The sequence below is a fragment of the Streptomyces sp. NPDC048584 genome (assembly GCF_043199595.1).
GTDB classification, from domain to species: Bacteria; Actinomycetota; Actinomycetes; order Streptomycetales; family Streptomycetaceae; genus Streptomyces; species Streptomyces edwardsiae.
In genome coordinates, this window is record NZ_JBICWF010000001.1 from 920,904 (window position 1) to 1,007,555 (window position 86,652).

Consider the following 86,652-nt stretch of genomic DNA (forward strand, 5'->3'; position numbering starts at 1 on the left):
CCAGCAGGGCCGAGACCCGTTCCGGGCCCCCTTCGAGCTCCCCGCGGATCCAGGCGTCGTCCGCCCAGCCCTCGTCGGCGAGCAGGACGGCCCCCGCCGGCACCCCGTGGACGAGGAGGACGCCCGACTCGTCGCACCCCAGCAGTACGGCGTCGCCGCGCTCGGGGGCCCCGGTCCAGGGAACGAGACGGTTGTCCGGGGTGAGACGCACCGTGTGGCCCTCCGCGTGGCGTTCCGCCGCCGCACGGGTGACCGGATACTGCAACTCCCGTTCGGCGCCGCCCAGACGCAGCGCGCCGCACTCCGGATCGCCGCCGAGCACCGCCAGTACCGCCGGTACGTCTCCCAGCGCCCCGCGCAGTCCCGGACGCCAGTCGTGCAGGACGACACAGGCGGGCTCCGTCAGCCCGCGGTGGTGGGCGGACACCCGCACCGTGTCACCGGGCCGGAACAGGTCCCAGCAGAGCCCCTCGAGGGACTCCGGACTGCCGCTGTGCAGGGTGTGCATCAGGCCGCCGGGCAGCTCGACCAGACGGCCGGGCGACAGCTCGAGCCACAGCCCGTCGGCCCCGTGCGCCCCGTCGACGTGCCGTGCCGGGCCCGCGACGGTGTACCAGTGCGCCGTGGCCGCCCGGCCGGTCCCGGCGCCGGGCGTGCCGGGACGGTCGGTGAGGTGACCGGCGGGAAAGCCGAACCGGCGGCCCTGGTCCGGCGGGTACCGCAGGGAGGGACCGGCGGCGGGGACCACCGGCGGCACGCCGCCCCCGCGGTCCAGTGACTCGGGCACCACGGACTCGGGACGCCCGTCGGGCCAGCGTCCGGTACGGCTGTCGTGCGGCACCTCGCGGGCGCCGGCGTGCCGCCCGGCGATCCACCGGGTGTCGCGGTCCGCGAAGGACAGCTGCGCCGGATCGATCGGCGTCCCCTGTGCCTCCTCCTCCCCGGCCGGGGGAACCACCGGGGTCAGCCGCGCCTCGAACGTGCCGGGGTCGACGGAGAGCCACGACACCGAGGATCCGCCGGCCCCCGGGGCCACGATCTCGAAGTCCTTCCCCCGTACGCGCAGCCGACCGGTCTTCGGGTGCCGGTGCCGCATCACCTGGGCGACGGAGCCGGCGACGGCGTCCCCGGACTCGGCCGACGGTGCCAGCAGTTCCACGTTGGGCAGCCCGGAGACGACGAACAACGGCTGGCTCAGCTGTCTGGCGTCCGGCCGCCGTCCGCTCAGGAGGGGGTTCTTGGGGAACACCACGGCCTCCCGGCCGTCGACCGCGTAGGCGGAGTCGCCCGGCAGCGCCACACGGAGCCGGAACCGGTCGTCGGAGGTCCGGGTGACGCGCACCACCATGCCCGGTTCCACGTCGCTCCATCCGGCGATGTCGGCGCGGCCCAGGACGACGTGGATGCCCGCCCGCAACTCCAGCCGGATGTCCGGCTCGTGCTGCGTCACCGTGGCGAAGCACGAGGGGTCGCGCGCGGTGAGCCGGCTGAGCAGCGCCTTGGCACGCCGGGCCGGCGAGTTGGTCAGCCGCCCCTCGAAGGCGCCGTCGCTCTCCCGCCGGCTGCGCAGTTCGACCAGATAGGGCGTGCCCTTGAGGGCCTTCTCCCCGCCGCCGTCGAAGATCCGGCGCAGCAGGTTCTCCCGGTGGGCGAACGTCCGGCGGGTGACCCGTGCGGTGATCGGCTCCGGCCGCTCCGTCGGGCCGAGTTCCAGCGTCAGGTCGAGCGTGACGTCGTTGCGGCGGGGCTGGATGAGCCCGGCCCACATGAAGACGTGCTGGCCCCGGTGGAGCGCGTCCTTGGCCTTGCCGTCGATGACCGGCCGGAGGTGCAGGAACTCGACGTCCCGCCCGTTGCTGCGGTCCCAGCGGCCGGTGTCCAGCTTCCCGAGCACCCAGACGACATCGGGGCCCGAGGGGTAGTGGCGCAGGACGGACGCGGCTCCGGCCCTGGTCATCCGGAGCCGGGGAGTGCGTACCTCCCCCGGGCGCTCGCCCGCGTCGTCCCCGCCGAACGACCCGCCGCGGGACTGGACCTCGACGACGTGCGCCTCGTTCGCCGCCCGGTCGAGGCGGACCTTCAGCCGTGCGACGATGCCGAGGCCGGCGTCGTCGCGCAGTCCCCGTTCGACGGACCAGCGGATCGCGTGCCCGTGCAGACGCAGCCAGAACCGGTCCCTCGCCGTGCCGTGCTCGCCCTGCCGGGGCTTCGGGGTGACGGTCAGCCGGGTGATCTCGTCGCCGTGGAAGAACGGCAGTTCCTGGGCGGACCGCAGCGGGTGGTCGTCCAGCATGACGTCGTTCACATGCACCCGCAGGGTGCGTCCGTAGCCCCACTCGAAGAGGAGCCACTCGAAGGGGTGGCGCCCCCGCCCCGGCCGCTCCGGCCGCTCCACCCGCTCCGGGCCCACGAAGTACAGGGAGGTATCCGTCTCCCGGCCCTCCACGATGTTCTGCGCCTTCATGAAGTCGCCCAGTCCCAGCGGCGGGACCTGACGGTAGGAGGCCGTGTGGGTCGCGGCACCCGCGGCCGGACCGGAGGCCGGCCGCACCACGACACGGACGTGCTTGGGAGAGTAGGCCCGCCCCTCGACATGGGGCCGCTCGTCCGGTTCGAGGGGTACCGGCGGCAGGCTGACGCGGCGGGTGCCGCCGTCGACGGGGACGGGGAGGAGCACGGCCGTCCCGTCGCGCAGGTCGGCGTTCCAGCCGTACCGCTTCATGACCACCGGCCACGCCTTGTCGTGCAGACCGTCGGCGTCGGCGGTGCGCGCCTCGGTGAGGACGAAGATCCGGCGCACCTCGCACAGATCCGTACCGCCGACCGGCCGGATCCGCAGGTTCACCGCGTCCACCTGCCACGCCTGGTCGGTGTCGTGGGCCCCCTCGGTGAGGCCCCAGGCCGAGCGGCCGCGGTCCAGCCGCACCTCGGCACGCTGCCGGAGCACGGGCTCCCGGCCCCCTCCCTGCTCGCCCCACTCGCGGAAGGAGGGGCCGAGCGACACCCGCGCGGACGCGAACTCGTCCCGGCCCCGCTGCCGCGGCGAGGACAGTTCGGCCAGCTCGCCCGGCCGGCCGTGGGTCTGCCAGTAGGTGGACCGCCGCGCCGACACGTCGAGGGAGGCACCCACATAGGTGTGGCCGCCCTTGGCCGTCCTGGTGACGCGCCACAGGCAGCGGGTGAAGACCCGGCGCCGGCACGGGGTGAAGACCCAGTGCCGGCCCGACCGGAAGGCCCGGACCTGGTCGCCGCCGGCGCTGCGGGACTCGGTGAAGGCATCCCACGGGACGTGCACGTCGAGCACGCGGTGGCCCACCCGCAGCCACACCCGCGGCGCCTCCCCCGAATGTGCCGCCGGCGCCGACAGCAGCACCCCGTCGAGGCGCTCCCTCGCCTCGAGCACCGCGCCGGCCTCGGCGGCCGCCCGGTCGTCCAGCCCGGCGAGCAGGTCGTCGGTGGAGACGGCCCCGCGCACATCGCGCGGGCCGGCCGGCCGGGGGTCGCGGTTGCCCCAGGTGACTCTGGTGACGACCGCCTCCCGGCCCCGGACCGCGCGCCGCCAGTCGTCGGTGTCGCGGGCGGGCCGCAGGATGACGGACTCCGCCTCGACGGCGACGAGGGCGTTCCCGTCGGCCGTCCACGCGCCGTACGAGCCGTTGCGGGGCGCGGCCGACGCGCCCGCGCGCAGCCGGACGAGGTGGCCCTTGCGCAGGCCGTGGAGCGCGTTGAACGCCTCGAGGGTCGCCTGCTGCCCGACCAGGTGCGGATTCTCGCGGGCCTTGACGCGGCCCGTGCGCATCGCCTGCTCGTCCCAGCCGTCGATCGACTGCTCGACGGTGTCCGCCACCTGGGGAGGCATGTCGTACACGACCACGTCGGGGAAGCCGGGGATGTCGTGCTCCACCCGCCACCCGCCGTCCTTCCTGGTCACCGGGACGGTGTCCGCGAGACACAGGTCGCGCCAGCGCAGGTTGCGGGTGTCGACGCCGTCCACCGCGGTGTCGGAGTGCCCGCTCGCGGGCCCGTCGCCGGGCGGCCCGGTGACGAGGGCGAGCCGGGGCGGGTGGTCGCCCTCGGGCTCGACCACCCGTACCCGGCAGCGCAGCCCCTCGGGGTCCTGCGCCTCGGCGATCTCCTCGTGCAGCCGGGCGGCGGACTCCGGTTCCCAGCACCGCTCCGGGAGGAGGTAGGTGTACCCGGGCTTCGCCGAGAACCGCCACGATCCGGGTTCCGCGCCGGTGTCCCCCATCAGGGTCAGTACGCCCGTCGTCCCGCCGTCGTACGGCAGGCGGGCGGCGAGGAACTCGGTGAAGCCGCGGTCGACGGGCTGCCAGCCGTGCTCCTCGTACCGTGCCACCGTCTCGACGACCACCTCGTCTCCCCCGCCGTCGGCGAACCTTCTGGAGAGGTCCGGGTCCCATTCGGCGAGCGGTCCGTGGTCCTCCTCCGTGAAGGCGGGGGCGTCCGCGAGGACCACACTCGCCGTCGCCTGCTCCGGGCGCAGGGTGACGCGCACCCGGCGTACGTCACCCGCCCGGTGTATCACCGGAAGCCGCTGCGGGACGCCCTTGATCTCGATGCCCGTGTAGTGGTCGTGGCCCAGCTGGAACCGGACCGGGTCGCCGGTCCGGGCCCCCTCGTAGGCGTAGGCCTCCAGGGGGCGCTCCATACCGCAGTTGACCAGCAGCCGCCCGCCGTCGGCGGTCCGTCCGCACACCACGCCGAGCAGGCTCGGGGACTTGCCCATGGTCGCCTTGCGGACGGCCTCCTCGCACCGATCCGGGTCCTGGTAGAGGTCGTAGGTGTCCGGCTGGTCCGGCTCGACCGGCAGATGGTGGAACACCACCTCGTCACTGCTCCGGTACGCGAGCTGGGCCACCACCGTACGCACATCGGGAAACCCCTTCCCGGGACCGGACCCGGCCGCGTGGCGCGCGGACATGCCGAGCGGTACGGTCCGTGACCGCAGGACGGGGGTGAGGGCCGAGTTCTCCCAGGACCTCTCGATGAACTCGCGGTTGTTCCCGCTCTCCGGGACGGCGTCCCGTGTCAGGGTCCGGACCAGCCGGTCGAGCTGACGGCCGAGCGCCTGCCCGGTCTCCCGGTACATGGCCCGCTCCCAGACGTCCGGCAGGGCACGGCCCGCTCCGGCCCCGGTGAGTCGGCCGTCGTAGGACAGGCTGAGCAGGCGGGTGCGTACGGTGGTGTCGGTGTGGGATGCCAGCCGGTCGAACAGCAGTCGCTGGTCGGTGGGCGTGCGCAGGCCGAACTCCGTGAAGACGTCGAGGAGTTTGCTCAGTACCCGGCTCTCCTGTTCGTCGTCGCCCCGGATGACGTCGAAGATCTGCAGCAGATACCAGCGGATCAGCCGCGCGAGTTCCCTGGGCTCCCGGATCCGGTCCATCCGGCCGGCCCAGATCTCGACGAGGCGGCCGAGCTCCGGGTCGGCCGGCCCGCCACGCGACTGCGACAGGGCCTGCAGCAGTCGCACCGAGGCCCCCGCGAGCCCGACCGCCGAGCTGTCGCCGTCGACCTTGGCGACCCAGGAGTCGAAGAGTTCCCGGTCCTGACGGGTCGCCAGATCGGCGGCGGGCGTGAGCAGTACCTCCTGGAAGGTCTTCGGTCTGCGGCCCATGTCGCGGTCGCGCGTCACACGGTCGGCGGTGACGTCCCTGCGCAGCAGCAGCCGCAGGAGCAGCAGCGCGTTGCCGAGGTGATGGCGCCGGAACCATGGGTGGAGTCCGCGCGCGGCCTGGTCCAGCAGCCTTTCGGCGAGCGGCGGTTCGCCGTCGAACCAGCGCCGCTGGGGGGAGTGGTCCTGCGGGCCGGTGGCTCCGGAGAGCGCGTCCAGTACGGCGGACACCAGCACGTTCAGCGCTCCCCCGTCCTGGTGGAGCAGTTGGGACTGACGGTAGAAGCGCTGGGCGGGGTCCTTCCAGGACCCGGGGTCGGCACCGGCGAGCGCCCGGTGCGCGAACACCTCCGGATGCAGTTCCGGGTACACCCCGCGCAGGGCGTACGTTCCCGTCCGGTAGGCGGCGAGGGCGAGCGGCACCAGCACGGTCGGGAGCGGCGCCTCCTCGTGCTTCTCGGTGCCGTGGGTGAGGTTCAGCATGTACGCCCCGAGTCTGCCCTCGGCGAGGACCTCGGCGCCGTGCATCACCAGGTCGGCGAGGAAGCGGGACTCCTCGACGCCGTGCCGCATCAGCCTGACCGCGGTGCGCAGGGACGACAGCAGCCGCAGGAGGACGACCGGATCGTGCACCGCGGGGAAGCGCCCGCTTCCCGCCGAGGCGTTCGCGCCGGTCCGCGCCCGGTCCAGCCACGGCGAGAAGGCCCAGGCGGACACACCCGGGAGTCTGAGCGTGTCGAGGTGGCCGGTTCTGACCACCTGGCCTCCGGTGGAGCCGTTCTGCCCGGCCGGGATCCGCGGTCCGGTCCGCAGGTGCCAGAGGTCGGTGAGCTGGCGTGCCCAGGCGCCGCGTTCCCGGTCCGCGACGGGGCCGCCGAACCGCACGGGGTAGCGGGGCTGGCCGCCGGGCGCGCCCCACCGGTCCACCAGGACCGCCGCGGCCTGTGCGGGGTGCAGCCGGGCCGCCAGGTCCCAGAGGGCCTGCTGCCACAGGACGGCGGACAGGGCGGGGGGCGCCGGTTTGCCGGCGGGCAGACCGAGACGGCCGAGGACGCGGTCGGCCCCGGTCACCGGCCGGATGTCGCCGCGCAGTCTCCGCAGCCGGCGCAGTCCGTCGAGTGTGACGGCGTCGGTGTCCAGGGCGGTGACGGTCCGCTCCGCGTCCTGGCCGGTGCCGAGGTGCAGCAGTCGTGCCGCGGCGGCCATCAGGTCGGGTTCCAGGTCGGCCCAGCCGACGGCGGGCCGGCAGAGCGCCCTCAGCAGCCGGTCGCGCTCGGCTCCGGTGGAGCCGATGCCGCCCCGGGCACGCAGGGCGAGCAGGAACGGCAGGCGTCCCCATTCGTGGCGGGCCGCCCGGCTGGTGAGCTCGTCCAGCCACGAGTTCTCGGCGCTCAGGTCCGAGGCGATGTCCTCGGCCGCGCCGGGCAGCCGGGCGAGGTGCGCGGTCACGGCCAGCAGGAGGGTTTCCCGCGGGTAGTGCGTGAGTTCGCGGAACGGCTCCTGGGTGGTCCTGGGCGTGGCGTCGCGGCCCCAGACCTGCACGGCGTGGCGCAGCCGTGCGGCGGCGCGGGACGGGCGCTCCTCCGCGCAGGCCCGGACCGCGGCGGTGAGGGCCTCGCCGACCGGGCCGCCGCCCGCCGTGCCGACCACCGTCCCGAGGAGGTGGTCCATGCAGAGGTCCGCGCTCTCGCCGCCCGAGGTGGCGAGGGTCAGCAGCCGGGGAACGACGTGCAGGGCGGTCCAGGGTTCGCAGCCGTCCAGCGCTTCCAGGGCGTCCGGAAGGGTCTCGTCCAGTGCCGCGGGGGCGTCCAGGACGTCGAGTACGGCCAGGTAGGCGTGGGCGGCGTGCGGTGTGTCGCGCATCGCGGCGCAGAAGTACCAGTCCTCGATCATCGTCTTGCCTTGTCGGTCTCGGAGGAGCGGGTGGCGGTGGAAGGCGCGCGGCCCACCGCGGTCCGTATGGCTTCGGTGCGCAGGGCCGCGTCGAAGCCCGGCGGTGGCGGGTCCGTTCGGTTCAGCCCGAGCGCGTGGCGTTCCAGTGGAGGCAGCAGAAGCAGCCGGCCCAGGGTCTCGTTGTCGGCGCCGACGGCCCGTAGCAGCGGCCACGGTGCCGTGGTGGCGGGCAGCAGGCCGAGGACCTTCCCGGCCTGGACGTCGAGCCCGGCGCGGGCCGCGGCCGGGGCGCTGTCCGGGTGGGCGGCCAGCCAGGCCGCCAGCGCGGACGCGTCGGGCCGGGCGTGGGCCCAGCCCTCGCGGAACCGGCGTACCAGGCGGCGGACGGGCGGGGACAGCAGCGGGTCGTCCCAGGCGAGCAGGTCGCCGTCGGAGAGCTTCGAGACCTGCTTCAGGAGGGCCAGGGCGATGGTGTCGGCCCGTTCCGAGTCGACGTCCAGCGGCAGGTCACCCGGACGGGGCACCGGCCGGCCGGCTCCGAGCGCCCCGATCCAGGCGCGCATGTCGTCGTCGTACTCGGCGGCAGCGCTCAGGGAGGCGCGGTGGCCGGGCAGCCGTTCGTCGGCCGCCAGACGCTCCAGCGCTCGTCCGTACCGTCCGGGATCCCGCCGGCGCAGGTCCGACAGCGCCTTCGCGTCGGCGGGGTGGACGTCGTCGTCCGGGCGGGCCGTCCCGTCGTCCCGGTACCGCTTGCCGGGGCGGTGGCGGCTCAGCGCGGTGACCGGCGTCCCGAGACGGTTCTCCAGGTCGTCCCGCACCTGTGCGAGGACGCCGGGCCCCTTGTCCTCCAGGAGGGGGGACGGCCCTCGCAGGACCACGACGATCGGCCGTTCCAGGCGTCCGTCCCGGTCCCGCAGGCGGTGCAGCCACTCGCCGATCCTCTCCTGCCACCGGTCGGGGGACCAGGCGGCCAGCTCGGTGCGCAGGACCCAGCCGTCGTCGGCCCTGCGGTCGACGTCGGCCGGGGACCCGGGGTCGAACCGGGTGAAGTTCTGCCGGAAGTCGTGCCATTCGCCCCGGGTGGACGTCGCGTGCTGCTCCCAGTAGGCCTGCGGCCGCGGGGGCCGCTCCACGTCGGTGGCGAACCACCGGCGGGCGGGCAGCCCGTTCCTCCGCAGCAGCACGGTCCAGGCCTTCTCGTAGTGGTTCAGGTCCTGTGCGAGGTCGTGGTCGGGGACGTCGAGGAGGACACCGGCGAACGGCCCGCGCTCCAGCCCCCACACCACGTCGAGTCGCGCCCTCCTGCCGTCGGTCCCCCAGGCGGTCGTGGTACCGCCGGCCGTGGGACGCGGCAGGAGGGGATAGGCGTGTGCGGGTCCTCGTACCGGCTCCGGCGGGGCTTCGCGCAGACGCAGGTCGCCGCTGCCGGTGTAGAGGGCGGGCACGGCGAGGTTGCCGACGATGTCCGTCCGGGCCCGGACCTCTGCGAGGCCCTTCGCCATCGCGGCGTGGATCTCGCCGTTCTCCGCCAGCCCGGTGACCAGGCCGATGAGGAACTCCTGCCCCAGGTTCTGCCTCACGGGTGCCTGCATGGCCACCACGGCGGGGACGCCGCGGGCCACGATGTGGTGGGCGGCGGTGCCCCAGCCGCTCCGGGAGGCGTTCAGGCCCGCGGTGTCGCAGGCGATCAGGACGACCAGCTGGGTGCCCGACGCCTGGAAGAGCTCGGCCAGTTGCCGGGCCGGTACCCAGTCGGGGCCGGTGTCCCCGGGCGTGTGCAGGACGATGCCGCATGCGTCGTCCCGGTCGGTCCAGCCGTGGGCGATGACGCACACGATGTGGGCGGTGGTCCGCAGCCGCTGGGTGAGCTGCTCGCGGGTGGCGGCGTGCAGCAGTTCGGCTTCGCCGATCTCCTTCAGCCTGCGCACCGCCTCGCCGGCCGCCTCCGCCGTCCAGTCGATCCCGCTCCGGGGTGTCCCGGCGGCCCGGTCCTCCGGGCGGACGGCGTCCGCCGCCGTGACCACCAGCGACCGCAGGCCGGTCCGGAGCCCGGGGGAGGCGGCGGATTCGAGGACCCGGGAGACCACGAGCCGGTCCGGGTCGCTGACGAGGTGGGCGTCCCGGCCGGCACCCGGCGGATCCGAGGCCGACAGGGCGAGCGTCGTCCGGGTCAGTTCCCAGGGCAGCGCGGAGAACACCAGGTTGGCGCACCTGATCCTGATCCGCAGCGGGACGTCGTCCCGCAGGGCGTCGATGTAGGCCTGCTGCAGGGCCTGTTCGACGCCCTCGGGTAAGAGGAGCGGCCGAAGTGCCCAGCCGAGGTCCTCGGTGTCGCCCACCTTGTTCCGGAACCCGGAGACCAGCGCGCCGAGGTTCTCGCCGGTGCCCCGCCCCGTGACCCCGCCCCGCCTGCCGGACAGTTCGACGGATGCCGTCCAGAGTTCCGTGCCGTCCGCCAGGTCCTCCACCCTGGCGTTCGTCAGCGTCAGTTCGACCTCGTGTGCCTCGCCCACCGTGTGAACCCCCGTGTTCGTTCGTTCAGCCCGCGAGGAGCAGCACCGCCGCCTCGACGACCAGTACGGCTGCGGCGGCCTGCCACTGGAACCGGCGCAGCCGGTCGCCCGGCCGGACCGGTCGGCCGGGTGCCGGGGCACCTCCGCCGGCCGGTGCCGGGACCGGTGGCAGGGCGGCGTGCGACACGGCCAGCCAGGCGATCTCGCGGGCGGGGATCGCCAGACGTACATAGACGGCGGGCCAGGTGCCGTCCCCCGACGCCTGGTCCTCGCGGAACAACTCCACACTCTTGAGGACCAGTTCACGCCGGTCCACCTCGGGGTGGGTGTTCATGGAGTGGAAGAATCCCGATACACGGTATCCGCCGCTTTTCAACGCGACCACCAGTTTGGGGCGTTTTCCCGCCGGGACGTCGTTGTAGAGCAGCTCGTACCACACGTCGTCGAAGCTCTGGATGCCTCCGCCGGTCGGAGAGCGGACCAGACCGACGGCGAGGAGCGCCAGCGCCGTGGCCGCGAAGAGCTCCGCCGCGAGTCCGATCGCGGTGAGCTCCGGGTGCGCCGTGACATAGCGGGCCGAGTCGGCCAGCAGCCCGGTGGGGCTCGGCAGGCTTCCCGGCCGTATCTCACGCAGGGCGATCAGCAGCGCGGTCGCGGCGGCCGTGCTCAGGGCTCCGACCAGCACCACCCGGGCACTCTCCACGAACGGGCTCTCCACGCGGGAGGGGCTGCGGCGGCGCAGACTCAGCTCGAAGGCCAGCCCCGGCACCACGACGACCAGGAAGACGAGGACGGCCGTGAAGGATGTGGGCAACCGGCGTCACCCCGCGGAGTCGTCGGACTGCTGGGCGGCCTCGGGCGGCGGTGCCGCGGCGGCGGAAGCCGGAGTCCCGATCTCGAAACGCGGCGACACCTCGTTGTGCTGGGGGTCCTCGTGGGAGGGGTCCGCGCGCACCACGCCGTAGGAGTCGCCGGCGCGGCCGACGGACAGCCGCACCGGCCTCGGGGGCGCGGAGGACGGCGGTTCCTCGTCCTCGTACGCCTCGTGGAAGGAATCTGCTTCGGACATACGGCCCACCCCCGTGGAACGTCCAGTGCGGAGGAACAACATATAGCGCCCGCCGGTCTGTGTCCGGTGGGCGGGGATGTTCCATCCGTTCGGGCGGCTCGGCCCGCCGCCCGAACGGATCCGGTACGGCTACTCCGGCACGGCTCCCAGTGTCTTCAGTACGCCGTACACGCCGACGCACAGGATGGCGGTACTGCTGAGGACGAGGGCCGCGGTGAGCCAGGGGTTGGCGCGGAAGCGCTCGGGCACTCCGGTGCGGCGCAGGCGCCAGACGGCGACGACCACGGCGAGCAGGAAGACGCCGCCGCCGATGCCGCCGATCTGCACCATCAGCACCGGCGACTGCATCCAGAGGAAGAAGCAGGTCCACAGCAGCGGCAGGCACCAGGTGAGGACACGGATGGTGCGGGTGCGGGCGCGGACGTCGCCCCAGTCGATGACGCCGAGCAGGCCGAGGGTGTTGGTCCACAGCCGGGGCACGGAGGCGGTGGAGCCGATGAGGGTGGAGAAGAGGACGGCGAACGCGCCGACGAGGAACAGGTACTCGGCCCAGGGGCCCATGGTGTCGGTGTAGACGCGGGAGAGCGTGGTGATCATCTCGTTGCCCTCGGGCACCAGCCCCTGCGGGTGGAGCACGGCCGCGCCGATGACGTAGAAGGACAGGGTGCACAGCACGCAGACGGCGAGGCCGGTGAGGGCGTCCAGGCGCATCACCTTGATCCAGCCCTCGGCACGGCGGGCGCGCTCCTCGCTGCCGTCGTCCGGGCCGGTCCAGCGGGCGTAGCCCTTCTCCAGGCACCAGTAGGTGTACGTGGTCATCTCGTCGGCGCCGACACCGGTGATGCCGAAGACGGCGAGCGCGATGCCGACGGTGCCGGCCGGGATCTCGAAGCCGAAGCCGCTGCCGAGTTCGCTGCCGCCGTAGCCGAACTCCGTGCCGGGCAGACCGACCGCGAGGCTGACGGTGACCAGGGTGAAGACGACGACGGAGACGAGGCAGGCGCGTTCGACGAGACTGTACTTGCCGGACTGCAGCAGCAGGATGGCGGCGACCGTGACGACGACCGCCCACAGTGCCAGGGAGCCCCAGCTCAGTGGTTCGCCGATGACCGGCCACAGCACCGAACAGGCCGCCGCCGTACCGCCGATGATGCCTCCGCGCTGGAACATCTTGGCGAAGTCCATGCCGATCCAGAGCCAGTTGATCCAGCTCAGCCGGCCGATGCGCGGGCCGATCTCGCGGTAACCCTCCAGCGCGGTGCGCCCGTTGAGGATGGTCCACTGGGCCAGTTCCATCTGGACCCAGACCTTCACCGCGGTGGAGACGATGACCAGCCAGAGCAGGGCGAAGCCGGCCTGGGCGCCGAGTGCGGTGGTGGTGATCAGCTCGCCGGAGCCGACGACGGCGGCCGACAGGACGAAGCCGGGGCCGAGATGGCGGATCCGTTCGCGGAAGGCGGTGGGTGCCGGGCGGGCGTCCTCGGGGCGCAGGGCGTACGGATCGGCCTGCGCGTGCTCCGCCGCTGGGGCGGTGGCGGTGGTCGACATGGCGGTGTTCCTTTGCTGGTTCCGGCGCCGTCGCCGGAGCGGAAGGCAAACAGGGCGGGTAACGGCATGGGGGGGTGGGGTGGTGGTTCGGCGGCGGGGTCAGCCGGCCGTGTGCCGCGGGGGCTCGCCGGCGAGGACACGGAGTACGTCCTCGGCGACCATCAGGCCCATCGCGCGGTTGGCCTCCGGGGTGCAGGCGGCCATGTGGGAGGTGAGGGTGAGCCGGGGGGCGCCGCGCAGGACGTGGCCGGCCGGGAGGGGTTCGACGGCGAAGGCGTCGAGCGCGGCGGCGGCCAGATGTCCGGAGTGCAGGGCGGCGGCGAGCGCGGTGTCGTCGACGAGGCCGCCGCGGGCGGCGTTGACGAGGATCGCGCCGGGTTTCATCGCGGCCAGCCGGGCGGCGTCGAGGAGTGGTTCGCCGGCGGGCGGGAGGTGCAGGGTGACGACGTCGGCGCGGGCGAGGAGCGCGTCCAGGGGGACGGGTTCGGCTCCGGCCGCGGTCACGGCGTCGTCGGGGACGTAGGGGTCGTGGGCGAGGACGCTCATGCCGAAGGCGCGGGCGTAGCCGGCCACAAGGCGGCCGATCCGGCCGAAGCCGACCACGCCGATCGTCCGGCCGTGCAGTTCGGGGCCGAACAGCTTGGGCCAGTCGCCCGCGGTGACGGCGGTGTGGGAGGCGCTGATCCGGCGGGCCGCGTCGAGGACGAGTCCGAAGGTGTACTCGGCGACGGCTCGGGAGTTGGAGCCCGGCGCGAAGACGACGGGGATGCCGCGCTCACGGGCGGCGGCGACGTCGATGGTGTCGGTGCCGACGCCGTGCTTGGCGATGACCTTCAGCCGCGGGGCGGCGTCCATGACCTCGGCGGTGACCGGGTCCATGCCGGCGACGAGCGCGTCCGCGCCGGGGATCCGGGCGAGGAGTTCGCCGTACGGCAGGGCACGGTCGTCGTAGGGGCGGACCGGGCCCGCGCCGCCGTCGGCGAGGAGGGTCCAGGGGTCGGGCGAGTGGCGGGCGAAGGTGGGTGTGGTGACGAGGGTGGTGGTGCTCATGCCCGGCCGCCCTTGCGCGCCGCGTCCAGGTGGGTGGCCGCGATCTGCTGGAGATGGACGACGTCGGCGGCGACGGAGGCGAAGGTGAAGCCCTCGTCGAGCCGGCGGGCGGCGCTCGCCCCGTCGCCGTTGTGGATGCCGGCGGCGATGCCCGCGGCCCCGGCGGCCTCACGGATGCGGGTGAGGGCCTGCTCGAAGGCTTCGGCCACCTCCGGGTCGGTGGAGGTCCGGCCGCCGATGGCCAGCCGCAGGTCGGAGGGGCCGACGTAGATCCCGTCGAGTCCCGGGGTCGCGCAGATCTCCTCCACGTTGGCGAGCCCGTCGGCGGTCTCGATCATGGCGAGTACGGCGGTCTGCTCGTGGGTGTCGGCCGGGTCGGGGCCGATGCGCAGCTGGGCGCGCATGGGGCCGTAGGAGCGGCGGCCGTGCGGCGGGTAGCGCACGGCGGCGACCGCGTCGGCGGCGTCCTGCGCGGTGTCGACGAGCGGCACGATGACGGCGGCGGCGCCCGCGTCGAGCGCGCGGCCGATGTACGTGGGGTCGTTGGCCTCGACGCGGACCATGCCGACGGCGGTGGAGCCGCGGGTGTCGGTGGCGATGAGGTTGTTGAGCAGGCCCTGGTAGCCGAAGAGGCCGTGCTGGGCGTCGAAGGCGAGGTAGTCGTAGCCGAGGCGGGCGAGACGTTCGGCGGCGACGGGCGAGTCGAGCAGCGACCAGTAGCCGATGAGGGGGCGGCGGTCGCGCAGGGCGGCGGTGAAGTGCGCGGCGGTGGTCATGAGGGGTCTCCGGACGGCGGTCTCGGGGGTGGTCAGCGGTTGTAGGCGGGCATGGGTCCGCGCAGGGCCGAGCCGACGGCGTCGCAGGCGGCGGTCACGTCGGCGGGCAGCGGGCCGGCCTGGGCGGCGGCGATGTTGGCGCGCAGATGTTCCGGCCGGGAGCCGCCGAGCAGGAGCGCGTCGGTGGAGGGGCGGTCCAGCAGCCAGCGCAGGGCGAGTTCGGTGAGCGGGAGGCCGGCCTCGTCGGCGATCGCGGTGAGCTGGGCGACGGCGGCGAACAGGTCCTCGTTCCAGTACCGCTCCCGGTACATGGCGGCGAGCCCGGAGTCGCCGAAGCGGCCGGTGGCGGGGTCGGCCTCGAAGCGGTGCCGGCCGGTGAGGAGGCCGCCGCCGAGCGGGTTGTAGACCATGGTGCGCAGCCCGCTCACCGCCGCGTACTCGGTGTACTCCTCCTCGATCCGGCGGGCGAGGAGGTTGTGCAGCTGCTGCGCGACGGCCGGGCGGGGGGCGCCCACCTCGTCGGCGGTGCGGGTCAGCTCGGCGATCTGCCAGGCGGCGAAGTTGGACACGCCGAGCGCGCGGACCTTCCCCTCCGCGACGAACCCGGCCACGGCCGTGAGGGTCTCCGCGAGCGGGGTACGGCGGTCCGGCTGGTGCAGGTAGAAGAGGTCCACGTGGTCGGTGCCGAGCCGCTTGAGGCTGCCGTCGAGGGCGGCGCGCAGGCCGGCCGGGGAGAGCGGGGCGTGCTCGCCCTGGTCGGGGTGCGGGATGCCGGCCTTGGTGGCGAGCACGATCCGGTCCCGGCGGCCGGGCAGCAGTCCGGCGAGGATCCGCTCGCTCTCGCCGCCCGCGTAGCCGTTGGCCGTGTCGACGCCGGTGAGGCCGGCGTCGAGGGCGGCGTCCAGCATGGCGGCGGCGCCCGCGGGGTCGACGGTGTCGCCGAACGTCATGGTGCCGAGGACCAGGCGGGAGAGCGGTACGGGGACGGACGGGAGCTCGGTCCCCCGGGGGCTTTCGGGCGGGCCGGTGCGGGTGCCGGTGCTCACGAGCGGTTCCTTCCGGTGCGGCTGCTTCTCAGTGGGTGAACGCTCGCATGACTGCGCGTTATGCGCAAGAGTCTCGCGCGAATCGCGCAAGCTATGCCATCATCGGGGCACTGCAAAGCCGAGTTCCCCGAGGAGGTCCGTATGTGCCGTCCAGGCGGCGTCCCGGTCGTCGCGCTCGCCGACGACCTGTCGGGGGCGGCGGAGGTCGCGGCCCTGCTGCGGCTGCCCGCCCGGCTGGTGTTGAACCCTGCCGAGCTGGGAGTATCCGGTACCGGCGGGGAGGCCGTGGTGGTGGACCTCGACTCGCGGTATCTGGACGGTGCGGCCGCCGCCGACGCCGTACGGGCCGTGCTGGGCGCGGCGCGGGAACCCTCGCCCGCCACCGGGTCCGATACGGACACGGACCTCACCAGTTCTCGCGCGTTTCGCGCAGTCAAGTTTCCCGAGGCGTACGGCAGTCCGCTCTGGTTCAAGAAGTGCGACTCGCTGCTGCGCGGTCCGGTGGGGGCCGAGGCGGCCGCCTTCGCGGAGGGCGCCGGGGTCCTGGTGATCGCGACGGCCCTGCCCGCCGCGGGGCGCGTGGTGCGCGGCGGTGTGGTGCTGGCCGACGGGGCGCCGCTGCACGCCTCCCCGGCCTGGCACGCCGAGGAGCGTGCCGCGCCGCGGTCCGTCGCGGAGGCGATGGCGCCCCTGCCGGCCACGGACGTACCGCTGGAGACCGTACGGCAGGGTCCCATCGCCCTGGCCGGCCGTTTCCGGGAGGTGGCGGCGCACGGCCGGCACCCGGTCTGCGACGCGGAGACCGACACCGACCTCACGGTGATCGCCACGGCGGCGGCCCTCCTCGGCCCCGGCACCCGTCTCCTGGGCAGCGGCGGCCTGGCGGCGGCCCTCGGCCGCCTGCTCGCCGCGCGGCGGGCGGACGGCGCACCGGCGCCCGCTGCCACCCGGCGGATGACAACGGAACCGCCCACGACGGGAGCGGCGGCGCCGGGAGCACCGTGGGCGCCTTCGGCGCCGGCATCCGTGACGCCGCCCGGGACAGCCGGGCCCACGGCCACCGGAGCCGCTTCCGCCCCGGCGGCGGGTACCGGGCCGGTGTCACCCGTGCCGACGGTGGCCGCAGCGGCCACCATGCCGGTGCAGGGCGGGACCTGGTCCCGGGGGTCCGTCGAGGGGGCGGCCGGAGCCGTGAGGGTCACGCCACCGTTGCTCGTCGTCGCCGGGAGTGCGGAGCCCGGGGTGGTCGAGCAGGTCGGGCGGCTGGTCGCGGCGGGGGCCCGGCATACGGCGCTGACGCCCCGGCAGCTGGCCGGGGGCGAGGGCGTCGTGCTGCCCCCGCTCGCGGCCGGGACGGTGACCGTGCTCTCCGTCGACGGGTCCGGCGGCGTACGGCCCGGCGCCGCACGCGCCATCGTGGCCGGGCTGGCACGGACCGTCTCCGCCCTGCCGGGGCGCCCGGACCTCGTACTGACCGGGGGTGAGACGGCCCGCCGGGTGCTCGACTCGCTCGGCGTCACCACCCTGCGGCCCGTCGGCGAGATCCACCACGGCGCCGTGCACTCAAGGACCACCGACGGCCGCTCGGTCGTCACCCGCCCCGGGAGCTTCGGCGGCCCGGACTCGTTCGTTCGTATCGTGGCGGCACTCCGCCCCTCTCAGCAAGGAGTCACCCAGTGAACGCCCAGCAGCCCCTCCCCCTCATCGGTGTCACCATGGGCGACGGCGCCGGTATCGGGCCCGAGGTGATCGTGCCCGCCGTCCTGGACGCCGCGACGCTGAGCCGGTGCCGGCCGGTGGTGATCGGTGACGCCGCCCGGCTGCGGGAGGCGGCCCGGATCCTGGGCGCCGGCTGTGAGATCGTCACCGTGCCCACGCCGGCGGCGGCCGAGACCGCGCCGGGCCGGATCAACGTCGTCGACCTCGGCCTCCTCCCCGCGGACCTGCCCTGGGGCACCCTGTCCGCCGCCGCCGGGAACGCCGCGTACGAGTACGTCAGGCGGGCCGCCGAACTGGCCCTCGCCGGCGAGATCGACGGCATCTGCACCGCCCCCCTCAACAAGGAGGCCCTGCACGCCGCCGGGCACGTCTACCCCGGGCACACCGAACTGCTCGCCCACTTCACCGGGGTGGAGGAGGTGTCGATGATGCTCTCCACCGAGAAGGTGAAGGTCATCCACGTCACCACCCACATCGGTCTGATCGACGCCGTCAACCGGATCGAGCCCGGCCTGGTCGAGCGGACCGTGCGGCGCGGCCACGAGGCCCTGGTCCGGGCGGGGGTGGCCGCACCCGTCATCGGCGTCTGCGGCATCAACCCGCACGCCGGCGAGAACGGCCTGTTCGGTTACGGCGAGGAGGAGGAGAAGATCGTCCCCGCGCTGGAGACGGTGCGCCGCGACGGCATCGACGCACGCGGCCCGCTCCCCGCCGACACCGCGTTCTTCCTGGCCGCCCGGGGCGACTACGACCTCATCGTGGCGATGTACCACGACCAGGGCCACGGCCCGGTCAAGGTGCTCGGCATCGAGGCGGGCGTCAACCTCACCGTCGGCCTCCCGGTGATCCGCACCTCCGTCGACCACGGCACGGCCTTCGACATCGCCGGTACCGGAAGGGCGGAGGCCGGTAGCATGATCGAGGCGCTGCGGCAGGCCGCCGAGATGTCCACCGCCCGCTGAACCCACGTACCGCGAAGGACACTTGATGCCGCCCAACGGATCCCAGGCCCGGCGCGAGGAGATCCTGCGACTCGCCACCACCAGCGGCCTGGCCAGCGTCGAGGAGCTGTCCCGGCACTTCGGCGTCACCGCCTCGACCATCCGCCGCGACCTCGCCCGGCTCACCGCCGACGGCCGGCTGGCCCGCACCTACGGCGGGGCGATGGCGCTGACCGCGCATCCGGAGGCGTCGCTGCGCCAGCGCACCACGGAGGCGTACGCGCAGAAGCGGGCCATCGCCCGGTGGGCGGCGGCGCGGATCCAGCCGGGCGAGACCGTGCTCCTCGACGCCGGTTCGACGGTCGGGGCGCTGGCGCACGAGCTGCGCACGGCGCGGGACCTCACGGTCGCCACCACCGGTCTGACGGTGCTGCACGAGCTGGCGGACGTCGAATCCGTCCATGTGGAGTGCCTCGGCGGCACGTTGCGGCCGCTCAGCCAGGCGTTCGTGGGGCCGCTGACGGAAGCGGCCCTGGAGCGGATGACGTTCGACCGGGTCTTCCTGTCGGCGGACGGGGTCACGGCGGACGGCGGGATCTGCGAGGCGGACCTGCGGCAGACCCGGCTGAAGGAACTGATGTCCCGCCGGGCCGCTCGTACGTACGTCCTGGCGCACGCGGCGAAGCTGGGGCGTGCGCCGTTCCACGCGTGGGCCACGCTGCCGGCCGGCTGGACGCTGGTCACGGACACGTCGGCGACGGACACACAGGTGGCGGCGTTCAGGGAGCGCGGTACGCGGGTGGTGCTGGCGGAGCCCGTGGAGGACCCCGCGCCGGACGGGGTCTGAGGGCGGGGCTCCGCGCCGGGGTGTTCCGGTCAGCGGGCGAAGGCCGCCAGGGGTGACGGGCGGAGCGGGGCCAGGGGCACGGGGTCTTCGCGGAGGATGACCTGGAGCGTCTCCTTGAGGCGGCGGGACGGCTCGATACCGAGGTGGTCGGTGAGCTGGCGGCGGGTGCTGTGGTAGGTCTCCAGGGCCTCCGCCCGGCGGCCGACGCAGTACAGGGCGAGCATCAGCAGTTCGGTGATGCGTTCCCGCCAGGGGTGCACCACGCCGATCGCCCGCAGTTCACCGATCGCGTCCTCGGTGAGACCGCAGCGCAGTTTCAGCTCCAGTTTCGTCTCGTGGGCGGCCAGGTACTCCTCCTCCAGCTGGACGGCCGTGCTGTGGCACAGCGGACTGGTGCCGGTGTCCTGCAGCGGCTTGCCCTGCCACAGGGCGATTCCGGCCTCCAGCAGCGTGATGGCCGCCATGGGGTCCCGGTCGGCCGCGGCCCGGGCCTCCGCTATCCGGCGGCGGAAACCGTTCATGTCGACCCGGTCGGGGTCGACCTTCAGGACGTACCCGGCGGAGTGGGTGACCAGGGCCGGCGCCGGCTCCTCGGAGTGGGTGAGCCGGCTCAGGGTGCGGCGCAGCCGGGACACCTGTGCCTGGAGCGCGTTGTGTGCCGTATGGGGCGGGTCGTCGCCCCAGAGCTCGCTGTACAGCTGCTCGTTCGTCAGCAGCCGGCCGCCGCTGACGAGAAGCGAGGCCAGCAGGATCCGTTGACGGGAGCCGGCGATCGGAACGTGGTCGTCCTTCGTGATGATGCCTACGGGGCCGAGGAGCGTGAATTCCATGGCGAAAGCCTCACACGCTGCGGCTGTCCGATTCTTGAGGCCGTCTCATGCGGCTCTGGACTCCCGCTGGAGTCGAGATTCAGCCAACACGGTCATGTGCCCGTTCACGTCGGACTGATGATCGAGGGCACTAACGGAACTACGCGCGTGGTGTCACCATCACATCGCTGGCAATACACGGGGAGAGGTCGGTCGGTGGAGATCAAGTTGTTGGGCACCCTGACTGCCAATTTTGGGAACGACGCATGGACACCCAGCGCGGCGAAGCACCGTCAGGTGCTGGCCCTGCTGGCGCTCCGCGCCCGGCGCACGGTGCCGGTGTGGGAACTGGTCGACGAACTCTGGGGCGACCAGCCTCCGCGCAGCGCCCAGGCGACGCTTCAGACGTACATGATGCAGTTGAGACGGGGGATAGCCGCCGTGTCCGGCAAGGGCGGCATGGTCCGGGCGAAGGAGATCCTCGCTACGGCGCACGGCGGCTATGTGCTGAACGCGGCGCCCGACGAGGTGGACGCGCTGACGCACGAGAGTCTGGTCTCCGCGGGGCTCGCCATGGCCCGCAAAAGGGACCACCGGCTCACGTCCGAGCTGCTCAACCAGGCGCTGGGGCTGTGGCGCGGCGATGTGCTGTTCGACGTGCCGCTGGGTCCGGTGCTGCGGGTGGAGGTGCTGCGGCTGCAGGAGTCGCGGCTCAGCGCGTTCGAGATCTGTGTGGCGGCGGATCTGGCGCTCGGCCGGGGCATCGAGGTCCTGGCCAGGCTGACCGAGCTGACGGCGCGCTATCCGCTGCACGAGCGTTTCCATCTGCAGCTGATGCTGTCGCAGCACCAGGCCGGCCGGATGTGGCAGGCGCTGGAGACCTACCGGCGGCTGCACACACGGCTGGTGACCGAGCTGGGCCTCGAGCCCTCGGAAGCGGTCCGCGAGGCGCACCAGCGGATGCTGCGCGGCGACGCACCGGTGCCGGCCGCGGTCGTCGGCGACTGGGACTGGGGCATGCGGGCGGAATTCGGCCACGAGCCGCTGCACAGCAGCGGACCCGCCTGACCCGGTCAGCGGACCGTCAGCGGCGTGTGAACGGGCCCGGTTAGCGTGCCGCGGCGGCGGGAACCGACCGCCGTCTCGCGGTGCGGCGATCGGGGGTCACGGGTGAGATCCGAGGATACGACCATGGCGGGGCCGGCGCTGTTGCTGGTGAGCCATGGGAGCCGGGACCGGCGGCACGCCGCGACCGTACGGGCGCTGGCCGAGCGGATCCGGCGGGGGCGCCCCGGTGTGACCGTGACGACCGCGTTCCTGGAGTTCGACGCGCCGGGCGTGGCGGGCGCGCTGGCGGAGCTGCGGCGGGCCGGCACCGGGGCGGCCGTCGCGGTGCCGCTGCTGCTGACCCGCGCCTATCACGCCAAGACCGACCTGCCGGCGGCGCTCGCGGGCGCCGAGGGGCCCGCGGTGCGCCGGGCGGCGGTGCTCGGCGGCTCGCCGCTGCTGCTGCGGGCGGTCGAGCGGCGGCTCTTCGAGGCGGGACTGACCCCCGCCGACCGGTCCACGACCGGGATCGTCCTGTCCGGCGCCGGTTCCCGGGACCCGGAGGCGATCGAGTCGGTCGGCGCGGCCGCCCGTGAGCTGCGGCGCGCGGGCTGGTGCGCGGTACGGCCGGCGTTCGTCACCGGCCCGACACCCCGGCCCGGCGACGTCGTACGGGAACTGCGGGCGCGGGGCGTCGGCCGGGTGGCGGTCGCGCCCTACGTACTGGCACCGGGCCTGCTGCCCGACCGTATCGCCGCGGAGGCGGCGGCGGCCCGGGCCGACATCCTCTCCACACCCCTCGGCGACACCCCGGAACTGGCCCGCCTCGTCACCGAACGATGGCTGGAAGCCCACGCCCCCCTGGACGCGCCCGTGGGGTGAGGCCCACGCGCCCGGTCCGGGCGCTGGAGGTGGCGCACTCCGGTGGTACATCCGCCGGGCCGCGCCCGCCTCCCGGCGGGGACACCCCGCCCGGCAGCACTGGAGCGCGCACACCCGGCGTGTCCGGTGTGACGGGTGGGGTCATGTCAGGGAGTGGAAGGCTCGGCGGTACCAGAGGAGGGCGTCTGTCGGGGTCTTCTGGGTGGGGCCGTTGCGAACGGCGGTGAGGGCGCCCACCAGGAGGGTGTGGTCGCCCACCGGGATCGTGCGGTGGGTCAGACAGCGGAAGGCGGCCGTGGCGTCGGGGAACCAGGGGAGGTCGGTACCGGGCCAGGTGGTGACGCCGGTGCCGGCGAAGCGGTCGATGTTCTGCCGTGCGAACCGGTCGGCCAGGAGGCGGTGCCGGTCGGCGAGGATGTGGACGACGAACTCCCCCGACTCCACGAGGGCCTGGTGGCAGCTCGAGGTGTGGGCGACCGCGACCTGGAGGAGCGGCGGGTCCAGGGAGACCGACGTCACCGAGCTGGCCGTGCAGCCCCGGCGTCCGCCCCGGCCGTCCGAGGTGGTCACCACGGTCACGGGCGAGGCCAGTTCGGCCATGGCGTCCCGGAACTGCTGGGCGCTCACCAGGGGCGCCTGCTGGGAAGTGGGTGTCGACGTCATGGTCGCCCTCCTGGGGTCGCGGCAGCGGTGAGTGGCCGGGGCGTACGGGTGGCGCGTGGCGCGGATCAGCCGAAACGGTTCGGGGACATGAAACCGATGGGCACCGTCGTCTCCTCGCCCCGCACGATCTCGGCGAGGGCCTCCCCGATCCCGGTGGCGTGTTTGAAGCCGTGCGCGTTGTCGCCGCCGGCCACCACGACGCGCGGGTCGTCCCCGGGCCGGCCGATGACGAACTGGCCGTCCGGTGTGCGGGTCAGCATGCAGACGGCGACCTTCGACGGCAGCGGTTCGAGACCCGGAAGTTTCGCCGGCAGCAGGGCCGTCAGCGCGGACCAGTCGACCGGGCCGACCGAGCGGTCGTAGGCCTCGGGGTCGAGGGGCAGGGCGTCGGCCCGGTCCTCGATGCCGAGCTTGACGTCGTGGCCGCCCTCCGCGCCGTTGCCCCACAGGATCGTGCCGTCGTCCAGTTCCCGCATGAAGACGGGGAACTGCTCCAGACCGAAGGTGTCGTCCCCCGGCTCCAGTGGCCTGAACCAGGTGATGGGCATCCGCACGGTCCGCAGCGGAAGTCCGCCGATCAGTGAGGACAGCCAGGAGCCGACCGTGAACACCACCTGCCGCACCCGCAGTTCGCCCTGGGAGGTGCGCAGCACCACACCGCCGGGGATCAGGTCGTAGGTGGTGATGCGGGTGTCGGTGAGGACGCGGGCGCCGCACTTCTCGGCCCGGCTCACCGCCGTCCGGATGGAGAGTTCCGGCCGGATGATGCCGGCGGACGGCTCCCGGACGCCGATGTGGCCCTCCGGGACGCCGACATGGCGGGGGTAGTGGAAGCGCAGCGCCTGGCCGGTGAGGGTGCTCACCTCGATGCCGTGGTGGTAGGCGGCGGTCAGCGTGCCGCCGGCGACCCGGCCGTCCTTCGGACCGATCAGCAGGCCGCCGACCGGGAAGAACAGCTGCTCGTCGGCGGAGTCCTCCAGGGTGCTCCACAGTTCCCGGGAGCGCCGGGCCAGCGGGACCAGGCCGGGGTGCTCCAGGCAGGTGACGCGGAACATCCGCGAGCCTCCGTGCGAGGACCCCAGCGAGTGGCCCGGCTGGTGGCGCTCGATGCCGATGGCGTCCACGCCGCGCTCGGCGAGCTGCCACAGCGCGCACGCCCCCCACGCTCCCAGACCGACCACCGCGACCTCCGCGTCCCACCGCGTCATGCGTCCTCAACTCCTCACCCGTGACTGTGACCGCGACGCCCCAAGACGACCACGGCGCGGCCGGCCTGATCGTGAGTAGCCGCCACTCACTCCGTCCCGCGGACCACCTGTCGGGCGGGCGACGCCAGTTGAGTACCCGGCACTCAGGCGGGCGGGCGGCGGTCCGCGGTGAGCTGGGCGGGAGCTGCGGTGTGCGACGGAGGTGCAGATGCGGTTTCGAGTGCTGGGCGTTCCCGAGGTCCACGACGACGTCGGTGACCGGCGGGTGCCCCTGACCAGTCCCAAACAGCGGCAGCTCCTCGGGGCGCTGCTGGTCCGTCCCGGGGAGCCGGTCGCCATGGAGCGGCTGATCGAGGAGCTGTGGAGCGGGGGCGCGCCCGGCAAGGCGGTGAACGCCCTGCAGGCCCATGTGTCGCGGCTGCGGCAGCTGTTGATCGAGGCGGAGCCGTCGCGGGCCAACACCCCGCGGCTGGTCGCCCGTGACACGGGCTATGTGCTGGAGGCGCGGCCCGAGGAGCTGGACAGCGCCCGGTTCCTGCTGGGCGCGGCGAAGGCGCGGGCACTTCTGGGCAGCGATCCGCGCACCGCCTGCGCGCTGTTCACTGATGCCCTGGGCCTGTGGCGCGGGCCGGCGATGGCCGGCAGCACCAGCGGTCCGCTGTGCGCGGGGGCGGCGGCGGAGCTGGAGGAGGAGCGGCGGTCCGTCCAGAAACTGCTGTACGACGCCCAGTCCCGCCTCGGTCTGCGGCACCGGGTCTCCCCGGTCCCCGTTCCGGCCGGGGACCGCGGGGAGCTGGTGCGGCTGCGGGCCCGGGTCGACGAACTCGTCGACGAGCAGCGGCTGCTGCGCTCCCAGGTCGAGGAGCTGTCGCTGCTCCTGGGTTCCCGGGCGCTCAGCCGCCGCTGACGGTCCTGGCTCAGCCGGTGAAGGCGGGGGCGACCTCCTGCGCGAACAGTTCCATCGCGCGGGCGGCACGGCCGTAGGCGAGGCCGCCGGGGTTGAACTGCAGGCTGACGGTCAGGTCCGCGCCGAACTCCTCGCGGGTGCGTTCGAGTTGCGCGCGTACCTGGTCCGTGTCGCCGGCGAACACCTTGTTCGCCGCGAGGGAGGCCGCGAAGTCGTAGTTCCTGGCCTTCTCCAGGAATTTCTCGTAGCCCGGGTAATCGGCCCGGTTTCCCTTGGCGAGCGGTTCCACCGCCTTCGCCATGTGGTCGATGTAGGAGCGTTCGTAGAATTCTCCGGTGCGGCGGGCCTCTTCGGCGTCGTCCGCGAGATAGCAGGTGTATTTGATCTGAATGCGGCGGGCGGCCGGGTCGTGGCCGGCCTCGTCCCAGGCGGCCCGGTATTTCTGCAGCATTCCGGAGAGCTGTTCGGCGCTGGTGACCGACGGCACCACCTGGAGGTGGTGGCCGGCCGTGCCGGCGGCCGCGCACGATTCCGCGCTCGTCGCGGAGGCGATGAACACCGGCGGGTGCGGGGCCTGGTAGGGCCGGGGCAGCAGGGTGACGGGGCCGAAGCGGTGGAAGCGGCCCTCGAAGACGACGTCCTCCTCGCTCCACAGCCGTACGCACGCCTCGACGCCCTCGTCGAACCGGGCGCGGCTCTCGTCCATGGGGATGCCGAACGCCTCGAACTCCGTGGGCAGGAAGCCCCGTCCGAAGCCGACGTCGAGCCGCCCGTGCGAGAGGTGGTCGAGCATGGCCAGCTTGCCGGCCAGCTTGACGGGGTGGGTGAAGGCCGGGACGACCGCACCCGTCGTGATGCGGATACGGCTGGTGCGGGCGGCCATCGCGGTCAGCAGGGTGACGGGGTCGGGGCTGTAGCCGCCGTACCCGGTGAAGTAGTGCTCCACGGTCTGGACGTGCTCGTAGCCCAGCGCCTCCGCGAGTTCGACGAGGCGGAGGGTCTCGTCGTAGTAGGCCGTGGCGCTCTTCTGCGCGGGATCGATCACCGGAAAGAAATTCACGCCGAATTCCATGAACGCTTCGCCCCTCGTGTCGGCTGGATGTACGGCCCTCTCGTGCGGTCCGTCGTGAATCATCGGCCCGGCCTTTGCGGCGGAGCAAGCTTTCTCCGGAAGATTGACGGGCTGTCAAACTCGTGTCAGGTGCGCCGACTTGCTCTCTCCGCCGCGCGCCGACAAACGTAGGGTCACTCGTGTCGCCTTGTTCGGCGACGGGAAAACCATCCCCGAATCTGCCGGAGGGTACTTATGCGCGGGGCCTACAAAGTTCCGTACGCGAGTCGCGGAAGCATCCTCGGAGCGACGGAGGCGGCGGCTCTGGGACAGCTGCTCGAATCCGGTGAGTCCCTGTCCATGGGTTCCTGGCGGGAGCGGTTCGAGCGGCGTTTCAGCGAGTACGCCGGCACCCGGTACGCGCTGAGCGTCACCAGTGGGACCGTCGCCCTGGAACTCGCCGTCCACCTGCTCGACCTGGCGCCGGGGGACGAGGTCGTCGTCACCCCGCAGACCTTCCAGGCGACCGTGCAGCCCCTGCTCGACCGACAGGTCCGGGTGCGGTTCTGCGACATCGACCGGGAGTCCCTGAACATGGACCCCGCCTCGCTGAAGAGCCTCATCACGGACCGGACCCGGGCGATCCTGCTGGTCCACTACGGCGGCTGGCCCGCCGAGATGGACGAGATCGTCACCATGGCAAGGGAGCGGGGCATCCTCGTCGTCGAGGACTGCGCGCACGCCCTGGGGGCCCGCTACGACGGCCGGCGTCCCGGATCGCTCGGTGACATCGGCTGCTTCAGCTTCCACGCGTCGAAGAACATCACCACGCTCGGCGAGGGCGGCATGCTCACCTTCGACCGGGACGACTGGGCGGAGCGGGTCGACCGGCTGCGCTCCAACGAGATCGACGGCGTGTTCGTCGCCGGCGACGCGTCGCCCCTGGACGCGCCGGAGCTGCTGCCCTGGATGAAGTACTCGTCGTCCGTGTACCGGGACGCCTGCCTGGGCGTGCGCCGCAGCGGCACCAACGCCACCCTGTCGGAGGCGGCCTGTGTGGTCGGGCTGCACCAGCTGGACCGGCTGGAGGACCTCGTCGACCGGCGACGCGCCATCGCGGCCCGGCTGAACGCGGTCGTGGACCGGCATCCGCACGCGCGGGCCGGCCGTCCCCGCCCGGGGGTGCACCACGCCCAGCATCTGTACACCTGCTTCGTGTCCGGCCCGCGCGGCACCCGTGAGGCGCTGGTACGCGGACTCGACGCACGGGGTGTCGAGGTGCAGCTGCGCTACTTCCCGCTGCACCTGCTGCCGGAGTGGCGCTCGCGCGGTCATCTGCCCGGCGAGTGCCCGGTGGCGGAGGAGCTGTGGTTCACCGAGCACGTCAACCTGCCCTGCCATCCGGGGCTGACCGACGAGCAGGTGGACCACCTGGCCGACGCGCTGGACGCGGCCCTGGACGACGCGCGCACCGTGATCGAGAACGCCGAGAGCCTCACGACCGTACCGAGCATCAAGGAGACCTCGCATGCCGCTCATTGACGTCAAGCTCTACGAGGGCCGCCTGGACGGCGCCACCGAGACGGAACTGATCGCCCGGATCACGGACGCGGTCGCCGAGGTGTTCGGCGAACAGGCGCGCGCGGCGACCTGGATCGTCCTCCAGGAGGTGCCGGCCACCCGCTGGGGCATCGCCGGCGTACCGGGGAAGCCGCCGCTCTCGGCGCGGGGGTGAGCTCCGGGAGCGACGGCCACACCGATCCCCCGGCGGTCCGCGTGAGCGGGCCGCCGGGGGATTCTCAGTTGGCCACGGGGGTCTTGCTCAGGCGCCAGCCGCGGCTGCGGCTGCGCTCGGCCCAGAAGTCGGCGTAACGGCCGTCCTGGGTGATCAGCTCCTCGTGCGTACCGCGCTGGACGATGTGGCCGCCGTCCAGCACCAGGATCTGGTCGGCGGCGCGCACCGTCTGCAGCCGGTGCGCGATCACCAGCAGGGTCTTGTCGCGGGTGAGCTCCGACAGGGCCTGCTGGACGGCCCGTTCGTTCGCCGGGTCCAGGGACGACGTCGCCTCGTCCAGCAGCACGATCGGCGCGTCCTTGAGCAGCGCCCGCGCGATGGAGATGCGCTGCCGTTCACCGCCGGACAGGCCCGCGCCGCCCGTCCCGACCTGTGCGGACCAGCCGCCGGGCAGCCGCTCGGCGATCTCGTCGACCCGCGCCTGCTCGGCGGCCCGGCGCACCTCGGCGTCGGTGGCGTCGGGGCGGCCCGCCCGGATGTTGTCCTCGATGGTGCCCTCGAAGAGGTACACGTCCTGGAACACCACGGAGATCCGGGACATCAGCTCCTCGGCCGGCAGCTCCCGGACGTCCACACCGCCCACCCGCACCGCGCCGCCGTGCACGTCCCAGAAGCGTGCGATCAGCCGCGCGATCGTCGTCTTGCCGGAGCCGGAGGGCCCGATCAGCGCGGTCATCGTGCGCTCGGGGATGCGGAAGCCGACCCCGTCCAGCACCTTGCGGCCGTCGTCGTAGGAGAACTCCACCGCGTCGAACTCGACGCCGGTGCCGGCCGGGCGGGCCGGGTGCTCCGGTTCGGGCAGCGGCTTCTCGTCCAGCAGCCGCTGCACCCGGCCGAGGGCCGCGCTCGTCGAGCGGAGCGCCGAGCCCAGGTTGGCGGCCTCCGCCATCGGCTCCACGAACCGGGCGGCCAGCACCAGCAGGGCCAGCAGTTCGGGTACGTCGAGCGAGCCGCCGAGGGCGAGATAGGTGCCGTACACGAGGATCACCGTGAACGCGGCCTGCACGGTGAGGGTGAAGCCGACCTGGCCCGGGACGCCCGCCACCATGACCTGGCGTCCGGCGTCCCGCTGGGCGGACAGCGCCTCGTCGAGGCGGTCGCCGCCGGCGGCCCCGGAGCCGGGGAAGGCGCGCAGCACCGGCTGGACGTCGGCGTACTCGATGACCCGGTTGGCGCCCTCGGTCATCGCCCCGGCGCGCAGCCGGTCGGCGGCGGCGGTGCGGTTGGTGCTCCAGCGCAGCACCAGCGCGATGAAGGGGGCGGTGCAGGTCGCGGCGAGCGCGAGCCGCCAGTCGAAGAGGTACATCAGGACGACGACCGCGGCCGGGGTGAGCAGCCCGTTGATCAGCGGGCGGAACAGATAGCCGGGGACGCGCATGATGCCCATCACGGACTGGGTGGTGAGGTTGCTCAGCTCTCCGGTCCTGGTCGGGCCGAACCAGCCGAGGGGCAGCATGGAGACGTGGTCGCCGATGCGGTGGTGCAGGACCCTGGAGAGGGCGGCGCCCGCCTTGAAGCCGGTCTTGGTGGCCAGGTAGTGGGCCACCGACTGGGCCACGGCCGCGGCGGCCAGCGCCCATACCCAGGGCCAGGCCTGCTCCGGGTCGTCGCCGAGCAGTCGCTCGAGCACCGGCACGATCAGGACGAACGCCACGGCCTGGAGGACCGCCCCCACGACCTGGAGGGCGAGTACGTTGCGCAGCAGCCGGCGCTCGGCGGGGCCGACCACGGCCATCAGTTGACGGATCATCAGACGGCCTCCTCGACCGCGGTGCGGTTGCCGGTGACGGCCTCGGCCGCGGCGGCGGGCTCCTCCGCGCCGCCGGGCCGCCATACGGTGCTGCGCTCGTGGGCCTGCCACATGCCCGCGTAGGTGCCGCGCAGGGCCAGCAGTTCGGTGTGCGTGCCCCGCTCCACGACCCGGCCGGCGTCCAGGACGACGATCTGGTCGGCGTCCTTCACCGTGGACAGACGGTGTGCGATCACCAGCAGGGTGCGGCCGTACGTGAGCTCCGACAGGGCGTCCTGCACGGCCGCCTCGGACTCGGGGTCCGCGTACGCGGTCGCCTCGTCCAGGACGAGGACGGGGGTGTCGGCGAGCATCGCGCGGGCGATGGACAGGCGCTGGGCCTCGCCGCCGGAGAACCTGGCGTCCTCGCCGACCACGGAGTCGTAGCCGCGCGGCAGTTCGGTGATCCGGTCGTGGATACGGGCGCGCCTCGCGGCGTCCATGAGCTGTTCGTCGGTGGCGTCCGGGCGGGCGATCAGCAGGTTGGCGCGGACGGTGTCGCGCAGCAGCCGTACGTCCTGGAAGACGAACGACATCCGGCGGTAGATCTCTTCGGGGGCGAGGTCCCGCAGGTCCTTGCCGCCGACGCGGACGGTGCCCTCGTCCGGGTCCCAGAAGCGCGGCAGCAGCGACGCGAGCGTGCTCTTGCCGGCGCCCGAGGGGCCCACCAGCGCGGTGGTCGTCCCGGGGGCGAGGGTGAGGTCGACGCCGTCGAGGACGCGGTGCTCACCGTCGTGGGAGAAGGTGACGTTCTCGAAGGTCACCGCTCCCGGGCCCGCCTTCGCGGGGTGCACGGGCAGGGCCAGTTCGGGGGTGGCCAGCACCTCGCCGATGCGGTCCGCGGCGGCCTTCGCGGCCCGGACCTCCTCCTCGGCGAAGCTGATCGTCAGCACCGGCGTGGTGATGCCCACCGCGAGCAGCGCGAACGGGATCAGGTCCTCCGGGGCGGTGCGTCCGGCCGTGATCAGCGCGGTGCCGCCGAGCAGGACCGTGAACAGCATCGTGGGCGCCGACAGCACGATCTCCGACAGGGCCCTCGGGGTGACCAGCGAGTCGACCCAGCCGCGGAAGAACGCGGCGAACCGGTCCGCCGCCTCGGTGTAGCGGCGGTGGGCCCGGCGGGTCTGGCCGAACGTCTTCACCACGGCGATGCCCTGCGCGAACTCCACGGCCGAGCCGTTGATGTCCGTCATCGCGGCGTCCAGCGCGGGCAGGTTCTTCTTGAACGCGGCACCGGTACGGCCGAACAGGCCGATGCCGAGGACCAGCGGGATCATCGTGATCAGCGCCATCCGCCAGTCCACCCAGAACAGGTAGGCGAGCGTCGACAGCGGCACGATCACCGCGGCCGTCAACTCCAGCAGGGAGTGCGCGACCAGGTGGTGCAGGGCGTGTACGTCGTCCTGCACCGCCTTCTTCACCGCGGCTCCGCCCCGGCCGGAGAACCAGCCCAGCGGGACTCTGTCCAGCCGGCCGATCAGCAGCCTGCGGACGGACAGCTGCAGGTCGTTCTCCGCGAGGTGGCTGACCACGCTCGCGGTCACCAGGAACAGCAGCCGCACCAGGAGACAGGCGCCGGCCAGCGCGGTGACCGTCCAGGCGCGGTCGCGGTCCACCGGGCCGTCCGCGAGCAGCACCCGGGCGAGCTCGGCGACGGCGACGAACGGGGCGATGTTGAGCAGGGCGGCGACGGCCTGGCAGAGCACCGCCAGAGCCAGCCGCCTGCGGACGGGCTGCAGTAATGACGGAAGCGCGGCGGGTTCCGCGGGCATCGTCGTCCTCCAGATCGGGATACGGGGGGATAGGGGTGGGCGGGGGTGTGAGCGCTACGAGGGGTTACTACCCAGTGGGTAATACTAGATGCTACTACCCACTGGGTAATAAACTCTGCCCACCATACGATGGACCGGGCGGGCCGGGTCAAGAAGTACCGGGACGCCTGGACACAGAGGAGTGGATACATTGCGTGCCATGCCCAGCTCACCCGCACCCGGTGGCCGTGGGCGGCGGCCCGCCGACCGGCCGCCGATCACACCCACGGGCATCGTCGACGCGGCGCTGCGGCTCACCGAGACGGACGGGCTCGACGCCTGGTCCACCCGGCAGCTCGCCGCCGCGCTGGAGGTCTGGCCGCGTGCCGTCTACCACCACGTCGGGGACCGTGACGCGGTGGCGGACGCCGTGGCCGACCGGGTGGTGGGCATGATCCCGCTGCCGCCGCAGGAGCTCGAGTGGCGGGAGTGGTTCAGCACGCTGCTGCTGGAGGGGCGGCCGCTGCTGCGGCGGTACCGGGGGGTGGCACGGCGGCTGGTGCGGATCGGGCCGATCATTCCGTCGGCGCTGGCGATGATGGACCGGGGGATCCTGGTGCTGCAGCAGGCGGGGTTCGCGGACGGGGCGACGGCGGCGTACCGGTATCTCACGAACTCGGCGTTCACGCTGGTGATGGTGGAGGACGACCGGGCGGAGAACCTGCCGGAGGCGCGGGTACGGCTGGCGGGTGCGCTGGCCGCGCACCGGGACGACCCCACGCGGCGGGGTCTGGCCGCGGTGGGCGCGGCGGTCACGAGCCGGGGCACGGACGATCCCGCCGCTGTGGCGGCACTGGAGGACGACTTCTACGCGTACACGGTGGCCCGCTCCCTGGACGGCGTCGCCGCAGTCCTCACCCGCCCGGACCGCGGCGGCCTGCCCGGCTGAGCGGCCTGCCCGCTCCGGTGGGGGCTCGGGCCTGATGCCCGCGCCCCCACGCACACCGCACACCGCACCCCGCACCCCGCACCCCGCCCTCCGCCCTCCGCGGGCAATCGTGCCGCTGGGGCGGCACGGGTGGGCGCGACGGCACCCCGCAGGCGCCGGGCCGCGCGAACACCCCCTCCGCTCCCGCGGGCAGTCGTGCCGCACCCCTCCGCCCTCCGCGGGCAATCGTGCCGCTGGGGCGGCACGGGTGGGCGCGACGGCACCCCGTAAGCGCCGGGCCGCGCGAACACCCCCGGACCGCACCAACGCCGGACACCCGTACGACACCAGGGCCCGGCCCTTTCACCACCGCACGGGTGGGCGCGACGGCACCCCGTCAGCGCCGGGCCGCGCGGACACCCCCCGCCCCGCGCCTACGCGGAGCAGCCCGCGCCGGGCCGCGCGAACACCCCCCGGCAACACCCCGACGCGGGGCCCCCACAAGCACCGGGGTGCGCAGCGGCCGGCGAGGTCAGTAGTACAGGAGGGCCTGGGCCCAGTCCTCCTCCGGGCCGAAGAGGCCGCGCGGCTTCAGTGCGTCGGGGTTCGACGTCAGTACCGACGTCGGTACCAGGGAGCCCGGCGCCAGCGCCTCCACCCGGCACGGCACACCAAGCGTGCGGGTCACCGCCTCCGTGAGCCTCCGCTCCACCCCCGCCGCCTCCGACTCCACCTGGATGTGCAGCAGGTCCCGCCCCGCCCGCGCCCGCCAGAACAGCACGCCGTCCGACGCCGGCAACCCGAACACCAGGTCCTCCACCTGCTGCTGATCCACCGTCCCCGTACCCACCGGCCACGCGAACCCGCCCCGCCCCAGCACCCGCACCACCGGCAGCCGCCACCCGCAGGCGCAGTCCGTGTACTCCACCTCCACCTCGTCGTCGAGGTTGTACCGCAGCAGCGGCATCGCCTCGCGGTACAGCGGGGTCACCACCAGCCGCCCCCGGCCCTCCTCCGACAGCTTGCCGCTCGACGGGTCGAGGACCTCGCACAGCACCCGGTCCGCCCACAGATGCAGCCGGCCCTGCGGGCACTGCCCGGCCAGTGTCCCCGTCTCCGTGGAGCCGTACTCCTCGACGACGGGGGCGTTCCACAGCGCGCCGATACGGGCCCGCCGGGCCGGGGACAGCGGCTCGCCGCCGACGAACAGGGCGCGCAGGGAGGGGAAATCGGTCGCCGGGTCCAGGCCCGCCGCCCGCGCCGCCGCCGCCCACAGCAGGGCCTCCGTCGGGTTGGACCACGTCAGCGTGACACCCAGGCGGTGCAGCAGCCGTACCGTACGGGCCGCGGGCGTCGCCGCGGAGCGGCTGTCGGCGGGGACCACGGTCGCGCCCTTCGAGCGGGCCGCGGCCTGCGCCAGATGGCCCGTGATCATGAGGGCGTAGGGCGTGCGGACCAGGAAGACGTCGCTCGGCTCGATGCCGACCCACTTGCGGGCGTAGCGCTCCGCGAGGTCCGCCCAGTCGCCCTCGGTGTAGTAGGAGGCCGTGGGCTGCCCCGCCGAGCCGCTCGACTCGTGGTAAGTGGCAAGTTCCGTACGGTTCACCGCGAGCAGCCCGAACGGGTACGCGTCGCGCAGGTCCTGTTTGCTCGTCGGCTCCAGGGAGCGCAGGTCGGCCGGGGTGGCGGGGGCCGAGCGGCCGCTCTCGCGGGCCCGGTAGAAGGGGGAACGGGCGGCGCGGGCGAGGAGCGGCGTCAACTGCCGTTCCTGGAGCGCGCGCAGTTCCTCGATGCTCTTCCAGTCACCGATCTGCGGCCTGGTCACTGTCATGGCGGGTGCCTCCTCGGGACGTCGCCCACGCCTGTCGGGCCAGCACAGCAGCCGGGGAGCGGGACCTCGTGAGTGCGCGCCACTCATCCCCCCGCGGTCGCGTCGCACACCCGAAGGGGCGCTGTCCGGGGCGGGCGCCGGGTGAAGCTGAGTGACTGCTACTCAGGTGGGCCCCCCTGCCCGGATGGTGTGCTGACCGGCATCCACCGTGTGCACACAGCCAAGAGGAGAGGGGCCGGGGTGAAGGTCGAGGACATTCATCTGGCGGGCGTGGGCTGCTACGTTCCCGAGCTCGTGCCGACCGACGTGGCGGTCAAGGAAGGCCGTCTCGACGCCGGAGTCCGGGAGGCGTCGGGCATCGAGTCCGTCGCCGTCGAGGACACCGTGCCGGCGCCGGACATGGCGATCCGCGCCGCGCGTACGGCACTGGCACGATCCGGGCAGCAGCCCGACGACTTCGCCGCGCTGCTGCACAGCAGCGCCTACCACCAGGGGCCCGACGGCTGGTCGGCCCCGCACTACGTACTGCTGAACACCCTCGAGCGGAACATCCCGGCGATGGAGATCCGGCAGGGCTGCCTGGGCATGGTGGCCGGCCTGGAGGCCGCCGCCTGCCGGCTGTCCCTGGACCGCTACACCGGCGGCACGGGCCCGGACAGCGTCCTGCTCACCACCGGGGACAACTTCTCCACCCCGATGGTCGACCGGTGGACCTCCTCCAAGCTGTTCCTGTTCGGGGACGCCGGCTCCTCCCTCGTGGTGTCGCGGCGGCCCGGCTTCGCCAAGGTGCTCGCCGTCGGCTCGCTGTCGGACCCGCGCATGGAGGCCCTGCACCGGGGCGGCGAGGCGCTGCTGCCGCCGAGCGTCACCGCGGGCATCCCGCTGGACTTCGACTCCCGCGTCCAGTACTGGCGCAAGCAGTGGGCTTCCGGGGTGAAGCCGCCCATCGGGCACTTCGGCGACCAGGTCGCGGCGATCGCCGAGCGCACCGCCGCCGAGGCCGGTGTCGCGCTGTCCGACATCCGCCGCTTCTGCCACGTCGGCTTCAACGAGGACCCGCTGCTCACCATGTTCCTGGAGCCGCTCGGCGTCAGCCTGGAGCAGGGCACCTGGGAGATCTGCCGGCGGATCGGCCACACCGGGGTCAGCGACTTCGTCATCGCCCTGGAACGGCTGTGGCTGGACGGCGAGGTCGGCCCCGGCGACCACGTGATGCTCATCGGCGCCGCCACCGGCATGGAGGCCGGGTGCGCCGTACTGGAGATCACCGCGGAGCCGACGGCCGAGCAGCGCGCGGTGACGTCGGGCGGGGAGGCGTGATGCTGGAGCACTGCACCGCCTGGCCGGCCGACCGCGCCGAGCGCTACCGCCGTGAGGGGTACTGGCGGGGCGAGAGCCTGGTACGGCTCCTCGCGGACGCCGCGCGCACCCACGGCCCGAAGACCGCCCTGGTCGGCGCGGGACGACGGATCAGCTACGCCGAGCTGGAGCGGGAGGTCCGGCGGCTCGCCGCCGGCTTCCGGGACCGGGGCATCGGCGACGGCGACCGGATCGTGGTCCAGCTGCCGAACACACCGGACTTCGTCCGGGTGTGCTTCGCCCTGTTCACCGTCGGCGCCCGGCCCGTCTTCTCGCTGCCCGCGCACCGGGACGTCGAGATCCGCCATCTGTGCGAGCTGTCCGGGGCCGTCGGCTATGTGCATCCGGGGCTGCTGCGGGGCTTCGACCACGCCGCTCTCGCCCGTCGTATCCGGGGTGAAGTGCCCACGCTGCGGCATCTGTTCGTGTGCGGGGACGACCCGTCCGGTACGGCGGACGATGCCGTCGTACCGCTGTCCGAGGTGGACGGCGACCCGGAGGCGGCCGGCCCCTTCCCGGTGCTCGATCCGTCGGACGTGGCGTTCTTCCTGCTGTCCGGTGGCACGACCGCGCTGCCCAAGCTGATCCCGCGTACCCACGACGACTACACCTACCAGGTGCGGGCCGCCGGTTCGGCGACCGCGCTGACCGAGCGGGACGTCTATCTCGCCACCCTGCCGGTGGCGTTCAACTTCACCTGGGGCTGCCCCGGCGTCGTGGGCACGCTGCGGGCCGGCGGCACGGTGGTGTTCGCGGAGGACCCGACGCCGGAGACCTGCTTCCCGCTCATCGCGGCCGAACGGGTCACCGTCACCTCCGTGGTGCCCAGCGTCGTCCAGCTGTGGCTCGAGGGCGCCGAATGGCTCACCGACGATCTGTCGAGCCTGCGCACGGTGCAGATCGGCAGCGCCAAGCTGCACCGCAACATCGCCGAGCAGATCCAGCCCACGTTCGACTGCCGTCTCCAGCAGGTCTTCGGGATGGCGGAGGGGCTGTGCACCTTCACCAGGGACGACGACCCGGCGGAGACGGTGCTCGCCACCCAGGGGCGGCCCATCTCGGCCGCGGACGAGATCCGCATCGTGGACGAGGACGGCAAGGAGCTGCCGGCGGGCGGGATCGGCGAGCTCCTCGCCCGCGGCCCGTACACCCTCCAGGGCTACTACCGCGCGCCCGAGCACAACGCCCGCGCCTTCACCGAGGACGGCTTCTACCGCAGCGGCGACCTGGCCAGGCTGACCGAGGACGGCAACCTCGTCATCGAGGGCCGGATCAAGGACGTCATCATCCGCGGCGGCGACAAGGTGTCCGCGGCCGAGGTCGAGGAGCACCTCCAGGCGCTGGACGGGGTGGCCCGCGCGGCCGTCGTCCCGGTGCCCGACGACTTCCTGGGCGAGCGGACCTGTGCGTGCCTGGTGCGGGCCGAGGGCGCCGAGGAGATGCTGCTGCCGGACCTGAAGCGGGCCATGCAGGCGCGCGGGCTCGCCGAGTACAAGCTGCCCGACCGGCTCGTGTACCTCGAGGAACTGCCCCTGACCGGTCTCGGCAAGACGGACAAGAAGGCGCTGGCGGCGCTGCTGCGCGGCGAGACCCCGGCCGAGGCGGGGGCGTTCGTGCCCGCCCGCGAGCGTACGGGCTGAGCACCGCCGCCGCGCCCTGTCATCCCACGACCGAAGGAAGGCCCGTACCGCCCATGGACACCAGTACATCGACCGGGGACCAGGAGCTGCGCACCCAGGTGCGTGACGCCGTCGCGAAGCTCCTCGGTACCGCGCCGGGGGAGATCCCGGACGACGCCAACCTGATCCTGCTGGGGCTCGGTTCGCTCGAAGTCATGCGGCTGAGCAGCCGCTGGCGGCGCGGCGGCTTCCCCGTGGACTTCGACTCCCTGCTCGCCGACCCGACCGTGGCCGGCTTCAGCCGCTCCCTCGCCGAGGCCAGGGCGCGGTCCGAGACGACCGGAGGTGCCGCGTGAACGCGCCCGAGCCGCTGCTGGTGCGCGGCGCCCACCTGTGCACGGCCGACGACAGCGAGCGGGTGCTGACCGAGGGGTCGCTGCTGGCCGTCGACGGCCGGATCACCGCCGTCGGCACGGTGGCCGAGGTGGACGCCGCCGTCACCGCGCTGCCGCCGGAGCAGCGGGCGGCGCTGCGCACCGTGGACGCCCGCCGGATGCTGGTGCTGCCCGGCTTCGTCAACGCGCACTGGCACGAACTGTTCTCCACCCGGCTGCCGTTCAACGGGGCCATGCGGCCCGCCGACGACCGCGGCGACCAGGCCGGGTTCCTCGGCAACGGTGGCGACATGCACCGTATCTCCGCCGTCTTCGACTCCTTCCACGACCTCATCGCCGGGCTCACCCCCGACGAGGGTGAGGCCATCGCCCGCTACTCGATGTGGACGCAGCTGCGGGCGGGTGTCACCACCCTCGGCGACGTCGGCTCGGTCAACCGTCCCGAGGCGCTGGCGGCCGCCGCCGTATGGCTGGGCATGCGCTGTTCGGTGAGCACCTGGGCCACGGACGCCGTGTGCCGGCCCGGGGAGAGCGCGTTCATCCGCAGCCGTGACACTGACGCCGTGCTGGCGGAGATCGAGGCGCTGGTCAAGACGTGCGCGGCCGACGGCACGGGACTGCTGCGGGCCCGGCCCACCGCCGTCTACGGCACCAACATGACCGACGAACTCGGGCGCGGGCTGGCCGAGATCGTACGGGGCCACGACACCGGGTTCGCCTCGCACATCGGCGCCCAGCGCCACGAGGGCGAGTTCGTGCGGAAGTACTTCGGTGCCACGCCGGTGCGCCGGTTCGCCGCGCTCGGCCTGCTGGACGAGCGGCTGATGTCCATCCACACCGGGTTCGCCGACGACGAGGAACGGCGGATGCTGCTGGAGGCGGGGGTCCATCTGAGCCACTCCCCCGCCAAGTACGGGCCGGCCGGCGAGTCCGCGATGACGGAGACCCGGCTGATCCCGGAGCTGCGCCGCGAGGGCCTCGACGTGTCGCTGTCCACCGACGGGCAGCCGCTGGTCTTCCCCGGGATGCCCGAGCAGATGCGGGCCGCCTGGCAGACCCACAACGAGATGTACGCCGACCCGACCCTGGTGCGGCCCACCGACGCCCTGGCGATGGGCACGCGGATCGCCGCGCGCGGACTGCGCTGGGAGGAGGAGATCGGCAGCCTCGCTCCCGGCAAGCAGGCGGACCTGGTGATGGTCCCGTTGGAGGACTGGCGGTATGTGCACACGCCCCGCCCGCTGGAGGCCTTCCTCGCGGTGGGCGGCTCCGGCGACGTCGACACGGTCGTCGTCGGCGGCCGGGTGCTGGTGGAGTCGGGCCGGGCCACCGGCTTCGACGAGGAGGAGCTGCTGGCCGGCTACGAGACGGCGCTGCGTTCCTACTCGGAGCGCTGTCTGAAGGTGCCCGGGGAGAGGATCGACGAGGTGTTCGCCCGCACCACGCGGCGCGGCGCCGGTACGGGGGCGGCCCGATGACCGTACTCACACACGCGGCGGACCAGGACGGGCTGGGCCTGGACGGCCGGGTCGCCGTGGTGACCGGCGCCGCCGGCGGCATCGGCGCGGAGATCGTCGCCCAGCTCGTGCGGCACCGGGCGGCCGTCGCCCTGGTCGACCGGGACGGGGCGGCGCTCGAGGAGCTCGCCGAGCGGCTGCGCAAGGAGGCCGCGGCCGATCCGGACGCCTCGGAACCGCGGCTGCTGGCCGTGCCGGCGGACGTCTCGGACGGCGGCGAGGTGGCCGCGGCGGTCGAACGGGTGGAGGAGGGCCTCGGGCCCATCACCCACCTCGTCAACGCGGCCGGCATCCTGCGCCCCGGGCCGGTGGCCGGACTGACCGAGCGGGACTGGGACGACACCCTGGCGGTGAACGCCACCGGCGTCTATCTGATGAGCCGTGCCGTGGCCGCCCGGATGGCGCCGCGCGGCTTCGGGGCGATCGTCACCGTCACCTCCAACGCCGCCCGTACCGCCCGTACCGGGATGGCCGCCTACGCGGCGTCCAAGGCGGCGGCGCAGGCGTTCACCAAGTGCCTCGGGCTGGAGCTCGCCGGCACCGGTGTCCGCTGCAACGTGGTCGCGCCCGGCTCCACCGACACACCGATGCTGACCTCCCTGTGGGAGGGCGAGGACGCGGGCCGCCCGTCGATCGAGGGCGCCCCGGAGGCGTACCGCGTCGGCATCCCCACGGGGCGGCTGGCCCGCCCGCACGACGTGGCCCAGGCGGTGCTGTTCCTGCTCTCCGAGCGGGCCGGCCACATCACTCTGCAGGACCTCACGGTCGACGGCGGCGCCACGCTCGGCGTGTGAGCCGTCCGCCGTGGTCCGGGCCGCGTCCGCCGGTGCCGCCGGCGGCCGCGGCCCGGCTCCCAGACGCTCGAAGACCCAGAAGGGCACACCATGACGCAGGCTGCCGTTCCCGAGATCGTCCCCCATGCCATGCCCACCGCCGCCGAGTTGCCGCGGAACACCGCCGGGTGGGTCCTGGACCCGGACCGGGCCGTGCTGCTGATCCACGACATGCAGCGCTTCTTCGTGGAGAAGCTGCCCGCGTTCCGGTCGCCGCGCACCGAACTCGTCCGGCACACCGTCGCGTTGCGTGAGGCCGCCGTCCACGCGGGTGTCCCGGTCCTCTACACCGCCCAGCCGGGCGGCATGAGCCCCGACGAGCGCGGGCTGCTCGCCGACTTCTGGGGCCCCGGCATGAGCGCGGACCCCGAAGACCGGGCGGTCGTGGACGAGTTGGTGCCCGATGAGGGCGACAACGTGCTCACCAAGTGGCGGGCCAGCGCCTACCACGGCGGGGAGCTGCTCCAACTGTTGCGCGCCTCGGGCCGCGACCAGATGGTGCTGTGCGGGATCTACGCCCATGTGGGCGTGCTGCTGACCGCCTCCGACGGATTCGCGCACGGCGTCCAGACCTTCGTCGCGGGCGACGCCACCGCGGACTTCTCCCGGGGCCACCACCGCCTGGCACTGTCCTACATGGCGGCGCGGTGCGCGATGGTGCTGCCGACCGACGGCCTGGTGGCCGCGCTGGACGGCAGCCGGGTGGCGGACGCCGAGCCGGCGGGGGCACGGTCGTGAGCGCGGGCGCGGGTTCCTCCCTGCTGCGCCGGATCGCGGACGGCTCGTACGACGGCCCGTTCGCCCTGCTGCACCGCCCCGAGTCGGGGGCGGCGGACCGGATCGACGTCCTGGCGGGGCCTGTCGACTCGTACGAGACGCTGGCCGGTCTCCCGCTGGAGGAGTCCGGCGGCGACGGGTTCGAGCTGCTCGCCCTGGTCCCGCACCGGCAGATCGGCGAGCGGGGCTTCGACCACGTCGACGACGGTACGCCGCTGGCCGGACTGCGGATCGCCGAGCAGGAGTCGGTCCCGCTGACCGAGGTGCTCACCGCGCTCCCCCGGTCCGCCGACCATCCGCTGCGCCTGGAGGACGGCGGTTTCGCGCAGGACGACCGCCGGTACGCCGAGACGGTGCGCCGGGTCCTGGACGAGGAGATCGCCACCGGGGCGGGCGCCAACTTCGTACTGCGCCGCGACTACGCGGCCCGGCTCGCGGGCTGGTCGGTGCCGGCCGCGCTGGCCTACTACGGGCGGCTGCTGCGCCGTACGTCCGGACAGCACTGGACGTTCCTGGTCCACCTCGGCGACCGCACGCTGGTCGGCGCGAGCCCGGAGCGGCATGTGTCCCTGGACTCCGGGCGGGCGGTGATGAACCCGATCAGCGGCACCTACCGCTACCCCGAGGAGGGGCCGGAGGCGGAGGGGCTGCTGGAGTTCCTCGCCGACGACAAGGAGACCAACGAGCTCTTCATGGTCGTCGACGAGGAGCTGAAGATGATGAGCGCGGTCTGCGCGGACGGCGGCCGGGTCCTGGGTCCGCGGCTGCGCATGATGCCGCACATCGCGCACACCGAGTACTTCATCGAGGGCCGTACGGGCCTCGATCCGCGCGAGATCCTGCGCCGTACGCTGCTGGCGCCGACCGTGACCGGGAGTCCGCTGGAGAGCGCCTGTTCGGTGATCGCCCGGTTCGAGCCCGGCGGGCGCGGCTACTACTCGGGCGTGGCCGCCCTGGTGGGCCGCAGCGCGGGCGAGCGGGTCATGGACTCGGCGATCCTGATCCGCACCATGGACATCGACCGGGCGGGTGCGCTGCGGCTGGGGGTGGGCGCGACGCTGGTGCGCGACTCCGACCCGATGGCCGAGGCCGCCGAGACCCGAGCCAAGGCGGCGGGGCTGCTGGCGGCCGTCGCCGGCACGGCGGACGAGGACACCGCCCCGCCCGCCGCCGCGGACGGCCGGCTGGCACAACTTCCGCCCGTACGGGAGGCGTTGGTGCGGCGCAATGAGCCGCTGGCGCCGTTCTGGCTGACCGATCCGGGAGCGCGCGCCAGCCGGTGGCCGGCGCTGGAGGGGCTCGATGTCCTGATCATCGACGCCGAGGACCACTTCACCGCCATGGGCGCCACCCTGCTGCGCTCCCTGGGCTGCGACGTACGGGTACGGCGGTACGACGAGGACTACGCGCTGCAGGGGCCGGACCTCGTCGTCGTGGGGCCGGGGCCCGGTGATCCCCGCGACCGCGGGCACGCGAAGATCGACATCCTGTACGAGGTCACCGGTCAACTCCTGGAGCAGGACACGCCGTTCCTCTCCGTCTGCCTCGGCCATCAGGTGCTGAGCCGGACGCTCGGCCTGGACCTGGTGCGCCGCCCGGTGCCCAACCAGGGTGTGCAGCGTGCCGTCGACATCTTCGGCGCGCGTGAACTGGTCTATTTCTACAACTCGTTCACCGCGGTCGCCGGCGCCGACGAGATGCCCAGCGCCCCGGTGCGTCCCGGCACGGTCCGTATCGCGCGGGACGCGCCGAGCGGTGAGGTGCACGCGCTGCGCGGTCCCGGGTTCTGTTCCGTGCAGTTCCATCCGGCGTCGGTGATGACCAGGAACGGTGACCGTGTCCTGGGTGAACTGCTCACCGGCCTGCTCGCCCCCGTCCGTCCCTCGCCCGACCAGGGAGTCCCGGCGTGATGTCCGTACCGCAGTCCCCCGTGCCACCACCGGCCGCCGCACGCGCAGCCGGTCAGCAACCGCAGTGGCCCGACCCCGGCGAGGTGACCCGCGTCCGGGAGCGGCTGGCCGGTCTGCCCCCGCTCGTACGCCCGGACGACAGCGACCGGCTGGCCGCGCTGCTCGGCGAGGTCGCGCGGGGGCGGGCCTTCCTGCTCCAGGGCGGCGACTGCGCCGAGATGATCGAGCGGGCCACACCGGCGGCCGTGCACGGCACCGTGGAGACGCTGTCGCGGCTGGCCGGCACCCTGGAACGGGCCTTCGGCCTGCCGGTGGTGACGGTCGGGCGCCTCGCCGGGCAGTACGCCAAGCCGCGCTCCAGCCCGCTGGAGACGGTACGGGGGCTCACCCTGCCGGCGTATCGCGGTGACGCGGTCAACGGCGTGGCCTTCACGGAGCAGGACCGCACCCCCGATCCCCGGCGCATGCTGCGCGCGTACGAGGCCGCCGCCACCACGCTGCGGCTGATCGCCGACCGTCCGGTGCCGGGGCCGGCCGCGCGGGACGTCTTCGTGTCCCACGAGGCGCTGCTGATGGACTACGAACTGCCGCTGGCCCGGGAGGACTCCCGCACGCGGCGCGCGTACGCGGGCTCCGGGCATCTGCTGTGGGCGGGGGAGCGTACCCGGGAGCCGGACGGGGCGCACATCGCGTTCCTGTCCCGGATCGCCAACCCCGTCGCGGTGAAGATCGGCCCCGGCGCCCGCCCGGACGACCTGCTGCGGCTCGCCCGGCTGCTCAACCCCGGCGCGGTGCCCGGCCGGCTGACGTTCATCGTGCGCACCGGCGCGGGCACGGTACGCCGGGTGCTGCCGGAGCTGGTCGGCGCGGTCGCCGACGCGGGCGTGCCGGTCGTCTGGGTGTGCGACCCGATGCACGGCAACACCGTGCGCGTGAACGGCCGCAAGACACGGTACTTCGACGACGTGTACGAGGAGATCGCCGGCTTCTTCGAGGTGCACCGCTCGCTCGGTACGCATCCGGGCGGTGTCCATCTGGAGATGACGGGCGCGGAGGTGACGGAGTGCCTGGGCGGCGGCTCGGGCGCGGTGTGGAGCGCGGGCGTGCGCCCGGCCGACCTCGGCTCCCGCTACGAGTCGGCCTGCGACCCCCGGCTGAACCGCACCCAGACCCTCGAACTGGGCCGGCTGATCGCGGGGCTGCGCGCCCCGTCCCTGGTGGCGGCCGGCTGACGGGCAGGGCGGCGACGCCCTGCCCACGGGGCCCGGCCCGGTGCGTCACGGGCCGGGCCCCGCAGTACCCCGCCCCGGCCGGGGCGGGGCCGTGATCCCGGGTCCCTCGTGATCCCGGTACCGGACCACTCACTCGGCGACGTCCCGGTCGGACAGGGCCCCCACCCGGCCCGGCCCGGCACGCCGCGGGCCGGGCCCCGGAGCACGCCGCCCCGGCCGGAGCGGGGCCGTGATCCCGGGTCCTACCGAGCCACGAGACCGCGCGCGGGACCCGCCGGGCACTCGGCGAACTCCCGGTCCGACGGTCCCGGGTCGCTCACGCGGCGACGTCCCGGTCCGGCGGACCCCTCAGGCCGCCCGGCCCAGCACGTCGCGGGTCGGGCCCTGGAGCGCGCCGCCCAGGTCGGAGCGGGCGGTGATGCCGAGTTTCTCGTACACCCGGTACAGGTGGTTCTCGACCGTACGGACCGAGACGACCAGGCGCTCGGCGATGTCCCGGTTGGACAGGCCGCCGGCGGCGAGGGCGGCGACCTCGCGTTCGCGGCTGGTCAGGGGGGCGGTGCGGTCCGGCTGCCGGTGCTCCCGGGGGGCCGCCCACGGGACCAGCGCGCAACCCGACTCCGCGAGGAGCCGGGCGCTCGCGGCACGGGCCAGCCGGCTCGCCCGGCGCCGGCCGTCCTTGCGGTACACCTCCGCGGCCTGTGCCGCCGCCTCGGCCGCCGGGGCGACCGCGCCCATGGTGCGGAAGCGGGACGAGACGTCCTCGAGGGCCTCGCCGTCCGAGCGGGTCAGCGCGGCGACGTGGTCGGCCTGGAGCCGCATCAGTTCCGAGTTGGCGCCCGCGGCCAGGGTGGCCGCACGGACGGCGGCGCGCGGCGCGTCGGCGACCCGCACGGCCAGGTGCAGTGCCGTCAGCGCGGTCGCCGGGCGGGCGGCGGCCCGCTGGACGACCTCCAGGGCCCGGCAGGCCGCACCGGACCGGTCGCCGGTGTGGGCGAGCACCAGGGCGTGCTCCAGGAGCAGGGCGTCGTCGGCGAGCGGGTAGGCGGGGGCGTCCCGCCGGGCGGCCTGGGCCTCGACCAGGGTCTGCAGCGCCTCGGTGGGCCTGCCCGCCTCGGCGAGCGCCCCGGCGAGCTGGGCCAGGGTCCAGGAGGGGGTACCGAGCCAGTCGCGGCGTACGCGCAGGGCGCTGGCGCCGCGCAGCAGGGTGACCGCCTCGGCGGGCCTGCCGAGCAGCCGCAGCAGACGGGAGCGGAGCAGGGCCAGCTGGAGCTGGCGGAGGTCGTCGCCGCGGGTGGCGAAGCGGCCGGTCTCCTCGAGGGCCTTCACGACCCGGCCGAGGTCGCCCTGGGCGAAGGCACAGCGCGCGGTCACGACCAGGCAGCGCAGGCGGGCGTCGTCGTGCCAGCCGGCGAGGTCGTGGGCGTGACGGTCGATCAGGGCCAGCGCCTCGGCGGGCCGGCCGAGCTCGCTCAGCGCGAAGGCGGTGGGGGGCAGCAGGTGCTGCACCACGGCGGAGTCGGGCGGCTCCCCCGGCAGGAGGGCGCGGCCGGTGCGCACGGCGTCCTCCGGGCGGTCGGCGAGCAGCGCCAGGACCGCGTGGAAACCGTGGCGTACGCCGGTGCCCTGGGCGCCGAGCCCGTCGGGCAGGGCGTCCACGACGGCGGCGGCGTCAACGCCGCGGCCCAGTCCCCAGGCGGCGTTGTCGGCCCGGTCGCGTACGGCGGTGATCAGCTCGTCGCGCGGCACCGCGCGTGTGACGTCCTCCGTCCGCCCGGCGTGAGCCCCCGCGAAGACCTCCTCGGCCTCCCGGTGCCGCCCCTGCCCGGCCAGCGCGCGCCCCAGCAGGAGCGCGGCACGGGCGGCATCGGCGGTGGTCACGCCCGCGGCGGGCGCGTCCGCCCCGTGAATCGGGCACGGCTCGCCCTCCCCGGAAGCTCCGCCGCCCACGGGCCCGCCCGCAACCGACCGTCCACCGGCCGACACGACCGCCGAAGCGTCACCATCGGCCCCCCGCCCGGCAGCACCCCCGCCCGCCGACGGGCCGCCGGCCGACACCGGACCACTCCCGACCGGTCCGCGCGTCCCGCCACCGGCCGACACCGGACCGCTCCCGGCATCCGCCGGCCCGCTCCTCCCGCCACCGGTGACCGGCAGGGACACCCCGGCCGACCGGCCACCGGCCGGCATCCGGCGTGAGGCCCCGTCACCGGCGCCCGTGCCGGGAGCACTACCGCCGGCCGGGGGCTCGTGCGGCTCCTCGCCGGGGACCACCCCGGCGCTCGCGACGTCGTCGCCCGTCGACAACGCTGTCGCGGGGGCGGAGGAAGCCGGCGGGAGGGCGCGGGAGGCGCCGGGCGCCTCCGACGCGGGTGCGGGGCTGTCGCCCAGTACCGCGCGGCACAGGCGTTCCGCGAGGGGGAAGTCGCGGCGGTGGGCCGCGGTGCGGGCTGCCGCGAGGAGTACCGACGGCTCCGGGACACGGCCGGCCGCCATCCGCAGGGTGGCCATGCGGACCACGTCGTCCTCCCGCCGCGCCCCCGTCGCCTCGATGGCGTCGGCGAGCTGCAGCCGCAGCCGCTGGGCGGTCAGCCCGGACATCCGGTCCGCGACGACCGCCCCGGTGAGCGGTTCGGTCAGCCGGATGCCGACCCGGCGCCCGCTGTACTCGATCTGCACGAGCCCGCGTTCGTCGAGCGTCTCCGCCGCGCGGGCCAGTCCGAGGCGTTCGGCGAGCCCGTACTCCACCTGCCCGACCACGGCCAGCACGTTCACCAGTTCCTGCTCCCCGGGTGTCAGGTCGCGCAGCCGGAGGCAGACGATGTCGGCCAGCCGCTCGGGCGGCCGCGCCGGGAGCCCGTCCCAGTGCCAGCGTCCGTCGACGCGGCGCAGCGAGCCGTCCGCCAGCGCGTACTCGACGAGTTCGTGCAGGATCAGGGCGTTGCCCCGGGTGGTGGCCCACAGCCGTTCCAGGGTGGGTGAGTCCACGGGCCCGCCGACCCGGCTGCGCAGGATCGAGCTGACCACGTCCTGGGCGAACGGCAGTACCTCCAGGCGTTCCACGAGGCGCTCCACCCAGAGCTTGTCCACCCCGGCGGGCAGCGCGGCGTCGCGGCGGGCGGTGGCGGCGACCGCCACCCGCCCGGACGCGGTCAGCCGGTACAGCCGGTGGGCGGCCGGCTCGTCCACGAGGTGGGCGTCGTCGAACCCGACGACGGTGCGCCGCGCCGGATCGCTGTGCCGGCGTACGGACTCCAGCCGGTCCAGGCACTCGGCGAGCGAGCAGAAGTTCTCCGCGCAGCCGGTCTCGGGACCACCCGCCCCACCGACCGCCACGACGGTGCGGCCCTCGGCCGCGGCACGTTGCAGGGAGGCGGCGAGCAGGCGTGTCTTGCCCACACCGGTGGTGCCGGTGAGCAGGATTCCGCCGCGGTCCGTCAGCGCGGAGTCGATGGCCCGCAGTTCCCCCTGGCGAGCCGTGACCGCCCAAATCTGTTCGATGTCGGTCGGCATTTCGGTCCTTGTCCACTCTTGGTGAGAAGGAATCGATCACGGGATGTACAGAATTGAAATTCGCCCTTTACGAGAGGCCGCTTTACAGGAAAGTCCCGGGACGGGAGGAACAGGTGGGACGGCGACCCTGAAATGTGTCCCACGGAACACCGCTCACGATAGGAGAGCCGTCGGACGCCGCACTGAGGCGATTCTGACGGCGCGCTGACACGGCAACTGAGCCGTGACCAAGGCTGGGTCGGGTCCCGCCCGCGAAAATCCGGCGGGCGAAGTCGGCCCGTCGGCCGCCGAAGTCGTACGGCACCGCCCTGACCTCGGTAGACATGCTGTTCACGGGGTCATTCCGGCGCCTTACCCACCCCCGTCGCATAGCCCGCGATTGAGTTGCGCGAAGGCTATCTGCCTACCTACGCTCCGAAACTGCGAGCGGCGGCCTGACCGCTCTTTGTTCTCCCGCAGAAACCCGCCCACTCCGGCATGCGCGAAACGGCACGCCCGGAGTGCACGCGTACGTATAGGCACGAGAAAGGAACGGGTCATGGGCAAGGTCACGGCCGACGAGGTGCAAAAGTGGCTGATCGACAAGATCGCGGAGCGGCTCGGTGAGCAGCCCTCGGCCATTCCTCCGGGCCAGTATTTCGACGAGCTCGACATGGACAGTACGGAGGCGCTGATCATCGCCGGCGAGATGGAGAGCTGGCTCGGCTTCGAGCTGGGCACCACGGCGCTGTGGTACCACCCGACCATCGAGGCCCTGTCGGCGCACATAGCCGAGGAGAGTGCGCGGCATGGCGCGACGGCCTGACGCGACGTCACCGCCGAAGCTGCTGTTACGGCACCGGGACGCCGCCCCCGGCGCGGGCACCGTCTACGCGGTGCACCCCGGTGCCCTGCCCGTCGGCCTGTGGACCGGCCTGTCCGCGGCGCTGCCGCCGGAGACCGGGTTCGCCGTACTGGACCTGGGCGCGGTGCCCGAGTACGGGGAGGCGGCACTCGCGCCGGAGAGCTCCCGGCTGACCATCGACCACCTCATCGACCTGCTGATCACCGCCTACCGCGCCGACCGCGACCGCACCGGTGCGGACGACGCCGGCACCGTGCTGGTGGGCTGGTCCTTCGGCGGTGTGCTCGCCCACGGCCTGGCCGAACGGCTGGAGCCGCGGGAGCGGCCGCTGAGCGTGGTGCTGCTGGACAGCATCGCTCCCACGGACGCCTACCAGCACACCGAGGGCGACGAGATCGACCCCTCGCTGGTGCTGCGCTGGTTCGCGATGTTCCTGGGCGCCCGGCGCGGCGCCGAGGTCCGTCCGAGCCCCGTACCGGACGGTGCGGACGCCGAGGCCGCGCTCACCGTGCTGCTCGCGGACGCGATCGGCGCGGGCGCGCTGCCGCCCGGGACGCCGCTGTCCGGTGTGCGCAAGCTCTTCGAGGCCTATACGGCGGGGCTGCTGCGCAACAACCGGCTGACGGCCCCCTACCGGCCGGCACCCGCCACCGTCCCGCTGGTCCAGATCAAGGCCGGCGACAGTCTCATCCCCACGGACCCCACGCTCGGCTGGGAGGAGCTGGCCGGCCGCGGGATCTCCGCCCACTCGGCGCCCGGCGACCACTACACGATGCTGATCCGCCCGGACGCCTCGCAGGCCATAGCCGGACTGGTACCGCCCCTCCGGCCGGCGCACCTCGTCTCGACCCGGAGGCCCTCGCCGTGAACGAATCACAGCAACGCACCCTCGACCGACGACTGGCCCGCGACCCGATCGCCATCGTCGGCCTCTCCGCGCTCTATCCACAGGCGCGCAACCTCCAGGAGTACTGGTCCAACGTCGTCTCGGCGGCCGACTGCACGACGGAGGTGCCGGCGACCCACTGGGACGTCGGCGAGTTCTACGACCCCGACCCCTCGGCGCCCGACAAGACGTACGCCAAGCGCGGCGGCTTCATCCCCGATGTCCCGTTCAATCCACTCGAGTTCGGGCTGCCGCCCAACACGCTCGAGGTCACCGACGTACTGCAGTTGCTCAGCCTGGTCGTCACGCGCGACCTGCTGAAGGACGCGGGCGCGGAGCGGGAGTGGTACGACGCCTCGCGCACCGGTGTGGTGCTCGGCATCACCGGCGCCAACCAGCTGACCCAGCCGCTCACCGCCCGGCTGCAGAGCCCAGTGCTGAAGGAAGTGGTCCGCAGCTGCGGTCTCTCGGACCGGGACGCGGAGGAGATCGCCGCCAAGTTCCGTATGGCGTACGCCCCGTGGGAGGAGAACTCCTTCCCCGGCATGCTCGGCAACGTCGTCGCGGGCCGGATCGCCAACCGGTTCGACCTCGGCGGGATCAACATGACGATCGACGCCGCCTGCGCCAGTTCGCTGGGCGCCGTCCGCACCGCCGTCAGCGAACTGCTGGAGGGCCGGGCCGACACCATGCTGGCCGGCGGGTGCGACGCCGAGAACACGATCTTCATGTACCTGTGCTTCAGCAAGACCCCCGCGTTGTCGAAGTCGGGTGTCATCCGGCCGTTCGACGGCGAGGCGGACGGCACGCTGATCGGTGAGGGCATCGGCATGCTGGCCCTGCGCCGGCTGGCCGACGCCGAGCGCGACGGCAATCGGATCTACGCGGTGCTGCGGGGTCTGGGGACCTCCAGCGACGGGCGTTTCAAGTCCATCTACGCGCCGCGCAAGGAAGGCCAGATGGTGGCGCTGAACCGCGCCTACCGGGACGCCGACGTGTCCCCGGACAGCATCGAGCTGTTCGAGGCGCACGGCACCGGCACGGCGGTCGGCGACGCCACCGAGATCGGCGCGCTCACCGAGGTGATCGGCAAGGACGGCGGGGAGCGGGAGTACGCGGCCATCGGCAGCGTCAAGTCCCAGATCGGGCACACCAAGGCGGCGGCCGGCGCGGCCGGGCTGATCAAGCTGGCGCTCGCCCTGCAGCACAAGGTTCTGCCCCCCACCATCAACGTCAACCGGGCGGGTGCCGCGTTCGGCCCGAACAGCCCGTTCTACGTCAACTCCGCGACCCGGCCGTGGATCCGCGACCCGAAGCGGCCCAACCGCCGTGCGGCGGTGTCCGCGTTCGGCTTCGGCGGCACCAACTTCCACGCCGTGCTCGAGGAGTACGGCGACGGCGACGACGTCGCGGTGCGGTTCCCGGTGGCCAGGGTGCACCTGTGGCACGCCGCCGACCCGACGGCCCTCGCCGACGCGCTGGCCTCGGGTGCGGCGCCCACCGGGGGGCCGGTGCCCGAGGGGCACGCCCGTGTCGCCTTCGCCGCCCGGGGCGAGGACGACGCCCGCGCGCTGCGGGAGATCGCGATCGGTGAACTGCGGTCCCGGGCCGGGGAGTCGGAGTGGGCCCACCCCAAGGGCGTCCACTACCGCCGCTCGGCCGGCGCGACCGGCCGGGTGGGCGCGCTCTTCGCGGGCCAGGGCAGTCAGTATGTGGCGCCGGGACTGAGCGCCGTACTGGCGCTGCCGCCCCTGCGTTCCTCCTTCGACCGTGCCAACCGCCACTATCCGGAGGACACCCCGCTGTCGCGGGTGGCGTTCCCGCCGCCGCTGGTCGACGAGGCCGGCCGCGCCGCGCAGGAGACGGCCCTGCGGGCCACCGCCTACGCGCAGCCGGCGATCGGCGCGCTGTCGGCCGGCCACTTCCGGTATCTGACCGAACTCGGCTTCGCGGCACAGGGTTTCCTCGGCCACAGCTTCGGCGAGCTGACCGCGCTGTACGCCGCCGGGGTCTACGACGAGGACACCCTGCACCGGCTGGCGCGGGCCCGCGGCAGCGCCATGTCACCGGCGTCCGGGCAGGCGGACGACACCGGCACGATGGCGGCGGTGTTCGCGCCGGAGGAGCGGGTCGCCGAGCTGCTGGCGCGGCGCGAGGGCCTGCTGGTCTGCAACCGCAACGCGCCGGACCAGATCGTTGTGGGCGGCGCGACGGCGGAGATCGAGCTGCTGCTCGCGGACGCGGAGAGCGCGGGCGTGCGGGCCCGCCGGCTGCCGGTGTCCGCCGCCTTCCACACCCCGTTCGTGGCCCACGCGGTCGACGACTTCCGTACGGCGGTGGAGGCCGCCGAGATGGCCGCTCCGAACGGCAGGGTCTACGCCAACACATCGGGCGCGGACTACGGCGCGGACGTCGCCGGAAACCGCCGGGTGCTCGCCGAACAGCTCATCCATCCCGTGGAGTTCGCCGCACGGGTGGAGGAGATGTACGCCGACGGGTTCCGCGTCTTCGTCGAGTTCGGGCCGGGCACGGTGCTCGCCGGGCTGGTGGGGCGGATCCTGCGCGGACGCCCGCACACCGCCGTGTCGCTGGACGGCGGCGCCGGCCGGGACGCGGACCTGACGCTCAAGCAGGCCGTCGCACGGCTCGCGGTCCTGGGTCTGCCCCTGGCCACGAGCGACCGTTACGCGGCCGAGGCGGAGCAGGAGGTCCCGGCCAAGGGCATGACGGTGATGCTCAACGGCATCAACTACGTGTCCCCCGAGCGGCGTGCGGCGTACCAGGACGTGCTGGCAAGCGGCTACAAGGTGGCCCTGCCCGCCGCACCGGCGCCCGTCGTCGTGGCTCCCCCGCCGCCGGCGCCGTCACCGCAGGCGGCTCCCGAAGCCGCCGTCTCCCGGCTGCCGGCCGTTGTTCCGGAACCGGACCATCCCCGCACCGCCCAGGAGAACACACCCATGCCGAGCGACCGACTCACCGAGCTCATCTCGGACCATCTGTCCCTCCACGACGAGTATCTGAACGGCCAGTTGCAGAGCGCCGAGCGGCTGACCCGGCTGCTGGAGCGGGCGGACGACGAGGGCAGGCTGGACCATGTGCTGCCCGGGATCAGCTCGGTCAAGGAGCACGGGCTGGCGATCGGCCGCACCCATGTCCGCGCCAACGAGGTGCTGGGCCGGCTGGCCTCCCTGGAGCTCGGCGCCGAGGCGGCGCCGGTCGCGTCGGCGCCGGCGCTTCCCGCATCGGCACCCGTGGCCCAGGAGCCCGCGCTCCCCGCGCCGACGCCCCTTCCCCTCCCGGAACCGGCGGTGGCCCCCGCCCTGCCCGCGACCTGGACGCCCGCACCGGCCCAGGCGCCCGCTCCGGAACCCGCGCCCGCTCCGGCACCCGCCGCCGGGATGGACGCCGGCCGGGTCCGCTCGGTCCTCCTGGAGGTCGTCGCGGACAAGACCGGCTACCCCGCCGACATGCTCGACCTCACCATGAACGTCGAAGCCGACCTCGGCATCGACAGCATCAAACGCGTCGAGATCATGGGCGTCATCCAAGAACGCTTCCACACCACCACCACCGCCGGCCCCGAACAACTCGCCGAACTGCGCACACTCGGCGACATCGTCGACTTCATCGCCGGCACCACCGCCCAGGCACCCGCCCCGGTCGCCACCGGCCCCGACGCCGACACCGTCCGCGCCACCCTCCTCGAGGTCGTCGCCGACAAGACCGGCTACCCCGCCGACATGCTCGACCTCACCATGAACGTCGAAGCCGACCTCGGCATCGACAGCATCAAACGCGTCGAGATCATGGGCGTCATCCAAGAACGCTTCCACACCACCACCACCGCCGGCCCCGAACAACTCGCCGAACTGCGCACACTGGGCGACATCGTCGACTTCGTGGCGGGCGCGGGTGTGCCCCGCACGGCCGGGCGGGAGGCCGCTTCCGCCGGGGCGTCCGAGGACCATCCGCCGGAACCGGAGTCCGACCGACCCTCCCGCATCGGACGGGCGCAGGCCGCGCTCGTCGAACTCTCCGCTTCCGACCCGCTGCTCGACGCCTACCACCCGGACCACGGCGCCCTCGTCGTGGACGACGGCTCGCAGCTGGCCGCACGGCTCGTCGAACGGCTCACCGGCACCGGCCGGCGGGTGCACACCCTGCGTCTGCCGGGAGTCCCGGCGCGCTCGAACGACGTACACGACCACGCCCTCACCGGCTGGGGCACCACCGAACTCGCCGCCCAGATCGAGGAGATCTTCGCCGACCGCATCGCCCTGGTCGTCGACGTCACCGCACAGCCCCGCGCCGAATGGGCCGAAGGCACCCGGCGGCTGGCCCACTCGCTGCTTCTCGCACGGCATGTCGTGGCACCGCTGACCTCGGCGGCCGAGCACGGCCGTGCCGCCTTCCTCACCGCGACCGTCCTCGACGGCGCCTTCGGACTCACCGGCGTCGCCGAGGAGCTGGCTCCGGCCGGCGGAGTGGCGGGCCTGGTCAAGACGCTGGCGCTGGAGGCGCCCGCCCTGTTCTGCCGCGCGGTCGACCTCGACCCCGCGCTCGACGCCGCCACCGGGGCCGCGCTGCTGCTGGACGAGGCCGCCGACTCGGCCCCGGAGCCGGTGCAGGTGGGCCTGGACGGAACACGCCGGGTGGGGCTGACACTGGCCGAGCGGCCGCTCACCGAGGAGCTGCCCGAGGTCGGCGCGCCGACCTCCGACGACCTCCTGGTCGTCACCGGCGGGGCGCGCGGCATCACCGCCACCTGCCTGCTCCAGCTGGCCGAACGGCACCGCCCGGGGCTGCTGCTGCTCGGCCGCACCCCGCTCGACGCGGAGCCCGACTGGGCGCACGGCGTTCCCGACGCCGGGCTGAAGGCGGCCGCCGCGGCCTCCCTCACCGCGTCCGGCGAGAAGCCGACGCCGAAGAGGGTGGGTCGGCTCGCGGCGGACGTGACGGGCGGCCGGGAGATCCGGGCCACGCTCGACGCGCTGCACGCGGCCGGAAGCGAGGCCGAGTACCTCGCCGTGGACATCACCGACCAGGCCGCGACGGCCGCCGCGCTCGCCCCGCACCGGGACCGGGTCACGGGTCTGGTGCACGGCGCCGGGGTCCTCGCGGACCAGCTGATCGCCCACAAGAAGGCCTCGGAGATCGAGCGGGTCTTCGCCCCGAAGCTGGCCGGACTGCGGTCCGTGCTGGCCGCGCTGCCCGCCGGACGTCTGCGTCACGTCGTGCTGTTCTCGTCGGTGGCCGGATTCTTCGGCAACCAGGGACAGTCGGACTACGCGATGGCCAACGAGGTCCTCAACACCTGGGCCGCGTCCGCCCGCCGACGGCTGCCGGGGGCCAGGGTCACCTCGCTGAACTGGGGCGCCTGGGACAGCGGCATGGTGTCCCCGCAGATCAAGGCGGTGTTCGAGGAGCGGGGCATCCCGCTCATCCAGGCGCCCGAGGGGGCCCGGCTGTTCGCCGAGCAGTTCGCGCCCGAGCGGGCCGCGGACACGGTCACGGTGCTCGGCCCGACGACCCCGCTGAGTTCGCGGGAGCGCCCGGCGCCGGCGGCCGTGGCGACCGTACGGCGGTCGCTCACGGAGCTGGCCGGCACCCCGCTCGTCACCGACCACCAGATCGACTCCGTGCCGGTGCTGCCGGCCGCCGTGGCGATCGGCTGGGCGCTCGGCGCGGTGGAGCACGCCGAGGGGCGGCGCGCGGTGCGGCTGCGCGACTTCTCCGTGCACAAGGGGATCGTCTTCGACGGCACCGGCCCCGACGAGTGCCGTGTGGTGATGACCCCGGCCGACGGCGAGGTGACGGTGGCCGTCCGGTCCGTGACGAAGGACGGGGCGATCCGGCCGCACTATGCCGCCACCGTGCTCACCGGGCCCGCCCCGGCACCGGCCGCCCCGCTGACCGGACTGCCCGCACCGGGCGGTGGCGCGGACGCCGCCGGCCTGTACGAGGACGGCACGCTCTTCCACGGACCCGCGCTGCGCGGACTGCGGCGCGTGCTCGCCGACGAGGAGGCGCGGCTGGTGCTGGAGTGCGAGCCCGTCGCGACGGCCGTAGGGACGTCCGCCGCCTCCTGGTACGCGGCCGGTCCCGCGGATCTGCTGCTCCAGGCCGCGCTGGTCTGGGTGCGCCGCTTCCGGTCCGCCGCCGGGCTGCCGCTCGCCGTCGGCGGAGTGGAACTGCACGCGCCGCTGACCTCGCCGGGGACGTTCCTCGTCGTGGTGGAGCCGGTGCGGCACGACGGCCCGGACTCCCGGCTCACCGTCACCGCCTGTGCCCCTGACGGCCGGGTCCTCGCCCGGTTCACCGATGTGTCCGTGGTCTCGGCCCCGCAGCTGGCGGCCAAGTTCGCGGGCTGAGCCATGGCCTGTGCCGGACGTACCGAGCGGGCGGCGGTTCGCCGCCGCCCGCCCCACAGGATCCCCCGTTCGGGAAGGAACCTCCCCCTGTCATGAGCAGATACGCGATCGTCGGGATCTCCTGCCTTTTCCCCGGCGCCCGGACTCCCGAGGAGTTCCGGCACAACCTCCGAAGCGGCACGGACAGCCGCCGCGACGGCGGCGAGGAGGTCTTCGGGCCGGCGCTCGACGAGCGTGACCTCGACCCCCGCCACCGCATCACCTCCCGTCGCGGCGGGTTCGTCACCGGCTTCGAGTTCGACCCCACCGGCTACCGCCTCGACCCCGGCCGGCTCGCCCGGCTGGACCGGATCTTCCACTGGTCCCTGTACGCGGCCCGGGAGGCGCTGCGCGACTGCGGCGTGGACGAACGGCCCGAGACCCTCGCCCGCACGGGCCTGGTGATGGGCAACTACTCCTTCCCCACGCCCGCCTCGGCCGAGGTCAGCGTCCCGCTGGCGCAGGAGGCCGTACTGGCCGGACTGCGCCGCGCGGACGCGCCCGAGCTGGCCGGGCTGCCGCAGGGCCGCCCGCTGATCGACCGTACGGCCGTCGTCCCGGAGAACCTGCGGGTCAGCGGGTCGCCCGCTGCCGTGACCGCCGCCGCGCTGGGCCTCGGCGGACCCCGCTACTGCCTGGACGCGGCCTGCTCCTCGGCGCTGTACGCGCTCAGTCTGGCGTGCGGTCATCTCGCCTCCGGGCAGGCGGACCTGGTGCTCGCGGGCGGGGTCTGCGCCCCCGATCCGACGCTGATCCATCTGTCGTTCTCCGATCTGCACGCCTATCCGGAGAACGGGTTCAGCCAGCCCTTCGACCGCCGTTCCGGTGGCATCGTCACCGGTCAGGGCGCCGGCATGGTCGCGGTCAAGCGGCTGGCGGACGCGCTGCGCGACGGTGACCGCATCCACGCGGTGGTGGACGGCATCGGGCTGTCCAACGACGGCTCCGGACGCCATCCGCTGGTCCCGCGCAAGAGCGGTCAGCTCGACGCGCTGGCGCGGGCGTACGCGGACGCGGGGGTGGACCCGGCCGGCATCGACTACCTGGAGTGCCATGCCACCGGTACGCCGATCGGGGACGCCACCGAGGCGGAGTCCGTCGCCGAGTTCTTCGGCGCGCACGGCGGGGTGCCGCTGCTCGGCTCGGTCAAGGGCAACATCGGGCATCTGCTGACGGTGGCCGGTCTGAGCAGTCTGCTCAAGGTCGTCCTGGCCATGGACGACGGAACGATCCCGCCGACGACCGGCGTGGCGGAACCGCTGTCCTCTCCCGACGGCGGGGTCGGCGAACCGGTCCTGGTGCGGTCCGCGCGGGCGTGGCCCGAGGGGCCCGGTCCGCGCCGGGCCGCGGTCTCGGCGTTCGGGTTCGGCGGCACCAACGCGCACGTCGTGCTCTCGGACGCCACCTCCGCCGCTCACGACGACACCGGGCCCGCCGTGCCGCCGGCCCTGGATGTGGTGGGCCTGGGCGCGCACTTCGGGTCGCTCGAGACCGTGGAGGCGTTCGAACGCGCCGTGCACCGGGGCGACGACGATCTGCGCCCGCTGCCGGAGCAGCGCTGGCGCGGCCTGGACCGTACCGACGGCGGCACCCTGGAGGAGGCCGGACTCACCGCGCCGCAGGGGGCGTTCGTCGACGGGGTCGAGGTGGACCCGGTGGAGCTCCGGGTGCCGCCGTCGGACCTGCGGATCTACAACCCGCAGCACGCGCTGATGACCAAGGTCGCCGACGAGGCGCTGCGCGACGCCGGTTACCGGCTCGGCGCCGGACCGGGCGACACCCCCGATCCGCGCCGGGTCGCCGTGGTGGTGGTGACGGAGATCGAGCCGTACACGCACGCCCGGCTCAGCCGTCACGGGCTCGGGGCGTTCCTGCGCCGCGAGTTCGACGAGGCGGGCCTGGAACTCACCGAGGAGCAGCGGGCGGCGCTCGCCGCGGTCTCCCGGGACGCCGTGGTGGACCCGATCGGCGCCAACGAGGTGCTCAGTTACATCGGGAACATCATGGCCGGGCGGATCTCCTCCCGGTGGAACCTGACCGGACCGTCGTTCACCCTGTCCGCCGACGGTGCCGGTACCGCCGAGGCCCTCGAGGTGGCACGGCTGCTGCTGCTCGACCCGGACCTGGAAGCGGTGCTGGTCGGCGCCGTCGATCTGGCCGGCTCGGCGGAGAACCTGCTGACCTGGCCCGAGCTCGACGCCGGGGCGGGGCTGTCGTTCAACGACGGCGGCCGCGGGCGGCGGGTCGGCGAGGGCGCCGGCGCCCTGGTCGTCACCCGCGCGGACGCGGCCGGGAGCACCGGCCGGGTGCACGCGCGGATCGACGGGACGGCCGTACGGTACGCGCCCGCCGACGGCGCGCTGCCCGGCGCGGACGCCGGGGAGCTGGCCGGGGCCGCGCGGGCGGCACTGGCGCAGGCCGGTGTCGACGCCGCCGAGGTGGGCTATGTGGAGGCCCACGCGGACGGCACACGGGACGCGGACCGCGCGGAGATCGCGGGGCTCGCCCATGTGTACCGCGCGGGCGCCGGCAACACCGCCCTGGGCAGTGTGAAGGCGCAGCTCGGTGACACCGGGTGCGCGAGCGGGATGGCCGGGCTGCTCCGGGCGGTCCTGTGTCTGCGGTACGCGTATCTGCCCGGTACGCGCGGCTGGCTGCGGCCCGCCGACGAGCTCGCCGACGCGTTCGAGGCGTCCGCCTTCCATGTGCCTCAGACGTCGCGGCCCTGGCTGCGCGAACGTGCGGGCACCCGCCGGCACGCGTCCGTGAGCATGCTGGGCGCGGGCGGCTCGCACGCCCATCTCGTGCTGTCCTCGGTGCCCGGCGCCGACCGGCCCCGGCCGGTCGCCGACTGGTACCGGGCGGGCGGTCCCGTTCTGCTGGCCGTCGGCGCGGACACACCGGACGCGCTGGTCGCGGAGGCCGGGCGGTACCGGGCGCTGCTCGACGACGGCGCCGACCCGCACACGCTGGCGCGGGAGGCGGCCGGCCGGCTCGACGGCCGGCGGCTGCGCGCCGTCCTGGTCGGCCACGGCCGCGAGGAGCTGGTGAGGCAGCTGGAGCTGATGGCCCGTGACGTGCCCGTGGCGCACGCCGAGGGCCGGGAGTGGGCCACTCCGTCCGGTTCGTTCTTCACGCCCCGGCCGCTCGGCCCCGAGGGCCGGGTCGCCCTGGTCTACCCGGGCGCCTTCAACAGCTATCCGGGGCTCGGCGCGGACCTCTTCCGCGCCTTCCCCGCCCTGCTGGACCGTTTCGAGGGGCAGGCGGCCGAACCGGCCCGGATGCTGCGCGCCGCGCATCTGTACCCGCGGTCGCGTGAGGCGCTCACCCGGCGCGATCTGATGCTGCTGGAGGAACGTCTCGGCGGTGACGTGCCGTTCATGCTCGCCACCGGCACCAGCTTCGCCATCCTGTACACCGCCCTGGTGCGGGAGGTGCTGGGTGTCACCGCGCACGGCGGCTTCGGCTACAGCCTGGGCGAGTCGAGCATGCTGTTCGCGACCGGCGGCTGGGACCCGGCGGGGCGCAGCGACTCGCTGATCAGCGACAGCCCCGTCTTCCAGGACCGGCTGTGCGGCCCGCGGCGCACCGTGCGTGAGGCGTGGGGGCTGCCCGAGGAGACCCCGGACCCGTCCGTGTGGGCCTCCCATGTGCTGCTCTCCGCCGCCGAACCGGTGCGTGAGGCGCTCACCCGTCACGACCGGGTGTTCCTCACCCATGTCAACACGCCGGGCGAGCTGGTGATCGCCGGTGATCCGGCGCAGTGCCGGGCGCTCATCGAGGAGGTGGGCTGCCGTGCGGCCCGCTCGCCGGTGAACGTGGTCATGCACTGCCCGGTCGTGGACGCCGAGTTCGACGGTCTGGCCCGGCTGAACGACTATCCGACCGGTTCCTTCGGGGACCTGGAGCTGTTCAGCGCGTACGACTACGAGCCGCTGGCCGCCGACCGGCTGGCCGAGTCGCCGCGGCGTATCGCGACGACCCTGCGTTCGACGATCGACTTCCCGAGGCTGGTGCACGCGGCGTACGAGCGCGGCTACCGCTACTTCATCGAGGTGGGCCCCGGCGCCACCTGTTCGCGGTGGATCCGCGACACGCTCGGCGACGCGCCGCACATGGCCGCCTGCGTGGACCGCCGCGGGGTGTCCGCCACGACACCCCTCGCCCAGCTCGTGGCCCGCCTCGTGGGGCACGGAGTGCCGGTGGACCTGTCGGCCCTGCTGGGGCCCGAGCCGGCCGCGCGGCCCGTGCCGGCCGGCCGCCGGCTGCCCACCACCCGGGTGGGTCTGGGCGAGCCCGTCCCCGACCGGGTCGCCCGTGAGGCGGCCGAGGTCCTGTCCGCCCTGCGTCCCGGGGTCGCCGAGCCGTCCGCGGCCCGGCCCGAACCCGCCGTCCCCGTCCTGTCCGCACCGCCGGAGGTGCCCGCCGCCATGCCCGCCGACCCGACCCTCGAGATGTCCGAGGTCATCACCTTCGACGGGGAGCCGGCCACGGTCCTCCCCTGGACCCCGCCCGCCCCGGCGCCGGCCCCCGCCGCACCACCCGCCCGTACGGCCCCGCCCCGCCCGGCCGCCCCTTCGACGCCGGCGGCCGCCCGCACCGGCACAGGGCCCGCCGCGGATCTGGTGCGGGAACTGCGCCGGGAGATCGTCGCCGCGCACGGTGTGGTGATGGAGACCCACCGGGTGCTCCAGGCGGCCGCTCTGGACCGTACGGAGGCTCTGCTCGGCACACCGGCACCCGCCGTACCGCGCGCCGCGCCCGCCCCGGTCGCACCCGCCGCCGTACCGCTGCCCGCGCCGTCCGCGCCGTCCGCGCCGTCTCTGCCGCCGGCACCGCGCGACAGCGCCCCGGACGACGGTGTGGTGTGGGACGAGGCGCAGCTGCTGGAGTTCGCGACCGGCTCGGTGGCCGAGGTCTTCGGCCCCGAGTTCGCCGAGATCGACACCTTCAAGGCGCGGGTACGGCTGCCGGCGCCGCCGTACCACTTCGTCACCCGCGTCACCGAACTGGACGCGAAGCCGGGTGTGCTCGAGCCCGCGAGGATCACCACCGAGTACGACGTGCCCGAGGACGCCTGGTACGCGGTGGACGGCGGGGTCCCGCCGGCGGTGACCGTGGAGTCCGGGCAGTGCGACCTGCTGCTGGTCGCCTATCTGGGCATCGACTTCCGCAACAAGGGCGAGCGGGTCTACCGGCTGCTCGACAGCTCGCTGATCTTCCGCGGCGGGCTGCCCACCACCGGGCAGACGCTGCGCTACGAGATCTCCATCGACCGGTTCGTCCACCAGGGCGACACCACGATCTTCTTCTTCAGCTACGACTGCTACGCCGACGGCGAGCTGATCCTCGAACTCCGGGACGCCTGCGCGGGGTTCTTCAGCAAGGCGGAGCTGGACACCCCGCTCGGCGTCGTCATCACCGACCAGGAACGGGCCCGCCGCGCGGCCCTCCCGAAGGGCACCTTCAAGCCCCTCGCGTACACCGGCAAGAACCGACTCGACGCACACGACCTGGAGTTGTTGGCCCAGGGCCGGCCCGGGAACGTGTTCGGCCCGGAGCACGCACAGGACCCCGGCATCAACCCGGCGCTGCGGCTGCCGGACGCCCGGCTGCGGATGGTGGACGAGGTCGTCGTCGACCGCAAGGGCGGGCCGTGCGAACTCGGCGCGATCAGTGCCGTCAAGCGGCTGGAGCCGGACGCCTGGTACTTCACCTGCCACTTCCCCGACGACCCGGTACTGGCCGGCTCCCTGATCGCCGAGGGCGCCATCCAGATGCTGCAGATCTACCTCATGCACCAGGGCATGCATCTGACGCTGCCGGACGCCCGCTTCCAGACGGTCACCGACCGGCGCATCGACGTCCAGGTGCGCGGCCAGGTCACCCCGAAGGACGCCGAGATCCGCTACGAGGTCGAGGTCACCGAACTGACCCTGCTGCCGCGGCCGACGGTCATCGCGGACGTCCTCATCCACCTCGGGGACAAGCCGGTGGTGCGGATGCAGAACCTCGGTCTGCAGATCGTGGAGAAGCCCGGCACCCCGTACCGGCCCGAGACCGGCGGCGTGCCCGCCTTCCTCGGCCGCCGCAACCGCAGCGGCGAGGCCGCCATGATCAACGAGCTGCATCTGGCGCACTCCGCCAAGGGCCTCCTCGACATGGCGATGGGCCCGGAGTTCGAGATCTACCGCGACAGCAGGGCGCCCTACATCCCCAACGGCGACTTCCAGTTCGTCGACCGGGTCATGTCGCTCACCGGAACCCGCGGCGATCTCAGCCCCGGCTCCGAGATGGTCACCGAGTACGACTCCCCGGACGACGCCTGGTACTACCGGCAGAACTCCTCGCCGTACATGCCGAACTGCGTCTACATGGAGAGCTCGCTGCAGGCGGCCATCTTCCTCGGCTACTACCTGGGCGCGACCCTGCGTGAGCCGCGGGAGCAGTACGCGATCCGCAACCTGGACGGCCGGGCCACCCTGGTCAAGGACATCGACCTGCGCGGCAAGACCGTACGGCACCACTCGAAGCTGCTGATGACGAGCGTGGTCTCCGGCGCCGTACTGCAGAACTTCTCCTACGAACTGTCCGCGGACGGCGAGGTGTTCTACACCGGCGAGTCCCTCTTCGGGTACTTCTCCGAGTCCGCGCTCGCCAACCAGGTGGGCCTGGACAGCGGCACGTACAAGCCGACGTGGCTCGAGGAGGAGAAGCCCGCCCCGGAGCGGGTGAGGCGGCTCGAACTGGGCTCGGACGCACCCGCGTTCCGGGACGACTCCGGCGGCGCGCTGCGTCTGCCGGGCGGGCGTTTCGACCTGGTGGACCGGGTCGACGTGGTCGCGGACGGGGGCCGGCACGGCGCGGGCTATCTGCACGGGCACCGCGGTATCCGGCCCGACGAGTGGTACTTCGACTGCCACTTCCACCGCGACCCGGTGATGCCGGGCTCGCTCGGCGTCGAGGCGGTGCTCCAGGCGCTGCGGCTGTTCGTCCTGGACCAGGATCTCGCCCGCGGTATGACCCGGCCCCGCTTCGCCATGGCCACCGATGTGGAGATGTCCTGGAAGTACCGGGGGCAGATCCTGCGCGACGACCGCGAGCTCTTCTTCGACGTGCACGTCAAGGAGGTCCGCGAGGAGGCGGGCCGGCTGCTGCTGATCGCCGACGCGGACCTGTGGAAGCCGGGGCTGCGCATCTACGAACTGACCGACGTGGCCATCGAGGTCCGTCCGGATGCCGACTGACCGCAGGCACGGCCGAGGAGTTGTGTTGTCCATGAGCACCACGTCCGAGACGCTCCGCTGGTACGGGGGCGGATATCCGAGTACGGAACCGGCCGGGATCCAGCAGGTCCTGGCCCAGCTGGAGCAGCCCTGCTTCATCGTGTCCACGCCGCAGGGCGTCGGCGCCGCCGCCGGCGGCACGGCGGCCGCGGGCGGGGACGGGCCGGCCGTGCTGGCCGCCGCCCCGACGCTGCCGCCGCACCGCCTCGGTTCGGCCGCGTTCCGTGCCGCGCACGGGGTACGGCAGTCGTACATGGCCGGCGCGATGGCGGGCGGAATCGCCTCCGCCGACCTGGTGATCGCGCTGGCCCGGCAGGGTTTCCTCGCCTCGTTCGGCGCGGCCGGTCTGCTGCCGAAGACCATCGAGGAGGCCCTGGCCCGCTTCGCCGCCGAGATCCCCGGACTTCCGTACGCCGTCAACCTCATCCACAGCCCCAGCGAGGAGCGGCTGGAGCGGGAGGCCGTCGAGCTGTTCCTGAAGCACGGAGTGCGCTGTGTCGAGGCGTCGGCCTTCCTGGGGCTGACCCCGCATCTGGTGCGCTACCGGCTGGCGGGGCTGCGCCGGGAGCCGTCCGGCCGGATCGTCGCCGGGCACCGGGTCATCGCCAAGGTGTCCCGGTCCGAGACCGCCGAGCGGTTTATGCGTCCGGCGCCCGCCGCGATGGTCGACGCCCTGCTGCGGGACGGATCGATCACCGCCGAGCAGGCGCAGCTCGCCCATCATCTGCCGCTCGCCGACGACATCACCGTGGAGGCGGACTCCGGCGGGCACACCGACCGCCGCCCGCTCCCCGCGCTGTTCCCGGTGATCCTTCGGCTGCGCGACCAGATCCAGCACGAGCACCGCTACGCCGTCCCGGTCCGGGTCGGCGCGGCCGGCGGCCTCGGCACCCCGGTCGCCGTCGCCGCCGCCTTCGCCATGGGCGCCGCCTATGTGGTGACCGGGTCCGTCAACCAGTCGTGCCTGGAGTCCGGCACCTCCGCGATCACCCGCGAGCTGCTGGCGCAGGCGGAGGTCACGGACTGTGTGATGGCACCGGCCGCCGACATGTTCGAGATGGGGGTCGAGCTGCAGGTACTGCGCCGCGGATCGATGTTCCCGATGCGCGCCGCCCAGCTCTACCAGCTCTACCAGGCGTACGACGGCATCGACGCGCTGCCGCGGGCGCAGCGCGAGCGGCTGGAGTCACAGGTGTTCCGGCGTCCGCTGGACGACGTGTGGGAGGAGTGCGTCGCGTACTTCAGCCGTCGCGACCCCGACCAGCTGCGCCGGGCGGCCGACAGCCCCAAGCGGCGGATGGCCCTGGTGTTCCGCTGGTATCTGGGCATGGCGTCGCGCTGGGCGGTGACCGGGCAGCGGGACCGGGCCGCCGACTACCAGATCTGGTGCGGTCCCGCGATGGGCAGCTTCAACGCCTGGGTGTCCGGCAGTTATCTGAACACCCCGGAGAACCGGACGGTCGCCGACGTCGCCCACCATCTGATGCGGGGCGCCGCCTTCCACACCCGGATCGCCCAGCTCGCCACCGCCGGTGTCACCCTGCCGACGTCGGTGGCGGACTACCGCCCGGTGCCGGTGGAGCCGGCCGCGCTCACGGAGGCCGCCCGATGAACCGCGCGCCGGCCCCCGAGGAGGTCGAGGAGCTGCTCGGGGACCCCGGGGACCCGGGCAACCCGTACGGTTTCGCCGCGGCCGTGGCCCGTGACGAGGCGGACGCCCCTCCCGACGAGCTGTGCCGGACGCTGGTCTCGGCCGGTTTCCACCTCAATTATCTGCCGCGTGAGTGGGGCGGGGCGTTCGACACGTTCGACCGCGGGCTGACCCTGGTACGGGCCGCCGCCCGCCGGGACGTGAATGTGATGCCGGGCACCATGTTCAGCATCATCGCCGCCACCTGCCTCCAGCTGCACGGCAGCGAGCGGCAGCGCGAGCGGGTGGCCCGCATCCTGACCGGCGGCGGCTCGGTGGGGTTCGCCCTGACCGAGGCCGCGCACGGCAGCGATCTGCTGGCGGGCGAGGTACGCCTCGACGGGGACGGACGGCTGCACGGCGAGAAGTGGATGGTCGGCAACGGCCTGCGCTGTGACGCCCTCTACGTGGTCGCCCGCACCGGAGAGCGCGGGCCGGGCGCCTTCTCCGCCTACCTGCTGGACCCCGGCGCCGACGGACTGGTCCGCGAGCCCGCCCCGCGCACCGGCGGCATGCGGGGCGTGGACACCGCGCGGGTGCGCTTCGACGGGACACCGGTCCCCGAGGACGCCCTGGTCGGCAAGGTCGGCGAGGGTCTCGAGGTGGCGGTCCTCGCCCAGCAGGCCGTACGGCTGATGAGCATGGCGGGCAGTCTCGGCTGCGCCGACACGGCGCTGCGGCTGACGCTGGACTTCGCTGCCGGGCGCGAGGTGGCGGGCACGCCCCTCGTCGAGGCGCCGCACTCCCGCCGGGAGCTGGCCGTCGCCTCGGCGGCGCTGCTGGCGGCGGACGCGGTGGCGCTGGCCGCCGCCCGGGGTGTGCACGTCGTACCGGGGACGTTCAGCGTGTGGGCGCCGGCCGCCAAGCATGTGGTGGCCGAGGCGTGCGAGGAGCTGGTGCGGCGCTGCGCCGCCGTCCTCGCCACCCGCTCGGTGCTGCGCGAGGGCGCGCCGGGCGCGGGGCTGTTCCAGAAGCTGCAGCGCGACACGGCGGTGGTACGGGTGATCGACGCCAGCCCGCTGGCGAACCTGCGCTCCTACGCCGCCCAGATCCCCACCCTCGCCGGCCGGCAGGAACAGCCGGACCCCCACGTCCTCGAGCGGCTGTTCGACCTCGGGGCCGAGCTGCCGCCGTACGAGCCGACCCGGCTGGACCTGGTCGTACGCGGCGCCGATCCCGTACTGACGGGGCTGCGCGGGATCGCCGGGCCGGTCCGGGCGGAGCTCGCCGATCCGCGCGCCGGGGCGCTGGTGCGCCGGGTGTCCGACGCCGTCGCCTCGCTCGGCGCCGAGGCCGCGTCGGCGCGCCGGCGCGGCGCCGACCCCAACGCCCTGGCCGACGTCGCCGAGCGCTACGCCTGGCTGCACGCCGCCGCCGCGTGCGTCCACCTGTGGTGGGCCAACCGGCACCGGCCGCTGTACGGCGGCGAGCCGGGCGATTCCGGCTGGCTGACCGCCGTCCTGTCCTTCCTGCTCGCCCGCGCCGCCGGCACCGACCCCCGCCGGCACGGCCCCGATCTGCTGCCCGCCCTCGACACCACGGACGCCCTGCGCCGGGGCAACCGGCTGATGACCGCGCTGCCGGTTGCCCTCGCCCCCGTCACCTCCCGCCCGTACGACCCGATGGAGACCTCCTGATGTCCCAGGCCGAGCTGACCGATCTGGCCCGACGGTTCGAGCAGTACCTCGGCGACCCGCACGACCCGGCGAGCCGGATGCCGTTCACCGCCGTGCTGGAACACGACGAGCACGACACCTTCCCGTACGCCTTCGTCGGCATGCTGCGCCGCTGGGGATTCCTGGACTACGGTCTGCCGGCCGAGCAGGGCGGCAAGGCCGGCAATCCGGAGACCGGCTTCACCCTGATGCGGCTGGTGGCCCGCCGTGACGGCGCCACCGCGATCGCGCTCGGTCTGACGCAGGCCGCCTTCACCCCGGTGTGGATCGCCGGCACCGACGAGCAGAAGCGGCGTCAGATCGCCGACATCCACGGCGGTGTCGGCCTGTCCTGGGGACTGTCCGAGGCCGCGCACGGCAGCGACCTGCTGAACAACGAGGTCGTCGCCGAGCGGGTGCCGGGCGGCTACCGGCTCACCGGTGAGAAGTGGCCGATCGGCAACGCCACCTACTCCGACCGCATGGTCGTCTTCGCCCGCACCGGGCCGCGCGGCGGCGCCGGGGACTACTCGATCCTCGTCGTCGACAAGTGGCGGGCCGAGGCGGAGACGGTACGCGAGACCCACCCGGTGAGGCAGCACGGTGTACGGGCCCTGGACCTCAGCGGGCTGCGGTTCGACGGCGTGTTCGTCCCCGACTCCGACCGGATCGGCGCGGAGGGGCAGGGCCTGGAGATCGCGCTGAAGACCAGCCAGACCGCCCGGCTGGTGATTCTCAGCCTCGCCCTGTCGGGGGTGGACACCTCGCTGCGTACGGCCCTGGAGTTCGCGCAGGACCGGGTGCTGTTCGACCGGCCCGTCGTGGACGTGCCGTACACCGGACGTCAGTTGGCCGAGTCCTTCGCCGAGCTGATGATCGCCGACGCGGTGTGCCTGGGCGCCGTCCGCAGCCTCCAGGCCTCCCCGGCCCAGGTGAGCGTGTGGTCGTCGGTGGCCAAGTACGTGGTGCCGACCCTGCTCGAGGAGACCCTGTCCCGGCTCAACGTGGTGCTCGGGGCACGGGTGTTCCTGCGGACGCATCCGCGCTTCGGCATGCACCAGAAGATGCTGCGGGACCTCCTCGTCACCAACATGGCCGACGGCAACACGGTGGTGAACCTCCGCAACATCGGCCACCAGCTGCCCTCGCTGCTCCGGCAGGGCCTCACCGCCGACCCCGGAGTCCGTGCCGCGGCCGCGGAACGCGTGGCCGTGCTGTACGGCATGGACACCGAACTGCCCGTCTACCGGCCCGCGGAGCAGGAGCTCTCCAGCCGGGGCATGGACGACGCCGTCCTGGCCGCGCCCCACTCCCTGGAGCGGCTGCGGGCGCTCGCCGAGGAGGCCACCGACAAGGACCGGGACCGGTTGCTGCTGGCAGCCGGCATCGCGGAGGAACTCCTCGGCCGGCTGGACCCGTTGCGGGAGCGGCAGGGCAGGCTGCAGGCCGAACTCGGGCGTGGCTACGCCCACTCGGCGGAACTCTTCGACCTGGCGCAGGAGTACTGCCTGGTGCACGCGGCGGCCGCGTGCGTCCACACCTACGTCCACTCGCACGGGACCATGGCCGGTCCACTGCCCAGCGCGGCCCTCCTCGTGCTGCAACTGGAGCGACTGCGCATGCGGTTCGCCCCGTACGAGCCCTACCGGGACCCGGACGCGGCCGCTGAGGTGCTGGACGTGCTGGTGCGGCTGCACGCGGAGAACCGGCTGCTGTCCCACTGGCCGATCACCCTGGCCGACCGGACCGCGCCCGACGGGGACGTCCGCGGCGCCGAGGCCCGCTGACACTCCGATGGCCGACCTGTGGACCCTGCCCGAGGAGCATGTGCCCGAACTGGCGCACCGGTTGGGCGGCCCGGAGCTGCTGTCCGAAGCGGAGCGGGCGCGGCACGACCGGCTCCGTACGCCGGGTGCGCGGCTGCGGTTCCTGGGCGGGCGGCTGCTGTGCCGGACGGCGCTCACCGTCCGCACCGGGCTGCCGGTGGACACCTGGCGTTTCGTCCGCACCCGCCACGGGCGTCCCGAACTCGGAGACGACCACGGCGGTCTGCGCTTCAACCTGTCCCACACCGACGGCCTGATCGCCTGTGTGGTCACCCGGGGGCGGGCCTGCGGCGTCGACGTCGAACGGATGCCCTTCGACCGTGCCACGGCCGGCCCGCTGCGCGACCGTTTCGACGACGTGCAGCGGGCGGCGCTGGACTCCGCCCCGGACCCGCTCCTCGCCCTGGGCGAGCTGTGGGTCCTGACCGAGGCCTATCTGAAGGGGCTGGGCACCGGACTGGCGCACGGGGTGCGGGGGACGCGGTTCGAGCCGTGCGGCTCCGGCCGGTTCACCGTGACCGACGCGCGGTGCCCGGACTCCGGCCGGCGCTGGCGCCTCGACCTGCTGCGTCCCGGCCCCGGCCATCTGCTGGCCGTCGCGGTGGACGGCGGCACGGCCCCGCCGCACCACCACGACCTGGGCGCGGACCCCGCACCGCCCCGCCCCCCGACTTCCCGACCATCGTTGTGAACCCGGAAGGACCTCCCATGCCGCAGCACACCCCGCCGACCGTCGCCGTGATCGGTTCCGGCCCCGCCGGACTGTCCGCCGCCTACCATCTGCGCGACCGCGCCCGGATCACCGTCTTCGAACGCGAGAACCGCCCCGGCGGCCACGCCAACACCGTGGAGGTGGAGGAGAACGGCCGGGTGATCGGCCTGGACACCGCGTTCATCGTCTTCAACCGCCGTTTCTACCCGCAGCTGTGCGGCTTCTTCGACGACCTCGGCGTGGAGACCGTAGCCCACCCGGGCGGTTTCACCTTCTTCGACCTCGACAGCGGCCTCGAGTTCGGCACCGAGGAGCTGGAACTGGACGAGGCCGCCGTCGAGGCGCGCTACGCCGAGCGTCATCCCGGATTCCCGGGCGTGTGGCGTGAGGTGCGCCGCTTCCACGAGGAGAGCCGCCGTGACTTCGCGCGCGGGCGCGCGGACATGTCGATGGGCGAGTACCTGGACCGGGGCGGCTACAGCCAGGAGTTCCGCCACTCGTACCTGATCATGCTCTGCTCGGCCGTCTGGTCGGTGCCCGCGGAGCTGGTCTGGGAGATGCCCGCCGCCACCGTGATCGCCTTCTTCGTCGGCCATGACGAGGGCGGCCTCGGCGGCCGGCGTGTCGACTGGCGCACGGTGGGCGGCGGTTCGATCTCCTACGTCCGCAAGGCGCTCGCCGCGACCGGCCCCGACCTGCGGGTCTCGGAGCCCGCCACCGCCGTACGACAGGACGCCGACGGGGTCACGGTGACCACCGCGTCCGGCGCCACGACCTTCGACTACGCGGTGGTGGCCACGCACGCCGACGAGGCCCGCGCCCTTCTCGAGAACCCGACGCCCGCACAGGCGACGGCGCTGGAGGGGATCCGCTACAGCCGCTCCAAGGTGGTGCTGCACACCGACCCGTCGCTGATGCCGGCCGGCCGGGAGGGCTGGCTGGCCTGGAACTACGGCAAGGTCGCCGCGGACGGCGCGACCCGCTGCTTCGTCACGTACTACCTCAACCGGCTGCAGGACTTCACGGCGGAGCGGGACTACTTCGTCACCCTGGACCCGCCGCGTCCGGTGGACCCGGAGACGGTGATCGCCGAGTTCGACTACACCCACCCGGTGATCGACATGGCGCTGCGCGACCGGCAGTCGATGATCCACGGGGCGAACGAGGGCACCCGGGTGAAGCTGGCCGGGTCCTACTTCCACTCCAAGGAACTCGGACCGGACCTGATCGGCTCCCACGAGGCCGCGTTCTCCGCCGGGGCGGAGGCCGCCGGCCGGCTCATCGGCGAACTGTCCTGACCGCTCTCACGCCGTCTCTCCCCCGCCCGGGCTGCCGCTGAACAGGCGGGCGGACTTGTCCTCCTGGGCGAGGCGGCGCAGGGCCAGCAGGGCGGGTTCCAGCAACACCGAGACAAGAACGGCGCGTTCGGCCAGCTCCAGCAGGTCGGACGCGCCGTTCATCTGTTTGACGTCCAGCTCCGAGATGCGGTCCGTCAGCCGCGCGTACGGCAGCAGGGACTGCCAGCCGATGCCCGAGTCCACATCGGACAGCGCGTCCAGCACCTCGCCGAGGGTCTGGATGGCCGCCGTACCCGGAGACACCTCCCAGCCCATCTCGGTGATCAGCCGGCGCGCGTCCGCGACACCTTCCGTGTCACCCCCGGCCGTCTCCTCCCGGTCCTGTTTCCGCAGCTTGGTGGCCGGCCGGGCGTCGATCACGATGCCGAAGATCTGGTGCAGGTCGCCCTCCTCGGTGATGGCGCCCAGGATCTCCCTGACCGCGCTCACCGACAGCCGCCGCACACCGACCAGGGTCCGGATCAGCCGCAGCCGCCGCAGATGCTCCTCGCCGTAGTCGGCTTGGTTGGCCGCCGTCGTCAGCTGTCCCTGGGGCAGCAGACCATCCCGGAGGTAGTACTTGATCGTGGGGATGGACACCCCACTGCGGCGGCTGAGCTCCGAGATCTTCATCGAACTCCACTTACGTTCTAGTATCCACTGGATAACGGATAACGGATCGCGCTACTATCCATTATGAGCTTAGCCGGTCGTCTCCTGGAAGGTGGGTGTCGCGATGCCGACCCTCGGCTGGATCACCCCTCACCCCGCACCTGCGAACACGCGCGTCTACGTCATGGCGTCGCGCTTTGAACTGAAGTCCCTGTCGGACGTGCCGAAATTCCTGGTCCACTCCCTGCGCTCCTGGAGCCAGGTGAAGACCGCGCACGGCGTGTACGGCGCCTCCCTCGTCGCACAGCCGCTGCGGCGCACCTTCTTCACCCTGTCGGCCTGGCAGGACCGCGACACGCTGTTCGCCTACGCGAAGACCGACCCGCATCTCACCTCGATGCGGGCGTCGCGGGCGGCCTGCCGGCGTTCGACCTTCGTCTACTGGGAGGCGGGCTCCGCGGAGCTGCCGATCAGCTGGGACGAGGCCAAGCGACGGCTCGACGCCAAGGCAGGCGAGGACGCCGCGCAAAGCGGCCACGCGGCCTGAATCCCCCCGCTCCACTCCCCCTTCCCTTCCGCCCTCGCACGGGCCCGCACCATGGAGGTTTTGTCATGAGCACGATCAAGTCTGGGGAGGGTGGAGCCGTGCCCCGGCTCGCCGCCCGGGGCGCCGGGGAGAACCGGAGGCCCTTATGGGTGGTCATCGTCGCGTGCAGTCTGCCGATGTTCATGGTCGCGCTCGACAACCTGGTGGTGTCGACGGCGCTGCGGACCCTGGCCGTCGATCTGGAGGCGTCCACTCAGCAGCTGCAGTGGTTCGTCAACGCCTACGTCCTCAGCTTCGCCTGTCTGCTGCTGACGGGGGCGGCGCTGGGTGACCGGTTCGGCCGGCGCCGGGTCTTCGTGGCAGGCATCGCGCTGTTCACCCTGGCCTCGATCGGCTGCGGCCTCTCCGACAGCAGCGAGCAGCTCATCGTCATGCGGGCGCTGCAGGGCCTGGGCGCCTCGGCCGTGATGCCGCTGTCGCTGACCCTCCTCGCGGAGGAGGTTCCGGACAAGAAGCGCAACCTCGCCCTCGGCCTGTGGTCCGCGGTCAGCGGTATGGCCGTGGCGCTCGGTCCCGTGGTGGGCGGCGCGGTGGTCGACGGGCTCGACTGGCAGTGGATCTTCTGGATCAACGTCCCGGTGTGCCTGGTGGCGATCCCGCTGATCCTCGCGGTACTCCGCGAGAGCTCCCTGGACGGGACCCGGCTGGACCTGCTCGGCATGCTCCTCGCGACGGCGGGACTCCTCTCCATGGTCTGGGCGATCGTGAACGGCGAGGACAGGGGCTGGAGTTCGGGCATCATCCTGTCGGCGTTCGCCGGCGGTGTCGTCCTGCTGGCCCTGTTCGTGATGTGGGAGCGCCGGGCGCCCCAGCCGCTGCTTCCGCTGTCCTTCTACCGCAAGCGGGCCTTCGTCTTCTCCAACCTGGTCTCCGCGACCATGTACTTCGGCGTTTTCGGGTCGATCTTCCTGCTGGCGCAGTTCTTCCAGATCGCCCCGGTACGCACCCCGCTGGAGGCCGGTGTGCTCACCCTGGCCTGGACCCTGATGCCGATGTTCGTGGCGCCCGTCGCCGGTGCCCTGACCGACAAGGTGGGCGGCGGACGGCTGATGGCGGCCGGTCTCTTCCTCCAGGCGATCGGACTGGCCTGGATCAATCTGGTCGCCTCCTCGGACACTCCGTACTCGCGTATGGTCGGCGCCATGATCGTCGCGGGTATCGGCATGGGCCTCGTCTTCGCCCCGACCGCGGCGGTGGTGCTGGGCTCGGTCGGACCGCAGTACCGCGGTAAGGCGTCGGGTGCCAACAACACCGTCCGTGAGATCGGCGGCGCTCTCGGCACCGCCATCCTGAGCAGTGTGTTCATGCACTACGGCGACGACCGCACCGCCCAGGGCTTCGTCGACGGCATGAAGCCGGGCATCTGGATCGGTGTCGCCGTGGTCCTGGTCGGCGCCCTGTGCGCCCTCGCGATTCCCCGCCCGCGGCCGGACCAGGACACCCCGGCCCCGGTGGGCGCGGACCGGGAGAACGACCGGACTCCCAGCTCGGCGACCCCGTAGATCCGGCCGCCGTTCCTCCGGGAACGGCGGCAGGCCGGTGCAATCCGCTCGAAACCGCGAGGACGAACGTCGAATCGGGGGTCAGGGGATCTGTGATGCAGCTGAAGTCATCCTGTCGCGCCAATGGACTGTGCCAGCCGGGTGTCAGCCGACTGCTGGCGCTGCTGATCACGGCCACGCTCGCCGTGTCGGTCCTGGTCCACAGCTCGCTTCGGGACAGAACCCATCCCGCGACCGAGGTGGTGATGGTTCCGCTGCTGGCCGGAGTGCTGCTGGCGCTCCAGGTGGGCGTCTTCATCACCCAGCGCTCCGGCCGTGACGGCGGACCGGCCCGCAGAGCCGCCGTCGCGCTCGTCGGCCAGATCCTGGTCGTCGCGCTCTCCGCCGAGGTGCTCGACGTGGAGTTCTGCGTCCTGGCCGGCTATCTGGCGGGCACACTGCCCCTGGTGCTGCAACCCCGTTACGCCTGGCCGCTGTTCGCCGTCGTGGTGATCACCGGTCCGCTCGCCGCCACCCGCGCGGACGGCTCGCCCGTCCACCTCGTCTCCATGGGCCTCGGACTCCTGGTCACGGGACTCATGGCCTTCATCCTCTCCAGCACCATGCTGATGGTCCGTCACCTGCGGCAGTCACGCGAGGACTTCGCGCGTGCCGCCGTCCAGAACGAGCAGTCCCGCTTCGCCCGCGATCTGCACGACCTGCTGGGCCACACCCTCTCGGCGCTCGCGATGCGCGCCGAGCTGCTGCACCGCACCTTCCAGTCCCGCCCCGAGCTGGCCGCCGCGCAGACCGACCAGCTCCTGCGTACGGCACGGCAGTCGATGGCCGAGGTCCGGATGGCCGTACGCGGCTACCGGGAACTGCCGTTGTTCAGCGAGGTGCGGGCCGCGGCCTCGCTGCTCGACACCGTCGGCATCGACGTCACGCTCCAGGTGACCGCGCTGCCGTCCCGCGGCGAGGCAGGCACCGCGCTGTCCGCGGTCCTGCGGGAGTGCGTCACCAATATGCTCCGGCACAGTGACGTCTCCCGCTGCGCCGTCCTGCTGACCGCGGGACCCGGCACCGTACGGCTGGAGGTCGTCAACGACGGCGCCACCCGCGCGGGGCGCGGCTCCTCACCCGGCGGCGGCAGTGGCCTGGGCAATCTCCGCCAGCGGGTGACCGCCCTCGGCGGCACCCTGGAGAGCCGGCGCTCCCCCGGCGGGACCTTCCGGGTGGTCGCCGTCGTACCGTCCGCCACCCTGTCCGTACCGCCGGGAGCATCGGCGCATCTGCAAACCAGTCTGGGCAAACTGGCCAACGCGGCGTAACACCGCGCTTCCGCCGGAACACCGACCGCAGCTTTTCCGCGACATGTTCGCGCCTCGCATGTCTATGATTCTGGCCAAGGCCGGGACCATCTGCGGGGGGGATGTGTGTGATACGTGTTCTCTTGGCGGAAGATGTACAAATGGTGCGGGAGGCGCTCGCCGCACTGCTGGAACTCGAGGACGACATCCGGGTGGTGGCCGAGGTCGGTTCCGGGGAGGACGTCCTCGAGGCCGCCGAGGACACCCGTCCCGACCTCGTGATCGTGGACGTCAACATGCCCGGCCTGGACGGCCTCACCGCGGCCGAGCGGTTACGCGACCAGTTACCCGACTCCCGCATCCTGGTGCTCACCGTGCTGGACGCGCCCAATGTGCTGCGCCGCGCGCAGGACGTGCGGGTCGACGGCTACCTCGTCAAGAACGCGCCGGTGGAGCATCTCGTCAAGGCCGTACGCCGGATCATGGCCGGCGAACGCGTCATCTCACCGGAGCTGGCGCTGGCCGCCTGGGAGGGCCAGGCGAGTCCGCTCACGGCACGCGAGGCCGATGTGCTGCGGCTCGCCGCGGCCGGGGCGGAGACGGCCGAGATCGCCGAGCATCTGCATCTGTCACCGGGCACCGTGCGCAACTACATGACGACCATCGTCGCCAAACTCGACGCGCGTAACCGTCTCGACGCCATCCGTATCGCCCGTGACGCGGGCTGGCTCCTCAACTCCTGACATCCCAGGAGCATGTGAGGCACCTGAAACACGGCACTCGCGAACTCCCGGAAAACGGCCGGAAGTCGCACCCGATCGCAGCGTCAGTGGCACGTCAGCGGGCTCTGGGAAGGTACCGGCGCCAGTTGGAACACCACCATCGCTCCGCGAGAGGAGCATCCGCGACGTGCGACGATTCAGCCTCGGACGGCCGGGCAGAGCATCCCGCCTGGCCGTCTGTCTCACGACAGCCGGCCTGACCGCAGCCCTGCTGACAGGATCCGGCAACGCCACCGCATCACCCGAACCCGAGCGGACGACGTCGAAGTTCAAGGGCAACGACGGCGTCACCTACACCGCCACCAACAACCTGCTGCCCTCCGCCGGCGGGCGGGGACGCGAGTGGATGCTCACCTGGGCCGGCTCGGCGGACCCCGCCAAGCCCGACTTCCTCGCGGTCGTCGACGCCACCCGCGACTCGCGGACCTACGGCGAGGTCGTCAACACCGTCACGCTGGGGCCGGGCCTGTCCAACGAGGCCCACCACATGCAGTACGTGTGGCACAAGGGCGACCGTCTCTTCGCGGGCGGCCTGCTGGCGGACACCGTCTTCGTCTTCGACACCAAGGCGCTGCCGGCCCTGAAGCTGGTCGGTGTGAACTCGACGGTCGACACCCCCTGTGGCACCGCGCCGGACGCCTTCCAGGTGCTGCGCGACGGTACCGCGTACGCCACCTACCTCGGCGGACCCGACGTGCCCGGCCCCTGTACCTACACCAACGGTGAGGTCCGGGAGGGCAACGGCGCGGCCGGATCGCCCGGCGAGATCGTCCGCATGGACGAGAACGGCCAGACGATCGCCGAGATCCCCGCCGCCCTCGCCGAGGGCGAGGACCCCGAGCAGTGCGGCAACGTGCCGAAGCTCTCGAAGGCCACCTGCGCCAACCCGCACGGCATCATGGTCAGCGAAGAGCGCAACATCATGGTGGCGAGCGACTTCGTCGAGGCCCGGCACTTCCTGAGCCCCAAGCTGCCCGACCAGGCGAGCCTGGCGCGGCAGACGGTCCGCGTCTGGGACATCACCAACCGGGACGACCCCGAGCTGCTCTCCGTCAGCAAGATGCCCGACGGACCCCGCGCCGCGCGCGAGGACGAGAAGATGTGGCACGAGTCCCGGGTCGTCATGGAGCCGGCGCTGCCCCACAAGAAGCACCACAAGGGCGCGTTCGCCTCGTCCATGCTGGGCGGAGCGATCTTCTACGCCCCGGACGTGACCGTGCCGGACCCTGAGTGGCGGGAGGTCTTCGACGACACCACCGCCTACCGCAAGGCCGGCGCCGACCGGGACGTCACCGGCGCGGGCGACGCGGGAAGCTGGCTGATGGTCAGCCCCGACGACCGCTATCTGTTCCACACGGTCATGGGCCAGTCGACGCCGTACGGCGCCCCGCTCGACAAGACCACGGGCATGGTCTACGTCCTGGACATCCGCAAGCTGCTGGCCGCGGGCGACGACCCCAAGTGCGACATCGACACGATCCACGAGGCCTACCGCGGCGGCCACGAGCGGGACTGCCCGGCGGTCACCTCCGCGATGCCGATCCGTGACACCACCGACGGCGGCCCGCACTGGGGCGCCATGGACAACTTCAAGCAGGTGCGCGGCGGTCACTACAAGGAGACCGAGCAGATCAGCCGTATCGCCACCTCGAACTACTTCATCGCCGGCTCCTTCAGCGGCGACGGCAACCACGAGGTCTGCATGTACGACCTCGGCAAGTCGGGCAAGCTGCGCCAGGACACCCGGTTCCGTGACGAGAACACCGGGAAGCCCTGCGTGGACTTCGACCGTACGTCGTGGCCGCACGGCGACACCGGTCCGGCCCGCCCGCACGGGATCCTGTTCACCGTCAGCGACAGCGTCCTGAAGTGACCGGGTCCACCGAGACCCAGGTGCCCTCCGCCATTCCCCCGGGCGGTGGGCACCTGGCCCATGTTCAGGAGTCGTCGGCCGGGGGAACACTGCCGCTGCTCGCACTCGCCGCCGTCATCGGGCTGGTGTGCGTCGGATTCCTGGTCCGGCGCAAGACGCTGCCGCGCCCGTATCTCTTCGCCTCCGGCGCGCTGTGCGTCCTGGTGATCTCGTTCGTCCTGGGCGCGGCGCTGCGCCCGGTGGACGCGCCGGACCGTACGACGGCGCACGGCGGCACGGCGCACGGCGAGGCCGTGGCGGACCGGCCGTCCCCGCCCGGAACGCCGGTGCTGCGGACGCTGCACCTGGGCGGCAAGCAGGTCGGCGTCCTGGTGGTGCCCGGCCGTCCCGGCCGCAATCTGGTGGGGATCGGCGCGGCCGACGCGAAGGCCGCGGCCGACGGCGACGCTCTGCGGGAGGGGCGTCGCCGGCCGGGCAGCGCCCAGACCTGGGTCTCGGTGGACCTGCCGGAGGGCAGCAGCACCCTACGGGTGTCCGCGGGCGGCGCGAACGCGTCGCTGACCGTCGACACCGGGAGCGGCCGTACGGCGGCGCCGCGGGCGCTGACGACCGCGGACGCGCCCGAATGCGCCGCGTCCGCGGCCGGGGCGCTCGTCGCCGGCGAGAACCGGCCGCTCACCGCCTGCCCGTCCGACACGCTCACCGCCGAGGACGCGGACGCGCTGCGCGCCATGGTCCGCTTCCTCGCCGGCCGTGAGGTTTTGGCCCTGGGCCTGGTCTCCGACGAGTCGCCACGCGGCCGGAAGGCCGCCGCCGCGGTCCGTGCGCAGGCCCGGCAGGAGGGCATCACCGTCACCGGTCCCGGCAAGGACCGCCCGGTGATCGTCACGTCCGGGTGGGCCGGGGCCACGGAGGTCGCCGACGCCGTGGAGGGCGGGACGACCCGTGCCCAGGGCGTCTATCTCGCCCCCTGGCTGCTGGCCCGTTCGGTGCTCACGCCGAGCGCCGGCCAGCTGATACCGCTGCGTTTCACCCCGCGTACGAAGGAAGCCATGGAGTACACCGAGGCGCTGGCCGCGCGGCTGCCCGGCGAGTACCCGTCCGGCAGCGGCTATACGGCCTGGCAGCGGGCCCGCGGCGAGGAGCCGGCCCCGCGGCCCCGTCTCTACGCCGCCTCCACCGCCTATGTGCCCGGAACCATGATCTCCGCGGACGGTGGGGACACCGGCGGCCACCAGCACGGAGCGTCCGGTGCCGACTGGCTGCCGTCGGGAATGATCTCGCCGGTCAGCGGCCCGATGAGGGAGGGATGAGCAATGACCCGGGACCGCAAGCGCGTCGACGGCCAGTGGGCACTCGGCGAGCGGGAACCACTGAACGACAACGAACGGTTCAAGCAGGCGGAGGATCCGCTGCTGGTGCGGGAGCGCATCGAGAAGGTCTACGCACGGGAGGGCTTCGCCTCCATTCCGTCCGACGATCTGCGGGGCAGGTTCCGCTGGTGGGGGCTCTACACCCAGCGGCGGCCCGGTATCGACGGCGGACGCACCGCGACCCTCGCCCCGGAGGAGCTCGACGACGAGCACTTCATGCTCCGGGTGCGCGTCGACGGGGGCGGGCTGAACGTCGCCCAGCTGCGTGAGATCGCGGCGTTGTCGACCGAGTTCGGGCGGGACACCGCCGACATCACCGACCGGCAGAACATCCAGTTCCACTGGATCCGCATCGAGGACGTGCCGGAGATCTGGCGCCGGCTCGAGGCGGTGGGGCTGTCCACCACGGAGGCGTGCGGGGACTGTCCGCGCGTCATCCTGGGCAGCCCGGTCGCCGGGGTGAGCGCCGATGAGGTGCTGGACGCCACGCCCGCGATCCGGGAGATCACCGAGCGGTTCATCGGTGACCCGGAACTGTCCAATCTGCCGCGCAAGTTCAAGACGTCCGTCTCCTGGCTGCCCGACGTCCCCTTCCAGATCCACGACGTGTCCTTCCTCGGGGTGGAGCACCCCGAGCTGGGGCCCGGGTTCGACCTGTGGCTGGGGGGCGGCCTGTCGACCGCCCCGCGGCTGGCGGACCGGGCCGGCGCGTGGGTGCCGCTCGCCGAGGTGCCCGAGGTGTGGGCGGGGGTGGTCGGCCTGTTCCGCGACTACGGCTACCGGCGGCTGCGCAACCGGGCCCGGATGAAGTTCCTCGTCGCCGACTGGGGGGTGGAGCGGTTCCGGGAGGTGCTGGAGAAGGAGTACCTCGGGCGGCGGCTCGCCGACGGGCCTGCCCCGGTGCTGCCGGCCTCGCCGGTCGACCACATCGGTGTGCACAAGCAGCGGGACGGGCTGTACTACGTGGGTGCGGCGCCGGTGGTCGGCAGGGTCTCCGGCACCCGGCTGGCCGCGCTCGCGGACGCCGCCGAGGCGCACGGTTCGGACCGGGTGCGGCTGACGCCGTACCAGAAGGTGCTGGTCCTGGACGTGGCGGACCCGGAGCCGCTGGTCCGCGACCTCGAGGCGCTCGACCTGCGGGTGGACGCCTCGCCGTGGCGGCGGGCCACGATGGCGTGCACGGGTCTGGAGTACTGCAAGCTCGCGATCGTCGAGACGAAGGCCCGTGCGGCGGAGCTGGTGACCGAGCTGGAACGGCGGCTCGGGGACCAGCGGGCGGACATCACCATCAACCTCAACGGCTGCCCGAACGCGTGCGCGCGCACGCAGGTCGCGGACATCGGTCTGAAGGGCCAGCTCCTCCCGGGCCCGGACGGCACGCAGGTGGAGGGCTTCCAGGTGCACCTGGGCGGCGCGCTCTCCCTCTCCCAGGAGGACGAGGCGGCCTTCGGCCGCAAACCCCGAGGCGTCAAGGTCCTGGCGACCGACCTCCCCGACTTCGTGGAGAACCTGGTCCGCACCTACCGCAGGGAGCGCGCCGACGAGTCGGAGTCCTTCACGCAATGGCTGACCCAGGCCGAGGACTCGACCTTCTCCTGACCCACCCCAAAGGCGCCCCCACCTCACCTCAGGTGAAGCCGGGGGCGCCTCCGCACATCCCCGCCCCTCCGCACTCCGCGGGCAATCGTGCCGCAGGGCGGCAGCGACGGCACCCCGCCGACGCCGGGCCACGCGAACACCCCCGCCCCTCCCCCAGCCGCGGGCAATCGTGCCGCAGGGCGGCACGGGCGGACGCGACGGCACCCCGCCGACGCCGGGCCGCGCGAACACCCCCGCCCCTCCCCCAGCCGCGGGCAATCGTCCCGCAGGGCGGCACGGGTGGGCGCGACGGCACCCCGCAAGCGCCGGGCCGCGCAACACCCCTCCGCCCGGCCACGATTCCGGGCCACCGCGCAACCCCGCCGCACGGGCGGACACGACGGCACCCCGCCGACGCCGGGCCGCGCAACCCACCCCCGCCCAGCCCCCACCGCGGGCAAGCAGCCGGCCCGCTCCCCCGAAACGCACGTACGGCCCCCGCCACCCACCCCCAAGGGCAGAATGGCGAAGGCCGCACCCGCTGACCGAGGCCGGCCGCAGGCCACGGTGCAAGGCATCCGCACCGCGCTCCCGCGCCGCAACAACTACGACCCCACGGCCGCCCCCGGGCTCAACGCAACCCGCGGCTGCGCAGCACCCTGCGCTCCAACGGGCTGAAAACCAACAGATCGATCAGCACCCCGACAGCCAGAATCAGCAGGATCCCGAAGAACACCCCCGGCAGATCGATCGCCTCCCGGGAGTTCGCCAGATACCGCCCCAGCCCGACCCCGAGATCCGGCGACGACGCGATCAGCTCCGTCGCCATCAGCGACCGCCACGAGAACGCCCACCCCTGCTTCAGCCCCGCCGTGTACCCCGGCAGCGCCGCCGGCAGCACGATGTACCGCGCCCCGCGCAGCCCCGTCGCCCCGATCGTCCGCCCGGCCCGCAGATACAGCGGCGGCACCTGGTCGATGCCCGACACCAGCCCCACCGCGATCGACGGCACCGCCCCGAGCAGGATCACCGTGTACATCGCCGCGTCGGTCAGCCCGAACCACATGATCGCCGCCGGCACCCACGCCACGGACGGCAGGGACTGCAGCCCGGACAGCACCGGTCCCAGCGCCGCCCGCACGAACGGCACCCGCGCCACGACCAGCCCCAGCGGCGTCCCGATGGCGAGCGCGGCCAGGAATCCGAGCAGCCCCCGTTCCAGGCTGGTCCACACGATCTCGAAGAGGGTCCCCTGCCGCCACAGCGTGAGGAAGCTGTCCCCGACGGCCCGCGGCCCCGGCAGCCGCTCCTCGGACACCAGTCCCCCGGCGTGCACCAGTTGCCATGCCACCAGGACGAAGGCGGCCCCCAGCAACGGCGGCGCCACCTTCTGCCGCAGCACCTGCCCCACCGGCGTCCGGGACACGGGCACCGAGTCCAGCGAGTCCAGGCCCGCTTCCAGTCCCGCGAGTTCCTCGTCGGCGCCGCCCGGTTTCGCCGTACGGATGTCAGTGCCGCCCATGGCGCCGGATCTCCTTCCGCAGCTGGTCGGTGATCTCGGCGGACAGTTCGGCCACCGTGGGGTCCTCGATTCGGCGCGGCTGCGGCATGCCGATGGTCCACTCGCGGGCGATCCGGCCGGGCCGGCACGACAGCAGGACGACGCGCTGCGCCAGTCGTACCGCCTCGCGCACATTGTGGGTGACGAACAGGACGGAGACGCCCGTCTCCTGCCAGATCCGGGTGAGTTCCTCGTGCAGGACGTCACGGGTGATGGCGTCGAGCGCGGCGAACGGCTCGTCCATCAGCAGTACTTCGGAATCCTGCGCGAGGGCGCGGGCGAGGGCGACACGCTGCCGCATACCGCCGGAGAGTTCGTGGACCCGCTTGCCGTACGCGTCCTGCAGCCGTACCAGGCCGAGCAGTTCCTCGGCCCGGGTCCGGCGTTCGGGCCGGGACACGCCCCGCAGCCTGAGCACCAGTTCGATGTTCTTGCCGGCCGTGAGCCACGGGAACAGGGCGTGTTCCTGGAACATCAGGGCGGGCCGCCCGCCGGTGACCTCGATCCGGCCGGAGGTGGGTTCGTCGAGCCCGGCCACCAGGTTGAGCAGGGTGGACTTGCCGCAGCCGGACGCCCCGAGCAGGCAGATGAACTCGCCCGGCGCGACGTCGATGCTGATGTCCTGAAGGACGGTCTGGGCGCCCTCGGGCCGGACGAAGGACTTGTGGGCGCCGACCACACGGACGGCCGGGGTGCGGGGTGCGAGGCCGGCCGCGCCGGACGCGGCGTCCTTCACCGTGATCGTTGTCGGATGCACTGGGGTCAACTCCTGGGTGCGGGTACGGCGGTCGGCGCGCTGCCGGGCCTCATGACACTCCGAGCCCGGCGTCGTCGGCGGGCGGCCGGCCCTCGTCCGCGCGGATCGCGTCGAGCGTGCCGAGGTCGTAGATGCCGTGCAGGTCGGGCCGTTCCATCAGCCCGGCGCGGACGGCGTGTTCGGCCTGGGTGCCGAGGGAGCCGGCCAGGGGGTCGTCGGTGAACGTGAGGGACGGCCAGGCGCCGTCGATGATCTCGTCCGGCAGTGCCTTCCCGGTCAGTGCCTTCAGTGCCTCGTTGGCGGATTCCTTCGCCCGGCCGGGTTCCGCGTTGATCCACGCGTTGGTGCGCACCGATCCGCGCACGACCGCCTCGACAACGTCGGGGTGCTCCGTCAGGAAACGCTGCGACACCACGAGGTTGGTGATCACGAACTTCCGGTCCGGCCACAGGCTCGACTCGTCGAGCAGTACCTTCGCGCCTTCGGCGACCAGCAGGGAGGCTGTCGGCTCGGGAACCCAGGCCCCGTCGATGGAGCCGGACTTGTAGGCGGAGGGCGCCAGTTTGTTGTCGGTGCGCACCACGGACACGTCGCCGCGTCCGGAGGCCGGGTCCACCTTCCAGCCCTGCCGGGCGATCCAGTCGAGCAGGGCCACATCCTGCGTGTTGCCGAGCTGTGGGCTGGCGATGCGCTTGCCCTTGACGTCGGCGGTCGTCCTGATCCTCTTCGGGTCGACGACGAACCTGACCCCGCCGGAGGTGGCCCCGGCGACGATGCGCAGGCTCTTCCCGTGCGACCGGGTGTAGCTGTTGATCGCCGGGGACGGGCCGATCCAGGCGAGGTCGACGGAGCCGGAGGTCAGTGCCTCGATCGCGGCGGGGCCCGCGTTGAACGTGGTCGCGGACAGTCTCGTACCGCCGAGTTCCCGCTGGAGGATGCCCTCGTGCACGCCGACCAGGGCGGTGGCGTGCGTGAGGTTGGGGAAGTGGCCGACCCGCACCTCGTCCACGGACAGCTTCGGGCCCGAGGGCTCGACATCGGCGCCGGTGTCGACGCGCTCGGACCCGTAGCCGCAGCCGGCGACGACGGCCAGGGCGAGCAGTGCCGCCACGACCGTACGCAGGCGTCCCGCACCGCTCATGCGCCGGGCCCTCCGGGGGCGCGTGCGGCGAAGGACTCGCCGGCCATGCCCGCGGTCAGGGTCGCCCCGTCGGCCGGGTCGATCAGCAGGAACGAGCCGGTACGGCGGGAGACGACGTACGGGTCCAGGGCGATCGGCTCGGCGGTGCGGACCCGGATCCGGCCGATGTCGTTGGCGACCAGACGCCCGGGGTCGGGGTACCGGCTGAGCGGGTCGAGCGTGACCCGGCTCTCTATCTCCCGCACCACCGCCTGCACGGTCCGGGTGGTGTGCTTGAGCAGCACCTTGCGGCCCGGGACGAGCGGCTGGTCGACCAGATGGCAGACCGTGGCCTCGAACTCCCGCGTCACCGTGGGCGCGGACCCGGCGGGCGCGATCAAGTCACCGCGGGACACGTCGAGATCGTCGGCGAGCAGCACGGTCACCGACTGCGGTGCGCGGGCCGACTCGACCCGCTCGCCGAGGAGATCGATGCCGCTGACGACCGACCGGCGGCCCGACGGCAGGACGACGACGTCCTGTCCGACGTGCAGACTGCCGGAAGCCATCAGCCCGGCGTAACCCCGGTAGTCGGGGTGGTCGGCGGTCTGCGGCCGGATGACGTACTGCACGGGGAAACGGCCGGGGGCGTGCGCCGGTTCGGCCGTGACCCGTACGGTCTCGAGGTGTTCCAGCATGGTGGGGCCGCCGTACCAGTCCATGTGCGCGGACGGCGCGACCACGTTGTCACCGTTGAGGGCGGAGATGGGGACCGCGGTGACCGTCTGGACGCCGAGCTCCTTCGCGTAGCCGGTGAACTCGGCGGCGATGTCGGCGAAGACGGACTCGGCGTGGCCGACGAGGTCCATCTTGTTCACCGCGAGGACCACGTGCGGAACCCGCAGCAGGGCGGCGACGGCCGCGTGCCGCCGGGTCTGTTCGACGACGCCGTGCCGGGCGTCGACCAGGACGATCACCAGTTCCGCCGTGGACGCCCCGGTGACCATGTTCCGGGTGTACTGCACATGCCCGGGGGTGTCGGCCAGGATGAAGCTGCGCCGGGCGGTGGCGAAGTAGCGGTAGGCAACGTCGATGGTGATGCCCTGCTCGCGTTCGGCGCGCAGTCCGTCGGTGAGCAGCGCCAGGTCGGGCGCCTCCTGACCGCGTGAGCGGGAGGCACGTTCGACGGCCTCCAGCTGGTCGGACAGCAGCGACTTGGAGTCGTGCAGCATCCTGCCCACCAGGGTGGACTTGCCGTCGTCGACGGAGCCGGCGGTGGCGAACCGCAGCAGGGTGGCGTCGGGTGCGGCGGTGGCGTGGTGGTGCTCGGTGCCCAGTGTCATCAGAAGTATCCCTCGCGCTTACGGTCCTCCATCGCGGCCTCCGACATACGGTCGTCCGCGCGGGTCGCGCCGCGCTCGGTGAGCCGTGACGCCGCGATCTCCGTGATCACCGCGTACGGGTCGGCGGCGTCGGACTCGACCGCGCCGGTGCAGGACATGTCGCCGACGGTGCGGTAGCGCACGGTCCGCGTCTCCACCGGCTCGCCGTCCTTGGGGCCGCCCCAGTCGCCCGCGGTCAGCCACATGCCGCCGCGCAGGAAGACCTCACGTTCATGGGCGTAGTAGATGGAGGGGACCTCGATCTTCATACGGGCGATGTACTGCCACACGTCCAGCTCGGTCCAGTTGGACAGCGGGAACACGCGCACGTGTTCGCCGGGGGCGTGCCGGCCGTTGTAGAGCTGCCAGAGTTCCGGCCGCTGCCGGCGCGGGTCCCAGCCGCCGAACTCGTCCCGGAGGCTGAACACCCGTTCCTTGGCGCGGGCCTTCTCCTCGTCCCGGCGCCCGCCGCCGAACACCGCGTCGAAACGCTGGGTGTGGATCGCCTCGACGAGCGGCGCCGTCTGCAGGGGGTTGCGGGTGCCGTCGGGGCGTTCCCTGAGGAGTCCGCGGTCGATGTGGTCCTGCACGGAGGCCACGTGCAGCCGCAGACCGTGCTCGGCGACGGTGCGGTCGCGGTAGTCGAGCACTTCGGGGAAGTTGTGCCCGGTGTCGACGTGCAGCAGTGAGAACGGCAGCGGCGCCGGCGCGAACGCCTTCAGCGCCAGGTGCAGCATGAGGATGGAGTCCTTGCCGCCGGAGAACAGGATGACGGGGCGTTCGAACTCCCCCGCCACCTCACGGAAGATGTGCACCGCCTCGGATTCGAGTGCGTCCAGATGCCGTACGGGGATGTCTGTCTCGGTCGTCATGTGTGGAGTCCGCATTCCGTCTTGGCGCTCCCGGTCCAGCGGCCGGCCCGGGCGTCCTCGCCCGGGAGCAGCCGCCGGGTACAGGGTGCACAGCCCACTGAGCCGTAGCCGTCCGAGAGCAATGGGTTGACCAGCACTCCGTGTTCGGCGATGTACGTGTCCACGTCCTCGCGGGTCCATCGGGCGATGGGCGACACCTTCACCTTCCGCCGCCTGGCGTCCCAGTCGACCACCGGTGTCCCGGCGCGTTCCGGCGAGTCGAACCGGCGCAGCCCGGTGACCCAGGCGTCGTAGCGTGCCAGCCCTTCCTCCAGCGGCTGGACCTTGCGCAGGCCGCAGCACCGGTCGGGGTCGCGGCGGTGCAGTTCGGGGCCGTACTCGGCGTCCTGCTCGGCGACCGTCTGCCGGGGCAGCAGGGTGACCAGGTTGACGTCGAGGACGGCGTCGACCGCGTCACGGGTGCCGATGGTCTCGGGGAAGTGGTAGCCGGTGTCGAGGAAGACGACATCCACTCCCGGCGCGACCCGCGCGGCGAGGTGCGCCACCACGGCGTCCTCCATCGAGGATGTGACGCACAGGCGTGAGCCGAAGGTGTCCACGGCCCAGCGCAGGATCTCCAGCGCCGGTGCCTCTTCCAGCTCCGTCCCGGCCCGGATCGCCAGTTGCTGGAGTTCGTGCATCTAAGAGCCCTCTCGATACGTCCCCGGGCGAGGAGCCGAGGAAAGACAGGTGGAGAGCGCGCGTCCAGGCCTCACCGGGCTGTTGAACGGCAGGCGCAGGCTAACCGGGCGGACGGACACGTCGCTGACACCGCACTGACCCCGCCCCTCGAGCCCCGGTGGGCCGGTCCCGTGCCCAGCCCGTCGTCAGCGTTCCGTCAGCGGGTGCTGCCAGCATCCGGGCTTCGAAGGTGCCCGCGAGCGAGTAGAGAAGAGGCTCCGACATGGTGTCCACGGGAGCATCGGCGAGCCGGGCACCCGGCACGGCGGAGGTCCGCCGGCTGGACCGGGTGATCATCAGGTTCGCGGGGGACTCGGGTGACGGTATGCAGCTCACCGGTGACCGTTTCACCTCGGAGACCGCGTCCTTCGGCAACGATCTGTCGACGCTGCCGAACTTCCCGGCCGAGATCCGCGCACCCGCGGGCACCCTGCCCGGTGTCTCGTCCTTCCAGCTCCATTTCGCCGACCACGACATCCTCACCCCCGGCGACGCCCCCAACGTCCTCGTCGCGATGAACCCCGCCGCACTCAAGGCGAACATCGCCGACCTGCCCCGCGGGGCCGAGATCATCGTCAACACCGACGAGTTCACCAAACGCGCCATGCAGAAAGTGGGCTACGACAACAGTCCCCTGGAAGACGGCTCACTCGACGGCTACCACCTCCACCCCGTACCGCTGACCACCCTCACCGTGGAAGCGCTCAAGGAATTCGACCTCACCCGCAAGGAGGCCGAGCGCAGCAAGAACATGTTCGCGCTCGGACTGCTGTCGTGGATGTACCACCGGCCGACGGACGGTACGGAGCGGTGGCTGAAGTCGAAGTTCGCCAAGAAGCCGGACATCGCGGCGGCGAACATCGCCGCGTTCCGCGCCGGCTTCAACTTCGGTGAGACGACGGAGGACTTCGCGGTCTCCTACGAGGTCGCCCCGGCGGCGTTCCCGGCGGGGACGTACCGGAACATCTCCGGGAACCTGGCCCTGTCGTACGGACTGATCGCGGCGGCACAGCAGGCCGACCTGCCGCTGTATCTGGGCTCCTATCCGATCACGCCGGCGTCGGACATCCTGCACGAGCTGAGCCGGCACAAGAACTTCGGTGTGCGGACCTTCCAGGCCGAGGACGA

The 86,652-nt window shown here is 73.2% G+C and carries 57 protein-coding genes (1 of these 57 cut by a window edge); 34 read left to right on the forward strand and 23 right to left on the reverse strand.

All coding sequences use genetic code 11. The features are described from left to right. From ACGFR9_RS03860 to ACGFR9_RS03895, 8 genes are all read right to left on the reverse strand, one after another. A protein-coding gene (locus ACGFR9_RS03860; RefSeq protein ID WP_393202626.1) for a hypothetical protein crosses the window boundary here: on the reverse strand, positions 1–7,525 show its 5' portion. The gene continues 1,670 nt to the left of window position 1, outside the view; the window shows 7,525 of its 9,195 coding nt (coding positions 1–7,525); it begins with the start codon at positions 7,523–7,525; the stop codon falls past the left edge of the window. After that, positions 7,522–10,038 carry a CHAT domain-containing protein gene (locus tag ACGFR9_RS03865; RefSeq protein WP_393202628.1) on the reverse strand — a complete coding sequence of 839 codons (2,517 nt, stop codon included), beginning with the start codon at positions 10,036–10,038 and terminating at the stop codon, positions 7,522–7,524. Before ACGFR9_RS03865 ends, ACGFR9_RS03860 begins: the two co-directional genes overlap by 4 nt. A 25-nt stretch (positions 10,039–10,063) precedes the next feature. After that, on the reverse strand, positions 10,064–10,852 hold the full coding sequence (locus tag ACGFR9_RS03870; protein ID WP_393202630.1) for a DUF6338 family protein: 789 nt from the start codon (positions 10,850–10,852) through the stop codon (positions 10,064–10,066). Positions 10,853–10,858: 6 nt separating this feature from the next. Next, on the reverse strand, positions 10,859–11,107 hold the full coding sequence (locus tag ACGFR9_RS03875; protein ID WP_393202632.1) for a hypothetical protein: 249 nt from the start codon (positions 11,105–11,107) through the stop codon (positions 10,859–10,861). 129 nt (positions 11,108–11,236) lie between these two features. Next, complete coding sequence (locus tag ACGFR9_RS03880; protein WP_393202634.1) at positions 11,237–12,655, reverse strand: Nramp family divalent metal transporter; 1,419 nt, start codon at positions 12,653–12,655, stop codon at positions 11,237–11,239. Between the two features lie 99 nt (positions 12,656–12,754). Further along, on the reverse strand, positions 12,755–13,705 hold the full coding sequence (locus ACGFR9_RS03885) for a phosphoglycerate dehydrogenase (RefSeq protein ID WP_393202636.1): 951 nt from the start codon (positions 13,703–13,705) through the stop codon (positions 12,755–12,757). After that, complete coding sequence (locus ACGFR9_RS03890; RefSeq protein WP_393202638.1) at positions 13,702–14,481, reverse strand: HpcH/HpaI aldolase/citrate lyase family protein; 780 nt, start codon at positions 14,479–14,481, stop codon at positions 13,702–13,704. Before ACGFR9_RS03890 ends, ACGFR9_RS03885 begins: the two co-directional genes overlap by 4 nt. Before the next feature lie 32 nt (positions 14,482–14,513). Then, entirely contained in the window at positions 14,514–15,527 is a 1,014-nt protein-coding gene (locus ACGFR9_RS03895; RefSeq protein WP_393202640.1) for an aldo/keto reductase, read from the reverse strand. 141 nt (positions 15,528–15,668) lie between these two features. On the opposite strand from ACGFR9_RS03895, the gene ACGFR9_RS03900 reads away from it, so the two are divergent. From ACGFR9_RS03900 to ACGFR9_RS03910, 3 genes are read left to right on the forward strand one after another with little or no spacing between them, the layout of a single operon-like run. Continuing rightward, positions 15,669–17,207, forward strand: coding sequence for a four-carbon acid sugar kinase family protein (locus tag ACGFR9_RS03900; RefSeq protein ID WP_393202641.1), 1,539 nt, complete (start codon positions 15,669–15,671; stop codon positions 17,205–17,207). Next, positions 17,204–18,208, forward strand: a complete 1,005-nt coding sequence (gene pdxA / locus ACGFR9_RS03905; RefSeq protein ID WP_393202643.1) for a 4-hydroxythreonine-4-phosphate dehydrogenase PdxA — start codon at positions 17,204–17,206, stop codon at positions 18,206–18,208. The genes ACGFR9_RS03900 and pdxA overlap by 4 nt, the downstream gene beginning before the upstream one ends. 25 nt (positions 18,209–18,233) lie before the next feature. Continuing rightward, positions 18,234–19,034 carry a DeoR/GlpR family DNA-binding transcription regulator gene (locus tag ACGFR9_RS03910; protein WP_393202645.1) on the forward strand — a complete coding sequence of 267 codons (801 nt, stop codon included), beginning with the start codon at positions 18,234–18,236 and terminating at the stop codon, positions 19,032–19,034. A 29-nt stretch (positions 19,035–19,063) separates the two neighbouring features. On the opposite strand, the gene ACGFR9_RS03915 is transcribed toward ACGFR9_RS03910, so the two are convergent. After that, positions 19,064–19,864 (reverse strand): BTAD domain-containing putative transcriptional regulator, encoded by an 801-nt coding sequence (locus ACGFR9_RS03915; protein WP_393202647.1) that lies wholly within the window; start codon positions 19,862–19,864, stop codon positions 19,064–19,066. A gap of 195 nt (positions 19,865–20,059) precedes the next feature. Between ACGFR9_RS03915 and ACGFR9_RS03920 the strand changes: the two genes are divergently transcribed. Then, positions 20,060–20,911: an AfsR/SARP family transcriptional regulator gene (locus ACGFR9_RS03920; protein WP_063829295.1), complete on the forward strand. Its 852-nt coding sequence runs from the start codon at positions 20,060–20,062 to the stop codon at positions 20,909–20,911. A gap of 123 nt (positions 20,912–21,034) precedes the next feature. Next, positions 21,035–21,772, forward strand: a complete 738-nt coding sequence (locus tag ACGFR9_RS03925) for a sirohydrochlorin chelatase (protein WP_393202649.1) — start codon at positions 21,035–21,037, stop codon at positions 21,770–21,772. Positions 21,773–21,913: 141 nt separating this feature from the next. Here the strand turns inward: ACGFR9_RS03925 and ACGFR9_RS03930 are convergent, their stop codons facing one another. Continuing rightward, positions 21,914–22,435: a flavin reductase family protein gene (locus tag ACGFR9_RS03930; RefSeq protein WP_393202650.1), complete on the reverse strand. Its 522-nt coding sequence runs from the start codon at positions 22,433–22,435 to the stop codon at positions 21,914–21,916. A 65-nt stretch (positions 22,436–22,500) separates the two neighbouring features. Beyond that, positions 22,501–23,643, reverse strand: a complete 1,143-nt coding sequence (gene solA / locus ACGFR9_RS03935) for an N-methyl-L-tryptophan oxidase (protein ID WP_393202651.1) — start codon at positions 23,641–23,643, stop codon at positions 22,501–22,503. Positions 23,644–23,851: 208 nt separating this feature from the next. On the opposite strand from solA, the gene ACGFR9_RS03940 reads away from it, so the two are divergent. Further along, positions 23,852–24,550, forward strand: a complete 699-nt coding sequence (locus ACGFR9_RS03940; RefSeq protein WP_393202652.1) for a BTAD domain-containing putative transcriptional regulator — start codon at positions 23,852–23,854, stop codon at positions 24,548–24,550. 10 nt (positions 24,551–24,560) lie between these two features. Here the strand turns inward: ACGFR9_RS03940 and ACGFR9_RS03945 are convergent, their stop codons facing one another. Next, positions 24,561–25,610 carry an LLM class flavin-dependent oxidoreductase gene (locus ACGFR9_RS03945; RefSeq protein WP_311646020.1) on the reverse strand — a complete coding sequence of 350 codons (1,050 nt, stop codon included), beginning with the start codon at positions 25,608–25,610 and terminating at the stop codon, positions 24,561–24,563. 246 nt (positions 25,611–25,856) lie between these two features. On the opposite strand from ACGFR9_RS03945, the gene ACGFR9_RS03950 reads away from it, so the two are divergent. Next, positions 25,857–27,143: a DegT/DnrJ/EryC1/StrS family aminotransferase gene (locus ACGFR9_RS03950; protein ID WP_393202654.1), complete on the forward strand. Its 1,287-nt coding sequence runs from the start codon at positions 25,857–25,859 to the stop codon at positions 27,141–27,143. Further along, positions 27,130–27,336: a 4-oxalocrotonate tautomerase family protein gene (locus tag ACGFR9_RS03955; RefSeq protein ID WP_393202656.1), complete on the forward strand. Its 207-nt coding sequence runs from the start codon at positions 27,130–27,132 to the stop codon at positions 27,334–27,336. The genes ACGFR9_RS03950 and ACGFR9_RS03955 overlap by 14 nt, the downstream gene beginning before the upstream one ends. Before the next feature lie 64 nt (positions 27,337–27,400). Here ACGFR9_RS03955 and ACGFR9_RS03960 read toward each other — a convergent pair whose 3' ends face one another. Both ACGFR9_RS03960 and ACGFR9_RS03965 read right to left on the reverse strand, forming a co-directional pair. After that, a complete protein-coding gene (locus tag ACGFR9_RS03960; protein WP_393202657.1) occupies positions 27,401–29,146 on the reverse strand; it encodes an ABC transporter ATP-binding protein in 1,746 nt (581 codons plus the stop codon). Beyond that, a complete protein-coding gene (locus ACGFR9_RS03965) occupies positions 29,146–30,957 on the reverse strand; it encodes an ABC transporter ATP-binding protein (protein WP_393202659.1) in 1,812 nt (603 codons plus the stop codon). Before ACGFR9_RS03965 ends, ACGFR9_RS03960 begins: the two co-directional genes overlap by 1 nt. Positions 30,958–31,156: 199 nt before the next feature. Between ACGFR9_RS03965 and ACGFR9_RS03970 the strand changes: the two genes are divergently transcribed. After that, a complete protein-coding gene (locus tag ACGFR9_RS03970; RefSeq protein WP_393202661.1) occupies positions 31,157–31,885 on the forward strand; it encodes a TetR/AcrR family transcriptional regulator in 729 nt (242 codons plus the stop codon). 511 nt (positions 31,886–32,396) lie between these two features. On the opposite strand, the gene ACGFR9_RS03975 is transcribed toward ACGFR9_RS03970, so the two are convergent. Further along, complete coding sequence (locus ACGFR9_RS03975) at positions 32,397–33,695, reverse strand: phenylacetate--CoA ligase family protein (RefSeq protein ID WP_393202663.1); 1,299 nt, start codon at positions 33,693–33,695, stop codon at positions 32,397–32,399. A gap of 240 nt (positions 33,696–33,935) precedes the next feature. On the opposite strand from ACGFR9_RS03975, the gene ACGFR9_RS03980 reads away from it, so the two are divergent. From ACGFR9_RS03980 to ACGFR9_RS04015, 8 genes are all read left to right on the forward strand, one after another. Further along, positions 33,936–35,015: a ketoacyl-ACP synthase III family protein gene (locus ACGFR9_RS03980; RefSeq protein WP_030213102.1), complete on the forward strand. Its 1,080-nt coding sequence runs from the start codon at positions 33,936–33,938 to the stop codon at positions 35,013–35,015. Further along, entirely contained in the window at positions 35,015–36,694 is a 1,680-nt protein-coding gene (locus ACGFR9_RS03985; protein WP_393202665.1) for a (2,3-dihydroxybenzoyl)adenylate synthase, read from the forward strand. The genes ACGFR9_RS03980 and ACGFR9_RS03985 overlap by 1 nt, the downstream gene beginning before the upstream one ends. A gap of 53 nt (positions 36,695–36,747) precedes the next feature. Continuing rightward, entirely contained in the window at positions 36,748–37,029 is a 282-nt protein-coding gene (locus ACGFR9_RS03990) for a phosphopantetheine-binding protein (RefSeq protein ID WP_030213108.1), read from the forward strand. Then, positions 37,026–38,546 carry an amidohydrolase family protein gene (locus ACGFR9_RS03995; RefSeq protein WP_393202667.1) on the forward strand — a complete coding sequence of 507 codons (1,521 nt, stop codon included), beginning with the start codon at positions 37,026–37,028 and terminating at the stop codon, positions 38,544–38,546. Before ACGFR9_RS03990 ends, ACGFR9_RS03995 begins: the two co-directional genes overlap by 4 nt. Continuing rightward, on the forward strand, positions 38,543–39,379 hold the full coding sequence (locus tag ACGFR9_RS04000; protein WP_393202669.1) for a 2,3-dihydro-2,3-dihydroxybenzoate dehydrogenase: 837 nt from the start codon (positions 38,543–38,545) through the stop codon (positions 39,377–39,379). Before ACGFR9_RS03995 ends, ACGFR9_RS04000 begins: the two co-directional genes overlap by 4 nt. Before the next feature lie 90 nt (positions 39,380–39,469). Next, entirely contained in the window at positions 39,470–40,156 is a 687-nt protein-coding gene (locus ACGFR9_RS04005) for an isochorismatase family protein (protein ID WP_393202671.1), read from the forward strand. After that, positions 40,153–42,105 carry an anthranilate synthase family protein gene (locus ACGFR9_RS04010; RefSeq protein WP_393202673.1) on the forward strand — a complete coding sequence of 651 codons (1,953 nt, stop codon included), beginning with the start codon at positions 40,153–40,155 and terminating at the stop codon, positions 42,103–42,105. The genes ACGFR9_RS04005 and ACGFR9_RS04010 overlap by 4 nt, the downstream gene beginning before the upstream one ends. Then, the gene (locus ACGFR9_RS04015; RefSeq protein ID WP_393202675.1) at positions 42,105–43,337 is read left to right on the forward strand and encodes a 3-deoxy-7-phosphoheptulonate synthase; all 1,233 of its coding nucleotides are present in this window, start codon (positions 42,105–42,107) and stop codon (positions 43,335–43,337) included. Before ACGFR9_RS04010 ends, ACGFR9_RS04015 begins: the two co-directional genes overlap by 1 nt. Positions 43,338–43,685: 348 nt before the next feature. Here ACGFR9_RS04015 and ACGFR9_RS04020 read toward each other — a convergent pair whose 3' ends face one another. Next, entirely contained in the window at positions 43,686–46,850 is a 3,165-nt protein-coding gene (locus tag ACGFR9_RS04020; RefSeq protein ID WP_393202677.1) for a LuxR C-terminal-related transcriptional regulator, read from the reverse strand. A gap of 538 nt (positions 46,851–47,388) precedes the next feature. Here ACGFR9_RS04020 and ACGFR9_RS04025 point away from each other — a divergent pair. From ACGFR9_RS04025 to ACGFR9_RS04065, 9 genes are all read left to right on the forward strand, one after another. Next, positions 47,389–47,655: an acyl carrier protein gene (locus ACGFR9_RS04025; protein WP_030213124.1), complete on the forward strand. Its 267-nt coding sequence runs from the start codon at positions 47,389–47,391 to the stop codon at positions 47,653–47,655. After that, positions 47,639–48,562, forward strand: a complete 924-nt coding sequence (locus tag ACGFR9_RS04030) for a thioesterase domain-containing protein (protein ID WP_393202679.1) — start codon at positions 47,639–47,641, stop codon at positions 48,560–48,562. The genes ACGFR9_RS04025 and ACGFR9_RS04030 overlap by 17 nt, the downstream gene beginning before the upstream one ends. Further along, positions 48,559–54,951: an SDR family NAD(P)-dependent oxidoreductase gene (locus tag ACGFR9_RS04035; protein ID WP_393202681.1), complete on the forward strand. Its 6,393-nt coding sequence runs from the start codon at positions 48,559–48,561 to the stop codon at positions 54,949–54,951. The genes ACGFR9_RS04030 and ACGFR9_RS04035 overlap by 4 nt, the downstream gene beginning before the upstream one ends. A 92-nt stretch (positions 54,952–55,043) precedes the next feature. Next, complete coding sequence (locus tag ACGFR9_RS04040; RefSeq protein WP_393202683.1) at positions 55,044–62,237, forward strand: beta-ketoacyl synthase N-terminal-like domain-containing protein; 7,194 nt, start codon at positions 55,044–55,046, stop codon at positions 62,235–62,237. A 31-nt stretch (positions 62,238–62,268) separates the two neighbouring features. Then, positions 62,269–63,888, forward strand: coding sequence for a PfaD family polyunsaturated fatty acid/polyketide biosynthesis protein (locus ACGFR9_RS04045; protein ID WP_393202685.1), 1,620 nt, complete (start codon positions 62,269–62,271; stop codon positions 63,886–63,888). After that, the gene (locus ACGFR9_RS04050) at positions 63,885–65,603 is read left to right on the forward strand and encodes an acyl-CoA dehydrogenase (protein WP_393202687.1); all 1,719 of its coding nucleotides are present in this window, start codon (positions 63,885–63,887) and stop codon (positions 65,601–65,603) included. The genes ACGFR9_RS04045 and ACGFR9_RS04050 overlap by 4 nt, the downstream gene beginning before the upstream one ends. Next, positions 65,603–67,408, forward strand: coding sequence for an acyl-CoA dehydrogenase family protein (locus tag ACGFR9_RS04055; RefSeq protein ID WP_393202689.1), 1,806 nt, complete (start codon positions 65,603–65,605; stop codon positions 67,406–67,408). The genes ACGFR9_RS04050 and ACGFR9_RS04055 overlap by 1 nt, the downstream gene beginning before the upstream one ends. Before the next feature lie 7 nt (positions 67,409–67,415). Continuing rightward, positions 67,416–68,138 (forward strand): 4'-phosphopantetheinyl transferase family protein, encoded by a 723-nt coding sequence (locus ACGFR9_RS04060; RefSeq protein ID WP_393202691.1) that lies wholly within the window; start codon positions 67,416–67,418, stop codon positions 68,136–68,138. Positions 68,139–68,155: 17 nt separating this feature from the next. Then, a complete protein-coding gene (locus ACGFR9_RS04065) occupies positions 68,156–69,457 on the forward strand; it encodes an NAD(P)/FAD-dependent oxidoreductase (protein ID WP_393202693.1) in 1,302 nt (433 codons plus the stop codon). A 6-nt stretch (positions 69,458–69,463) separates the two neighbouring features. Here ACGFR9_RS04065 and ACGFR9_RS04070 read toward each other — a convergent pair whose 3' ends face one another. Then, positions 69,464–70,129 (reverse strand): MerR family transcriptional regulator, encoded by a 666-nt coding sequence (locus ACGFR9_RS04070; protein ID WP_393202695.1) that lies wholly within the window; start codon positions 70,127–70,129, stop codon positions 69,464–69,466. Between the two features lie 103 nt (positions 70,130–70,232). Here ACGFR9_RS04070 and ACGFR9_RS04075 point away from each other — a divergent pair, with 103 nt between their 5' ends. The 7 genes from ACGFR9_RS04075 (at position 70,233) to ACGFR9_RS04105 (ending at position 79,133) form a co-directional block, all read left to right on the forward strand. Next, positions 70,233–70,655, forward strand: a complete 423-nt coding sequence (locus tag ACGFR9_RS04075) for a DUF3291 domain-containing protein (protein ID WP_393202697.1) — start codon at positions 70,233–70,235, stop codon at positions 70,653–70,655. 65 nt (positions 70,656–70,720) lie between these two features. Then, positions 70,721–72,217 carry an MFS transporter gene (locus tag ACGFR9_RS04080; RefSeq protein ID WP_393202699.1) on the forward strand — a complete coding sequence of 499 codons (1,497 nt, stop codon included), beginning with the start codon at positions 70,721–70,723 and terminating at the stop codon, positions 72,215–72,217. 95 nt (positions 72,218–72,312) lie between these two features. Further along, on the forward strand, positions 72,313–73,527 hold the full coding sequence (locus ACGFR9_RS04085) for a histidine kinase (protein ID WP_311647910.1): 1,215 nt from the start codon (positions 72,313–72,315) through the stop codon (positions 73,525–73,527). Positions 73,528–73,628: 101 nt separating this feature from the next. Continuing rightward, positions 73,629–74,249, forward strand: coding sequence for a response regulator transcription factor (locus tag ACGFR9_RS04090; protein WP_311709521.1), 621 nt, complete (start codon positions 73,629–73,631; stop codon positions 74,247–74,249). A gap of 166 nt (positions 74,250–74,415) precedes the next feature. Continuing rightward, entirely contained in the window at positions 74,416–76,161 is a 1,746-nt protein-coding gene (locus ACGFR9_RS04095; RefSeq protein WP_393202701.1) for a hypothetical protein, read from the forward strand. Continuing rightward, positions 76,158–77,474: a hypothetical protein gene (locus ACGFR9_RS04100; protein WP_393202703.1), complete on the forward strand. Its 1,317-nt coding sequence runs from the start codon at positions 76,158–76,160 to the stop codon at positions 77,472–77,474. Before ACGFR9_RS04095 ends, ACGFR9_RS04100 begins: the two co-directional genes overlap by 4 nt. Positions 77,475–77,477: 3 nt before the next feature. Beyond that, complete coding sequence (locus tag ACGFR9_RS04105; protein ID WP_393202705.1) at positions 77,478–79,133, forward strand: nitrite/sulfite reductase; 1,656 nt, start codon at positions 77,478–77,480, stop codon at positions 79,131–79,133. Positions 79,134–79,743: 610 nt separating this feature from the next. Here the strand turns inward: ACGFR9_RS04105 and ACGFR9_RS04110 are convergent. The 6 genes from ACGFR9_RS04110 to ACGFR9_RS04135 form a co-directional block, all read right to left on the reverse strand. Continuing rightward, positions 79,744–80,634 (reverse strand): ABC transporter permease, encoded by an 891-nt coding sequence (locus ACGFR9_RS04110; protein WP_393202707.1) that lies wholly within the window; start codon positions 80,632–80,634, stop codon positions 79,744–79,746. Beyond that, entirely contained in the window at positions 80,621–81,352 is a 732-nt protein-coding gene (locus ACGFR9_RS04115) for an ABC transporter ATP-binding protein (protein WP_393202778.1), read from the reverse strand. Before ACGFR9_RS04115 ends, ACGFR9_RS04110 begins: the two co-directional genes overlap by 14 nt. Positions 81,353–81,479: 127 nt before the next feature. After that, complete coding sequence (locus ACGFR9_RS04120) at positions 81,480–82,571, reverse strand: ABC transporter substrate-binding protein (protein ID WP_393202709.1); 1,092 nt, start codon at positions 82,569–82,571, stop codon at positions 81,480–81,482. Further along, positions 82,568–83,893, reverse strand: coding sequence for a sulfate adenylyltransferase subunit 1 (locus ACGFR9_RS04125; protein WP_393202711.1), 1,326 nt, complete (start codon positions 83,891–83,893; stop codon positions 82,568–82,570). The genes ACGFR9_RS04120 and ACGFR9_RS04125 overlap by 4 nt, the downstream gene beginning before the upstream one ends. Next, the gene (gene cysD, locus ACGFR9_RS04130; protein ID WP_393202713.1) at positions 83,893–84,804 is read right to left on the reverse strand and encodes a sulfate adenylyltransferase subunit CysD; all 912 of its coding nucleotides are present in this window, start codon (positions 84,802–84,804) and stop codon (positions 83,893–83,895) included. The genes ACGFR9_RS04125 and cysD overlap by 1 nt, the downstream gene beginning before the upstream one ends. Beyond that, positions 84,801–85,484: a phosphoadenylyl-sulfate reductase gene (locus tag ACGFR9_RS04135; RefSeq protein WP_393202715.1), complete on the reverse strand. Its 684-nt coding sequence runs from the start codon at positions 85,482–85,484 to the stop codon at positions 84,801–84,803. The genes cysD and ACGFR9_RS04135 overlap by 4 nt, the downstream gene beginning before the upstream one ends. A 263-nt stretch (positions 85,485–85,747) precedes the next feature. Between ACGFR9_RS04135 and ACGFR9_RS04140 the strand changes: the two genes are divergently transcribed. Further along, the coding region (locus ACGFR9_RS04140; RefSeq protein ID WP_393202717.1) for a 2-oxoacid:acceptor oxidoreductase family protein at positions 85,748–86,652 on the forward strand (905 nt) is incomplete at its 3' end.

Coding starts and splice junctions, on each gene's coding strand:
- ACGFR9_RS04085 (WP_311647910.1), top strand. CDS start 72,313: ATGCAGCTGAAGTCATCCTGTCGCGCCAATGGACTGTGCCAGCCGGGT.
- ACGFR9_RS03885 (WP_393202636.1), bottom strand. CDS start 13,705: ATGAGCACCACCACCCTCGTCACCACACCCACCTTCGCCCGCCACTCG.
- ACGFR9_RS03970 (WP_393202661.1), top strand. CDS start 31,157: ATGCCCAGCTCACCCGCACCCGGTGGCCGTGGGCGGCGGCCCGCCGAC.
- ACGFR9_RS04015 (WP_393202675.1), top strand. CDS start 42,105: ATGTCCGTACCGCAGTCCCCCGTGCCACCACCGGCCGCCGCACGCGCA.
- ACGFR9_RS04000 (WP_393202669.1), top strand. CDS start 38,543: ATGACCGTACTCACACACGCGGCGGACCAGGACGGGCTGGGCCTGGAC.
- ACGFR9_RS03960 (WP_393202657.1), bottom strand. CDS start 29,146: ATGATCCGTCAACTGATGGCCGTGGTCGGCCCCGCCGAGCGCCGGCTG.
- ACGFR9_RS04125 (WP_393202711.1), bottom strand. CDS start 83,893: ATGACACTGGGCACCGAGCACCACCACGCCACCGCCGCACCCGACGCC.
- ACGFR9_RS03985 (WP_393202665.1), top strand. CDS start 35,015: ATGCTGGAGCACTGCACCGCCTGGCCGGCCGACCGCGCCGAGCGCTAC.
- ACGFR9_RS03950 (WP_393202654.1), top strand. CDS start 25,857: ATGCGCGGGGCCTACAAAGTTCCGTACGCGAGTCGCGGAAGCATCCTC.
- ACGFR9_RS04020 (WP_393202677.1), bottom strand. CDS start 46,850: ATGCCGACCGACATCGAACAGATTTGGGCGGTCACGGCTCGCCAGGGG.
- ACGFR9_RS03875 (WP_393202632.1), bottom strand. CDS start 11,107: ATGTCCGAAGCAGATTCCTTCCACGAGGCGTACGAGGACGAGGAACCG.
- ACGFR9_RS04005 (WP_393202671.1), top strand. CDS start 39,470: ATGACGCAGGCTGCCGTTCCCGAGATCGTCCCCCATGCCATGCCCACC.
- ACGFR9_RS03910 (WP_393202645.1), top strand. CDS start 18,234: ATGCCGCCCAACGGATCCCAGGCCCGGCGCGAGGAGATCCTGCGACTC.
- ACGFR9_RS04055 (WP_393202689.1), top strand. CDS start 65,603: ATGTCCCAGGCCGAGCTGACCGATCTGGCCCGACGGTTCGAGCAGTAC.
- cysD (WP_393202713.1), bottom strand. CDS start 84,804: ATGACGACCGAGACAGACATCCCCGTACGGCATCTGGACGCACTCGAA.
- ACGFR9_RS04060 (WP_393202691.1), top strand. CDS start 67,416: ATGGCCGACCTGTGGACCCTGCCCGAGGAGCATGTGCCCGAACTGGCG.
- ACGFR9_RS04025 (WP_030213124.1), top strand. CDS start 47,389: ATGGGCAAGGTCACGGCCGACGAGGTGCAAAAGTGGCTGATCGACAAG.
- ACGFR9_RS03915 (WP_393202647.1), bottom strand. CDS start 19,864: ATGGAATTCACGCTCCTCGGCCCCGTAGGCATCATCACGAAGGACGAC.
- ACGFR9_RS04040 (WP_393202683.1), top strand. CDS start 55,044: ATGAGCAGATACGCGATCGTCGGGATCTCCTGCCTTTTCCCCGGCGCC.
- ACGFR9_RS03990 (WP_030213108.1), top strand. CDS start 36,748: ATGGACACCAGTACATCGACCGGGGACCAGGAGCTGCGCACCCAGGTG.
- ACGFR9_RS03890 (WP_393202638.1), bottom strand. CDS start 14,481: ATGACCACCGCCGCGCACTTCACCGCCGCCCTGCGCGACCGCCGCCCC.
- ACGFR9_RS04045 (WP_393202685.1), top strand. CDS start 62,269: ATGAGCACCACGTCCGAGACGCTCCGCTGGTACGGGGGCGGATATCCG.
- ACGFR9_RS03940 (WP_393202652.1), top strand. CDS start 23,852: ATGCGGTTTCGAGTGCTGGGCGTTCCCGAGGTCCACGACGACGTCGGT.
- ACGFR9_RS03965 (WP_393202659.1), bottom strand. CDS start 30,957: ATGCCCGCGGAACCCGCCGCGCTTCCGTCATTACTGCAGCCCGTCCGC.
- ACGFR9_RS04105 (WP_393202705.1), top strand. CDS start 77,478: ATGACCCGGGACCGCAAGCGCGTCGACGGCCAGTGGGCACTCGGCGAG.
- ACGFR9_RS04110 (WP_393202707.1), bottom strand. CDS start 80,634: ATGGGCGGCACTGACATCCGTACGGCGAAACCGGGCGGCGCCGACGAG.
- solA (WP_393202651.1), bottom strand. CDS start 23,643: ATGACGCGGTGGGACGCGGAGGTCGCGGTGGTCGGTCTGGGAGCGTGG.
- ACGFR9_RS03930 (WP_393202650.1), bottom strand. CDS start 22,435: ATGACGTCGACACCCACTTCCCAGCAGGCGCCCCTGGTGAGCGCCCAG.
- ACGFR9_RS03925 (WP_393202649.1), top strand. CDS start 21,035: ATGGCGGGGCCGGCGCTGTTGCTGGTGAGCCATGGGAGCCGGGACCGG.
- ACGFR9_RS04050 (WP_393202687.1), top strand. CDS start 63,885: ATGAACCGCGCGCCGGCCCCCGAGGAGGTCGAGGAGCTGCTCGGGGAC.
- ACGFR9_RS04080 (WP_393202699.1), top strand. CDS start 70,721: ATGAGCACGATCAAGTCTGGGGAGGGTGGAGCCGTGCCCCGGCTCGCC.
- ACGFR9_RS03900 (WP_393202641.1), top strand. CDS start 15,669: ATGTGCCGTCCAGGCGGCGTCCCGGTCGTCGCGCTCGCCGACGACCTG.
- ACGFR9_RS03880 (WP_393202634.1), bottom strand. CDS start 12,655: ATGTCGACCACCGCCACCGCCCCAGCGGCGGAGCACGCGCAGGCCGAT.
- ACGFR9_RS04030 (WP_393202679.1), top strand. CDS start 47,639: ATGGCGCGACGGCCTGACGCGACGTCACCGCCGAAGCTGCTGTTACGG.
- ACGFR9_RS03975 (WP_393202663.1), bottom strand. CDS start 33,695: ATGACAGTGACCAGGCCGCAGATCGGTGACTGGAAGAGCATCGAGGAA.
- ACGFR9_RS04120 (WP_393202709.1), bottom strand. CDS start 82,571: ATGAGCGGTGCGGGACGCCTGCGTACGGTCGTGGCGGCACTGCTCGCC.
- ACGFR9_RS04075 (WP_393202697.1), top strand. CDS start 70,233: ATGCCGACCCTCGGCTGGATCACCCCTCACCCCGCACCTGCGAACACG.
- ACGFR9_RS03955 (WP_393202656.1), top strand. CDS start 27,130: ATGCCGCTCATTGACGTCAAGCTCTACGAGGGCCGCCTGGACGGCGCC.
- ACGFR9_RS04065 (WP_393202693.1), top strand. CDS start 68,156: ATGCCGCAGCACACCCCGCCGACCGTCGCCGTGATCGGTTCCGGCCCC.
- ACGFR9_RS04070 (WP_393202695.1), bottom strand. CDS start 70,129: ATGAAGATCTCGGAGCTCAGCCGCCGCAGTGGGGTGTCCATCCCCACG.
- ACGFR9_RS04135 (WP_393202715.1), bottom strand. CDS start 85,484: ATGCACGAACTCCAGCAACTGGCGATCCGGGCCGGGACGGAGCTGGAA.
- ACGFR9_RS04090 (WP_311709521.1), top strand. CDS start 73,629: ATGTGTGTGATACGTGTTCTCTTGGCGGAAGATGTACAAATGGTGCGG.